Below are 111855 nucleotides of genomic sequence, written 5' to 3'. Positions count from 1 at the left end.
CAAGCCGGTGACGGAGCATGAACTGTACAACATGATGCTCGGGCTACAGACGATTGGACTGATGAACGGGGGCAACACCGCCAAGGTGAAAAAGGGTGTAGCCCTGTTCGAGGAAAGGTGGGGTCAGGCCTTCGAGCGATGCCGCCAAAAGCCGCAGGCCCTGCTGCTGCAAGTGCTGTTCCGCTGAGTTGGGCGCCAATAAGGCTCCCTCGGCCCTGCCCTTCTGACTACCCTCGCAGCCTGCGGTTATCCGCCGGAACCATCACGCCGATAATGATGCAGCTGTCGTCGGATTCGGGTGCGGCGCGGCCGAGATCGACCGAGGCGGCGTCGATGGTGATCGTCTCGACCACCTGCCGTGTGCCGCAGTCCCCGATCGTCGAGAGCACATAGACCCCGGGCACAAGGTTGTCGAAGATGAAGCGACCGGTGCCCGGCTCGCGCCGCACCGGCCATTTGCGACCATCGGCCGAGGTCAGTTCTGCATCGTAAAGCTGGTCTTTCCAGGGGAACTTACCGGTGATCCGGTAGCGCGGTTCGGCGCTGTCGGGCGCGGTCTGGCAGGCGGCGGTTGCCAGCATGAGCGAGGCGCTGGCGGCTGCGACGAGCCGCCGCCCGGTGCTGCGGCCCGCAGGCTTGAGCTTTACCACCCCGTCCGGCGCGATCCTCGCGCGAACGCACACTTCGGTGCCGCTATCGAGCAGGGCTTCAGCCTCATCGGCCGTCATGTGTTCAAGATCGTGGATCACCGTGTCGCACGCCGCACAGTGGCGGCTGCAGCCGTGCGGTGCCATCGCCTCCCAAGGCTGGTCACAGGGCTTGGGGAAGCTCACTTTCACATCACGCATCGTGCCACTCCCCCCTTTGGCAAGTTTTAGAGCGCCCCAACCGGCATCGCCGCTGCGCTCACGGCCGCCTGGATCGCCTGCCGCTCTGCCGGCGAGAGGTCAGGGTGCCAGATGTCGAAGATCAGGATGACACGCAGCTGATCGGTCTCGTTCTTCGCCTCATGCTCGATGGTGTCGTCGAACACCCAGGCCTGCCCTCCGGCAAAGTCGCGGGTTTCGGCCCCAACCCGGAACCAGCAGCGGTTCGGAACGACCAGCGGCAGGTGGCACAGCAGGCGGAAATTGGCGACGCCGACATGGGGCGGGATGTGGGTCTTGGGGGCGAGCAGCGAGAACATCGCATTGGACGCGCACCCAGCGATATGCGGCTGCTCCATCCTGCTGAGGAATTCCATCGTCACCGGGCAGCGCGCAGCGTTGGGAGCGAGCGTTTCTCCCCGCTCGATCAGATGGATCGCCGTCCAGTCACGGTTATGGTTCAAATCGCGCCACTGGGCGAGCGGCTCGCTGGCGTTGTATTTGACATAGGGCACCAGCACCGCCTCGGGGGCGTTGGCAACCGCATCCATCTCCGCCCGGATTGCCGGGGTGAGGCCTTCGAGATCGGCCAGCCAAGGAAACGCCTCGCGATCGTGGAACTCGCGTTCGCGCAGGCCGGGCCAGCTGAAGTGGGTCGGCTCGGAATGATAGGCGCGGGTCATGCGGGCAATGTTACTGGCGAAACGCTCGACCCGGCGCCGCTCGGCCGGTGTGAGATCAGCGCCGCTTGCTTCGACCGCTTCGCCAAGCCGTCCGTTGAGCGATTGCTGATGCTGCGCCCACAAGGCTTGCCCGCGCGCGATGGTCGCCTGGAACATCGGCGGCAGCGGATCGGGCCGCGGTTGCGCGAGCGCGCGGCCATAGGCCTCGCCCGCTTCGGGATGGCCCATCGAATCAAGCAGATGCGCACGCATCAGCAGATTGACGAAATCGAGCGGGGCGAGCGCCAGCGCGCGGTCGATCGCATCCACCGCGAGCACCGGCGCGCCGGCCATCTTGCGCACCGTCGCAAGGCGCTGCCACAGCGGCAGCGAGGGCGGATCGAAACGCGCGGCTTCTTCAAGGATGTTGCGGGCCTGAACGAGGCTGCCTGCGCCAAGCGCGCGGTCAGCAGCGGCCAGGCGTTGGGCCAGATCGGGTTCGGGCAAACTCATTTCGACGAATTGCGATCATTTCCTGATGAAAGCAAGTCGTCTTGCGTGAGGCACGGTTCAGCGTTGAAAAATGCTCCGGAAAAGTCGCGTGTCAGGCCTGCGCCGATACCAACCACGCCTTGCAACCGAGCATCACGCCCTCCCCTTCGCGGTGGAAACGCGTGAACATGGCGGTAAGGTCAGCGCGGGCTGCGGCCAGAACGGCCTCGCCCTGCTCTGCAAGGATTCGCCCCGCAGCCATCGACGCGAGCGCAAAGGCAGTCGCCTCCTGCGGCGTTGCATTCGGCCCGCCGACAGGCTGTTCGCCCTCATAGGCAACCGCCTCCATCGCGCCAAAGCCCGCTTCCGTCAGGATCGCTTCGAGATAGCTCAGATCCTCGAAGGCGAAAGGCCCAGGCGCGCGCGGGACGGCGGGGGGGACGTCGACGTGGCTGCGAACCACGCCCATCATCTCCATCATCCAGGCATTGTCACGCGGGTGCGCCCACACCGCAAGGTCGATGCGTGCCCCCGGCTTGAGCCATCCGCGAAGATTGGTGAAGGCGGGCACAGGTGCCTCGAAGAACATCGATCCGAAGCGCGAGAACAGCCGGTCGAAGGGCGGTTCATCGAGCGCCGCTGTCGCCGCATCGGCACATACAAAGCGCGCGGGGCTCGCCGCTGCGGCCGCCCGCGCCTTGGCCTGCGCGATCAGCATGGGCGCAATGTCGAGCCCGAGCGCCGCGCCATTCGGCCCCACCGCTTCGGCAATCGCCAGCGTCGTCGCGCCGCCACCGCACCCCAAGTCGAGCACGCGCTCGCCCTTTGCGTAATCCGCCCGCGCGAGCAGCGCCGCACCGATGGGGGCGATCATGCCCTCGAAGCGGTCGAGGCTGGCAAGCCAGCGCTCACCCATCTCCCCGGCCCAATCCTCGCCCTTCAGCGCTTCGGGTGCAGATTGGGTCATGGGAGATCTCCTGTCATCAGAAATGCAGCGCCCGCCCGTAGGCATCGAGCACGCTCTCGTGCATCATTTCCGAAAGGGTCGGGTGCGGGAAGACGGTCTGCATGAGCTCCGCCTCGGTGGTCTCGAGCGTCTTGCCGACGGTGTAGCCCTGGATCAGCTCGGTCACTTCCGCGCCGACCATGTGCGCCCCGAGGAGTTCTCCGGTCTTCGCGTCAAACACGGTCTTGATGAAACCTTCGGCCTCGCCCAGCGCGATGGCCTTGCCGTTGCCGATGAAGGGGAAGTTGCCGACCTTGACCTCGTAGCCTGCCTCTTTCGCCTTGGCTTCGGTGAGGCCGACCGAGGCGATCTGCGGGTGGCAATAGGTGCAGCCCGGAATGTTGTTGCGGTTCAAGGGGTGCGGGTGGACGTCGGTGTTGCCGAGTTCCTTGGCGATCGCTTCGGCGGCAGTCACGCCCTCGTGGCTCGCCTTGTGCGCCAGCCACGGCCCCGGGGTGCAGTCGCCGATCGCCCACAGTCCCTTGGACTTGGTGCGGCCATAGGGGTCGATCTGGATGAAGCCGCGCTCCATCTCGACAAGCTTGTCGAGGCCGATGCTTTCGGTATTGGGCACGATCCCGATGGCGACGATCACATGGGTGAAGTCGCTTTCGGCAACCTTGCCGTCCTTCGCCTTGATATTGGCCTTGATGCCTGTGTCGGACACCGTGATGCCTTCGACCCCGGCGCCGGTCATGATGGTGATGCCCTGCTTCTTGAGGCTCTTCTCAAGGAAGGTCGAAACATCCGCATCCTCCACCGGCACGATCCGGTCGAGCATTTCCACCACCGTCACCTCGCTGCCGAGATCGTTGTAGAAGCTGGCGAATTCGATCCCGATCGCGCCCGATCCGATCACGAGCAGCTTTTCGGGAAGCTCTACCGGGGTCATGGCGTGGCGATAGGTCCACACGCGCTTGCCATCCGCCTTGGCGAAAGGAAGGTCTCGCGCGCGCGCGCCGGTGGCGACGATGATGTGCTTGGCGGTGAGCTGTTCCTCGCCTTTCTCGCTCTTGACCGTCAGGCTGGTTGCACCGGTCAGCGTGCCCTCGCCCATGTGCACCGCGATCTTGTTCTTCTTCATCAGGTGCGTGACGCCCTGATTGAGCTGCTTGGCCACCCCGCGGCTGCGCTTGACGATGGCGGCAAGGTCGGCCTCGATCTGGCCAGCCACCTTGAGGCCATAATCGCCCGCGTGGTTCATGTAGTGGAAGATCTCGGCCGAGCGCAGCATCGCCTTGGTCGGGATGCAGCCCCAGTTGAGGCAGATGCCGCCCAGGTTCTCGCGCTCGACGATGGCGGTCTTGAGCCCAAGCTGCGCGCAGCGGATCGCCGCGACATAGCCGCCGGGGCCGGAACCGAGCACGATCACGTCATATTCAGTAGCCATTGTCAGTCATCCTTGGGGAGGAGGAGTTGGGGATTGGCGAGCAGCGCGCGCGGGCGCCCATCCTCGCCGATCAGGACGAATTTGAAGGTGCCGCGCGCGACGGTCTGCGTCGCCTCGCCATTGCGCTCGCGGGCGGTGGCCTCGGCAGCGATGGTGAGCGAGGTGGTGCCGGTGGCGAGGACGTCGCAATAGACGCTGAGCTCGTCCCCCACCGCCATCGCGCCGGGGAAGGCGAAGTCGCTCGCGGCAACAACCACGGCCTTGCCCTGCCCCACGCGGCTTGCGAGCGACCCTGCGCCCAATGCCATCTGCGCCATCAGCCACCCGCCGAACACCCCGCCATAGGGGTTGGTGTCGGCGGGCATGGCTGTTGCCCGGATTGTCAGTTCGCCCGCAGGCATAGTGCTAGACCACCAGCCCCATCGGGTTCTCGACCAGCTGCTTGAGCGCTTCCATCAGCTGCGCGCCGTCGGCGCCGTCGATGGCGCGGTGGTCGAAGCTGCCCGAGGCGTGGAGCACGGTTGCGACTTCGATCGCACCGTTCACCACATAGGGCTGCTGCTGCCCCGCCCCGACCGCGAGGATCATGCTCTGGGGCGGGTTGATCACCGCGTCGAACTGCTTGATCCCGAACATCCCAAGGTTGGAGAGGCTCGCCGTGCCGCCCTGGTATTCGTGCGGCATCAGCTTGCCGTCGCGCGCCTTGCCCGCCAGCGTCTTCATCTCGGTCGAGATCGCGGCGAGGCCTTTGGTGTCGGCATTGGTAATCACCGGGGTGATCAGACCCGAGGGCGCGGCAACCGCCACCGAAATGTCGGCGCGGCTATAGCGGCGCAGCGTGTCGCCGTGGAAGCTGACATTGCACTGCGGCACCCGCATCAGCGCACGGGCGAGCGCCTTGATGAGGAGGTCGTTGACCGACAGCTTCACCCCGTCGGGCTCCAGCGACTTGTTGAGCTGGCTGCGCAGCTCCAGCAGCGGGTCGAGGCGGATGTCGATGGTGAGGTAGAAGTGCGGGACGGTCTGCTTGCTCTCGGTCAGGCGGCGGGCAATGACCTTGCGCACGCCCGAGAGTTTTTCCTCGGCAAAGGGCGCGCCGCCTTCGATGGCGGGGGCCGGAGCAGGCGTTGCAGCAGGTGCAGGCGCGCTCGCTGCGGCAGCCGGGGCGGCGGCGGGTGCTGCGGCGCTCGGCGTGAAGTTCTCGACATCTTCCTTCACGATCCGGCCATTGGGACCGGTGCCCTTGACCTGAGCGAGTTCGATCCCCTTGTCCGCCGCGATCCGCTTGGCGAGCGGGGAGGCGATGATGCGCTCGCCCGAGGCGGCAGGCGCAGCCGGGGCGGCGGCCGCCTGAGCGGGCGCAGGCGGCGGAGCGACCGGTGCGCCGCCGCCCTTGGCAATCGCAGCCTCGACATCTTCCTTGGTGATCTTGCCCTTGGGGCCGGTGCCGGTCAGGCTGGCCAGATCGATGCCGTTGGCCTCAGCGAGCTTGCGTGCCGTCGGGGTCGCGGCCGGGCCATCTGCGGCAGGCGCTTCGGCAGCAGGAGCGGCGGGCGCGGGCGCGGGCGCGGCGTCCTCGCCTTCGACCGCGAGCCGCGCGATCACCGCGCCGACCTTCACGCCTTCCGTGCCTTCTTCGATCAGGATCTCGGCGATCACGCCTTCATCGACCGCTTCGAACTCCATCGTCGCCTTGTCGGTCTCGATCTCGGCCATCACGTCGCCGGAGCTCACCGTATCTCCCACCTTGACCAGCCACTTGGCGAGCGTGCCCTCTTCCATGGTGGGCGACAAAGCCGGCATCTTGATGTCGAGGGCCATGATCCGTTGAAACTCCCGTAATCGATCCTTGGCGGCTTCTCTGGCCAATTCCCTAGCGGCGGGCAAGGCCCAGAATGGTCAATCGGCGGGCGGGACTTGCCAATCCATACGAATGCATTGATACCCCGCGGCTCTAACGGGGCTGAGACGATGCGCACATTTCTGGTCATCATCGACGAGAGCGAGGAGGCAACTGCCGCGCTGCGCTATGCCGCGCGCCGGGCGGTGAAGGTGGGGGGCGCGGTGCACCTGCTCGCGCTTGTGCCGCAGCAGAACTTCAGCGCGTTCGGCGCGGTGCAGGCCACCATCGAGGCCGAGGCACGCGACCGGGCCGAGATGCTCGCGCATGGCGTGGCGGGCAATCTGCTTGCCGAAAGCGGGATCATGCCGACGATTTCGGTCAAGATCGGTCAAGGCCAGAAGATCGTCAGCGAGTTCCTTGCCGAACATAGCGAGGTTGCAGCCCTCGTGCTGGGGGCAGCAAAGGGCGCTGGCCCCGGGCCGCTGGTGACGCACTTTTCGGCGGCGGCCGGGACGCTTCCCTGCCCGCTTTACATCATCCCCGCCGATTACGACGAAACCGCAAGCGACCACGCCGCCTGAGGCTTACTTCTTGCGGCCTTGATGGCGGATGTTGCCGGGCCGCCCGCGCTTGCCGACCATGAACTTTCCTGCCTTTTTCGGCGGAGTGCCTTGACCGCCCCCACCGCGCCTGCGGTCATCGGGACGGTTGCCGCGCGGTTCGATGGCGCGAGCATCGGCATCGGGCAGAACGAACTTCAATGCCCCGGTCAGCGGATTGGCCTCGGCCAGCTTGAGCTTCAGCCGATCACCGCTGGCGTAGGTCGTCCCGCTGTCGCTGCCGATAAGCGCGTGGGCGGCTTCGTCATGGCGGAAATACTCACCCCCCAGCGTCGAGATCGGCACCAGCCCATCCCCGCCGAGGCCAACAATGGTGGCAAAGAAGCCGAAGGCCTGCACGCCGGTAATGCGCGTGTCGAACACCTCGCCCACGCGCCCTGAAAGCCAGGCTGCGACATAGCGGTCGATGGTGTCGCGTTCGGCCTCCATCGCGCGGCGCTCGGTCTGGCTGATCGCGTCGCTGATCTGCTGCAAGCTGGCGCGGTCGCGATCCGACAGGCCCGAGGTCGCGGGGATCGATCCCGGCGGGGCGGGTTGCTCCAGCTTGTAGGCATCGACCAGCGCGCGGTGCACCAAGAGGTCGGAATAGCGGCGGATCGGCGAGGTGAAGTGGGCGTAGGAGCCGAGGCTGAGGCCGAAATGCCCGGCATTGGCAGGGCCGTAATAGGCCTGGGTCTGGCTGCGCAGCACCGCCTCCATGACGAGCGCCTTTTCGGCCTCGTCGGAGATATCCTTGAGCATCCGGTTGAACAGGCCCGGCGTCACCACTTGCCCCAGCGCCAGCTTCTTGCCCATCGTGGCGAGATAATCGCGCAAGGCAATCAGCTTCTCGCGGCTCGGCGGTTCGTGGATGCGATAGACCACCGGCGCGGTCTTGGCCTCGAGCGCCTTGGCGGCGGCGACATTGGCGGCGATCATGAAATCCTCGACCACCCGGTGCGCATCGAGCCGCTCGCGAATGGCGATCGAGGCGATGCGACCTTGCTCATCAAGCACCACGCGCCGCTCGGGCAGTTCGAGTTCGAGCGGATCGCGGGCATCGCGCGCTGCGGCGAGCGCCTTCCATGCGGCCCACAGGTTGGCGAGGTATTCGGGCGGATTGCCAGCGTCGACCGCCTTCTGCGCGTCTTCATAGGCGATGTTGTGCGCGATCCGCACCAGCGCGCGGGTGAAGCGGAAGCTGCTGACTTTGCCATCGGCATTGATGTGAAGATGGCAGGCCATCGCCGCGCGATCCTCGCCCTCCTTCAAGGAGCACACATCGGCCGACAGAACCTCAGGCAGCATCGGCACCACCCGGTCAGGGAAATAGACCGAATTGCCGCGCTTCCTCGCCTCGCGGTCGAGCGCGGAGCCGGGGCGGACGTAGAACGACACGTCGGCAATCGCGACCAGCGCGTTGAACCCGCCCTGCCCGTCCGGCTCGGCCCAGATCGCATCGTCATGGTCGCGCGCGTCGGCGGGGTCGATGGCGACGATGGGCAGATGGCGCAGGTCTTCGCGCGCCTTGTCCGACAGCTTCAGCTTGGCGGCGCGGGGGGCTTCGTCCAGCACCTCTTCGGGGAAGATGTGCGGGATGCCGTGCTTGGCAATCGCGATCATGCTGAAAGAGCGAGGGGCGAGAGGATCGCCGATCACTTCCACCACCTTCACGCCTGCGCGTTCGGAGCGCCCCACACGCTCGGCGATCACCAGCTGTCCTGCCTCGGCCTCGCCGCGGTCGGCAATCGGGGTGGACTGGCGCACGCGCTTGTCGACCGGGGCGAGCCACGCCTTGCCGGTCTTGTCGATCTCGACAATCCCCATCAGCCCTTCGGTGCGCGCGGGGAGCTTTTTCATGACATGGGCGCGCCAGCCCGTCTCGGTCTCCTCGGTGCGGGCGAGCACGCGGTCGCCGCGCTTCAAGGCCGGCGGGCGCTTCACGCCGGGCTTGGGACGCGGTTCGCGGATGGTGAGGCGTGGCGGCTTGCCCGGAGCCTCGGGGTCCCAATTGTCGGGCTCGGCGATCAGATCGCCATCATCGACATCGACGATCCTGAGCGTCGTCACCTTGGGCACGCCGCCCATGCGGTGGAAGGCGCTTTTCGATCCGTCGATCAGCCCTTCCTCGGCCATGTCCTTGAGCAGCGCCTTAAGCTTGATCTTCTCCTGGCCCTTGAGCCCGAAGGCCTTGGCAATCTCGCGTTTGCCGGCGGGAATGCTGGAGGACTGGATGAAGTCGAGCACCTGAGCGGGCGTCGGAAAGCCCTGCGGCAGCTTGGGAGGTTTTGGCATGACCCCCCTTAGCCGTTCAGGCTGAGCTTGTCGAAGCCCTGCCTTTCCCTTTTATACCGTGCCTTGGAGAGACACGGCCCTTCGCCACGATCAGGACGAAGGAAGGGATCAATAGGCGCGTGCCACGAGTATGCGCTCGGTTGCGGGCGCGCCGGTGAAGATGCAAGCACCGCTGGCCGCATCGCCCCCACGCGGCACGTTGCGGATGGTGAGTTTCACCGCCTTCAGCTTCTCGACCACCGCTTCCAGCGCCGCGCCAGTGGGCTTGGCCCATTCGACCTCGACCCAGCCCGGATACTTGCCGCCCTTCTCGAAGTGGTCGACCACCGCCTGCCACTCGGTCACACCGCGGGTGATATTGGCATCGCGCCGCGCGCGGGCTTCCTCGTAGAGACCGTGCTGGATCGCTTCGAGCACCGCGCCTGCCTCGCCTGCGAAATCGGCATGGGCGGGATAGGTGAAGGCGGGCTTGCCGTTGGCGGTGTTCCACAGCTGGTCGCGGCGCAGCACGGCAATCTTGCCTTCAGCCATGTCGCGCGGGCCGACCTCGATGATGACAGGCGCGCCCTTGCGCACCCAGTCCCACCGCTTGGCCGCCGCCTTGCCGGGGGTCTTGTCGAGCAGCACGCGCACCCGCTCGCCCAGCGCGGTCTGCGATGCGAGCGCGGCGCGCACGGTTTCGCAATAGGCGATCAGCTCGGCATCTTCCGGCGCTTCGCGCAGCATCGGGATGATGACGATCTGCTGCGGCGCGATCGCGGGGGGCACGCGCAGGCCATCATCATCGCCGTGGGTCATGATGACCCCGCCGATCAGCCGCGTCGACACGCCCCAGCTGGTGGTGTGGCAATATTGCTGGGTGCCCTCGCGGTCCTGGAACTGGATGCCCGCCGCATGGGCGAAATTGGTGCCGAGATAGTGGCTGGTGCCCGCCTGGAGCGCCTTGCCATCCTGCATCATCGCTTCGATCGACCAGGTCTCGACGGCGCCAGGGAAACGCTCGTTCTCGGGCTTCTCACCCGCAATCACGGGGAGCGCGAGGTCATCCTCGGCGCAGGCGCGATACATTTCGAGCGCGCGGTGGGTTTCTGCGAGCGCATCCTCGCGGTTCTCGTGCGCGGTATGGCCTTCCTGCCAGAGGAATTCGCTGGTGCGCAGGAACATCCGCGTGCGCATCTCCCAGCGCACCACATTGGCCCACTGGTTGGTGAGCAACGGGAGATCACGCCACGATTGCACCCAGCGCGCCATGGCATCGCCGATGATCGTTTCCGAGGTCGGGCGCACCACCAGCGGCTCTTCGAGCTTCGCCTCGGGATCGGGGATCAGCCCGCCTTTGCCGTCGGCGATCAGGCGGTGGTGGGTGACGACCGCCATTTCCTTGGCGAAGCCTTCGACGTGCTCGGCCTCACGGGTGAAGTTGGCGAGCGGGATGAACAGCGGGAAGTAGCAGTTCTGCACCCCCGCTGCCTTGATCCGGTCGTCCATCAACCGCTGGATGCGCTCCCAGATGCCGTAGCCCCACGGCTTGATGACCATGCAGCCGCGCACCCCCGATTCCTCGGCGAGGTCGGCGGCGGAGATCACCTCCTGATACCACTTGGCAAAGTCGTCTTCGCGCTTGACGGTGAGCGCGTGGCGGATCTGGGACACGGGGAATTCTTCCTGCTTGAACGGATGCGGCTGTTACCGCTGCGCGCGGGCGCCCTTCGGGCTATTTGCCGAGTTCGTCCAGCTTCTTTTGCATCGCCGCCATCTGTTCGCGCAAGGCGGCAAGCTCGTCCTTGGTGTCGCTCGCTGGGGCAGCGGGCTTGTCCTTGGCCTTGCCCATGCCGGGCAAGAACACATCGGCTGCAGCGCGCATCATTGCCATGTTGGTTTCATGGATGGCGGCAAAGGGCGTCGCGCTGATGCCCTTTTCGAAGGCTTCGCGGATCCTCGACTGGTTGTCGCGGAAATTGGCCATGCTGGCTTCGAGATAGGACGGCATCAGCGCCTGCATCGAATTGCCATACATTCCGATCAGCTGCCTGAGGAAGCTGACGGGGAGCATCTGCTGCGCGCCGTTCGATTCCTCGTCCATGATGATCTGGGTGAGGATCGAATGGGTGATGTCGTCCCCGGTCTTGGCATCAAGAACCGTGAAATCGACGTTTTCGCGCACCATCTTCGACAGGTCTTCAAGCGTGATGTAGCTCGAAGAACGCGTGTTGTAGAGCCGCCGATTGGCGTATTTCTTGATGATGACCTCATCGCCCGTTTCGTTCGATGCTGTTTTCGTCCTGCCGACCATGTTCTGTTTTTACCCCGATTGTTGACCCCCGGTGACGCTCTCTTAGCACCTGCACACATTGCAGTGCAATAAGCGCCTGTCGAAGCGGTCAGGGCAGGCGCAGGCGTTGACCGATCACGGTCAGCATTTCGTAGGGCGAAAGAGCGCTTTGCTGCGCAGCACTGGCAATGTCCCAGGGCACCTCCAGCCAGTCGCCGGGGGCAAGGTCAGGGGCGGCGGCAAGGTCGACCACCACCATGTCCATCGAGACCTTCCCCAGGATCGGCAGCGCGCGACCCTGATGCGACAGGGCATTGCCCGGCCCGCGGGCGCGCAGGAAGCCGTCGGCATAGCCGATCGACACCGTGCCGACCCGCATGTGGGTGTTGGCGATGAAGGTCGCGTTATAGCCCACGCCCTCGCCCGGCGCGATCTGCCGGGTCTGCATCAGACACGCTTCCACCCGGACAACGGGGCGGATCACATCGGCAAGTTCCTCGCGCGGGACACCGCCGTAAAGCGCAAGGCCCGGGCGCGTGAGATCGAAGGCGAAGCTTTCTCCCAGTGCAACCCCTGCGCTGTTGGCCAGGCTGAGGCGCCGGTGCGCAATCGTATCTGCCGCCTCGCGCAGCAATTCGGCCTGCATCCGGTTCATCGCGGTCCGCTCGTCGGCGCTGGCAAGGTGGCTCATCAGGATGTCGACATCGAGCGCGGCGATGGCTGGATCGCCCATTTCGGCCAGAGCAATGCCCAGTCGGTTGATGCCGGTATCGACCATCAGGTGGCAGCGTCCCCCGCCGCTTGCCGACCAGCGCCGCGCCTGATCGAGCGAATTGATGACCGGCACCGCTCCGGTGGCGCGGGCATAGGCACATTCGGCTTCGGACAGCACGCCGTGGAGCACCGCTACCTGCGCTGCCGGCACATGGGCGATGACCGGCGCAACCTCGCTCCAATGGGCGACGAAGAAATCGGTGCAGCCCGCATCGCGCAGCACCGGCACGCAAGGATCGACGCCGAGGCCATAGCAGTCAGCCTTGACCGCCGCACCGGCGCGTCCCGCGCCCGACAGCGCGTCGAGCGCGCGCCAGTTGGCGGCAAGGGCGTCGCGGTCGACAGTGAGGCGCAGCGTCGCAGGCGGCGGCGGCAATGGCGCGTCAGTCATCCGCGAAGTCTCGCGGCGGGCCGCCGGGGATACCCCACCAGGCCACCAGCAGTCCGAAGGCGACCACGGCCCAGGTGTACCACAGACCCGCATAGATATCCCCGGTGCGCGCCACGATCACGCCCGCGATCAGCGGCAGGAACCCGCCGAGATAGCCTGCCCCGATGTGATAGGGAATCGACATCGAGGAATAGCGGATGCGCGGGGGGAACATCTCGGACAGCAGCGCCGCGACCGAGCCATAGGTGAGCGCCGAAAGCATCCCCAGCGCCAGCAGGACGGCAACGATGCCGATGACGTTGGCCAGCGGCGGCTCCTGTTTGGCGAAGTCAAAGCCATACAGGCCCAGCGCCGCATGGATCCCCGCTTTGCGTGCAGCGCCGTCGGCGAACCATGCCGGGTCGACCGGAACGGCATTGCCGCCAACCGTGATGCTGACAATGTCACCCTCGGTCAGGGTATATTTCACCCCCGACGCCGTGAGGGTTTCAAGCACCTTGCCGCAATCGGTCTGCTCGCGCTGGAACATTTCGGCGAAGGGATCGGTCTCGCAGGCCGGCCCGCTGACCACCACGGGCGCCTTCTCTGCCGCCGCCGCAAGGCCGGGGTTGGCAAAGCTGCCCATCAGCCAGAACAGCGGGAACAGCAGCGCGAGGCTCAGCACCGAACCGATGATGATCGGCAGCTTGCGCCCCACCCTGTCGGACCACTTGCCGACGACCACATAGAAACTCATCACGACAAGGCCCGACACCAGCAGCACCAGCTCGACCGTCAGGTCGGCGACGTGCATGGGCCCACGCAGGAAGCTCATCGCCGAGAAGAACCCGGTGTACCACACCGTCGTCAGGATGCCGGTGATCCCGAACAGCGCGACAAACAGCCGCTTGGGATTGCCGGGATAGGTCATGCTTTCGACGAAAGGATTGCCGGACGTCTCCCCGGCGGCCTTCATCGCCTGGAACACAGGGCTTTCCGACAGTTTGAGACGCATCCACAGCGAAATCGCCAGCAGCGCGATCGACAGCAGGAACGGCACACGCCAGCCCCAGGCGGCAAAGGCTTCGGCCGGGATCAGCGCGCGGCAGGCGAGCACGACGATGATCGACAGGACAAACCCTCCCGCAACGCTCGCCTGGATGAAGCTCGTGTAAAAGCCGCGCTTCTCGGGCGGCGCGTGTTCGGCCACGTAGATCGCAGCGCCGCCGTATTCCCCGCCCAGTGCCAGCCCTTGAATGACCCGAAGCAGAATGACGATGATTGGCGCTGCCATGCCGATCGTGTCGACAGTGGGGATCAGGCCGACGCCAGCAGTCGCTATGCCCATCAGGGTAACCGTCACGAGGAAGGTGTATTTGCGGCCCAGCCTGTCCCCCAGAAAGCCGAACAGCACCGCGCCCAGCGGGCGGAAGGCGAAACCGACCGCGAAGGTCGACCACACCAGCAGCAGGCCCAGCGTTTCATTGTCGGTGGCGTAGAAGGCGTCCTTCAGGATGTAGGCCAGCGTGCCGTAAATGAAGAAATCGTACCATTCGAAGATGGTGCCCGCCGATGATGCGCCGATCACCAGACGGATTTCCTTCTCGGACGGCTCGCGATCTGCGAGCGCCTGCGCCTCTGCCATGTCTGTTACATCCCCTTTGTCGCCTGCCGGCGGCACAGTCTCTTTCGCCCTGTCCCTAGCGTCACGCTGCGACGCTTGAAAGCGCCTTGCTGGCCGCCGTCCACGGCAAGAGCAATGCGCCATGCCGTCCCGGGTGCGCGCGCGCGGGGAAGAGTGCGGCGATACCAGGCCAATCGGGTTCATCGCCCTCGCCTGCCAGCCACGCTTCCAGCGCCCGGGCGGCGGCGCAAATCTCGCGCGGATCGCGCCCCTTTGCCCCCTGCGCGAATACGGCGGCCGAGGCCTGCCCGATGGCGCAGGCGCTGATCGCCATGCCCACGCCTGCGATCAGTCCCGCCGCGCCCAGCGCAAGCCCAATAGTTATCGTGCTGCCGCAACTGCGCGAACGCGCCTCAGCACGAAAAGGCAGCGCTTCGGTAAGAGGAAACTCTGCAAGGCCAGTCGCAAGGCCGAGCAGTTCAGGCGTGTAGAGCTTCTGCGCCGCGCGGGCGCTCACCGTACCAGACGCCCGGCACGCGCGGCGGCACGGTCGCGCTCTTCGGATTCGCCGCGCAGCCGTTCGCGCCGGACGGCGATCTCGGGAAGCAGCTGGCGCGAAAAGGCATCGGCCGCCGAATAGGTGCGCGCCTGCGTGATCCACTGCGGGCGCCCCTTGTAACCCCAGCTGTCATCAAAGCCGGTCACCAGAAGCGCAAAGGCGAAGACCGCGATCAATGCGCCCTTCACGGCTCCGAACCCGAAACCTAGCACCCGGTCAACCGGCCCAAGCACCGCGCCATCCGAAGCACCGCTGACATTGCCGATGATGAGTTTCATCGCCGCGTAGGGGATCAGCAGCAGCAAGACGAAGGCCAGCAGCGAATCGCCCGGGGAAACCGGATAGAGGTGGCGCAGCCCCTCGGTCAGGCCGGGGTGGATGAAGTGCAGCGCCATCGCTGCCATGATCCACGCGGCAAGCGACAGAACTTCCTGCACAAGTCCGCGCATGAAGCCGCCAATGGCGGCGACGCCGACGATAAACGCAATAATGAAATCGAGACCTGCCATTGGCAGCAACGATTATGCGCTCCCCATCACCTGGTCAACGACGTTCGCAAGTGCAGCAAGTCCGCGGTATTCCGCACCCCGCTCGCCCTGCACCGCCCCCGCTGGGCCATAGCACCGGGCAAAGCCGAGCTTGGCTGCCTCACGCAGCCGCAGCGGCGCGTGGGCAACCGGGCGGATCTCGCCGGCAAGACTGACTTCGCCAAACCACGCGGTCTTGTCCGGCAAGGCCCGGTCGGCCAGCGCCGAAACCAGCGCAGCCGCTACAGCCAGGTCGGCCGCCGGATCGGTCAGACGGTAGCCCCCGGCGATGTTGAGATAGACCTCCGCCGACGAGAAGTTCAGCCCGCAGCGCGATTCCAGCACCGCCAGCAGCATCGCGAGGCGCCCCGAATCCCACCCCACCACCGCGCGGCGCGGGGTCGCACCCGATTGCAGGCGCACGATCAGCGCCTGGATCTCGACCAGCACCGGCCGGGTGCCTTCGAGCGCCGGAAACACTGCAGAACCCGCCAGCGGCGTCTCACGGCCCGACAGGAACAGGAGCGAAGGATTGGCGACCTCCTCCAGCCCTTCGCTCGCCATCGCAAAGACACCGATCTCATCCACTGCGCCGAAGCGGTTCTTCAGCGCGCGCAGGATGCGATACTGGTGGGAGCGCTCGCCCTCGAAGCTCATCACCACATCGACCATGTGTTCGAGCACACGCGGCCCGGCAATGGTGCCGTCCTTGGTGACATGGCCGACCAGCACCAGAGCGCAGCCGCTTTCCTTGGCGTAGCGGATCAGTTCAAGCGCGCAGCCGCGAACCTGCGAGACCGTTCCGGGCGCGCCTTCGATCGTGTCGGAATGCATCGTCTGGATCGAATCGATCACCAGCAGCGCTGGCGGCGGGCCCATGCCGAGCGTCGTCAGAATATCGCGCACCGAGGTCTCGGACGCGAGCCGGATCGGCGCGTCGGCCACGCCCATCCGGCTGGCGCGCAGGCGCACCTGTCCGGCGGCTTCCTCACCGCTGACGTAGACCACATCATTGCCGCCGCGCGCAATCGTCGCCGCCGTCTGGAGCAGCAAGGTGGACTTGCCGATCCCCGGATCGCCCCCGAGCAGCACCGCCGAGCCTGGCACCAGCCCGCCGCCCAATGCGCGGTCGAACTCAGCAAGGCCGGTCGACTTCCTCACCGGCAACTGTGTGGGCGCGTTCAGCGGCTCGAACGCCACCGCCCTGCCACCGCTCGACAGGTCGTGCTTCTGCGAGAACACCGTGGCGGGCACATCCTCGACCAGCGTGTTCCACTGCCCGCAATCGGCGCATTGCCCCTGCCAGCGGTGCGACACCGACCCACATTCCTGACACACATAACGGCGCTTGGTTTTTGCCATAGGTGATCGCCATAACGAGAACAGATGACGAACGCAATTGCATTGCGCCTGTCTGCCGCGCTAGACACTTGCCATGCGCCAGAAGGAACTGCGCCTTGCCCTTGTCTGCTACGGCGGCGTCAGCCTTGCGGTCTATATGCACGGTATCACCAAGGAGGTCTGGCACCTCGCCCGGGCGAGCCGCGCGTTCCACCATCCCGATGCCGTGCATCTCGACGGCGTGTCGGCGGCCTATCGCGACTTTCTCGCGCTGGTGGAGCGTGAACATGGTCTGCGCGTGCGCGTCCTTCCCGACATCCTCACCGGGGCGAGCGCCGGGGGGATCAATGCGGTGTTCCTGGCGCAGGCGATCCATGCCGGACACAGTCTCGAACCGCTCACCGATCTGTGGCTGTCCAATGCCGATGTCGAAGCGCTGACCGATCCTGATGCCGAGCCGATGTGGCGCTATGCCAAGCTGTGGGCGCAGCCGATCGCTGAATGGTTTCTGGCCCGCCCCGGCAATGCGGTGAGCGCCACCGTCTCGCCTGAAACCCGCGCCGAGGTGCGCGCCAAGGTGTCGCGGCTGGTGCGCGGGCGGTGGTTCAACCCGCCGTTCTCGGGCGCGCGCTTTTCGGCAATGCTTTACGAGGCGCTGACCAAGATGGCGGCTGAAGGCGACGGCGTTCCGCTGCTCCCCCACGGCCACCCGGTCGATCTGGCGGTCACCGCCACCGATTTTCGCGGCCATGCCGAAACCTTGCAGCTGAACTCGCCCGCGCAGGTCGAGGAAACCGAGCACCGCCTGCCGATCACCTTTCGGGCGCGGGCGGGTGGACAAGGCGCTGATGCAATGCTGGGTGATCCGCTCGAACTGGTGCTCGCCGCGCGCGCCACGGCGAGCTTTCCGGGTGCCTTCCCGCCGCTCACCCTCTCCGAAATCGACGCGCTGGCCGAAGCCGAGGGGCACCACTGGGCGAACCGCGGCAGCTTTCTTGCCCGCACCATGCCGACCCATGTCGCGCAGCGCAGCGTTGACGAGGTCGCGCTGATCGACGGGGCGGTGCTGGTCAATGCGCCTTTCGGGGCTGCGCTCGCCGCCTTGCACGGCCGCCCCGCCCAGCGCGAGGTCGACCGGCGCTTCGTCTATCTCGACCCGCGCCCCGACGGTGCCGGGCCGACCCCGGCGATGCGCGCGCGCGGGATCGGGTTCTTCGGCGCGATCTTCGGCTCGCTCTCCACCATTCCGCGCGAACAGCCGATCCGCGACGATCTGGAACGCATCGCCCAGCAGTCGCAGGACGCTGCACGGATCAAGCGGATCGTGATGGAGCTGCAAGGCGATATCGACCGCGCGGTGGAAAAGCTGTTCGGCTATACCTTCTTGCTCGACCGCCCCACCCCCAAGCGGCTTGCGGCATGGCGCGCCAAGGCCCAGCAGGCAGCAGCCGAGCGCGCAGGCTATGCCTTTGGTGCCTATGCTCTGGTCAAGTTCGAGGGGATCCTGACGGCGCTCGCCCGGCTGACCCTCAAGGCGGCAGGACGCGAGGGCGCCGATCCCGGGCCATTGGTGCACGCCTTGCGCTGCGAGCTGGAGGCGCGCGGCCTGTCGCAGCTCACCGATGCGCAAGGCGGTGCCAATCCGGCTGCGATCGCCTTCTTCCGTGCGCACGACACGGGCTTTCGCGTCCGCCGTCTGCAACTGCTCGCCCGCAAGCTGGCGCGCGATTGGGAGCTCGATCCCGACATCCCGGAAGATGCGCTCGATCGCGCCCGCGACCAGCTCTATGGCATCCTGGCGCTGTATTATCAGCCGGACGAGGACGTTCTGGCCTCAGCCCACTTTGCCGAAATCGCGCGGCGCGCGGTCGAAGCGCCGGGTGCGGTGCTCGATTACCTCGCCACATCCCGGCTATTGCCGGCGACTGATCTGGCGGCGGAGGAAATGCTGGTCGAGGCGCTGGAAGACAGCCCCAAGACATTGAAGCGCCGGATGCTGCTGACCTATCTGGGCTTTCCCTTCTACGATGTCGCGACCCTCCCCCTCTCGCGCCGCGAGGGGCTCGACGAGTTCAACCCGGTCAAGATTGACCGCATCTCGCCCGACGATGCGCTCTCGATCCGCGAAGGCGGCACGGCGGCGACGCTGCGGGGGATCGAGTTCTACAATTTCGGCGCCTTCTTCAGCCGCGACTACCGCGAGAACGACTATCTGTGGGGGCGTCTCCACGGAGCGGAGCGGATGATCGACCTTGTCGCCTCGACCGTGACCGGCGCGATGCGGGCCGAAGCCGTCGCGGCGGCCAAGCGCGCGGCGTTTCTGGCAGTGCTCGATGAGGAGGAAGCCGCCGGGCGCTGCCAGCGCGGGCTGGTGGAGCAGATCAGGGGTGAAGTGCGCGAGCGGATGGGTTAGCCGCTCGGCGGAATATCACGCGCCATCCAGCAGGCGTGCGGGCCGTAGGTTGCGACCTTTTCTGCCAGCGCGCCTGAGGTCGCGGCGGCGGTAAAGCCGAGGCGCCGCCAATAGGCAGCCGCACCCTCCACCGCGATCAGCTCTGCGCGGCGCAGACCATCGCGCGCGGCCCCTTGGAAGGCGTGGCCGATCAAGGCCTCACCAATCCCGAGGCCGCGCCCTGCCGAGGATACCGCCAGATCGTGAATGAACAGCACCTCGCTCGGCACGCCCTCGGCCAGCACCGTTCCCACAGGCGGCGGCGATTGCTCGGCCCAGCCATGCGCGAGGAGATAGCCCAGCAAGACGCCGTCCCGTCTGGCGGCAAGGGAATAGGTTGCCGCAAGCGTCATCCGGCTGGCAAAAGCGGCCTCCGCCTCGACCAGAAATGGCGGATAGGACTCAGCCTGTAGCGCGAGCGCCGCGGGCAGGTCGGATGGCCTGAGCGCGGCGATGGTCATGGCAGGCGTGTCAGCCGTCATTGCAGAAGCCGATCGCGGGGTCAGGGCTTCAGCGGCGCAAAAAACAACAGCATCACCAATCGCGAATCATCCGGTGCCGTGCCGAAACCGGGGGCGGCGTTGTGGAACTGCCAGGGCGAAAACAGCAGCAGGCGGTTGAAGCGAGCCGGCACGCGCATGGTGCGCTCCCACTTGGCCGGGAGCGTCGTGTCGCGGTTGACCACATCCTCCACCAGCGCATTGACGTCGCTGTAACCGCTCGCCGCGATGCGCGCCGGGTCTTGCGGGACGGCCTCCAAGCCGGTGCGCTTGTGACGGAAAAAATCGGTGCCGCCCGCATCCGGCCTTGCGCAATCTTCTGGGCGCGAGAGGTAGAGGATGCCGGAATAGCTTGCGGGGTCGATATGCACCCCGCTCTTGCCTTTCGCGCCCTTGGGGGTGAGGCGGCAATGGCCGTGCTGCGTGCCCGGCGCGGGGCCGAGTGTCACGCCCAGCAGGCGCGAGACCGCCGCGTCGAGCGCGCCCGTATCGAGCGGCGCGGAGGAATTCAGGCCGGGGAAATTGCCGTGCTGCTTGGCCGGATCATATTCCAGCCCCAGCGCCGCGCGCCGCGCCGCGTAGGGATCAGCCAGAAAGTCGTCGACGATCAGGAGTGAGGGAAGCACGCCGCCCTCAGCCCCCGAACACGTCTTTCAGCTTGTCGAAGAAGCCCCGGCTTTCGGGACATTCATCGCCAGTTTCGGTCGCCTTGAACTCCTCGAGGATTTCCTTCTGGCGGCGCGAAAGTTTGGTCGGGGTTTCGACCACGATTTCGGCAACGAGATCCCCCCGCCCGCGCCCTTGCAGCACCGGCATACCTGCCCCGCGAATGCGCAGCTGCTTGCCTGACTGGATGCCAGCGGGAATTTCGAGCCGGTTGGTTGAGCCATCAAGATCGGGAATCTCGACACATCCCCCCAGCGCTGCCGTGGTGAAGCTCACCGGCACGCGCGTCGTCAGCGTTGTGCCTTCGCGTTCGAACACGGCGTGGGGCTTCACGTGGAGGAAGATGTAGAGATCGCCCGGCGGCGCGCCGCGCTGGCCGGCCTCGCCCTTGCCTGACAGGCGGATGCGGGTGCCGGTGTCGACACCTGCGGGGATTTCGACCTTCAAGGTCTGCCCCTTGTCGACCCTGCCCTCGCCCCGGCAGACGCGGCAGGGGTTTTCGATCACCGTGCCGCGCCCGTTGCAGGTCGGGCACGGGCGCTCGATCACGAACAAGCCCTGCTTGGCGCGCACTGTGCCCATGCCATGGCACAGATTGCACTGGCGTTCGGAGGTGCCGGGTGTCGCGCCGGTGCCGTCGCAGGTGTCGCAGGATTGCGAGACTTCGATCTCGATCTCGGTCGATTTGCCGTGGAATGCCTCTTCGAGGCTCACCTGCAGATCATAGCGCAGATCGGCGCCGCGCCGGTTGGGCTGACGCTGCGCGCCGCCCCCGCCGCCAAAGGCGCTGCCGAAGATCGTCTCGAAGATGTCGCCGATGTCGGCAAAACCGTCTGCACCGCGCCCGCCAAAGCCGCCGCCGCCGAACGGCCCACCCCCGCCGCCGCCATTCATGCCGCGGGTGAAAGCCTCATGGCCATAGCGATCATAGGCCGCGCGCTTCTGCGGGTCCTTGAGGCAATCATAGGCCTCGTTGATCGCCTTGAACTTGGCCTCGGCACCCGCGTCGCCCGGATTGCGGTCCGGGTGCCACTTCATGGCGAGCTTGCGATAGGCGCTCTTGAGCGTCGCGCCATCGGCGTCGCGGCTGCACTCGAGCGTTGCGTAATAGTCGGTCTGGGTCGCCATTTTTCAGCCTTCCTTACCCACCCGTCACCCCCGCGCGAACGGGGGGCCAGCTCATTGCGCCGGGTGGCTCATAGCCGAGCTGGATCCCCGCCTGCGCGGAGATGACGAGGGAGTGATCAGGATGATCGCTCAGCCCTTCTTGTCTTCGTCGACCTCGGAAAACTCGGCGTCGACGACGTCTTCAGCCGGAGCCTCTTCGGCGGCAGCAGCCTCGCCCTCGGGCCCGGCGGCCTGACCGGCTTCATAGATCTGCTGGCCCATCTTCATGGCCGCCTGCGTAAGCGCCTGCGCCTTGGCGCTGATGTCATCGGCATCGCCGCCTTCGAGCGCGGTCTTGACCGCCGCGATGGCTTCCTCGACCTCGGTCTTGGTGGCCGCGTCGATCTTGGCCCCGTGCTCTTCAAGCTGCTTTTCGGTCGCGTGCACAAGGCTGTCAGCCTGGTTGCGCGCTTCGGCAGCAGCACGGCGCTTCTTGTCCTCTTCGGCGAACTTCTCTGCGTCCTTGACCATCTGGTCGATGTCAGCGTCCGACAGACCGCCCGAGGCCTGGATCTTGATCGTCTGCTCCTTGCCGGTGCCCTTGTCCTTGGCCGCCACGGACACAATCCCGTTGGCGTCGATGTCGAAGGTCACTTCGATCTGCGGCACGCCGCGCGGGGCGGGCGGAATGCCGATCAGGTCGAAATTGCCGAGCAGCTTGTTGTCCGCCGCCATCTCGCGCTCGCCCTGATAGACCTTGATCGTCACCGCGTTCTGGTTGTCCTCGGCGGTCGAGTAGGTCTGGGTCTTCTTGGTCGGGATGGTGGTGTTGCGGTCGATCATGCGGGTGAACACGCCGCCCAGCGTTTCGATGCCGAGCGAGAGCGGGGTCACGTCGAGCAGCAGCACGTCCTTGACGTCGCCCTGAAGCACGCCCGCCTGAATCGCCGCGCCCATGGCGACGACTTCATCCGGGTTCACGCCGGTGTGCGGCTTGGCGCCGAAGAAGGCTTCAACGACTTCGCGCACCTTGGGCATACGGGTCATGCCACCCACGAGGATCACCTCGTCGACCTGATCCTTGGTGACGCCCGCATCGGCCAGTGCCTTCTTGCACGGTTCAAGCGTGCGCTGGATCAGCCCGTCGACCATCTTTTCGAGGTCGGCGCGGGTGATCGTTTCGACGAGGTGCAGCGGGGTGGTGCTGCCGCCTTCCATGCGCGCGGTGATGAAGGGCAGGTTGATCTCGGTCGAAGCCGCGCTCGACAGTTCGATCTTGGCCTTTTCGGCCGCTTCCTTCAGGCGCTGAAGCGCAAGCTTGTCGGTCTTGAGATCCATCTGCTCCTTCTTCTTGAAGGAATCCGCGAGGAACTCGACGATCGCATTGTCGAAGTCTTCACCGCCGAGGAAGGTGTCGCCATTGGTCGACTTCACTTCGAACACGCCGTCGCCGATTTCGAGGATCGAGACGTCGAAGGTGCCGCCGCCAAGGTCGTAGACGGCGATGGTCTTGCCGTCTTCCTTGTCCATCCCGTAAGCGAGCGCCGCGGCAGTCGGCTCGTTGATGATGCGCAGCACTTCAAGGCCGGCGATCTGCCCTGCATCCTTGGTCGCCTGACGCTGGGCGTCGTTGAAATAGGCGGGCACGGTGATGACGGCCTGCGTCACGGTCTCGCCCAGATAGCTCTCGGCGGTTTCCTTCATCTTCTGCAGGATGAAGGCGCTGATCTGCGAGGGGCTGTAATCTTCGCCGCCCGCATTGACCCAGGCATCGCCGTTCTTGCCCTTGGTGATCTTGTAGGGGACGAGCTCCATGTCCTTCTTGGTCATGGGATCGTCGAACCGGCGGCCGATCAGGCGCTTGATCGCGAACAGGGTGTTGTCGGGGTTGGTGACCGCCTGACGCTTGGCCGGCTGGCCGATCAGGCGCTGGCCATCCTTGGTGAAGGCGACGATCGAGGGCGTGGTGCGCGCGCCTTCCGAATTCTCGATGACCTTGGGCTTGCCGCCGTCCATGACTGCGACGCAGGAATTGGTGGTGCCGAGGTCGATACCGATTACTTTACCCATTGCTTTCCCATCCATGAGGACAATTGTTGGACACCGCTGCCGTCGGCTTCCCGGTTGTCGGCAAAGCACCTTGGCGGCTCGTTTGTGACGGCGATATAGGTGCGGTTTCGCTTGGCACAAGAGACCGGGCACCCTAGTTTTGGATGCCTTCCACGGCTGCGTCACACAGGAGAGACTTGCGTGAAAACTATTTGCCTTGCCACACGCGCGGTATGCGCTGCGGCGCTGCTTGCAGGCGTTGCGGCCTGCGCTCCTGATGCGGACGCACCGACACAGGCCGAGCCGCGCGCTGTTGCCAACGCCGGGCTTACCGTCAGCAATGCCAGGATCGTGCTGGCCCCGGTCGCAGGCAACCCGGCGGCGGCCTATTTCGACCTGTCCTACAACGGCAAGTCCGGCGTAAGCCTGACCGGTGTCGAGGTCGAAGGCGCAGGGATGACGATGATCCATGACTACGCCAACACAGGCGGCAAGGCGCAGATGGTGATGGCCGATAGCGTGCCGCTTACCGAGGGGGCGCCGGTCACCTTTGCGCCGGGCGGGTTGCACGTGATGGCGATGGAGCCGACCGATGCGCTCAAGCCCGGCGGCACCGCCAGGCTGACGCTGATCCTCTCCGATCAGACCAAGGTGACTGTCGATGCGCCGGTGAAAGCGGCCGGGGACGAACGCTGACCGACACGCCGCCAGCCTGTCCGGTCGGCGGCGAGCGCGCGCTGACCGCGGGCGAGGTCGCACTTGCCCGGTCGATGTTTGGCGATGCGATTGATTATGCGCCGGTGCGGATCAAGCGCCGCAAGTTCTTCCCGCTTCACCCCCGGGGTGTGACGATGGCGCCGATGGGCCATCTCCACTTCCACCCCGGCGCGGCGCATTACTGCGACGATTTCGCCGCCGCCTCGCTCGAACGGCAAGCGCATTTCATCCACGAGATGGTGCACGTCTGGCAGGCGCAGACCCGCGGCCGCTGGCATCTGGTGCTGCGCCGCCATCCGTGGTGCCGCTATGACTATGCCTTGAAGCCGGGCTGGACGCTCGAACGCTACGGGATCGAGCAGCAGGCCGAAATCGTGCGCCACGCCTTCCTGCTGCGCGAGGGTGCTGTGGTCGCCGGCGCTCCGGCACTGGCGACCTACGCGGCCATCCTGCCCTTCAACGCCTAGTCCGGCTTCTTCGCCACCGCCACCATCGCGGCGCGCAGCAGGCGATCCTTGATCATCCAACCCGCCTGCATTTCCGAGACGATCGTGCCCGGTTCGTGATCGGCAGAGGGAACCTCCAGCATCGCCTGGTGCTGGTTGGGGTCGAGCGGCAGGCCGACGGCGGCAATGCGGGTGATCCCATTGCTGGCGAACACCTTTTCCAGCTCGCGCTGGGTCGCTTCGAGCCCGACAACGAGCCCCTTCATGCTGTCATCCTCGCGCAAGGCCTGCGGAATCGCGTCGATGGCGCGCGACAGATTGTCAGCAACCGACAGAATATCGCGAGCAAAGCCGGTCGCGGCATAGGCGCGCGCTTCGTCCTTTTCGCGTTCGAGACGGCGGCGCACGTTCTGGGTTTCGGCCTGCGCGTAGAGCACTTCCTGCTTGGCGGCATCGAGATCGCGCTTCAGCGATTCGAGCGCCTCGGCGAGCGGGCTTTCATCCTCGCCGCCTTCGCGCAGATGTTCGGGCACACCCTTCAATTCATCTTCAACCGCCTGATCCAGCGGCTTTTCGTTCTCGGTCATGTCGGTTTGGCTTTCCATTCAAGCGATGAGCTTGCCCAGCGAACGGGCGGTCAGATCCACCATGGGGACGACGCGGGCGTAATTCAACCGCGTGGGGCCGATCACCCCCAAGACGCCGACCACCCGCCCCTCGCGGTCGCGATAGGGCGAGGCGATGACGCTGGAGCCGCTGAGCGCGAACAACCGGTTCTCGCTGCCGATGAAGATCCGCGTTGCATCAGCCTCGCGCGCCGAATCGAGCAGTTCGGCGACCGATTGCTTGTTTTCGAGGTCTTCGAGCAGCATCCGCACCCGTTCGATATCGCCGAGCGCTGCCTCGTCGAGCAGGTTGGCGGCGCCCCGGACAATCAGCACAGGCCGCGCGGCAGCGTCCGCGCTCCACACCGCCAGCCCGCGTTCGACCAGATCGCGGCTGGCATCATCGAGCTGGGAGCGACCGGTGCTGATCTCCGCCCGCATCGCGGCAGCCGCCTCGGCGAGCGTGCGGCCCGCAAGCCGCGCCGTGATGTAGTTCGACGCGCGGTCGAGCGCGCCGGGCGAAAGCGCGCCGCCGATGGTCAGCACGCGGTTCTCGACTCCGCCATCCTCGCCCACCAGCACCGCCAGCGCGCGGCCCTGCCCGAGGTCGACGAGACTGAATTGGGCGAGACGCTGTTCGCGCGGGGCAACCAGCACCATCCCCGCCGCACCCGACAAGTCGGACAGGATCGCGCTCGCCTGCTTCAAGGCGGCTTCCACCGGCCCGGCTTCGGCAAGCCGCGCCTCGATTGCTGCCTGTTCCTGCGCGGTCGGTTCGGCCACTCGCATCATGCCATCGACGAAAATCCTGAGGCCCGCATCGGTCGGCATCCGTCCCGCACTGGTGTGCGGTGCGGCCAGCAACCCCGCCGCCTCCAGATCGGCGAGCACCGAACGGATCGAAGCGGGCGAGAGGTTGAGCGTGCCGTCTGCCGCCAGCGTCTTGGAGCCTACCGGTTGGCCGCTTTCGATATAGCCTTCGACCACACGCTGAAAAATGTCGCGCGCGCGGGCTGTCAGTTCGGTGACGGGAAGCGATGCCATGGGGGCAATCTTAGTCTTTGCGCTTGCCGCGACAAGTGGGCCGCGCCTAATGGCCGGCAAGCCTCAAACGGAGTTTTCCATGCGCCCTTCAGGACGCGCGCCCGATGAAATGCGCGCCATCACCATCGAAACCGGTTTCACCAAGCACGCCGAAGGATCGGTGCTGATCGGCTTCGGCGATACCAAGGTGCTGTGCACCGCGAGCGTCGAAAAGGGCGTCCCGCCATGGCTGCGGGGCAAGGGCGAAGGCTGGGTGACGGGCGAATACTCGATGCTCCCGCGCGCCACCCACACCCGCGGCGCACGCGAGGCGGCCAAGGGCAAGCAATCGGGCCGCACGCAAGAAATCCAGCGGCTTATCGGGCGTTCCTTACGCGCCGTAGTAGATTTGCAGAAGCTCGGCGAGCGACAGATCACCTTGGATTGCGACGTGATCCAGGCCGATGGTGGCACGCGCACCGCCGCCATCTCGGGCGCGTGGATCGCGCTGCGGCTGGCGGTCAACGGCTTGATGGCCTCTGGCGACATCAAGCATGATCCGATTCAGGCGCAGGTCGCCGGCATTTCCTGCGGCATCTTCAAGGGCACGCCCGTCCTCGACCTCGATTACGATGAGGATTCGAACGCGGAAGCCGACGGCAATTTCGTGCTGCTCTCGGGCGGCAAGATTGCCGAGGTGCAGGCGACGGCCGAAGGCGCGACCTATGACGAGGAAGCGCTCCTGCGCCTCCTGCGCCTCGCCCGCATCGGCTGCGACCGGATCTTTGCGGCGCAGCTGGACGCGGTGAAATGACACGCCGGATCGGCTCCGGCACCCTGGTGATTGCCACGCACAACGCGGGCAAGCTCAAGGAAATCTCCGCGCTGCTCGATCCTTACGGGGTGAAGTGCATCTCCGCCGGATCGCTCGGTCTGCCCGAGCCGGCGGAAACCGGCACCACTTTCGCGCAGAACGCGCTGATCAAGGCGCGGTCGGCGGCGGAGGCTTCGGGGCTGGCGGCGCTGGCGGATGACAGCGGGCTGAGCGTCGCAGCACTCGGCGGGCGGCCCGGTGTCTATACCGCCGACTGGGCCGAGCGGCAGTGGTTCGAAGGCGCGCCGGGGCGCGACTGGTACATGGCGATGGGCAAGGTCGAAGGGCTGCTCGCCCAGCAAGGCCCCGAGGTTGACCGCGCCGCCGCCTTCCACTGCGTTCTGGCGATTGCCTGGCCTGATGGCGAGCACGTGATCTATGAAGGCACGTGTCAGGGCACTCTCACCTGGCCACCGCGCGGGGAAATGGGGTTCGGCTATGATCCGGTGTTCGTGCCGACGGGCAGCGCCTTGACCTTCGCGGAAATCCCCCCCGAAGCCAAGCACGACGTCAGCCACCGCGCGGATGCCTTCGCCAAGCTGGTCGCCGAACAGTTCGGCTGAGCGCTCCCGTCAGCGCTGCGCCAGCCTTGCAGCCGGATCGAGGTGGTAGCCGATCAAATTGCCTGCGGGCCAGTAGCGGCAGACCAGCACTTCATGCCGCGCATTGACCGCGCTGGCACAGCCGACTTCCTGCGTTTCGGGCCAGATGATCTGGGTATAATGCCCGACATCGCTCCAGCGCCCGGTGGTCGCAACATCGGGGAAGGTGCCGGGCCGAAACAGGCGCTTTTCGGCCAGAAACAGCCCGATCATCTGCCCCGGCGCATAGGTATCGCGCGTGCCTTTCCACAGGTTCTCGCCCTGGCCGATGGCGAGCAGGTCTGGTGCGTGCTGGAACGCGCCGCGCTGTGCGAGGTTTTCCGCCCAGGCCTTGGCATCGCGCATCAGGGCATGGTTCCAGCGCAGCTTGCCAAGGCCGACTTCGGCGCGCGCTTCGTTATGCTCGGCGAGCCATTCCTGCTCGGCCGGGTAAAGCGGGCGCTGGTCTTGCGGTAGAGCGGGCGCTGCTGTCATAAGCACCACGGCGCCCAGCAGACGCGCCATCAGGGTCGAGGAACAGGAACTCCGCATGGCATTTGTCTATGCACCAACGGTTAAGCGGGGCTGAAAATTTCCCCTGTGGCCCGCGCGCTTTATATCCACTGGCCGTTCTGCGCCAAGAAATGTCCCTATTGCGACTTCAACTCGCATGTGCGCGCCGGTGTCGACGTGGCGGCGTGGCAGGCCGCGCTCATCGCCGATATGCGCGCCGAGGCCGAGGTGGCGGGCGGCGAGGCGCTGACCTCGATTTTCTTCGGCGGCGGCACGCCCTCGCTGATGCCCCCTGCCCTTGTCGCCGCGCTGCTGGCAGAAGCGGAGCGGCTGTGGGGCTTCGATCCGTCAATCGAAATCACGCTGGAGGCCAACCCCTCCTCGGTCGAAGCGGCAAACTTTGCAGCGCTGGCGGGTGCGGGGGTGAACCGCGTCTCGCTCGGTGTGCAGTCGTTGGACGATGCCGAACTGCGCTTCCTCGGGCGGCTGCACGGTGCCGAAGAAGCGCTGGCGGCGCTGGAGACCGCGCAGACACATTTTGCACGGGTGAGCTTCGACCTGATCTATGCCCTGCCCGGCCATACCCCCGAATTGTGGGAACAGCGCCTTGCGCGCGCGCTGGGGTTCGGGACGGGGCACCTTTCGCTCTATCAGCTGACGATCGAGCCCGGCACGCGCTTTGCCAGCGACGTGCGGCGCGGGCGCCTGACCCCGCTCGATGACGACGAGGCCGCCGCGCTGTTCGATCTGACGCAGGAGCGCACCGCCGCTGCAGGCCTCCCCGCCTATGAGACCAGCAACCACGCCCGCGGGGGGCAAGAGAGCCGCCACAACCTCGCCTATTGGCGCTATCAGGATTACGCCGGGATCGGCCCCGGCGCGCATGGGCGGCGCGGCGGCGTGGCGACAGTGCGGCACAAGAAGCCCGAGAATTTCCTCAAGGCGGTCGCCACCCAAGGCAACGGCATCGCAGAGGCGCGTGCTTTGGCGGTGAGCGACCAGGCCGCCGAAGCGCTGTTAATGGGGCTGCGGCTGACCGAGGGCGTCGATCTGGCGGCGCTCTCGGCGCGCTTCGGTCTGCCGCTCGCCGGGCTGATCGACGAAGCCGCGCTAGCCCGGCTCGCCGACCTTGGGCTGATGTGGCGCGAGGGTGCGCGCATCGGTGTCGCGCCGCCCGGACGCGGGCTGCTCGACGCCTTGCTGGGCGAGCTGGTTGCCGACAGTCTGGTCACGGCATGAGCGCGGGCGATCTGCTAGCGATCTGGCGCGCGCATCTCGCGGATAATCGCCGCCGCTCGCCGCATACGGTGCGCGCCTACGGGGATGCGGCGGCGCGGCTGATGGCGGCGTTGGGGTGTGCGGACTGGGCGGATGTGGCGCGGGTGGAGGCGCATCACCTGCGCGCACACCTCGCCGCGCGGCGGGCAGAGGGTCTCGGCAATGCCAGCACCGCGCGCGAGCTTTCCGCGCTCAAGGCCTTCATCGCCTTTGCCAGAGCGCAGGCGGGCGATCCCGACCCCGCCACCCCGCGCCTGCGCGGCCCCCGGATCAAGAAAGGCCTCCCCCGACCCGTCACCCCCGACGAGGCAGTGAACCTCACGGACATGGTCGACGGACTTGCGGGAGACGGTTGGATCGGCGCGCGCGACCGGGCGGTGCTGCTCTTGATGTACGGCTCGGGCCTGCGCATCGCCGAGGCGCTGTCGCTGAAGGGCAGCGATGCGATGCTGGGTGATGTGTTGCTGGTGACCGGCAAGGGCGGCAAGCAGCGGGCCGTGCCGATCCTCCCGATCACGCGGGCGGCGGTGGCGGCCTATGCGCGCAGCTGCCCCTACCCCCTCCCCGCATCAGAGCCGCTGTTCAGGGGCGCGAAGGGCGGGCCGCTGTCGCCTGCGATGGTGCAGCGCGCGATGGCGCAGGCGCGCCGCGCCTTGGGGCTGCCCGATACGGCAACGCCCCATGCGCTCCGGCACTCCTTTGCCACGCACCTCTTGAGCGCGGGGGCTGATCTGCGCTCGCTTCAGGAGTTGCTCGGCCATGCATCGCTGGGGTCGACCCAGATCTACACCCGGGTCGATGCCGCCGCCTTGCTGGAGAATTACCGCAAGGCCCACCCGCGGGGCTAGGATTACTCGCCGTTCTCGTGCGCCTTGACCGGCTTCCAGGTCACCACGCGGTAGACATAGAACAGCACGCCTGCGAGCACGAAGGCGACAACCCCATAACCCGCCAGCTTCTCGAACCGTTCGACCAGCGGAGCAGCGGTCTGACCGCCGAAGATCAGGACTGCGTTCCACACGCCCGAACCAAGCGCCGTGAACAGGCAGAAGCGCCACAGCTTCATGTGCGCGAGCCCCGCCGGCAGCGAGACAATGGTGCGCAGGATCGGCGAGAAGCGCAGCAGGAACACGATCCCGTCACCATATTTGCGGAAGATGTCGCGCGCCTTGGTGAACTCGTCCCATTCGAAGGTCAGCCAGCGGCCCCAGCGGTCGATGATGCGCTTCAACTGCTCCTCGCTCCAGCGCACCCCGATCCAGTACCAGAACAGGTTGCCGAAGACCGTGCCGAGCGTGGCGACGATCCACACCGCCCAGAAGGTCATCTCCCCCTTGGCCACCAGCAATCCGGCGCCGCCCATGATCACTTCGGACGGGATCGGCGGGAAAATGTTTTCGGCCGCCATCAGCAGGAAGATGCCGAGATAGCCGCCCTTGTTGAGCAGTTCGAGGAGGAAGTCGGTCATGGTGCCCGGTCAGTTGGAGGGTCGGGAGGTCAGGCCTGAGCGTGGCGTTCGACCCCGCGCTCGGCAAGGCGGCGTTCGATCGCATCCCAGATCATGCCCGCCGTATCAGTCTGGTTGAAGCGGTCAATCGCAACGATGCCCGTGGGCGAGGTGACGTTGATCTCGGTGAGCCATTGGCCGCCGATGACGTCAATGCCAACAAAGGTGAGGCCAAGGCGTTTCAGATCCGGGCCGAGTGCCGCGCAAATCTCCTGTTCGCGCGCGGTCAGCTCGGTTGGCTGCGCCGATCCCCCCATCGCAAGGTTGCTGCGAAACTCGCCCTCGCCCGGCACGCGGTTGATCGCGCCGGCGACTGCGCCATCGATCAGCACGATGCGCTTGTCGCCCTTGGCGACTTCAGGGAGGAAGGGCTGCACCATGTGCGGCTCGGGCCAGGTCTGGTTGAAGACCTCGAACAGAGCGGTCAGGTTCTCGCCGTTCTCGCCGATGCGGAAGATCGCCTTTCCGCCATTGCCATGGATCGGCTTGACCACGATCGCGCCGTGCTTGGCCATGAAGCGCCGCACTTCGTCCACGCTGCGCGTCACGAGCGTCGGCGGCATGAAGCGGCGGTAGTTAAGCACCATCACCTTTTCAGGGCTGTTGCGGACATTGGCCGGGTCATTGACCACCAGCGTCTCGTGCCCGATCCGTTCGAGCAGGTGGGTCGCGGTGATATAGCCCATGTGGAACGGCGGATCCTGCCGCATCAGCACGACATCGACATCCCTGCCGAGATCGAGCCGCACCTGTTCGCCGCGGGTGAAGTGATCGCCCTCGACCCGCTGCACCGTCACCGGGAAGGCATGGGCGAAGAGGCGGTCATCCTCGTCGAGCGTCAGGCTTTCGACGTGATATTCGTAGACCGTATAGCCCCGCGCCTGCGCGGCCAGCATCAGCGCGAAGGAACTGTCGCCAGCGATCTTGATGGTGTCGATGGGGTCCATCTGGACGGCGATGCGCAAGGTCATTCATCAGGCTCCGTTGGGATCAGCCGAAAGGCATCCAGGCGTTTTCGATGTGGGTGGGCTTGCTGCCGGGTGCAAGCAGGATGACGTCGATGCGGATGTCCTCGCCTTGGGTGGCATAGTCCTGCCACACCATTTCGACCGCCGCCGCAACGCGGGCGAGACGGCGCTCGTCGATCGCATCGCCAAGCTGTGCGGCCCGCGCCCGCCACTTGACTTCGACAAAGGCGATGAGGCCGGGCTTGCGGGCGATGAGATCGATTTCGCCTGCCTTGGTCTTCACCCGCTCGGCGACAATCCGCCATCCGGCTTGGGCGAGGAACATCGCAGCCTCCGCCTCGCCCTCACGCCCGCGCTGGTCGGCGTCGCGGCGCTGGTCTGGCGTGCGCGGGTTCATTCGACCTTCAGCTCCAGCGCGCGGGCGTAGAGCGTAGCGCGATCAATCCCGGTTGTCTTGGCGACGATCCCCGCCGCCTTGCCCGGCCCCGCATCGGCGAGCGCGGCGCGCAGCAGCGCGTCGGCATCAAGCACCGGCGCCTCGTCCTCACCCGGCGGACCGATCAGCAGCACGATCTCGCCCTTGGGGGGATGCGCGGCGTAATGCGCGGCCAGCATCGCGGCGGTGCCGGTGCGACATTCCTCGTGGAGCTTGGTCAATTCCCGCGCGACCGCGATCTCGCGGGTCGGCCACAGGTCGGCAATCGCCAGCAATGACCGCTCCAGACGCGGCGCCGTTTCGTAGAACACCAGCGTCGCTGCGACCTCCGCCAGCCCTTCGAGCGCCTCGGTTCGTGCCTTGTCCTTGACCGGCAGGAAGCCTGCAAACAGGAAGCGGTCGGACGGCAGACCCGCCATCGCCAGCGCGGAGATGGCAGCGCACGGGCCGGGGATGCTCGTCACCGTCACGCCGGCTGCGCGCGCCTCGCGCACCAGACGATAGCCCGGATCGGAGATCAGCGGCGTGCCCGCATCCGACACCAGCACAACCGGCGCCTGCCTCGCCTCGTCGATCACCCGCGCGCGCACATCAGGCGGCGCGTGATCGTCAAGCCGCTGGAGGCGCGCCTTGATTCCGTAATGTTTCAACAGCTTGCCGGTTACCCGCGTATCCTCGCAGGCGATCAGCGCCGCTCCGCTCAGCACGGCCAGCGCGCGCAGGGTGATGTCGCCGAGATTGCCAATCGGGGTCGCAACGATATACAGCCCGGGTACGGGTTCCCACGTGGGAAGGGATGGCAGTTCGATGGGTTTCACAGCCAAACCCATGGAGCACGACTGAGGGGTCGGCAAGAATGAAGCTTTGGCAAGGTGCGAATTGGGCCACTTGGCTCGTGGCTGCGGCGCGCGGCTTGCGGTCTCGCCATCTGGCGGTCGCGGGCGCGGCGCTGCTGACCGGGGCGTGCGCCGTGATCCCCAAGAGCGATGCGCCCACCGCTGCCCCGCCCCCTGCCCCCGCGCCTGAGCCTTCGGCGACCGCGCTGCCGACCGATACCGGCCGCCACCGCATCGCGCTGCTGGTGCCGCTGTCGGGCGACACCGCGCCGGTGGGGCAAGCCATTGCCAATGCCACCACCATGGCGCTGCTCGATACCGGGGCGGATAACCTGCGGATCACCACCTATGATACCACCGAGGGGGTCAGCACCGCGGCCAAGAAGGCGATTGCCGATGGCAACAAGCTGATCCTCGGGCCGCTCAGCGCTGATGCCGTTCCCGCCGTGCAAGCCGCCGCGCGGCCTGCGGGGGTGCCGGTGATCGCCTTTGCCAACGACGCGAGCGTCGCTGCTGCCGATGTCTTCGTGATCGGCCATCTGCCCGAACAGTCGATCCGCCGCTCCGTCGCCTTTGCCCGCAGCCGCGGTGCGGCGCGCTTTGCCGTGCTGACGCCCGAGGGTGACTATGGCAGCCGCGCTGTCGTCTCGCTCGAGAATGCGTTGCGTGACTATGGCGGATCGCTCGTTCGGCGCGAAGGCTATGCCCGCGGCAATACCTCGATCGTCAGCGCGGCCGCCCGGCTGCGCGCGGCCGGCGGGTTCGATACCGTGCTGATCGCCGACAGCGCCCGGCTCGGGATCGACGCGGCCAGCGAGCTCAACAAGTCCGCCCGCAATCGCACCCGCATCCTCGGCACCGAATTGTGGAGCGGCGAAGCCTCGCTCGCCCGCACCCCGGCGCTGGAAGGGGCGCTGTTCTCGGCGGTGTCCGACCAGCGCTATCGCCGCTTTGCCGACAGCTACGCCGCCCGTTTCGGCGCCCAGCCTTACCGGGTGGCAACGCTCGGCTATGACGCCGTGCTGCTGACCTTGCGGGTCGCGCGCGACTGGAAGGTCGGCACGCCCTTTCCCAAGAAGGAGCTCTACGACAAGGGCGGCTTTCTCGGCGTCGATGGCGCATTCCGCTTTGCGCCCAACGGGGTGGTCGAGCGTGCGCTGGAAGTGCGCGAGATCAAGGGCGGCGAGGTAACGGCGGTTGACCCGGCGCCGACCGGCTTCGGGAAGTGAGTATAATCGCGGGGGATGGCTTGAGGCAGACGCGCGCGGCCCTATAACCGGGCGCATGGCCGACCCCACCCCCGACGATCTCTTCGCCAACACCCCCACCTCCAGCGGCGATTACAACGCCTCTGCCATCGAGGTGCTGGAAGGGCTGGAGCCCGTCCGCCGCCGCCCCGGTATGTATATCGGCGGGACGGATGATCGCGCCTATCACCACCTCGCCGCCGAAGTGCTCGACAATGCCATGGACGAGGCGGTCGCAGGCCACGCCACGCGGATCGAGGTGCGGCTCGACGAAGGCAACCGGTTGAGCATCGCCGACAACGGGCGCGGGATTCCGGTCGACGAACACCCCAAGTTCCCGGGCAAGTCGACCCTTGAAGTGATCCTTTCAACCTTGCACTCGGGCGGCAAGTTCTCCGGCAAGGCCTATGCCACCAGTGGCGGCTTGCACGGGGTCGGCATAAGCGTGGTCAATGCCCTGTCGGTGCATACCCGCGTCGAAGTGGCGCGCGAGAAGCAGCTCTATGCGCAGGAATTCGCACGCGGAGTGACGCTGGGAGCGATCCAGAACCTTGGCCCTACCCCCAACCGGCGCGGCACCACGGTCAGCTTTACCCCCGATCCCGAAATCTTCGGCGATCGCAGCTTCAACCCAAAGCGCTTGTTCAAGCTCGCGCGGTCGAAGGCCTATCTGTTTGCCGGCGTGGAAATCCGCTGGAAATGCGCCCCCTCGCTCGCCAGCGAGGATGTGCCGGCCGAGGCGGTGTTCAAGTTCCCCGGCGGCCTTGCCGATCACCTCGCCGAACAGGTGGGAAGCCGCGAATGCGTGACCGCGCAGCCTTTTGCCGGATCGCAGGACTTCCCCGTCATTGATGGCGTCGGGCAAGGCCGGGTCGAATGGGCGCTGGCCTGGCCGCTCTATTCGGACGGCTCGACCTCCTGGTACTGCAACACCGTGCCGACCCCCGATGGCGGCACCCACGAACAGGGTCTGCGCACGGCCCTGACGCGCGGCCTCAGGGCGTTCGGAGAGCTGGTCGGCGCGAAAAAGGCCAAGGACATCACCGCCGATGACGTGATGACCGGCTGCGAGGTGATGCTCTCGGTCTTCATCCGCGATCCGCAGTTCCAGTCCCAGACCAAGGATCGCCTGACCTCGCCCGAGGCTGCGCGTCTGGTCGAGAACGCGGTGCGCGACCATTTCGACCACTTCCTCACCGACAATATGGAGCGCGGGAAGGCGCTGCTCGGCGAAGTGATGGAGCGCATGGACGAGCGCCTCAAGCGCAAGGCCGAGCGCGAGATCAAGCGCAAGACCGCGACCAACGCCAAGAAGCTGCGCCTGCCCGGCAAGCTTACCGATTGCTCTGGCGAAGGCGGGCGCGAGACCGAGCTGTTCATCGTCGAAGGCGACAGCGCAGGCGGCAGTGCCAAGCAGGCGCGTGACCGCAAGAGCCAGGCGATCCTCCCGATCCGCGGCAAGATCCTCAACGTCGCATCCGCCACCGCCGACAAGATCCGCGCCAACAGCGAAATCGCCGACCTGATCCTCGCCATGGGCTGCGGCACGCGCAAGGACTGCATCGCCGACAATCTGCGCTACGATCGGATCATCATCATGACCGACGCGGATGTTGACGGCGCGCATATCGCCACGCTCTTGATGACCTTCTTCTTTCAGGAAATGCCCGACATCGTCCGGCGCGGGCACCTGTTCCTTGCCCAGCCTCCGCTCTACCGGCTGACCGCAGGCAAGGAGAGCCGCTACGCCCGTGATGACGCGCACCGGGCCGAACTTGAAGCGACGGTGTTCAAGGGCAAGAAGGTCGAGGTCGCCCGCTTCAAGGGCCTTGGCGAGATGAACCCGCAGCAATTGCGCGAAACCACCATGGCCCCTGAAACGCGCGGCCTTATCCGCATCACGCTGCCGGCGGAATACGAACAGCGCGCCAGCGTCGCGCGCCTCGTTGACGAGCTGATGGGCCGCAACCCCGAACACCGCTTCAACTTCATCCAGAACCGCGCGGGCGAGGTGGACCGCGACCTGATCGACGCCTGAGGCCTTGCATCTGCGCCTCGGCAGAAAAATCGCGCCCGCTTTGTAAGAACCCCGCGCCGATGGCGACTAAGGGGGCATGACCGAAGCGATCGAACATCTCTATGCCGAGGCCGGGCGGCAATTCGCCCCCGCGCTGTCGCGTCTCGCCCGCTCGGTCGAGCGTGATCGGGACAAGGCGCGCGATCTCGAACAGGAAATGCACTGCGCGCTGTGGACCAGCCTCGCGCGGTTTGCGGGGCAGTGCAGTCTCAAGACCTGGGTTTACCGTGTCGCCCACAACGTCGCCGCCGATCACGTCGCGCGGGCGGCGCGTGGGCCGAAGCGCGTTCCGCTGGAAGAGATCGAGGCTCTGCCCTCGCCCGGCAACATCGAAGCCGAGGCGGGCGAGGCGCTGGTGCTGGCGCAGGTTGCCGCGCTGATCCGTCGTCTGCCGCCAGTGGATATGCAGGTGATCGTGCTGTGGCTCGAAGGCGAAAGTGCCGCCGCGATTGCCGAGATCACCGGGCTGTCCGCAGGCGCGGTCAATGTCCGCGTGCACCGCATCAAGGCGCTGCTGGCGAGCCATTTCCAGCGCCCCGAAACAGGAGATACCCCATGACCACCCCTCCGCTGCCCCAGTGGTGCGACACAGCCCCCGATGCCGCCTTTACCGTCCCTGCCGAATGTTCGCGGCGGGCAGACCGGTTCGCCCGCCGGGTCCGGATCCGCAACGGGATCGAATATGCCGCCGGGGCGCTGGTGATCGTCCTGTTCGGCGCCGCGTCGGTCGGTGCCGCGATCAAGGGCGAAGGGCTGATCGCCTTGTCGCTGGCGCTGATCGTCGGCGGCACGCTGGTGATCCTGCGCAACCTCGCGCGCCGCGCCGGGAATGTCGAACGCCTGCCGGAAGAGCCCTGCCTTGCGCACCTGCGCCGCCAATATGCGCGGCAATACGCGGCACTGCGCGCGGTTCCTGTGTGGTATGTCGGACCGCTGATCCCCGGCTGCGCGCTGCTCTATGCAAGCGTGGCCGCAGGCGTGGCCGAGGTCGCAGGCTGGCGCACGGCCCTGTCGGGCATCGCCGGGCCCGCCGCGATCACCTTCGGCATCTTCGCCGCGATTGCGCTGCTCAACCTGCTGGCCGCGCGCGGGCTGAAGCGCCAGCTCGATGCGCTCGATGCGCTGGCGTGATCGAGGAAATCGGCTAGTTTCCCGGACCATAACTGCTGGAGGATTGCCATGCCCCGCCTCTTGGTGCTTGCTTTGCTGGCTGTGCTGGCGCTGACGCCGCCGCCGCAGGCTTTCGCCCAGCCCGCGCCCGAGGCCCCAGCCGCCGCCCGCACCGCGCTGGAGACCCGCGCCGATCAGGTGGTGGCGCTGCTCAATGCCAGTGTCGAACCCGCCGACATCTTCACCGACGGTTTCCGCGCCGCTGTCGCCGACGATCAGATCCGCGCGCTCTCGGCCAGCTTCACCGCACAGTTCGGGCGGGCGGTGGAGGTGGCGCTGCTCAATCCCCGCGACGGCACCCGCGCCGCGCTCGAAATCCGGTTCGAGCGCGGGCTGGCCAAGGGCGGGCTGGCGATTTCGCCGTCCGAGGACAACCGCATCAACGAATTGCGCTTCACCTCGATCGACGCCGTTGCCGTGGCAGGCGACACCCCCGCCGCCATCGCTGCCGACCTTGCGGCCCTGCCCGGCGAGGTGAACGCATTGTTCGCCCCGCTTGGCGGCACGTCCGTGATCAGCCGCAATGCCGACACGCGCCTCGCGCTGGGATCGACCTTCAAACTCTACGTCCTGGCCGCGCTCGCCGAGGATGTGAAGGCGGGGCGGCGCAAGTGGACTGACGTCGTGCCGCTGACAGAAAAGAGCTACCCCAGCGGACAGCTCCAGAACTGGCCCGAGGGGTCGCCGGTGACGCTACACACCCTCGCCAGCCTGATGATCTCGATCAGCGACAACACCGCGACCGACCAGCTGATCGCGGTGCTGGGCAAACCGCGCATCCTCAAGCTGATGAAGGACAGCGGTCACAGCGATCCGGGGGCGAACGATCCGTTCCTGACGACCAAACAGCTATTCATCCTCAAGGCCAGCGATGCCCCGACCATTGCCGATTGGCGAAGTGGCGATCCGCGCAAGCAAAACGCCATCGAAGTCGTGCAAGCGGCGGAAGCAGACCCATCTCTCGACACAATCAACGCCGCCTTCGCCAATGGCCCCAAGGCGCTCGACATCGAATGGTTCGCCTCGCCCGCCGATCTGGCCAAGCTCTTCGCCTATATGCGCAAGACCGCCGATCCCAAGGTGTTCGACATCATGGCGATCAACCCCTCCGCGACTGACGCGATAAAGGCCAATTGGCGCTATATCGGCTATAAAGGCGGCAGCGAGCCCGGCGTGCTCAACCTCACCTGGCTGCTCACCGACAAGCAGGGCCGCGACTGGGTGCTGACGCTGGGCTGGAACAATGCGGCGGCGGTGGTGGACGAAGGCAAGCTCGAAGCGATTGCCCAGCGCATCCTCCTCCTGCCTCGCTGATTTGCCAGCCCCCTCCCCCTTGCGCACCGGCCTGCGCCCCCTTATCGCTGGCCGCCGAAAAATCAGTCTCACAGGAAAACCCATGGCAGAGCAGCAGCGTTTCGAAGGCACCAAGTCCTATATTGCGACCGAAGACCTCAAGGTCGCGGTCAATGCCGCCGTCACCCTGCGCCGCCCGCTGCTGGTCAAGGGCGAGCCCGGCACCGGCAAGACCGTGCTGGCGCATGAAATCTCGAAGGCCTTGGGCGCTCCGCTGATCGAGTGGAACATCAAGTCGACCACCAAGGCCCAGCAAGGCCTCTATGAATATGATGCGGTCGCCCGCCTGCGCGATGGCCAGCTCGGCGAAGAGCGCGTCCACGACATCCGCAACTACATCAAGAAGGGCAAGCTGTGGGAAGCCTTCACCTCGCCCCAGTTGCCCGTCCTGCTGATCGACGAGATCGACAAGGCCGACATCGAGTTCCCGAACGACCTGCTGCAGGAACTCGATCGCATGAGCTTCGACGTTTATGAAACGCAGGAGCGGATCGAGGCCAAGGAGCGCCCGATCGTCGTCATCACCTCGAACAACGAGAAGGAACTGCCCGACGCCTTCCTGCGCCGGTGTTTCTTCCACTACATCATGTTCCCCGACCGCGAGACGATGCAGGACATCATCGACGTCCACTTCCCCGGCATCCAGAAGACGCTGGTGAAGAAGGCGATGGATATCTTCTACGACCTGCGCGAAGTGCCGGGCCTCAAGAAGAAGCCCTCGACCAGCGAGCTGCTCGACTGGCTCAAGCTGCTGCTGAACGAGGATATGCCGCTCGACGTGCTGCAGAACAGCAACCCGGCCAGCGCCATCCCGCCGCTCCACGGCGCGCTGCTCAAGAACGAGCAGGACATCATGCTGTTCGAACGCCTCGCCTTCATGGCCCGGCGGAATCCGAGCTGATTTGGCCGAGCTGAGACGCAGCGGGTGAAGCTGGGCGATCATCGGCTGACGCTGCTGCTGTTCGGCCTGACGCTCGCCATTCTTGGCGTGATGCAGGGGTTCTTCCCGGCTGAACTGGCGATCCCACTTCCCGGCAGCACGATCCGTCCGGTCTTGCTGCTGGAATTCGCCAACACGCCCGACCACCTGCGCCACATTTTCGGCGAGGCCGGTGACCCGCTGCGCGCAGCTCGGATTGAGGGCATGACCACCGGCAATCGGCTCGATTACCTGCTGATGCCGGCCTACGGTCTGCTGACGCTGAGCTTCTTCGCCGGCATCGCGCGGGAGACCGGGCGCGCCTATTGGTGGGCCTTGGGATGGATGGGGGTGCTCGCCGCGCTTGCCGATGCAGTCGAAAATGCCATCATGTTCGGCATTGTCGACAACTTCGCCGCCGGGTCTGATGCGGTTGGCGCAATGGCGATCCTGCCCCTTCCGGTGTGGACCAAGTTCGGTCTGCTGGCGGCCAGTTGCGGCGGGGCGGCATGGGCGTTCATCGTGCTGCGCCGCTATGTGCTGGCAGCCCTGTCCCTTCCGGCGGCACTGCTGTTCGTGCCGGGCTTCCTCGATCCCTTCGGATTTGCGCCGACCTCGACATCGCTGATCGGGCTCGGCTGGATGGCCATGGCGGCCCACGCGGCGAGTAGGCTCTACCGCCCTGTCAGCTGAAGATTGCGTGACATCAGCGCTTGTTACCCCGCCCCGCATCGGATAGCCCTTTCATCACATTGATGAGGGGGATCACATCATGAATCAGCCTGCCTATCCGAAGTCGCCCATTGCTGCCGGCCTGCTGGCCCTGTTTCTGGGCACGCTCGGTATTCACAAGTTCTACCTTGGCTATACCAAGGAAGGCGTCATTCTGCTGGTGGGCACGTTCCTCAGCTATCTGTTCACGCTGGTTCTGATCGGGATCATCCCGCTGATGATCATCGGTGTGGTGTGCCTGATCGAGGCGATCCTCTACCTCACCAAGTCCGAGGCGGACTTCAACGCCATCTATGTGCAGGGGCACAAGCCCTGGTTCTGATCTGACGGGCGCATCGTCGCGCGGGTCTGCTCTTGCCTGATGAACGCGATGATCTATGATCGCGGGCATCAGGGGAGCGGGATCATCATGGCCAAATTCAGACACTTCGTTGCATCGGTCGGACTTCTGGCCGGGCTTGGCGCGCCGCTTGGGGCGCAGGACAATTCCGCGCCTCCGGCCCCGCCTCCGCCCGTGCCGATGGAGCGCGCGGTGCCGACCTGGAGCCATGATCGCAGCGGCCTGACCCTGCCCGGAACGCTGGCAGGCTTCCAGCGCACCGGCAGCAAGCAGTTCGATCAGGACGGCTACAATATCGGGATCAACTTCCGCGACAATGCCTCGGGAAGCTGGGCCGATCTCTTCATTTACCGCGCTGCCCCTGCCTCGGTTGCCGTCTGGGGCGACCGCGCGGCGGCGGGGATGTTCGCCAATCCGATGCTCGGCGAAGTCGATCTCGCCACGATCAAGGTCGCGCGCTTCACGCCCCCCAATGGGGCCGGCGACAACAGCGGCCTCAGGATCGTCACGCCGGTGAAGAACGATCTCAGCGCCAGCGGTCTTGCGATCTATCTCCATGATGGCTGGCTGGTGAAGCTGCGGATGAGCTCGCGCACGATGGATGTGGCGGCGATGGAAGCGCGCATGAGCGAATTCGTCGCCGCGCTCACCCTGCCCGCCGCCACCCAGCCCGCCCCGCCTTTTGCCGAGATCGCCAATTGCGCCGCGCCGATGAAGCCGGGCAAGAAGGCCAAGATGATAGAGCTGGACATGACCAGCACGATCATCTTCGGCGGGCTGCTGGGGGTTGAACTTGGCAAGCAGGACGACGAAGCCCCGGCCCAAGCCGCCGCGCCCGAGGTGCCGTTCTGCCGCGACCCGGCCTCGGTCCCGCAATATGGCATCTATCGCCGCGGCGACGCCGTTGAAGGCTATCTGATCGCCTTCGGAGACACCGGCACGAGCCTGACGGTCGCCCCTTATGATCTCGGGCCGCTGATGAAGCCGTCGCGCGGGTTCACCGTGCGTCAGTCGGACGGGGTGACCGAGCAGGTCTATCCGCCCTTTGCCGCTCTCCCCTCGCCCGAACAGGCCATGGGCCTGCCCGGCAAGGTCGGGGTGGTGTTTTCAGCCGGGTTGATGCCCGGAGGCAAAGGCCCGACCATCAACGTCCAGGCCGAATAGCCTCTCAGTCGAAGCTGTAGGCCAGCTCGAAATCACCCCAGCGCTTGCCGCCGATCACCAGCGGGACATAGACGTTGCGCACCACATAGTAGCTCTCGCCGTCGCCTTCCTGGCGATAGACCGCCATCATGTAGGGCGCCGTCGAGACCTTGGCCTTGCGGTCCACCGCTTCGAGCATGATGCGCCCGTTGCGGCAGAACTGGGTGTCGTGGTTGATGTCACCCGTGGGGGTGCGGCTGCGTTCGGTGAGATGGGTCGGCAGGAAGCCGTTCATGTCGGTGCAGGCCGCGGCCAGCACACGGCTGTCACCAGCCTTGGCCCGGTCAAGGAACGGCCGCCACTCGGCATGAGCCCAATCGGTCAGGCGGGTGCGGAACAGCTGCGGGTTGGTGCCGGGGATCGGCTGGTAATCAGTATCGAACAGCGCCGCCATGCTGATCGCGCCCTTGGCAAGCGCGGCCTCGGTATGCTGGCTGAGTTCCTGCATCATCGCCTGTGCCTGCGCCACCATCGCGCTGTCCTCGGGCGAGAGGCCGGCGTGGACAATGCGGTCGAACATTTCCGAGGCGGTGATCTCCAGCTCTTCCATCTTGCGATGTGCGCCGTGGAGCCGGTCTTCATTGACCCGTGAGGCCGCGTCATAGCTGGTCAGCACGCGCTGCACCTTGTCGACATGGCCGCTGATCGTGCCGGTCGAACGGGCGATGACGTCGTTCTGCTTGTCGACCTCCTCGACCAGCGCGCCGACATTGGCGAGGCTGCTCTCGATCCGCGCGACGCTCGCCCGGGCCTCACCGCTGGCCTTGGCGCCGGCCTCGATCCGCCCGATCACCACTTCCGCCTCGCCGCCGAGCGCGTCGATGGTCGCGGCGATTTCCTCGGTCGCCTTGCGGGTGTCGCTGGCAAGGCTCTTCACTTCGGCCGCGACCACCGCGAAGGTGCGGCCCGCGTCCCCTGCCCGCATCGCCTCGATCGTGGCGTTCAGTGCGAGGATGTTTGTTGTCTCGGCGATATTGTCGATGTCCTGCGCCGAGCGGCGCACCTGTTCCATGGCCGCCGAAAAGCTGGTGACGTGCTGGCCGAGGGTGTCGACCAGTTCGATCAGCGAGGCAATCTGGCCGAGCGAGGACTGGATCAGCGCCGTGCCTTCATTCAGCCGCTCGATCGCGCGTTCGGACAAGAGGCGCGCCTCGTCGGAGGCTTCGGCCACCTTGGTCTGATCGGCTTCCAGCGCGCGCACTGTCTCTGATAGCGCCTCGTGCTCAGACCGCAGCGCCTTGGACGATGCGATCACCGCTTCGACCACGCCGGCCACATCGGTGCACCCCACGGTCACCGCGCCGCAGCTCTCTGGAATCATCCCCAGCGCATGGGCATTGGCGGTATCGATGGCGAGGCTGTTCATGTGCGGTTCGCGGCCCTGTTGTGTCTGCGGGCGCACCCTAGGCGGGGGATGGTAAGTTAAGGGTTAAACTTTGGCTTTTTCCCCTCGCAAGAATGGGGGCTGGTCAGGCCCGCGCACGCGGGTTAAGCGTGGCCCATGTTCTTCAATTTCGTCGACGAGCTGCGGGCCGCCGGAATCGGTGCCTCGTTCAAGGAGCACCTCACGCTGCTGGAGGCGCTCGACAAGGACGTCATCGAGCAGACGCCCGAGGCGTTCTACTACCTCTCCCGCGCCACCTTTGTGAAGGATGAAGGCCTGCTCGACCGGTTCGATCAGGTGTTCCAGAAGGTCTTCAAGGGGATCATGACCGATTACGGCCAGAACCCCGTCGACATCCCCGAAGACTGGCTCAAGGCCGTCGCCGAGAAGTTCCTGAACCCTGAGGAGATGGAGAAGATCAAGTCGCTGGGCGACTGGGACGAGATCATGGAGACGCTCAAGAAGCGGCTCGAAGAACAGGAAAAGCGCCACCAGGGCGGCAACAAGTGGGTCGGCACCGGGGGCACCAGCCCTTTCGGCAACTCCGGCTACAACCCCGAAGGCGTGCGCATCGGCGGCGAGGCCCGCCACGGCAAGGCGATCAAGGTCTGGGAAAAGCGCGAGTTCAAGAACCTCGACAACACCAAGGAGCTTGGCACCCGCAACATCAAGATGGCCTTGCGCCGCCTGCGCCGTTTCGCCCGCGAGGGCGCGGCGGACGAGCTCGACATTCAGGGCACCATCGACGGCACGGCCAAGCAGGGCTGGCTCGACATCAAGATGCGGCCTGAACGGCGCAATGCCGTCAAACTGCTGCTGTTCCTTGATGTCGGCGGGTCGATGGATCCCTTCATCAAGCTGGTCGAGGAGCTGTTCAGCGCCGCCACGGCGGAGTTCAAGAACCTCGAATTCTTCTACTTCCACAACTGCCTCTACGAAGGCGTGTGGAAGGACAACAAGCGCCGCTGGCAGGAACGCACCAAGACCTGGGACGTGCTCCACAAATACGGGCACGACTACAAGATCGTGTTCGTGGGCGACGCGGCGATGAGCCCCTACGAGATCACCCATCCGGGCGGCAGCGTCGAGCACATGAACGAGGAAGCGGGCGCAGTCTGGCTCCAGCGCGTCGCCAACACCTACCCCGCGACCGTGTGGCTCAACCCGGTGCCGGAAAAGCAGTGGGGCTATTCGCAGTCGACCAAGATGATCAAGCAGCTGGTCAGCGACCGGATGTATCCGCTGACTCTCGAAGGGCTGGATGACGCGATGCGGGAGCTGTCGCGGAAGCACGGAGCTTGAGGCCTTGAGCCTCGCTACACTTGCCCGATCATTCGGCGCGCTGCTGCTGACAATCCTTGTCGCAATGTCCGCGGCTGTCATGGCCAATCCGCCCGCACCCGATGCCGCGCCAGTGATCGTCTATATCGAGACCGATCCCTGGGCGATGGTGATCGGGTCGGATTCCCCGCGATTTGTCCTCTATGACGACGGGACGGTGATCTATCGGTCCGATGCGGGTTATCGGGCGGCGACCCTTCCAGCGGCCGACAGCGCCGCGTTGGCCGCAAAGGTGAACCTCGCCGGGATCAAGGACTACACTGACTATACCAGTGCCACGGATCAGCCTTCGTCCATCATCATCGACTTCCGCGATCAGCTGGCGGTGGTGGCCTATGGCGCGACATCACGGCATCGCACGCGGGGCGGAGCCAGTGACAAGCTTCTGGGCATGATTACCCTGCTGCGCGAATACCAGAACCCCAATGCCGAGGCATGGGAGCCGGAGGCGATCGAGGTGATGATCTGGCCCTACGAGTATGCGCCAGAGGCTTCGATCATCTGGCCTGCCGAGTGGCCGGGGCTCGATCATCCGGCGACGGTCAAGCGCGGTGACAGCTACAGCCTGTTCATCCCGATCCGCGACAAGGATGCGCTGCTGGCTTTCCTGCAAACCCGAATGGCGCGCGGGGCGGTCGAAATCGGGGGCAAGAAATGGGCCGTGAGCTTGCGGACACCGCTGCCCCAAGAGGCGCACTGGATGGGGGCGCCTGATGATGGTTCTGGCCCGGATGAGTAGGAAGGCCGTTTGAGCACGCCTTCAGGCCCGGCTTCCGCCCGCCACACCCGCTTCGAGGCGGTCCGCGTCAGGCTGGAAGCGTTCGATCCCGGCACGGGCTGGCGGCTGTGGCTGTATGAATTTCTGCTGTTCGGCTTCAAGCAGGGCTGGGCCTGCCTGTTCGGCGGCTTGCTGCTGGCGCTCTTGCTGGGAACTCACCTGTTCTACCCCGACAGTGCGCCGCTCCACCGTTATGACTTCCTGACGCTCGCCGCCATCGCCATTCAGGCCGGGATGCTCGCCTTCCGGCTTGAAACATGGCGCGAGGCGCGGGTGATCCTGATCTTCCACGTCGTCGGCACGGTGATGGAGCTGTTCAAGACGCAGGCCGGATCATGGATTTACCCTGAAGCGAGCGTGCTCCACATCGGCGCGGTGCCGCTGTTCTCGGGGTTCATGTATGCCGCCGTCGGCAGCTACATCGCGCGGGTGTGGCGGATCTTCGACTTCCGCTTCACCGCCTATCCGCCCGCTTGGATGACCTGGGCGCTGGCGGCGGCGATCTACGTCAACTTCTTCACCCACCATTACGTGTGGGACATCCGCTGGGGGCTGTTTGCCGCCACGGCAGCGATCTTCTGGCGCACCCGCGTCCACTTCAGGAACTGGCGGGTGCATCGCTGGATGCCGCTGCTGGTCGGCTTCGGCCTTGTGGCGCTGTTCATCTGGTTCGCCGAGAACATCGGCACCTTCGCGCAGGCCTGGAGCTATCCGGGGCAGGAGCAGGAATGGCGCATGGTCAGCCTCGCCAAATATGGCAGCTGGTATCTGCTGATGCTGATCAGCTTCGTGCTGGTGACGCTGGTGCAGCCCGTGCGCGCGCCGGATTAGTCCTTCTGGTCCAGCTCGCGGTCAAGGTGCAGGCTGCACCGCCAGAAGAAGAACGCCGGCACCAGTCCCAGCACCGCGGCACCATAGAGCACATAGCGCACCGATTCCGCCCCGTAGGTGGGCTCCAGCACATCCGACAGCACCCCGAAGAACAGCGGCCCCAGCCCAAGGCCGATGAGGTTCTGGAAGAACAGCAGCGCGGCGGCCGCAATCGCCCGTGCGCGGATCGGGACAAGGCCTTGCGCCGCCGAATAGCACGGCCCGTAATAGAGCGAGTTGAACACCTGCGGCAGGAAGATCAGCACCAGCGCCAGCGGCCAGTTCGGTGCGTGATAGGCGGCAATGGCGAGCGGTATGGCCAGCGCCATGCCCACCGCAGGGGCGGTCAGCACATGGCGGCGGTTCGTCGCGCCGTAGCGGTCCGCGAGGTAGCCGCCCAGCCAGGTGCCGAGGATGCCCCCCACCCCGCCGATGATCCCGAACCACAGTCCGGTCTGCCCCGCCGTCAGCTCATGGGTGCGCTGGAAGAAGATCGTGGTCCAGGTGGTCTTGCCATAGGACAGGAACGCCGCGCCCGATCCGGCGCATACCAGCAGGATGTAGGCGCGCGATCCCATCACCTCGGCCAGCGCCTGCCGCAAGGGGAGCGCGGGTGCAGCGGCCTTGGCCTGGAGGATTGCCGCAGCGTCAGAGCGGCGCGGGTCTTTGAGCACGAACCACACCACCAGAGCCAGCGTGACGCCGGGAAGCCCCACCACCACGAAGGCCTCGCGCCATCCGAGATAGTCGGCCAGCAAGCCGCCGATCACCATGCCGAGCAGCGAGCCGATCGGGATGCCGAGCGAATAGAACGCCAGCGCCGATGCGCGCTTGTCGGGCGGCACCATGTCGCTGATCAGCGAATGGGCAGGCGGCGTGCAACCTGCCTCGCCCACCCCCACCCCGATGCGGGCGAGCAGCAATTGCCAGAAATTCTGCGCCACCCCGCACAGCGCTGTCATCCCCGACCACACCGCCAGCGCCAGGGCGATCAGGCGCGGACGGTGGGTGGTCGGCCGGTCGGCCAGCCTTGCGATGGGGATGCCGAGGACGGTGTAGAACAGGGCGAAGGCGAGCCCCGTCATCAGCCCGATCTGGGTGTCGCTGAGGTCAAGATCGCGGGCGATCGGCTCGGCCAGAATGTTGACGATCTGGCGGTCGATGAAATTGAAGACATAGACCGTCAGCAGCAACCACAAGGTCAGCCTGACCGGTTGCGCCGCAGATGCGCCGGGGGCGATGCTTGCCATGATGTTCTCTCTCCCATCGGCCGCCCTTTGCTGGCGGTCCGTCGCCTGATCATTCTTGTGTCTGTGTCGGGGCGTTGCGACCCCGAAGGCTCAGATCTGACGTCAGTCAGTAGAGCAGATGCGGTCTGACCGCGGCGACCCACGCGGCCTCGTCATGTGACGCCATGACGTCAAGATCATGCGGGCTCGCCGCCGGATCATCGACCCATTCGCGCAAGGATGGCCCGCCGTTGATGACGTCAATCGCCAAACGGGTCAGTTCGTATTCGTAAGGGAAGTCACGCCACAGCGGATAATCCGGATAGAGCGTGCGGATCGCCTTGAAGGCCAGCGCCTGAAGCCGCCAGGGGCGGAAGGTAGCGTGATGGTAGAATTCACCTTCTGCGTGAATCATCAGAGCATTGCAGAGCTTTCCTGAGTGCTTGTGGAAGGTCGGTTCAAACCAGCATTCCCGCAATGCAGCGCCCGCAAGCCAGTCCGGCGCAAGCTTCCTCATCACCTTGAGCACCCCGCCCGCATCGACATCGGGCGCGCCGAACAGCACTTCCAGAGGGCGGGTGGTGCCCCGCCCTTCGGACAGCGTCGTGCCTTCAAGCATAACTGTCCCGGCATAGCTGCGCGCCATGTTGAGGTTGGCGGCATTGGGTGAAGGATTGATCCAGATGCGTGACGCCGGCCAGCCAAAGCCGTCAGCCTCGTCCGGACGCCACCCCTCCATCGCCACCACCTTGTAGGCGACGTCGAGACCGAAATGTTCGATGAACCAGTGGCCCATCTCCCCCATAGTGAGGCCGTGGCGCATCGGCATCGGAGCGGCGCCAACGAAGCTCTCCTGCCCCGGCACCAGCAGCGTGCCCTCCACCGGGCGCCCGGCAGGATTGGGGCGATCGAGCACCCAGACTTCCTTGCCCGCCTTGGCCGCTTCCTCCAGCAAATACAGCAGGGTGGTGACGAAGGTATAGATCCGGCAGCCTAGGTCCTGCAGGTCGAACAGGAACACATCGGCGCTCGACATCATCTGACCTGTGGGGCGGCGCACCTCGCCATAAAGCGAGAAGATCGGGATGCCGTAGCGCGGATCCATCTCGTCCGCGGTCTCGACCATGTTGTCCTGCTTGTCACCCTTGAGGCCATGCTGGGGGCCGAAGGCACTGTTGACCTGCACCCCTGCGGCAATCAGCGCATCGAGGCTGTGCGTGAGATCTGACGTCACGCTGGCAGGGTGGGCGACCAGCGCCACACGGCGGCCCTTGAGTTGGCGGAGGAGTTCAGGGTCGGCCAGCAGCCGGTCGATGCCGTTCTTCATGGCCGCAAGGGGTGGCGCAGCCCTTCAGCAAAGGCAATGGCAATTGGGCAGGTTGTGCCTATATCCAGTGGCATGGACAACACCAACGCCCTTATCGCCGCCGCTTGGGCTATCATCCTCGGCGGCGCGGGAGGCGCCCTGACCGAGATCGGGCCGTGGTATCGCCAGCTGCGCAAGCCCCCCTGGCAACCGCCCGACTGGCTGTTCGGCCCGGCTTGGACAGTGATCCTCGGCCTTGCGGGCTGGAGCTTCTACATCGGTTTGACGCAGGCACCCTCGCCCGCCGCGCGCGCCGGGGTGTGCGCGCTGTTCGGCGCCAATTTCGTGCTCCACTTCCTGTGGTCGCCGCTGTTCTTCAAATGGAAGCGTCCCGACTGGGCGCTCGCCGAGAACGTGCTGCTGTGGCTATCGGTGGTGGGCCTGATGGTGGTGCTGCCCCGACTTGCGGGCAACAGTTTCGCAGGCTGGCTCAACGTGCCCTACTTCATCTGGGTCAGCTTTGCCTTCGTTCTCAACTGGAAGATCGTGCAGCTCAACCGTCCCTTCGGGCGCGAAGCTAGCGCTCGATAATCAGCGCGCGGTTGGCTTCGGAGTGGAACTCGGGCTTGCCGGGCGGGAAGGCGAGCGCCCAGTATTGCTTGCCGCCGTCGGCGTGCTCGACAATCGCATTGAGCGCGACCTGCGCGGGATCGGGCAAGTCGGCGGCGATGCTGGCGCGAAGGATCAGGCCGTCCCCGTCATGGGAGCAGGCGATGGCAATGGCATCCACCGGCGCATCTGCCATCCCTTCGCGGAAGGATGTGAAGTCGTAGGCCGCCCATTGGCCCGAGGGCGAAAGGTTGAACTCGCGATAGGCGGTGCCGCCCAGAGGCTGCCAGAAAATCTCGAAGCAGGTCGTCTGCCACAGATTGTCGCGCCGTCCGGGCGTGGCGGCGGGGGGCAGGACAATCGCCGGAATATGCCCGTCGAGCCGAAACTCCGCCGCGCAGCCCTGCGGCGTCGCGGTGACCGAAGCAGCGACGGCGCGGATCGGGCCGAGGTCGCAGGCGACATGGAGCATCAGCGGGTGCATCGCGCCTGTGTGCCGACCCGCAACGGGATCGGCAAGCCACTTCCCGTCGTGGCCCGCGCCTGTTAGGGGCGCACCCCATGAGCACCTATCAGTCCGATCTCCTGCGCCTGCTCGACGAGCGGGGCTACATTCACCAGCTGACCGACGCGGCAGGCCTCGATGCCCTCGCTGCCAAGCAGGTCGTGCCGGGCTATATCGGGTTTGATGCAACCGCGCCGTCCCTGCACATCGGCAGCCTCGTGCAGATCATGATGCTGCGCCGGTTGCAGCAGACCGGGCACAAGCCGATCGTCCTGATGGGCGGCGGCACGACCCGGATCGGCGATCCGACGGGGCGCGACGAGAGCCGCAAGATGCTCACCGACGAGACGATCGAAGCCAACGTCCAGTCGATCTTCACAGTGTTCGACAAGCTGTTGAAATTCGGCGATGGGCCGACCGATGCCGTGATGGTGAACAACCATGATTGGCTGGGCAAGCTGGGCTATATCCAACTGCTCCAGGAAGTCGGCACGCACTTCACCGTCAACCGGATGCTGACCTTTGATTCGGTCAAGCTGCGGCTCGAGCGCGAACAGCCGATGACCTTTCTCGAATTCAATTACATGATCCTGCAAGGATACGATTTCAGGCACTTGTCCAAGGAACTTGATGTTCGCTTGCAGATGGGTGGGTCGGATCAGTGGGGCAATATCGTCAACGGGATCGAACTGGGCCGCCGGATGGACGGGCGCGAGTTGTTCGGGCTTACCACCCCGCTGCTGACCACCGCGAGCGGCGCCAAGATGGGCAAGACCGCGTCGGGTGCAGTCTGGCTCAACGAAGCCCAGCTGCCCGCCTACGACTTCTGGCAATATTGGCGCAATGTCGACGATGCCGATGTGGGCCGCTTCCTGCGCCTGTTCACGGACTTGCCACTCGATGAGATTAATCGCCTCGAAGCCCTTGAAGGTGCTGAGATCAACGCCGCCAAGGTGGTGCTCGCCAATGAAGTGACAAAACTCGTGCGCGGCGAGGATGCCGCGACCCGGGCCGAGGCGACGGCGCGCGAGACCTTTGCCGGAAGCGGCGCCGGCGAAGACCTGCCGACGCTCTCGGTCGGGGCGGACGGGATGCGCCTTGCCGCCCTGCTCACCGCGATCGGCCTCACAGCATCAGGCGGCGAGGCGAAGCGCAAACTGGCGGAGGGCGCGGTCAAGCTGGAGGGCGAGACTGTCACCGACCCTGCGCAACTGGTGTGCCCGGCGGAGGGCCAGACCTTGCGGCTCAGCCTCGGAAAGAAGCGTCACGCGCTGATAACCCGCTAGGTTCGCGTCCGCCTTTACCAATTGTCAGCCTTTCTGCGGCATCCCCGACGGGTAACCCTCAGAGAGGCAAGGATCGCAACGCGTGACGACGGGTGGAGCTAACCTCAGTGTGACCGATATGCGGCGCGCGGCGCGGCATCCGGTCGACTTTCCGGCAATCGTCGAGCACTTCGTCCACGGCGACCTGCACCTGCACGTCTGCAACCTTTCGGCCCATGGCTTCATGGTCGACAATGCCAGCCAGCTCCAGCGCGGCGACCGCATCATCATCCGCCTGCCGGTGGTGGGGCGGATCGAGGCCTATGTGATCTGGACGCGCGACAGCCGGGCGGGATTCCAGTTCGAGCGGATCATCCGACTCGACGATTTCGTGTCGATCATCGACCAGCTCCAGCCCAACCCGCGCCTGCGCCGCCCACGCTGAAGCCAAACTGACAGCCACACAAGTTTCGCCTGCTTGGCAGCGCGCCCGCGTGCTGCCATGGCGCGGTCGCAATGGAACCGACCTCTCCGCTTCAGATCGGCGATTACCGCCGCTACTGGCTGGCACGCTTCATGGGCGTGTTTGCCACCATGTCGATGGTGGTGCTGCTGGGCTACCAGCTCTATGCCGTGGCGCGCGACGATTACGGGATGAGCGTTGCCGAAGCGTCGTTTCAACTGGGCTTGCTGGGTCTTGCGCAATTTGTAGCGCTGTTTGTGCTGACCCCGGTAGCGGGTCTTGCCGCCGACCGGTTCGACCGTCGCCACGTTGCCGCATTTGCCAATGGGATCGACGGGTTGGTGGCGGTGGTGCTGGCGGTGATGACCTGGGCCGATGCGCTGACCCTGCCCGCCTTGTTCCTGCTCGCCGCCGGACATGGTGCTGCGCGCGTCTTCGTCGGCCCTTCGATGAGCGCGATTGCGCCCAATATCGTCGGCCCCGCCCTGCTGCCGCGCGCGATCGCGCTCTCATCGATCGCTTGGCAGTCGGCCACGGTGGTCGGCCCTGCGGTGGGCGGGCTGATCTTTGCGCAGAGCGAATGGCTGCCCCATGCGCTTTCGGCGGGGTTGCTCGCCTGCTCGATGCTCCTGATCCTGACCGTGCGCCCGATCCGCGCCAAGCAGGATGGGCCGCGCCTCAAGCCGCTGAAGCAGATCGCGGAAGGCATGGTCTATGTCTGGCGCGAGCGGTTTCTGCTGGGCTGCATCACGCTCGATCTGTTCGCGGTGCTGCTGGCGGGGGCGACCGCCTTGCTGCCGGTGTTTGCGCGCGACATCCTTTTCGTCGGGCCCGAAGGCCTGGGACTGATGCGCGCCGCCCCGGCATTGGGCGCGGCCAGCGTGGCGCTGTTCCTGTCCTTCCGTCCGTTACAGCGCGAGGTCGGGGTCAAGATGCTCTGGGCGGTTGCGGCGTTCGGAGCGCTGACGGTCGTCTTTGCCTTCTCGCGCAGCTTTGCCCTGTCGCTGGCGATCCTCGCGCTGATGGGCGCGGTCGACATGGTCTCGGTCTTCATCCGCAGCTCGCTCGTCCAGCTGTTCACCCCGGATGACAAGCGCGGGCGCGTGTCGGCGATTTCGGGGCTGGCGATTTCGGCCTCGAACGAGCTGGGCGAAATGCAGTCGGGCCTCGCGGCCGCCTTGCTGGGCGCTGTTGGCGCGGTTGTATTCGGCGGCATGGGTGCGATAGTCGTGACATTGGTCTGGGCGTGGTATTTCCCCGAACTGCGCCGCGCCCGCAGCTTCGAGCCGCAGGAGCTCAAGAAAGAGGTATCGACATGAAGGCTGACAACATCCTCGCCACCATCGGCGGCACGCCGCATATCCGCCTTGCCCGGATGTTCCCCGATCACGAAGTCTGGGTGAAGTCCGAGCGCGGCAATCCCGGCGGTTCGATCAAGGACCGGATCGCGCTCGCCATGGTCGAGGACGCCGAGGCGCGCGGCGCCTTGAAACCGGGCGGCACGATCGTCGAGCCGACCTCGGGCAACACCGGGATCGGCCTTGCAATGGTCGCGGCGGTAAAGGGCTATCGCCTGGTGCTGGTGATGCCCGAATCGATGTCGGTTGAGCGCCGCCGGTTGATGCTCGCCTATGGCGCGAGCTTCGACCTCACCCCGCGCGAAAAGGGGATGCGCGGCGCGATCGAGCGAGCGCAGGAACTGGTCGCGCAGACCCAGGGCGCGTGGATGCCCAGCCAGTTCGACAATGCCGCCAATCCGGCTGTTCACGCCCGCACCACCGCGCAGGAAATCCTTGCCGACTTCGCCGATTCGCCGATTGACGCGCTGATCACCGGGGTCGGCACCGGCGGGCACCTGACGGGCTGCGCCGAGGAGCTGAAGAAGCACTGGCCCGCGATGAAGGCCTATGGGGTCGAGCCCGCGCTTTCGCCCGTCATCAACGGCGGCCAGCCCGGCCCGCATCCGATCCAGGGGATCGGCGCAGGCTTCATTCCCGGCAACCTCCACACGGCGGCGATTGACGGGGCGATCACGGTCGATGCCGAGGACGCCAAGGAAATGGCCCGCCGCGCCGCACGCGAGGAAGGGATGCTGGTTGGCATTTCCTCCGGCGCGACGCTGGCCGCTATCGCCAGCAAGCTTGCCGATCTGCCCGCGGGCAGCCGTGTGCTCGGGTTCAATTATGATACCGGCGAGCGTTACCTGTCGGTGCCTGACTTCCTGCCGGTCGAGTGATGGCGCTCGAACGGGTCGACTATGCCGATGGCGAGATCGCGCTGACCGGATGGCTGGCGCGGCCCGCTGGCCCGGCGCGGGCGGCGGTGGCGGTCTATCCGACCTTTATGAACACCTCGCCCGGTGTCGAGGCCAAAGCGGCTGCGCTGGCCGAGGCGGGGTGCGTCGCCTTTATCGCCGATTTCTATGGCCCGGATGCCCCGCACGACTTCGACAGCGCGGTCGGCGCGATGGGGCGCCTGCGCGCCGATCCGCTGGCGATGCGGCGGCGACTGCGGGCGACGCTCGAAACGCTGGCCGACTTGGCCCCAGGCCTGCCGCAGATTGCCATCGGCTTCTGTCTCGGCGGGATGGCCGTGCTGGAACTGGCGCGCGACGGAGCCGATCTGGCGCTGGCGGCGAGCTTTCATGGGCTGCTCACAACCCCTCTGCCCGCCACCAACCCCATCGCACCGCGCCTGCTGGTTTGTCACGGCGATGCCGATTCGCTGGTGCCGCGGGCAGACGTGATCGCCTTTTGGGAGGAAATGGACGCAGTCGGCGCGGACTGGCATTTCCTGTCGTTCGCCGGGGTCGAGCATGGCTTCACCAACCCGCTGACCCCTGATCGCAGGCCCAATTCGGCCTATCATCGGCTTGCCGATCAGCAGTCATGGACAGCGCTGATGGGGCTGATCGACGTTGTGGCTCCGGCGCAAAGCTAAGCAATTTCCGCAGGTCAAAACACGCGGCATAGACCGATTCCTTAACTCGCCCGCGGCTAAGCGAGAGGTTCGCACCCCTTTTTTTGACGGGGTTCTGATCGGGAATTGGCCGCATGAAGTTCATCAAGCTCGAATCGCGCGGGGGCAATTACCTCGTCGTTGCCGAGAACGTGGCGTGGCTGCGCACCGCCGAGAATGGCCAGACGAGCGTTGGAATCATCGGCGGGCAACCGCTGCTGGTGGTCGGTTCGATCGAGGAAGTGGCTGAAAAGATCCTCAATGGCGCGGCTGAGGCTGAAGCGGCGGCCGCTGCGGCTGCGGCGGCAGCTGCTCCCGTGGCACCGCCTGCGCCTCTCCCAGTGGTGGCCGCGCCCGCACCCGCTCCGGTCGCCGCTCCCCCGCCGCCGCCCGCACCTGAACCGGTGGTCGCGGCGGCACCCGAGCCCGAACCCGAACCCGAGCCCGAAGCGCCCCCCGCCCCGGCCGTCGCTGCACCGGCCAAGCCCGCCGCCCCGGCTCGGCCGCGGGTCGCATCGGCCCGTTCGGCCAGCATGTGGGAGCGCCCCGCTGCCGCATCGGCGGCCAGCCTCAAGGTCAAGGGCGGATCGCAGCGGATGATGGGGCGGCTCGACTAGGCCGAGAGGCTAGCGCGCGACGATCATCTGCGCGGCGGCCAAGATGCAACACGGGCCGCCATGCCGACGCATGGCGACCCGCGAAATGTGCCCCTTTTGCGGAAATCCGCGAGGATCAGGCAGCCGTGGCGAAAGCCTCTGCCGGAAGCTTCATCATGTATTCGCTGCCCGCCTCCAGCTTGCGGCGCAGCGCGCCGGCATCGGGCAGGAAGCGTTCGGCGTAGTAGTTGGCCGAAACCAGCTTGGCTTCGTAGAAGGCCGTCTCGTCCGTGCCTTCAACCAGCTTGGCCTGCGCCACCTTGGCCATCTTCAGCCAGAAGTGGCCGAGCGTCACGATGCCCATGATGTGCATATAGTGATGCGCGCCCGCGCCGAGATGGTTGGGGTTCGCCATCGCGTTCTGCATGAACCACATGGTCGCCGCCTTCTGCTCGCCGAGCGCCTTTTCGAGCCGTTCGGCGATGGGCTTCAGCACCTCGTCCTGCTTGGCCGAGGCCACTTCCTCGTCGATCATGGCGAAGAATGCCTGGATCGCCTTGCCGCCCCCCGCAGCCAGCTTGCGGCCGCACAGGTCCATCGCCTGCACGCCGTTGGCGCCTTCGTAGATCATCGCGATCCGGCTATCGCGCACGAACTGCTCCATGCCCCACTCGCGCACATAGCCGTGGCCGCCGAAGATCTGCTGCATGTTGTTGGCGATGTCATAGCCCTTGTCGGTGCCATAGCCCTTGATCACCGGGGTCATCAGCCCGATCAGCAGATCGGCCAGTTCGCGCTCTTCGGCGGTCTGGGCCTTGTGAGCCAGATCGACCTGAAGCGCGCCCCACAGGCACAGCGCGCGCATGGCTTCGGTGAAGACCTTGGCGTCCATCAGCATCCGCCGCACGTCGGGGTGGACGAAGATCGGATCGGCCTTGGCGGCAGGGTCAGCCGGTCCGGTCAGCGCGCGGCCCTGACGGCGATCGAGCGCGTAGCTCACCGCGTTCTGATAGGCGACTTCGGCCTGGGCATAGCCCTGGATGCCGACGCCAAGGCGCGCGGCGTTCATCATGATGAACATGGCCGCGAGACCCTTGTTTTCCTCGCCCACCATGTAGCCCGTGGCGCCGTCGTAGTTGAGCAGGCAGGTGGCGTTGCCGTGGATGCCCATCTTCTTCTCGATCGAACCGCAGGTCACGCCATTGCGCACACCCGGATTGCCGTTCTCGTCGAGCAGGAACTTGGGCACGATGAACAGCGAAATGCCCTTGGTGCTGTCAGGGGCGCCCGGGGTCTTGGCCAGCACCAGGTGGATGATGTTGCTGGTGAGGTCATGCTCGCCGGCCGAGATGAAGATCTTGGTGCCGGTGATCGCATAGGTGCCATCGCCGTTCGGCACGGCCTTGGTGCGGATCATGCCGAGATCGGTGCCGCAATGCGGCTCGGTGAGGTTCATCGTGCCCGACCACTCGCCCGAGATCATCTTGGGCACGAAGGTCGCCTTCTGCTCGTCCGAACCCTTGGCAAGGATCGCCGAGATCGCGCCCGCGGTAAGGCCGGGATACATCGCGAAGGCCTGATTGGCGGTGCCGCTGAACTCCTCCAGCGCGAAGCTCAGGACATGGGGAAGCCCCTGCCCGCCATATTCGACCGGCTGGCCGAGCGTGCCCCAACCGCTTTCGACATAGGCCTGATAAGCTTCCTTGAAGCCCGGCGGGGTGGTGACCGAGCCGTCTTCATGGCGGGTGCAGCCATGCTCGTCGCCCGCCTGATTGATCGGCGCGAGCACCTCGGCGCAGAACTTGCCCGCCTCGTTGATGACCGTGTCGATCATGTCGGGGGTGGCATTCTCGAAGCCCGGCAGATTGCCGTAGCTGGCAAGGTCGAGCACTTCGTTGACGATGAAACGCGTGTCACGGGTGGGCGCGGTATAGGTCGGCATCGGATGATCCCTCTGGTGTGCAGACGTGGTTGTGCGGGGTTGAACCTGACGCGTCAGCGCAGGTCGAGCTTTTCGATTTCAGCGACGAAATCAGTAAGTTCGTTGATCGACGAATCGATGTCATCGCGCTGCGCCTTGAGCTTGGCGATATGCGCGCGGCATTTCTCGATCGTGACGCGGCGCTGTTCGACGCGCCCATCGTCAAGGTCGTAGAGGTCGATCATCTCGCGGATTTCCGTGAGCGAGAAGCCGACATTCTTGGCACGCATGATCCATGCGAGCCGCGCGCGATCACGCTTGGAATAGACCCGCGTGAGGCCGACGCGTGCCGGGCTGATGAGCCCTTCGTCCTCATAGAAGCGCAGCGCGCGGGCGGTGCAGCCGAATTCCGAAGTCAGGTCGGAGATGGTGAACTGTTCACGCTCGTGAACATCCGGCCGGTCGAGATGCGCACCGTTGCGGCGCGGTTCGGCGGCGGAATCGACAGGGGTGGGTGCAGGAGCGGTAGCCATGCCCCAGCCCTACCTTACGTTTACGTGAGCGTCAAGTATCGATCCGCTTGAGCACAGGTTCTCCCTCGCGCGTGTCGATCTGTCGATAGAAGCACGAGCGCGCGCCGGTGTGGCACGTCGGCCCCGCCGGCTCGGCGCGGATCAGCAGCGCATCCTGGTCGCAATCGACGCGAATCTCGCGCACCTTGAGCACGTGCCCCGAGGTCTCCCCCTTCATCCACAGCTTGCCCCGCGAACGTGACCAGAAATGCACAGCACCGCTCGCCAATGTCGCATCCAGCGCTTCGGCATTCATGTGCGCCACGACCAGCACGTCGCCCGAACCGGCATCGACGACCACAGCGGTCAGCAAACCCGCCGAATCGAACTTCGGCGCAAACACTACGCCGCCTTCAAGCTCTTCGGGGGTGAGACGAGAATCCGTCACGAATGCAACTCCATGAAAACCTCACACCACGCCAGATCATGTCGCGGGCGCGGTGCTCTTGCGACGATTGTTGCAATGAGACAACAGCGAGTGACAAAAAATCGCACACCTGACGGATTCATCTTCCGCGTTATGCAACTCGGTGGAAGAAAGCCTGCGGAGCCTTCGCAAGGGGTTCTCCACCGAACAATGGCACCGCCCGGTGCCGGGTTCAGGGGGTGACCGGACCGCAGGCTGGCAGCGGGGTGCCAGCGCGACCGGTTGAACGATAGGGACTGGATCCCGGCAGCGAAGTTAGGGGGTCGCTGCCTCGGCCTGCAAGGGCGGATCCGCACCGTTTCGTCACGTGGCGCCCGGGGCCGAAAGGCCTCGGGCGTTATGTTTTCGGCGCTGGGCCAAGATGATGCCCTTCTTCCACCCGGGCAAAGCAGGCAATCGTGATCGAGGCTGCTCCGGCCTGTTCAAGCGCAGCAATGCAGGCGCGGCTGGTAGCGCCGCTGGTCAACACATCATCCACCAGCACAATATCGCGCCCCGCGAGCCGGGCCGCGCTGCTCCGGTTGACCCGGATGGCCCCTGTGAGCACCCGATCACGCGCGTCACGCCCAAGCCCACCGAGGTGCGGTGTACGGCGACGGCGGACAAGCGCGGCGACATCTGCCTCGCCCTTCCCCAAACGGGCCAGCTCGCGCGCCAGGAGTGCCGCCTGGTTGAACCCCCGGCTCCACAATCGCCAACGGTGAAGCGGCACGGGAACCAGCAACGGGAGCGATGCGCCAGCGACAGGTTCGGGCAAGCGCGCCGCCATCAGCTGCGCGAGAAGTCGGGCCAGTGCAATGCGTCCGCCGTGCTTGTAAGCCAGAACCAGCTTGCGCGAGGTCTCGTTGTAGAAGGTCGCGGCATAGACCGGCACCGCGTGCCCTGACGGCGCTCCATGGGCGGGTACCTCAAGACTGCTCCAGCAATCGAGGCATAACCCCGCTTGATGGGCGATCCCTTCACCGCACGCCGGACAGCGCGGCGGATAGATCAAATCGACCACCGGAGCAAAGGTGCGGGCAAGTTGAGCGACCACTGCCATCACCGCAGTGTCGCACGGCTTGCACTGTAGTGGCAAGCGCGGCAGGGCGACGTCGATGAATACCCCTGCCATCCCGACGATATTCAGCCCATCTCGCCGCGCTGCGCGATTCGCCCGCGCCCGCAATAGGGCTGACGCGCCCGGCGCCGCGCGGTTTCTCGCCGATGACATGATCGAGGACACGCTCGAACGCCTCGCATTCCTGCGTCATCAACCCGAATATTCCTTGGTTGCGGGGGATTGGACCGGAGCGCTCGCATCGCAATTGCGTTCGGCGGGCGGCGCGGTCAGCGAAGCTTCCGGGCTCGATCTGGAATCCCCCTATCCCACGTCCGGGTTCGATCTGATCGTGGTCATGGGCTTGCTCGATTCGGTCAATGACCTGCCCGGCGCGCTTATTCATCTGCGCAACGCACTTGCACCGGGGGGACTGGTTATCGCCCACTTCATCGGCGGCCAGAGCCTTCCGGCCCTGCGCGCTACCATGATGGCGGCCGAGCCGGATCGCCCGGCTGCCCGCATCCACCCGCTGGTCGATCCCCGCGCCGCGCCCGGCCTGCTCCAGCGCGCCGGATGGAAGGATCCCGTGGTCGACACCCACACGCTTGTCGCGCGCTATTCCAGCCTCGCCCGTCTGGTTGGCGACCTGCGCGATCAGGGGCTGGGCAATGCGCTGGCGAGACCCGCCGCCCCTCTGGGGAAGGCCGCTCTTGCCCACGCGCATACCGCCTTTGCCGACCGCGCCGAGGCCGACGGGAAGGTGACCGAGAGCTTCGAGATCATCACCCTCACCGGGCGGCGATCCCTTGCCGGCACTTAGCCCTTCTTCAAGGCGCCCTACCGTGTGCCAATCGCGCGATCGGCACACGGTAGGGCGATGCGCTGACGTAATCGAGCCCGACGCCTTCGCAGAACGCAATGCTCGCCGGGTCGCCGCCATGCTCACCGCAGATGCCGAGCTTGATGTCGGGCCGGATCGCCCTGCCCCGCTCTGCCGCCAGCTCGACCAGTTGGCCGACGCCCTCGATGTCGAGGCTGACAAAGGGATCGCGCGGGAAGATGCCCTTGTCGACATAGACGCTGAGGAACCGCGCCGCATCGTCGCGGCTGACCCCCAGCGTGGTCTGGGTGAGGTCATTGGTGCCGAAGCTGAAAAACGCACCCTCTTCCGCTATCTCACCCGCCATCAGCGCGGCGCGCGGCAGCTCGATCATTGTGCCCACGAGGTAGTCGACCCGCGTGCCGGTCTCGGCGAACACGGCTTCGGCTTCCTTGTCGACCAGCGCCTTGAGGATCGCGAGCTCGCGCTTGGTGGCGACCAGCGGGATCATGATTTCGGGCAGCGGCGCCGCGCCGCTTGCCTGAGCCACCGCGCAGGCCGCCTCGAAGATCGCGCGCGCCTGCATCGCGTAGATCTCAGGGAAGGTAATCCCGAGCCGGCAGCCGCGGTGGCCGAGCATCGGGTTGAACTCATGCAGCTCGCCCGCGCGGCGCTTGAGGTGATCGATCCCCAGCCCCGTGGCATCCGCCAGCTCGGCGAACTCCTCGTCGGCGTGGGGGAGGAACTCGTGCAACGGCGGGTCGAGCAGGCGGATCGTGCAGGGCAGGCCCGCCATCACCTCGAAGATCGCCGTGAAGTCCGCGCGCTGTTCGGGCAGCAGCCCCTCCAGCGCCCGGCGGCGGCCCGCCTCGTCCTCGGCAAGGATCATCTGGCGCACCAGGCTGATGCGCGAGGCTTCGAAGAACATGTGCTCGGTGCGGCACAGCCCGATGCCCTCCGCCCCGAACTGGCGCGCCATGCGGCAGTCGTCAGGCGTTTCGGCATTGGTGCGCACCTTCATGCGCCGCAGCTTGTCGGCCCACACCATCAGCGTCCCAAAGTCACCCGCCAGCTCCGGCTCGACCGTCGGGACGATACCGAGCATCACTTGGCCCGTCGCCCCGTCGAGGGTGATGGCATCGCCCTCCTTCAATTCAGTCGAACCGATCCGCAACGAGCGGCTCGCGCGGTCGATCGAGACGGCACCCGCGCCCGACACGCAAGGCCGACCCATGCCGCGTGCCACCACGGCCGCGTGGCTTGTCATCCCGCCGCGTGCAGTGAGGATGCCTTGCGCTGCGTGCATCCCGTGGATGTCCTCGGGGCTGGTCTCGACCCGCACCAGAATGACCTTCTCGCCCCGGCCCGCCCATTGCTCGGCGGTGTCGGCATCGAGCACGATCTTGCCCGCCGCAGCCCCCGGCGAGGCAGGGAGCCCCGTGGTCAGCACATTGCGCTCGGCCTTGGGATCGAGCGTCGGGTGGAGCAGCTGGTCCAATGCCATCGGATCGACCCGCCGCACCGCCTCGCGCTCGTCGATGAGGCCTTCGCCGACCATGTCGACCGCCATCTTGAGCGCGGCCTTGGCGGTGCGCTTGCCCGAGCGGGTCTGGAGCATCCACAGCTTGCCGCGTTCCACCGTGAATTCAATGTCCTGCATGTCCTTGTAGTGAAGTTCCAGCAGGTCGAACACGCGGGCGAGTTCGGCATAGGCCTCAGGCAGCGCCTCTTCCATCGAGAGCGGCTTGGCCCCGGCGGCCTCACGCGCGGCCTTGGTGAGATATTGCGGGGTGCGGATGCCCGCGACCACATCCTCGCCCTGCGCGTTGATCAGGTACTCGCCATAGTAGGCGCGGTTGCCGGTCGCCGGATCGCGGGTGAAGGCGACCCCCGTGGCGCTGGTCTCGCCCATGTTGCCGAACACCATCGCCTGCACGTTGACCGCGGTGCCCCAGTCGCCCGGAATATCGTTCAGCCGGCGGTAGACCTTGGCCCGGTCGCTGTCCCAGCTGTCGAACACCGCGCGGATCGCGCCCCACAGCTGCTCGTGCACGTCCTGCGGGAACGGGCGGCCCAGCTCGTCGGCGACGATCTGCTTGTATTGCTTGACGAGCGCCTGCCAATCCTCAGCCGCCATCTCGGTATCGTTGTAGTAGTCCTTGTCTTCCTTGGCGATTTCGAGCGCTTCTTCGAACAGGCCGTGATCGAGACCGAGGACGACGTCGGAATACATCTGGATGAAGCGGCGGTAGCTGTCCCAGGCAAAACGTGCGTCCCCGCTCGAAGCCGCCAGCCCCTCGACGGTCGCGTCGTTGAGCCCGAGGTTGAGCACGGTGTCCATCATCCCCGGCATCGAAACCCGCGCGCCCGAGCGCACCGAGACCAGCAGCGGATCAGCCGCATCGCCGAAAGCCTTGCCCACCGTGGCCTCGACATGGGCCAGCGCGGCCGCCACCGCACTTCGCAAGCCTTCCGAGAAATCAGCGCCATCCTGCAGATAGGCAATGCATTCTTCAGTGGTGATGGTGAAACCCGGCGGCACCGGCAGGCCGATGCTGGCCATCTCGGCAAGGTTCGCACCCTTGCCCCCAACGACGGTCTTGTCCTTCTGACGCGGATCGGAGTGGTCGGCGGAGCCTCCGAATACATAGACCGTCTTCATCGTCATGTCGGTTCCTGCACTTGGTCGTAAGGTTGACAAAGGTGACAGCGTGTCAACTTTCCTACGGGGGTCTATGCTTTGAAAAATAACGGTTTTTCAAAGTCCGTGAAAAAAGAATGCGAGAGAGAAATCATCCCTCGATCCGGCTGAAATCGGCGACCCGGTGGACCGCATCGCGGAAAGCGGCAAGCAGGGCAAGACGCGCGGCGCGCTTGTCGGCCTCTTCGGCGTTGACAGTCACCTCTTCAAAGAACCGGTCGATCGGCGCGCGCAAGGTGGCGAGCGCGCCCATCGCATCGGCGAACTGCTCGGCCTCCACTGCCTCGGCAGCGTGAGGGGCAGCAGCGGCGAGCGCGTCGATCAGCGCCTTTTCGGCCGGTTCGGGGGTGTAGGAAAGGGCGGAAGCCCCCTCGCCCGCAACGAAGCCTTCCTTCTTGAGGATGTTCGCCGCACGCTTGTAGCCCGCGAGGAGGTTGGTGCCGTCCTCGGTGGCGACGAAGGCCTGGAGCGCATGGACGCGGGCGAGCAGGCGGACGAGATCATCCTCGCCCCCGAGAGCGAAGACCGCGTCGATCAGGTCGTGGCGGACCCCTGCTTCGCGCTGCTGGACTTTGAGGCGGTCGGCGAAGAAGTCGATAGATTCGAAACCAACGTACCGAGGATTGATCGCCGCACCTTTAAACTTCGCAGCAGCTTCGATGTAGTCAGAAACATACGGCGAATGCGCGATGGCACGACTAGCTTCACCGATTAGCACTGAAAGTCGGACGCGAAGTCGGTTCGTCAGCACCGTTGAAATTACACCGAGGGCTGCGCGGCGCAGAGCAAACGGATCTTTTGAGCCAGTCGGCTTCTCGTTGATTGCAAAGAAACCAACGATCGTATCCAGCTTATCCGCCAGCGACACCGCCACCGTCACCGGCGCAGTCGGCACCTCGTCGCCCTGCCCGACCGGCTTGTAGTGATCGCGGATCGCCTCGGCGACCTCCTGCGGCAGGCCTTCCTTCGCGGCGTAATATCCGCCCATCAACCCCTGCAATTCCGGGAACTCGCCGACCATCTCGGTGACGAGATCGGCTTTGGCGAGGCGCGCGGCCTGTTCGGCCAGCGCCGGATCGCCTGCGACGATCCCCTCCTCGCACAGCCACCGCGCCAGCTTCGCCACCCGCTCGACCTTGTCGGCGACGGTGCCGAGCTTCTCGTGGAAGGTGATGCGCGCAAGCTTTTCGGCGTGATCCTCAAGCGGCGTCTTCTGATCCTGCTCCCAGAAGAAGCGGGCGTCCGAAAGCCGCGCGGCCAGCACCTTGCGGTTGCCATCCACCACCACGCTCGCGTCGCGCGGGTCAATGTTCGCGGTGCAGACGAAGGCGTTGGCGAGTTTGCCGTCCGCGCCTTCGCACACGAAATACTTCTGGTTCACCCGCGCGGTGAGCTGGATCACCTCAGGGGGGACATCGAGGAAACTCTCGTCGAAGCGGCCGAGGAGGGGCACGGGCCATTCAGTGAGGCCCGCGTTCTCGATCACCAATCCCTCGTCGGCGACCAGCGTCAGGCCCGCCTTGGCCGCGACCTTGGCTGCACCGTCGCGGATGATGTTCTGGCGCTCCTCGTGGCTGACGATCACGAAGGCGTCGCGCAGCTTGGCAGCGTAGTCCTCGGCGCTGTCGATGGTGATCGTGCCGGCGGAATGGAAGCGGTGGCCGATGGTTGTGCGCCCGGCAGCGATGCCGCCGACTTCGCAAGGCACCACGCCGCCATCAAGCAGCGCGACGATCCCCGAAAGCGGGCGCACCCAGCGAAGGCTGTCGGTGGTGATCGAGGCCGCGCCCCAGCGCATCGACTTGGGCCAGCTGAAGTCGCGGATGATTGCAGGGATTGCCTCGGCCAGAACCTCCGCCATCGCCCGGCCCGGCGTGTTTACGACCGCGAAGTAGGTCATGCGGCCCTTGACGTCGCGCAGTTCCAACTGGTCGCGCGTCACGCCGGCCTTCTTGCAGAAGCCGTCGATCGCGGCATCAGGCGCGCCCTCGGGCGGCCCCTTGGCTTCCTCGCTCACCGCCTCGGTCGCCAACGGCAGACCGCGCGCAATAAGCGCGAGGCGGCGCGGGGTCGACCAGACGGTGAGATCGCCCACGGCAACGCCCGCAGCCTCAAGCTCGCGGCGGAACAGCTTGTCCAGTTCGCCGCGCGCCCCAGCCTGCATCCGGGCAGGGATTTCCTCGCAGCGCAGTTCGAGCAGGAAGTCGGCCATCAGACGAGACTCCACCCGGGGTAATTCGCCTGCCACTCGGGCGTCATCTTGGCGGCATAGGCCTCGCAGGATGACCGCGCGAGATCACGCACGCGGCCCATGTAGCTGGCGCGTTCCTGCACCGAGATCACGCCGCGCGCTTGCAGGAGGTTGAAGACGTGGCTCGCCTCGACTGCCTGTTCGTAAGCGGCGATCGGCACGCCTGCGGCCAGCGCGTTGCGGCACTCGGCCTCGGCCTTGGCGAAGAGGTCGAACAAGGCGTCGGTGTTCGCCACCTCGAAATTCCACTTGGACATCTGGCGCTCGTTCTCGAGAAACACCTCGCCGTAACTCACGCCGGCAGAGTTGAACGCGAGGTCATACACGTTGTCGACGCCCTGAATGTACATCGCGAGGCGTTCGAGCCCGTAGGTCAGCTCGCCCGCGACAGGCTTGCAGTCAAAGCCGCCCATCTGCTGGAAATAGGTGAACTGGGTCACCTCCATCCCGTCGCACCACACTTCCCACCCGAGGCCCCATGCGCCGAGCGTGGGCGATTCCCAGTCGTCCTCGACGAAGCGGATGTCGTGGGCCAGCGGGTCGATCCCGATCGCGGCGAGGCTCTTGAGATAGAGCTCCTGGATGTCGGACGGCGAGGGCTTCAGGATCACCTGGTACTGGTAATAGTGCTGCAGCCGGTTGGGGTTCTCGCCATAGCGCCCGTCGGTCGGGCGGCGGCAGGGCTGGACGAAAGCGGCGTTCCACGGCTCGGGGCCAAGCGCGCGCAGGGTCGTCGCGGTGTGGAAGGTCCCCGCACCCATGCGCATATCGTAGGGCTGGAGAATGACGCAGCCTGCCTCATGGCTCCAGAAGTCATGCAGCGTCAGGATCATGTCCTGAAAGGAGCGCGAGGGATCGCGCGGGGGCGGAGTGAAGGCAGGTGCAGCGCTCATGGCGGCTCGCCATGGCCGAACGCCCCCGAAGCGTCAATGCCGCAGCGCAACATGGCTGTCGGGAAGGCGTGCCAGCAAGGCTGTGCTTGACACCGGGCGGGCTTCGGGCTGCATTGAAAAGACGGACATTTCATCACCGGGGCGCTGATTCATGACCATGGTTCGCAAGGCAATTTGTACAGTGCTGGCGATCGCCTTGTCCGCCCCTCCACTCGTCGCCGCACAGCCAGCGGGATCGCGTCACAGCGCCGCGCCTGCGACTGCGACGGCATCGGTGTGCAAGCCGCGCCACACGCCCCGTCACGGAACCGGCGGGCCTGCGCCTGTGCGGCAGGATTACGAGCCGAGGCCGGCGATGTGGCGGTTGGCCGATGCGGACACCAGCATCACCATTTTCGGCACCTACCATGTGCTGCCCGAGGGCTTTCGCTGGCGCACGGCGCTGTTCGATCAGGTCATGGCCGAAGCCGAGGAAGTCGTGTTCGAATCCCGCGACGAGGATGACGATCCCGAGGTGCCGATGAGCGTCGAGGAGCTGCGGTTCATGGCGCTGATGCTGAAAAACCGCCCCAAGGTGCCGTTGTCGCAGCGTATTGCCGAGCGCAATCGCCCCAAGCTCGCCCGAATGCTGGCGCTGGCCGATATTCCGCCCGAGCGGGTGGAGTACGCCCCGCCCCTGATCACCATGTTCGCCATCGCCGATGCCACCGCCGAGGCCGAAGGAAGCTTGCGCGAATTCGGGGTCGAGACCGTGATCGAGGCCGAATTCCGCGCCACCGGGCGGCCGATTTCGGCCATCGAGGATCCGATCGCGGTGCTCGGCAAGCTGATGGCGATCGACGAGGCGCGGATGATCGAGATGATCGACGAAGGCCTCGACGAATGGGACGGTTGCTCGCTGATCGACGACGAAGGGGTCGATTGGGAAACCGAACACAATTGGGCCCAGGGCAAGCTGGGCGACGATACCATCACTGAAATGCTCGAAGATCCCTTCGGCAAGGCGTTCTACGAGGTGCTGCTGGTCGACCGTAATCGCGCCTGGACGAGTTGGCTGGCCGACCGCATGAATCGCCCCGGAAAGCTGCTGCTCGCGGTGGGGGCCGGGCATATGGAGGGGCCGGATTCCGTGATCCTGATGCTCGAGCAGCAAGGCTTCAAGGTTGAGCGTATTCAGTGAGATAGGCACCATTTGGTCACCAAGACCTGACGCAAAGTCAGGTTTTCTTGACATGGTCAGCGAATCACGACATAAAGTCAGGGTAACCTGACATTCCGAAAGGTTGTCGTGACACCAACGCTTCCTCCCCAGGAGAACCACCATGTCGCTTCGTCTGATGATTGCCGCCCCCGTCCTCGCGCTGACCATCCCCGCGACCGTGAACGCCAACCCGATGAATTCGAACGAGTTCGCCGCCACAGTGGCGCATGACGACCTCAACCTTGCCTCCCCCGAAGATGCTTCGCGGCTCGATGAGCGGGTGCGCACCAAGATCCGCCAGATGTGCAATAACGGCGGACGTGACGGCGTATCGGTGCGGCTCGAACGCGAATGCCGCAGCGGCGCGCTGGCCGCGACCGCCCCGCAAGTCCGCCTCGCCGTGACCCGCGCTGAGGCCGAGGCCGTGCGCTTTGCCCAGACCGAGACTGCATCGCCCGCTGCCACTCCCGGCGCGTGATGTCCTCGCCGGGCGGAGAGGCGCGCCCCCGTCTCTCCGCCCGCCCTTCCTCATTGGCTTCACTCTGGATCGACACAGCCATGCAATTGACCGGCAAAGCTGTCAGGCAGTTTCGCTACCGCGCCTACTTCTGGCTGATGAACGCCTCGCTGGCAGCCATCGCCTATGCCCTTGCCGAGCTGGTGATCGGCAGGCTGACAGGCTTCGACCCAGAAGACTACCTGCCCGCACCTGTTGCAGCGCTTGTCTATATCCCGCTGCTTGTCCTCGCCTTCGTGGTGCCGATGTTCCTGATCTGCGCCCGCTTCATGCGCGACGAATATGCCGAGCAGCTGTGGCGCCGTACCTCGGTGATGCTCGCCTACCTCACGGCCGGAATTCCGCCGATTTGCCTGATATTGGGCTGGGCCTGGTACTTTGCGACCGGCCACACGGATGCAAGCCAGGTGCATTGGACGCTTAGCTGGATGGCAGACAAGGTCGTCTGGGTCGACGCCTTGCTGTGGGTATGGGTCGGCTACATGATGGTCTTCGTGATGATCTTTCAATTCCTGCGCTGGAAGGACACATGATGAACCGCGCGAGCATTTTCATGGCGGCCAGCTGGACTGGGCTTGCCGGAATGATTGCCCTTGCGGCCGCGCTGATGGCCGAGGCGGGCGATGGACTGCGGCTTTCCGCTGCCGCCATGCTGATCGTCAGCAGTTTCGCCCTGCTGTTCACCCGCCGGGCCGATGAATACACCCGCGGCTTGTGGAATGCCGGCGCCAGCGTCGCCTTTGGCGCGATGCTGATCCTGAGCATTGGCCTCGGCTTTGCCGAAGGCCTGGTCGACGGATTGACCGACTCCACCCGCGAACGCACCGTCTCGGCCGATACCGTGCTGACGCTGGAGATCGCGGCCTTCTACATCGGCCTGTTCGTCAAGCGCCTGCTGGGAGACGCCTGATGCCTTACACCCCCCGCGGCTTCACCACTGGCAACTTCGCGCCCGACGAGCAGGATCGCTCCTTCGCCTATGCCGCGATGTGGGCCGGGCTGCCGGCCTCGCTCGGATTGCTGCTGAGCCTCTACTTCGGCCCCTTCCCGATCCTGACCCCGCTCTGCTCGGGCATCACCGCGGGCAGTCTGATCGCTCTTGTGTTCAGTTGGTCGCACGATGAATTCGCGCGCGCGCAGATCGGCTTTGCCGCCAACTGGGCGCTGGCCTTTGCCGGGATCATCCTGATGTGGGAGCTTGTGCCCTTTGCTGAAGGCAGCGGCGCCGACTTGCGCTGGACGCTTGCCATAATGGCGACGATTTTCCACCTCGCGCTCGCCTGGCGCCGGTGGAGGGACCGGTAAGACTGTGAAGAACCGTCTCAAAGTCCTGCGCGCCGAGCGCGACTGGTCGCAGGCCGAACTGGCCGGACGGCTCGATGTGTCGCGTCAGGCGGTCAACGCCATCGAGACCGGCAAGCACGACCCCTCCCTCCCCCTCGCCTTCCGCATCGCGCGGTTGTTCGACATGAAAATCGAGGAGATCTTCGATGACGAAGGATGATCGCCTGAGCACCGCAGCCGCTGGCCCCGGCGAAGAGCGCACCCGCCGCCGCCTGCGCACCCAATGGCTCTATCTCGGCTTGGCCGGTGCCATCGGCGGGGTGATCGGCCTGAGCACCAGCCTGTTCGATCTGGGCGATGGCAATCTGTTTGCGGGCAACTGGGCCGCGCTGAAGCTCCCCCCGGCGGTGGCGCTGGTTCTCGCCGTCATGCTGCTTGCCGGGTTTCTTGTCCTGCCGCTCTACGGCTTCCGGATGATCGACGATTACAAGCGCGAGCATAATCTCGTCGGCTTTACCGGCGGGTGTCTGGCCGTGCTTTCGGGCTTTCCGGTTTGGGCGGTGCTCCATGCCGGGGGCTTTGTTCCCGCGCCCCATGCCTTCGGGGTCTATGGGCTCGGCTTTGTCGGGATGTTCGGATCCTTCCTGTTTGCCCGCTGGCGGCTGTGATGCGCCGCCAGCTTGCCTGCCTCTACTGCTCCTGCTCCCTTGAAAGGAACCTCCAATGACGCTTCTCTCCCTGTTTGCGCGCGCTGCCGCACCGCTGGCCCTGCTGGTGGGGACACCGGCAATCGCCGAAACCCAGACCGCGCCCGCCGCCGAGGCAGCCGCTGCGACCAAGCCCGCGCCTACGCCGATCAAGGCCAAGCCTGCGCTGTGGAAGGTGTCCGACCGCGATACCACGATCTATCTGTTCGGAACGGTGCACGTCCTGCCCGAAGGCATCGAGTGGTTCGACAAGCGCATCGCCAAGGCATTCGACGCGTCCGACCTTCTGGTGACCGAAATCCGAATGGACAAAGCCGGCGAGGCCGAACTGGTCAAGCTCACCCAGTCCAAGGGCTTGCTCCCGCCCGGCACCACGCTGCGTTCGCTGCTGACCCCCGATCAGGTTGCCACCTACAGCGCGGCAATGGCCAAGATTGGCTTCCCGCCCGAAGCGTTCGATCCGCTCAAGCCGTGGCTGGCCGGGCTTACGCTCGGGCTGCTGCCACTGACCCAGCAAGGCTATTCGCCCGAAAGCGGGGTGGAAAAGGTGCTGCTTGCCCGGGCGCCCCAGAAGCAGACCGGCGCTTTGGAGACGGCCGAGTTTCAGCTTGGCATCTTTGATGGCATGACGCGCGAGGCGCAGATCGCTTTCCTGATCGAAGCCGCTGACGGGGTCGACGAGGTCAAGCCGACCCTCGATCGCATGGTCGCCGAGTGGGTCAAGGGCGATGCCGAGGCGCTCGCGGCGGTGATGAACGAAGGCATGAGCGACCCGGCCGTCGCCGAAGCATTGCTCTACAGCCGCAACGCCAACTGGGCCGAATGGATCGACACCCGCCTCGATACGCCGGGAACGGTGTTCATCGCGGTCGGTGCGGGCCACCTTGCCGGCGACAAGAGCGTGCAGGTGTTCCTGCGCGAGCGCGGCATCAAGACCAAGCGGGTCAAGTGAAGCCAGGGGCAACGCGGGCGATGATCGTTGAGCGTTCGGCTGCGATCATCGCCATCCTGCTTGGCCTGCTGCTTGCCGGGTGCAGCAGCGACCAAGAGGACACCTCTGCCAGCGCTCCGGCCAATCCGCTGGTCTATGAAATCGCCAGCGCCGATGGGACGGTCGAAGGGTGGATGATAGGCACGATCCACGCCCTGCCCGCCGACACCCCATGGCGCACGCCCGCAATCGGACGCGTCGTTGATGCGTCCGATTTGCTCGTTGTCGAGATTGCCGGGCTCGGCGCGGAAGCTGACAGCGCGGCGATCTACAAGACCCTCGCACAGTCCCCGGCTCAGCCACCGCTGGCCGAGCGGATTGAACCGGGCCTGCGCGCCCAACTCGCAGCGCTTATGGCACGGGGGCAGTTGGCAGAGGCCGATTTCAGCGACACCGAGACATGGGCAGCAGCGATCGCGCTTGCGCGGATCGATGCGACCGGCGATCCGGCCAACGGGGTCGATCGTGCGCTGATCGCCGACTTTGCCGGTAGGCCGGTGCGCGAGCTGGAAGGCCTGCGCGGACAGCTTGCGATCTTCGACCGCCTGCCCGAAGCGGCGCAGCGCAAGATGCTGGCCGCCGTGGTACGCGAAAGCGAGACCGCCCGCACTGATCCTGAACGCTTGCAACGGGCGTGGCTGGCAGGCGATGCGACGACCCTTGCGGCTTCGACACAAGAGGGTTTCCTTGCTGACCCGGAGCTGCGCGAGGCTTTGCTGACGGGCCGGAACCGGCGCTGGATCGCGGCGATTGTGCCGTTGCTGGCGCAAGATCCGCACCCGCTGATCGCGGTTGGCACGGCACATCTCGTCGGCCCGGAAGGCCTTGCCGCGCTGCTTGAAGCCGAGGGCTACCGCGTCCGCCGCATTTCCTAATCGGCTTGCCTTTTCGCCGTTCCCTCTCTAAGGGGCCGCGCTTCGGTGCTTCCGGTCATCCCTGGAGGCGGTCGCACCGTGTGACTGTATCAACCAAACACGTATTCGAAAGGCATCCGTATGAGCGAGACTCTTACCCTGCCGGCCGAAGCGCGCGAACGGGCTGGCAAGGGAGCCTCCCGAGCACTTCGCCGCGATGGTCGGACTCCTGCTGTCATCTATGGCGGCAAGGAAGAACCCACCCTGATCCACGTCGAGCAGAAGGAACTGGTGCGTCAGCTGATGACCGGCCACTTCATGAACTCGATCGTCAACATCGAGATCGGTGGCAAGACCGTCCGCGCTCTGCCCAAGGATGTCGCCTTTCACCCGGTGACCGACCGTCCGACCCACGTCGACTTCCTGCGCCTGACCGGCGACAGCAAGGTCGAAGTGCAGGTGCCGGTGGTGTTCGTCAACGAAGACGCCTCGCCGGGCCTCAAGAAGGGCGGCGTGCTCAACATCGTCCGCCACGAACTCGAACTGCTGTGCCCCAACGCTGACATTCCGGAAGAAATCCAGATCGATGTCACCGGCAAGGAAATCGGCGATTCGATCCATATCAGCGAAGTGAACCTGCCCAAGGGCGTCTCGAGCGTGATCACCGACCGCGATTTCACCATCGCCACCGTGGTCGCTCCGTCGGGCCTCAAGAGCAGCGAAGGCGAAGCCGCTTCCGAATAAGCGCGCTGCCTTTACGGGCTTTCGCAGCGCCGGGCTTCCCTTGCGGGAAGTCCGGCGTTTCGTTTTATGCAAAGGAACGATAGGGAGCACGCCATGCAGATCTGGGTCGGCCTCGGAAATCCCGGACCGCGCTATGCGCTCCACCGGCACAATGTCGGCTTCATGGCGGTCGATGTGATCGCGGATATGCATGACTTCGGCCCGGTGCAGAAGAAATTCTCCGGCTGGGCGCAGGAGGGCCGGATCGGCACGCAGAAGGTGCTGCTCTTGAAGCCTGCAACCTTCATGAACGAGAGCGGCCGCGCGGTCGGCGAGGCGCTGCGGTTCTACAAGCTGGGCACCGAGGCGCTCACCGTGTTCCACGACGAGCTCGATCTGGCGCCCTTCAAGGTCAAGGTGAAGCAGGGCGGCGGGCACGCGGGCCACAACGGCCTGCGCTCGATCGACCAGCATTGCGGGGCCGAGTTTCGCCGCATCCGCCTCGGCATCGGCCATCCGGGCCACAAGGACCGCGTCACCGGCCACGTGCTGGGCAATTTCGCCAAGGACGAGCAGGACGATCTGGTGGCGATGCTTGGCGCGATTGGTGCCGAGGCCGACTGGCTGGCCAAGGGCGATGACGTGCGGTTCATGAACGACGTGGCGCTCAGGATGCAAGGCTGAGGCGCAGCCATGAACCGCGTCCTCATCATCGGCCCCTGCGGCTCAGGCAAAAGCACCCTCGCCCGCGAACTCGCGCCGCGCATGGGGTTGCCGCTTGTCCACATGGATCAGCTCGGGTGGCAGTCCGGCTGGGTCGAGACCGAGAAGGCAGAGCTTATCGCCCGGGTCGCCAAAGCGGTCGCGGGCGAGCGCTGGCTGATCGAGGGCAACTACGGGAGCACCCTCACCCCGCGGCTCGCGCGGGCTGATACGGTGATCTATCTCGATTTTCCGCGCCGCGTGTTTCTGTGGCGTCTGATAAAACGGATATTCACCCACCGAGGCCGCTCGCGACCGGATATGCCGGAAGGCTGTCCAGAGCGGTTCGATGCGGGTTTTTTCTGGTATGTGTTGAACTGGAATTCCGGCCCGCGCGTGCGCACAGAAGCCAAGTTGGCGGATTATGGCGGCACGCTGATCCGGCTCGCCAGCCCCGCAAAGCTTGCGCAATGGCGCAAAGCCAATAACCTTGGCTGATCCCGTTCCAGCCAAGGATCGCCCCCGATGACCCTCGATCGCCGCACCCTGCTTGCCGGAGCCGCCGCCACAGCCACTCTGGCCGCCAGCGTCCGCGCGGCAGATCCGGTGTTCCAGCCCGACATCAGTCTCAAGGGCAAAAGCGTGCTGATAACCGGGTGCTCTTCGGGCTTCGGACGGCTCGCGGCGGAACTGCTGGCACGGCAGGGAGCCAAGGTGTTCGCAACGATGCGCGCCCTGCCCCGCCCCGAAGCCGAACAGCTGCGGATCATGGCACTGAACGAGCGGCTCGATCTGCAAGTGATCGCGCTCGATGTGACCTCCGACCAGCAGGTCGCCGAGGCTGTCGCTCAGGCCGAAATGGCCGCAGGCGGCGCCATTGACGTCCTGGTCAACAATGCAGGCATCGGCATCACCTCGCCCGTCGAGGTGCAGGACATGGAAGCCACCCGCCTGATCTTCGAGACCAATGTGTTCGGCCCGCACCGCATGGCGCGCGCGGTGTTGCCGGGGATGCGCAAGCAAGGCGCGGGGCAGATCATCCAGATTTCAAGCCAGCTTGGCCGGGTGATTGCGCCCTATAGCGGGCACTATTCCGCCACCAAATTCGCGCTTGAGGCAATGAGCGAGCAGCTCGCCTATGAGCTGGTTCCGCACGGGATCGATGTCACGGTGATCGAGCCCGGCGGCTATCCCACCAAGGTGTGGGTCAATCGCAATGCCTATTCGCTGGCGCTGAAGGACCGGGCCGAGGCGCGGCACACCGAAGGCTATCCGCAGCAAGTCGCGCGGATGGGGACGGAAGACGGGTCGGGCCGCACCAATGATCCTGCCGATGTCGCCCGCGCGATTGCCGCGCTGATCGCCCAGCCCCCCGGCACCCGCCCGCTGCGCCTGCCGGTTGCAGGTGGCAGCAAGCCGCAGGTGCCGATCAACGCGGTGACCGCGCAGGTGCAGACCGAATGGCTGGGCAATTCCCCCTTTGGCCCGCTGGTGCGCGGCGTGCATGAGAGGTGAACGCCTCTCTCCCGTTCATGCTGAGCTTGTCGAAGCATCGCATTTCTCTATAGGCGCGAGCCTTGACCAGTAAGCACGGCCCTTCGACAAGCTCAGGGCGAACGGTTTAGAGAAAGATACATCATGGGTTTCCGTTGCGGGATCGTCGGCCTGCCCAACGTGGGCAAGTCCACTCTGTTCAATGCGCTCACCGAAACGCAGGCGGCGCAGGCGGCGAATTATCCCTTCTGCACCATCGAGCCCAACGTGGGTCAGGTCGCTGTGCCGGACGAGCGCCTCCAGAAGATCGCCGCCATTGCCAAGAGCGCCAAGATCATCGAGACCCAGCTCGGCTTCGTCGACATCGCCGGCCTCGTGAAAGGCGCGAGCAAGGGCGAAGGCCTTGGCAACCAGTTCCTCGGCAATATCCGCGAGGTCGATGCGATCGTCCATGTGCTGCGCTGCTTCGAGGATGACGACATCCAGCACGTCGCCAACAAGGTCGATCCCATCGCGGACGCCGAAGTGGTCGAGACCGAGCTGATGCTCTCCGACCTTGAGAGCCTCGAAAAGCGTGTTCCCGCCGCGGCCAAGCGCGGGGCAGCGGGAGACAAGGAAGCCAAGGCGATGGCGAGCGTGCTGGGGCAGGCCTTGGAGCTGCTGCGCGAAGGCAAGCCCGCCCGCCTGACCGTTCCCAATGATGACGAGGAAGCGCGGCTGTTCAAGCAGGCTCAGCTGCTGACCGCCAAGCCGGTGCTCTACGTCTGCAACGTCGCCGAGGAAGACGCGGCGACGGGCAATGCGCTGTCGGCCAAGGTGTTCGAGAAGGCTGCGGCAGAAGGTGCCGAGGCCGTGGTCGTTTCCGCCGCAATCGAGGCCGAACTGGTCGCCATGCCGGTGGAAGACCGCGGCGAATTCCTTGAAGCACTGGGCCTCACCGAAAGCGGGCTGTCGCGCGTGATCCGCGCCGGGTACAAGCTCTTGGGCCTCAAGACCTTCTTCACCTGCGGCCCCAAGGAAGCCCGCGCCTGGACCTTCCCCGATGGCGCGAAGGCGCCGCAGGCAGCAGGCGAAATCCACTCCGATTTCGAACGCGGCTTCATCCGCGCCGAGACCATTGCCTACGAGGATTATGTGACGCTCGGCGGCGAAGCGGGCGCGAAGGAAGCGGGCAAGCTGCGGCAGGAAGGCAAGGAATACGTGGTGCAGGACGGGGACGTGCTGCTGTTCAAGTTCAATGTTTGAGGCCTAGTGCCGCCCGAACAGCTTCTCGACATCTTCCATGCTGAGCTTCACCCAGGTCGGCCGCCCGTGATTGCACTGGCCTGAGCGCGGCGTCGCTTCCATTTCGCGCAGCAGCGCGTTCATCTCGGCAACGCTCAGGCTGCGCCCTGCCCTGACCGAACCGTGGCACGCCATGGTCGCCAGCACCAGTTCGAGCCGCTCGGCCAGCAGCAGCGCGCCCGAGTCCTCCTGCTTGCCGTGCTTGGCGATGTCGTCGGCAAGGTCGGTCAGCAGCTTGGCGGTATCGGCCTTGGCGATGGCAGAGGGCACCGCGCGCACCAGCATCGCGGCCGGGCCGAAGCGCTCGATCACAAGGCCGTAACGTGCCAGGCCATCTGCTGCGTCCTCCAACCGGTCGCAATCGACCTCGTCCATCTCGACGACATCGGGCACCAGCAGCGCTTGGCTGCGGCGCACGCTCTCGTCCGCTCCGGCGGCGCGCAGGCGTTCGAGCACGAGGCGTTCGTGCGCCGCGTGCTGATCGACCAGCACGAGGCCGTCTGCGGCTTCGGCAACGATATAGGTGCCCGCAACCTGCCCGCGCGCGATGCCGAGGGGGTATTGGCGCGCTTCCTCGGGAACGGGGGCGGCGGGTTCGGCGCGGCCTTGAGGCATGGCGAAAGCAGCCGACGCTTCGCGCAACAACAATTCCCCCTCCCCTTCAAGGGAGGCGCCGGGGGTGGGCGCCGTCTTGGGTTGTGCAGGATTGGAAAGTCCCCACCCCAACCCCTCCCCTGAAGGAGAGGGGCTAAAAGGCTCCGCCTGCCACCTTTGCATCGCGGCTCGGTCCGGCCCCTGCGCCGACCGCCGGTCGCCCGTGGCCAGCGCTTGCCTGAGGCCCGATACGATGAACCCCCGCACCCCCGCCGAATCCCGAAACCGCACTTCGGTCTTGGCCGGGTGGACGTTCACATCGACATCCTGCGGCGGCAGATCGAGGAACAGTGCGAGCACCGCGTGGCGATCGCGCGCGAGCATATCGGCGTAAGCCCCGCGCACCGCGCCCACCAGCAGGCGATCCTTGACCGGACGCCCGTTGACGAAAAGATATTGATGGTCGGCCACGCCCCGGTTCCAGGTTGGCAGGCCCGCCACGCCGGTGAGGCGCATCACCCCGTGCGGTGTGTCGCGTTCGAGTTCGATCGGAACCGAATTGTCCTTCAGCTCATGCGCGATGATCCGCGCCACGCGGGTCGCCAGCGCCTCGCCCGCCTGCAGGTTCAGGACAGTGCGCTTGCCCCCCTCCCCCAGCGTTTCCAGCGTGAAGGCCACATCCGGCCGCGCCATCGCAAGGCGGCGCACCACGTCGAGGCATGCGGCATATTCGCTCCGGGCCGAGCGCAGGAACTTGCGGCGCGCGGGCACCTTGGCGAACAGCTCTTCCACCCTGACCCGCGTGCCCGGCGGGAGCGCAGCGGGCTCGTCGGCCAGCACCGCCCCGTGATCGGCCACGCGCCGCCAGCCTTCGGCAGCGCCAGCCTCCCGGCTCTCGATGGTGAGGCGCGCGACGCTGGCGATGGAGGGCAGTGCTTCGCCGCGAAAGCCGAGGGTCGTCACCAGCTCGATCGCGCCATCGGGGCCAATCAGCGAATCGGGCAGCTTGGAGGTCGCGTGCCGCTCCAGCGCCAGCGCAATGCCTGCTGGCCCCATGCCATGACCGTCATCGACCACTTCGATGCGGGTCAGCCCGCCGTCCGCCAGCACCACTCCGATTCGCCGCGCGCCTGCATCAATCGCGTTCTCGAGCAGCTCCTTCAATGCCGCAGCCGGGCGTTCGACCACCTCGCCGGCGGCGATACGGTTCACAAGTGACGAAGGCAGGCGGCGGATTTCGGGCATTTGTCGCAAGCTAGCGATGGCCGGACGCAAATTCGAGGCCAACCCCGGCAAAATCACCGTTGCAGTGGACAAATATTTTGGCCTTTTGCGCACGGATTCGCTAGGCGCGCCCTGTCATGTCATAACCGGGTCGAATTCCCCGCCGCAGTTGCCAAGCCTCAGCGGCCCGAGGCGCCTTCCCGCTACCACTGGAACACTGTCACCAATGAGCTTCCTGACCGATCTCTTCAAATTCCGCTCGCAGAACATGGCGATCGATCTCGGCACGGCCAACACGCTGGTCTATGTGCAGGATCAGGGGATTGTCCTGAACGAGCCTTCCGTGGTTGCCATTGAGACCATCAACGGCATCCGCCGGGTCAAGGCCGTGGGCAATGATGCGAAGATGATGATGGGCAAGACCCCGGACAGCATCGAAGCCATCCGCCCCCTGCGCGATGGCGTGATCGCCGACATTGAAGTCGCCGAGCAGATGATCAAGCACTTCATCCAGAAGGTGCACGGCAAGAAGTCGATGTTCCGCTATCCCGAAATCGTGATCTGCGCGCCCTCGGGCTCGACCTCGGTCGAACGCCGCGCGATCCGCGATGCGGCCTCGAATGCGGGCGCATCGGACGTGCACCTGATCCTCGAACCCATGGCCGCTGCCATCGGCGCGGATATGCCGGTGACCGAACCGGTTGGCTCGATGGTGGTCGATATCGGCGGCGGCACCACCGAAGTCGCCGTGCTCTCGCTGCGCGGCCTTGCCTACACCACCTCGGTGCGCACCGGGGGCGACAAGATGGACGAGGCGATCGTCAGCTATGTCCGCCGCCACCACAACCTTCTGATCGGCGATGCCACGGCCGAGCGCATCAAGAAGGATTACGGCATTGCCATGATCCCCGAAGATGGCGTGGGCGAGACCATCACCTTGAAGGGCCGCGACCTCGTCAACGGCGTGCCCAAGGAAATCACGATCAATCAGGCGCATGTCGCCGAGGCTCTCAGCGAACCGATTGGCGCGATTGTCGAGGGCGTGCGCATCGCGCTTGAGAACACCGCACCCGAACTCGCCGCCGACATCGTCGATCAGGGCATCGTGCTCACGGGCGGCGGCGCGCTCATCCGCCGCCTGGACGAGCACCTGCGCGAGGAAACCGGCCTGCCGGTCTCGGTCGCCGAAGACCCGCTGACCTGCGTCGCCATCGGCACCGGACGGGCGATGGAAGACCCGGTCTATCGCGGCGTGCTGATGACCGCGTGAGCCACCGCCAAGCTGACCTGAAGGGACTCTAAGCCATGGCGCCCCCCTCTTCGCGCCGCTCGGGCTTTTCGAAGAAGGCGCAGTATTCGCTGTTCACCGGCTATGTGCTGGCCGGTGGATTGGCGGTGCTGGGCGCCGGCTTGCTGGCGCTGTCGCTTTGGCAACCCTCGGCCTTTGCGCCGTTGCGCGGAGCGGCCAGTGATGTCGTTGCCCCCGCGGGCACCGCCGCCGCGGTCACGCGATCGGGATCGCAGGGTTTCTTCGCCAGCATTGCAGGTTACTTCAACGCCGGCTCGCAAAACGCCGAACTGCGCCGCGAGATGGAATTGGCGCGGATCCGGCTGGCAGAAGCCGAAGCGGTCAAGGCCGAGAATGCACGCCTCAAGGGTCTGCTGGGCCTGCGCGACAGCGAGGTAAAGCCGGTTGTCATGGCCCGGCTGGTCGGATCGACCACCACCAGTGGCCGGCGTCACGCCTATCTCGGTGCTGGCACGGCCAGCGGCGTGTTGCCGGGTATGCCTGTCGTCTCGGAACGCGGCGTGATCGGCCGGGTGCTGGAGGCGGGCCGCAACTCGTCGCGCGTCCTGCTGCTCACCGACAGCGAGAGCGTGCTGCCGGTCCGGCGCGCGAAGGACAATGTCATCGCCTTTGCCGAAGGTCGCGGTGACGGGCTGCTGCGGATCCGCCTCGTCAACCTCGGGATCAATCCGCTCAAGGTCGGCGACATGATGGTGACCAGCGGCGCAGGCGGTTATTACCGGCCGGGGGTGGCGGTCGCGGTGATCGCGAAGATCACGCCTGACGGCGGCATCGCCCGTCTGGTGGCCGAACCGGCCGCGACCAGCTTCGTCGCAGTCGAACCGGTCGCCCAGCCTGCCGCCGTGTCCGAACTGACCGAGCCGGACGGAGGTAACGCGCCTGTTGCAGGCCCGCCCGCGGCTCCTGCTGCTTCCCCGGCTGCCACACCATCTGGAACCTCGCCGACCGGCACCGGAGGCGAGTGATGGAGCGGCTCGATCCCCGGGCGCGATCGGACATCTATGGGCGGCGGATCAACCGCGCGCCCTATCCCTGGCGCGTGCGCAGCGTGCCTTATGCGTCGATCATGCTCGGCTCGCTGCTCCCGGTGCTGCTGATTGCCGATGTCATGCCCTTGCTGCCACCGCTCGGGTTCCTGCTGCTGCTCGGCTGGCGCATGGTGCGCCCCGGCCTCCTGCCCTTATGGGCCGGCGCGCCGCTTGGTGCTTTTGATGATCTGGTGAGCGGTCAGCCCTTTGGCTGCGCGATCCTGCTGTGGTCGCTGGCGATGATCGCGATCGAGGTCATCGAGACCCGCTTCCCCTGGCGCGGCTTCTGGCAGGACTGGTTCACCGCCGGGGTCATGGCCGTGCTCTACTGGTTTGCGGCTCTGCTGCTGTCGGGCGCATCCGTGACACCCGAGATGATTGTCGTCGCCGTGCCGCAGGCGGCAATGGCGGTGCTGCTCTATCCGGTTGTTGCCCGCATTGTTGCGGGGCTCGACCGGTTCCGGCTTGCGCGCGCGCGGAAGCTCGACTGATGAAGATCCCCTTCCTCGCCGACGGCCCGAACAAGCCTGCACGGATGATCAACGCCTCGATCCTGCGCGCATCCTTTGAACGGCGCGCGGTGGTGATCGGTGCGATCCAGGGCGGGATTGGGCTGCTGCTGGCTGGGCGGCTGGGTTATCTGGCGATTGCCGAGAACGAGAAATACCGGCTCGAATCCGAAAGCAACCGGGTCAATCTCACGCTCATTCCGCCGCGCCGGGGCTGGATCCTCGACCGCGACGGGGCAGCGCTGGCCTCGAACCGCGCCGATTTCCGGGTCGACCTTATCCCGGAGCGGCTGGTGGATGCTGATGCGACCATCAACCAGCTGGGCGAACTGCTGGCGCTCGAACCGGCGCGCATCGCCGACATCAAGGACAAGGTCAGCACCGCGCGCGGGTTTCAGCCGGTCGAAGTGGCGAGCGGGCTGCGCTATGAACAATTTGCCGCGCTGAGCGTGCGCTTGCCTGACCTGCCGGGCGTTGTCCCGCAGCGCGGATTTTCGCGGTTCTACCCGACCGCCTCCAGCGTCGGTCACCTGATCGGCTATGTCGGCCCGGCCTCGGCCGAGGAGTATGAGAAAGACCCCAACCCGCTGCTGATCACGCCGGGCTACAAGATCGGCAAAGATGGCCTTGAAAAGCAGTTCGAAAAGGAACTGCGCGGCGTGCCCGGTGCGCGGCGGGTGGAGGTGACGGCTGGCGGACGGATCGTGCGCGATCTGGAAACCCGTGAGGACGTGCAGGGCAACCCCATCCGCCTTACCATCGATGGGCCGCTTCAGGATTATGCCGCTCGCCGCATCGGGCTCGAAAGCGGCTCGGTGGTGGTGATGGATTGCCGCACCGGCGATCTCTTGTGCATGGCCTCGATGCCGAGCTTCGATCCCAATTCCTTCTCCGACGGGATCGGCGGGGTGGAATATGCGATGCTGCGCGATGACGAGCGCGTGCCGCTGCGCAACAAGGTGCTGAAAGGCCTCTATCCGCCCGGATCGACCGTCAAGCCGATGGTGTCGATGGCGCTGATGCAGGCCGGCATCGACCCGGAGGAGACCGTCCATTGCGGCGGCGGGCTTCGGGTGGGCAACCGCGTGTTCGGTTGCTGGAACCGCGGCGGCCACGGCGCGACCAACATGGCCAAGGCGATCTACCAGAGCTGCGACGTCTATTTCTACGCCATGGCCCAGCGCATCGGCATGGATCCGATTGCGGCGATGGCGCGGCGCTGCGGGATGGGACAGGAATTCCCGCTGCCCGTGATCAGCCAGTTCTTCGGCACCGTGCCTGATCCGGCATGGAAGATGAAGAAGTGGGGCCGCGAATGGCAGACCTTCGACACGGTCAATGCCACGATTGGTCAGGGCTATATGCTCTCCAGCCCGCTGCAGCTGGCGGTGATGGCCTCGCGCCTTGCCACCGGCAAGCACGTCATGCCGCGCCTCACCCTCGACACCAAGCCGCAAGGGTTCGACAAGATCGACTTCCCCGCCGAGCAGGTCGAATATGTGCGCAAGGCGATGAGCGACGTCGTCAACGGCCCCGGCACCGCAGGCCGCGCCCGCCTGCCGATCGAGAACACGCTGATGGCGGGCAAGACCGGCACCGCGCAGGTCGTCTCGCTGTCGATCTCGAACGGCAAGTCGGGCCCGTGGAAGTATCGCGACCACGGGCTGTTCATCTTCTTCGCCCCCTATGACAACCCGCGCTATGCCGGGGCGGTGGTGATCGAGCATGGCGGCGGATCGGGCGCGGCCTACCCCATCGCGCGCGATGTGATGACCTTCCTGTTCGATCCCGCCAAGGGGCTGGAGGCGCTCGCCGCGCTGGAAGCCGGATGGGGCGGCACCGCGCAGCAGCGGCTTGAGCGGCGCTATGCCGCCTATGCGGCCGAGCGCGGAGCCAGTGTTAGCCGCCCGCCACGCCGGGACGAGGAGATCCTCGACCGCGTCGATGCCGAGGCCCGCCGCGCCGCGACACAGACTGATGCCATCGCTGGCGAAGTGATCGCGCCGCGGCCTGAGGCCAACCCGTCGGGCACGCCCACCGGCACTGCGCCCGGCGCTGCTGCGCCGCCCCCTGCTCCCACGACGCCTACCGCGCCGCCGTCTGCGCCTGTGGAGATCGGCGAATGAGCACGCTGACCACTCGCACCGGTATCGTGCCCGAACCGATCGCCCGCCAGCCCTGGGAAATGCTGATCCCGCTGCTGCTGCTGACCGCTTTTGGCGGACTGGTGCTCTATTCCGCCGGCGGCGGGGCGATGCAGCCCTTTGCGCTGTCGCACTTCATCCGCTTCGGCGTGTTCGCCGTGATGACGGCGATCATTGCCTCGCTGCCGCGCGATGCCGTCCGGCTGCTGACCTATCCGTCCTATCTCGCGGTGCTGCTGTTGCTGCTCGCGGTCGAGATCGTCGGTCAGGTTGGCGGCGGGAGCCAGCGCTGGCTCGAAGCCGGGCCAATCCGCATCCAGCCTTCGGAACTGATGAAGCCGGCCGTGGTGCTGGCCATGGCGCGGTTCTATGAGACGCTGCCGTCAGGCATGATCGGGAGCTGGCGCTCGGTGGTGCCTGCCGGCGGCCTGATTGTCCTGCCGATCTCGCTGGTGCTGCTGCAGCCCGATCTCGGCACGTCGGTCGCGATTGCCTTTGGCGGCGTGGTGGTCATGTTCCTGGCGGGCCTGCCCTTGTGGTGGTTTCTGCTGGCAGGCGGCGCTGGCGTTGCTGCGATGCCATTGGTCTATTTCTTTGCGCTCCACGATTACCAGCGCGCGCGCGTGACGACCTTCCTCGACCCGGAAAGCGACCCGCTCGGCGCGGGCTATCACATCGCGCAATCCAAGATCGCGATCGGATCCGGGGGCATTTTCGGCAAGGGCTTCAATAACGGCACGCAAAGCCATCTCGATTATCTGCCCGAACCGCACACCGACTTCGTCTTTGCCACGATGGCAGAGGAATGGGGTCTGGTCGGCGGGTTGTTCGTGCTCGCGATGTACACCTTGATCCTCAAGTGGGGCTGGAAGGTCGCGAGCGAATCGCAGGATCGTTTCTGCGCGCTGCTGGCGGCAGGGGCGACGGCGACGATCTTCTTTTACATTGCCATCAATCTGCTGATGGTGATGGGCATGGCCCCGGCCAAGGGCATTCCCCTGCCCTGGATGAGCCACGGGGGCTCGTCGATGATGACGAACATGATCTGCATCGGGCTGTTGATGATGGTCAACCGCTGGAACCGCGAAGCCCCGCGCCGTGGTCTGGCCTTGTGATTTGCCGCAATTGCGAAAAAGCCCCTTGCCATACGAATGAGGCGCGCTAAATGCAGCGCCTCACGCGAATCGGGACACGGCCTCGCCGCCCGGTTTCGCAGTCCGACCTGGTCGGAATGGACGCATAGCTCAGTTGGTAGAGCAGCTGACTCTTAATCAGCGGGTCCTAGGTTCGAGCCCTAGTGCGTCCACCACTCCTCTAAAATCTGGCTGCATTGCGGGGGTTTCGCCATCAGGCGGAGTGGCGTTGGTTCATCCGGCAATCGACCGCGTATCCGGTGGTCGGGGCCAACCTGTAAGCGCATGACTGCTCAGATCTGACGCGGCTTGCGCAGTTCGCTCGGCGGGGCACCGAACCAGCGGCGGGTGGCACGGCGCAGACTGCGGGCTTCGGAATAGCCCAGCCCCTCGGCGAGGTCTTCAAGGCCAATCGAGGCCTTCAGGGCGGCGAGGGTCTGTTGCTGGCGAACATGGCTGATCAGCCCGCGATAGGAGTGCCCTTCCTCGGCGAGGCGGCGGCGCAAGGTGGCGACCGAAACGCCCATCGCCGCCGCCAGCGTCGGCTGGTCGAGCGGAGCCTGCCACAAGAGATCAAGCACCTGTTCGGCCGTGCTGGTGTGTGCCAGCGGCTCGGCGGTAATCTGACGATAGGTCTCGAACAGCAGATTGGGCCAAAGCTCGAACCGATCGGCGACGATCGTGAGATCCGCCGCGCTGGCAGGGTAGACCAGCTCGATATCCTGCCCGCGCCGAACCACCGGGCAGCCCAGCAGCGCAAACATCGCGCCACTCCCCGGCGCATCGTCGCGCGGCGCGATCAGGCGGCGCGGCTGGAGCTTCTGCCCTGCCATCCAGCAGCACGCGGTGTGGAGCACCACCACCACCATTTCGACATAAAGCCGCCGCTGGATCGGCACATCGGCCGTGCCGGGCACACGCAGACGAAGGTCATGGCCGCGCCGCACGGCGAGTGGCAGATCGGGCCAGACGATCCGCGAGGCCGCCGCCAGTCGCACAAGCCCCTCGCCCAGATCCTGCCCCAGTCGCATCGCTGCGAGCAGGAGTTCGAAGCTGCCGTCAGGCACGGTATCCGGCCCGAGCGCGTGCCGTTCGTCGCCGGTCTGATCGATATTGTTGCGCAGCAGCCGCCAGAAATCGAGATGCCCGATCGGTGTGCCGTCATCGGGCAGTCCGGCCGCGAGCAGCATCGCACGCGCCCGGACATCGCCGAGCAGGGTCGCAAGAAAGGCGAAGGGGATCTGCGCACTCATGTCATCATTCTCGGCCAGCGCCTTGCGCTTGGCAATGACTGATTTGAGCGAAAATGTCCGCTTTGGTCGCGCGCTGCTGTCCTTCCCGCGCTCTGCATCGGCACCCTAGTCTTGCTGCAAAACACAGCAGAGGGGAGGCGTGCAATGCGCAGAACAATCTTCGGGAGTGCGGCGTCGGTGCTGGCGCTGGTCGCAGCGTCAGGTGCCGCGGCTCAGGATGCCAGCGAGGGAGCCGACAGTGCCGCGCAGGCCGAGCCGGACGAAATCATCGTCACCGCTGAGCGGCGCAGCACCAGCGTGCAGGACACGCCGCTTGCGCTCTCGGTGCTGGATGGCGAGGCGTTGCGGCAGGGCGGCAATCAAGGCCTTACGGAACTCGCCCAGAAGGTGCCAAGCCTCAGCTTTGCACAGAGCTTCGGTATCGCGCAGATCTTCATCCGCGGGGTTGGCAACAACTTCTTCTCGCCCGGCGGCGATCCGGGCGTGGCGACCTATGCCGACGGGGTGTATCTGTCCGATCAGGAAGCGACCGCGGTGGCGTTTCTCGATCTGGAGCGGATCGAGGTGCTGCGCGGGCCGCAGGGCGCGCTCTATGGGCGCAATGCGACGGGCGGCGCCGTGAACCTCGTCTCGGCCGCGCCGACCGACAGCTTCGAGGGCCGCGTCGGCGTGCAATTGGGCGATTTCGGGCGGGTTCAGGGCGAAGCGGTGCTCTCCGGCCCGCTCGGCGGCGGGGTCACTGCAAGGGCGAGCGTTCAGTATCGGCGGCTCGGCGGCTTCACCCGCAACGAACTGGCCGATACCGCCGGCGCACGCGAACGGGGCGATGGTGAGGACAGCCTCGCAGGCCGCTTGCAACTCGCCGTCCCGGTTGGCGCAGGCCGCCTGCTGCTGACCGCCACCGGCTATACCCAGAACGATTCAGGCCCAGCGCTCAAGATCCTCGCCGATCCCTTCCCGCACCCGGCCGAGCTGCTGTTCGGCGTGCGCCCTTCCGCCGATCCGCGCAGCTTCAAGAGCCAGGGCGCGGAGAACCGGCGCGAGGTGTGGTCGGTGACCGGACGGCTCGAACAGCCGGTCGGTGGGGCCGAATTGGTGGTCATCGCCGACACGCGCGGGTCGGACAGGTTGATCACCTATGATCAGGACGGCACCGAGCGCAGCGTCAGCACCACCACGCTCGACACCGACAGCACCCAATCGAGCCTTGAGGCCTATGTGCAGGGCACCAGTGGCGGGCTCGACTGGCTGGCCGGGGCGACCTGGCTGCGCTTCCGCCAGTCCCGCGCGACGCTGGTCGATGGGGTCTTGCCGGCCGCCTTCCTCAACCCGGCATTGCCCGTCACCCAGCCCTTCCCCTTCGCCTTTGCAGGCGGCGGCACCGTCACCACCGAGGCGCTCGCCGCCTATGCCGACGGCAAGCTGGCACTGTCCGACACGGTCGCACTGCGGCTCGGCGGGCGGTATAGCGACGATGACAAGCGGGCGCGCGAGTTCCTGACCTTTCTTGCGCCCACCATCACCGGCCAGCAGCGCGATGGCTGGGGCGAGTGGTCGGGCAAGGCGGGGGTCGATTTCACGCCGTCCGATGACGTGCTGCTCTATGCCTCGGTCGCACGCGGGTTCAAATCAGGCGCGCTCAATGTCGGCGCCTTTACCCCGGCGGTCGACCCGGAGATCAACGTCACCATCGAGGCCGGCGCACGGCTTTCCGGGCCGGGATGGACGTTCAACCTCACCGGATACAGTTCCGATTATGACGATCTTCAGATCGTGCAGGTCGGGCCGCTCAGCCAGATCCTCGCCAATGCCGCCTCGGCGCAGATTAAGGGAATCGAGCTTGAGGCGAGCGTCAAGCCTGCGCCCGGCCTGACGCTGGGCCTGTCGGGCAGCTGGATGGATGCCGAATTCGGCAGCTTCATCTCCACCGACCAGCGGCGCGGGTTCCAGCCCTTTGATGTGTCGGGCAACCGCCTCCCCCTCACCTCGCGCTGGCAGGGCACGGTCTCGGCCCGGTATCGCGCCGATCTGGCGGGCGGGAGCCAGCTCGATTTCAACGGGGCGATGCAGTGGCGCTCGGAATACTTCTTCACCGAATTCAACACCGCCGATGCGCGGCAGGGCGGCTTTGCGCGGTTCGATCTGGGCGCGGTGTGGACCAGCCCGGACGGCGGCTGGGCGGTCAATGTCTTCGCCCGCAACCTGACCGACCGGCGGGTGCTGTCCAGCCTCGCGGTGGTCTCGCCGCTGCTCGGATCGGTGCGGGTTGCCTCGCTTGAGCCGCCGCGCCATTTCGGCATCGGCATCGAGCGGCGGTTCTGATCGCCATGCGCCCCGAACTGGCAGAGATTTTCGCGCACCTGCGTCAGCAACCGGATGCGGGCGTCGACCCCATCGCCGCAATGCGCAGCATGGTTGAGGGTTACGCGATGGGTTGCGCCGGAGAAGGCATGGCCACCTGCCGCATGGTTCCGACCCGGATTGGCGACCTTGCGGCCGAGTGGCTGGTTCCGCCTGCGCCCGGCGATGGGCGGATCGTCTATTGCCATGGCGGCGGATGGGTGGCGGGTTCGCTGAACAGTCACCGCACGCTCGCCGCCGAACTCGCCCATCTCAGCGGGTTTCCCGTGCTGGTGCCCGACTACCGCCTCGCGCCCGAACATCCCTTCCCTGCCGGTTTGATCGATTGCGCGCAGGCGCTGGCCCATGCGGCCCAGCACGGCCCGGACGGGCCAGGCGCGTGCGGAGCGCTTGCGCTGGCCGGGGATTCGGCAGGCGGCAATCTCGCGGCGGCGCTCGCCCTTGGCCTTGCCCCGATGGCCGACGTCCCGCGCCCGGATCGGCTGGTGCTGTTCAGCCCCTTCCTCGCCCTTGAGCCGCTGGAGGCAGGTTTCAGCCGCCCGGCGGACGATCCGGCCGTGGAGGGCGATGGGATGGCGTTGGTGGCCACGCTCTATGCCCCCGATCACAACCTGTCCGACCCCGCAATCAGCCCGCTTCGGGCAGAGGATTCCGCCCTCGCCCAACTGCCGCCGACGCTGATTCTGGCCAGCACGGCCGAAACCTTGCGCGGGCAAGCGCTGGTCTTTGCGCAGAGAGCCTGGGGGCAAGGCGCGACGGTGCGCCTGTCGCTGTGGCCCGATCTGCCGCACGTCTGGCCGATCTTCATGGGCAAGCTGCCCGAGGCCGACCTCGCGCTCCGCGAAGCCGCCGCCTTCCTGCGCGGTCAATCGCGAGCATAGGATAAGGACGCACTGGGGCACGGCGCCGAGCTTTGCGCAAGCCAAGGCTGATGCCGGGAACCTGCCTCACGCAGCCGCCTGATTGGCGCTCGCTTGCCGGGCGTGTTTCAACAGATCGGCAAATGCGCCATATACGACCGCATGATCGCATTCGGCCCCATGAGCATCACGCTGCTGATCTGCGCGATGCAGGGGGTCTTGCTGGCCGTGCTGCTGGCGCGCACCAAGACCAACCGCGCGGCCAATCGCTGGCTGGCGCTACTGATCGCAGCCGTTGTCGCTCTGATGACGCCCTATATCATCGGCTATGCCGGTTTCTACGATAGGTGGCCGTGGCTGAGCTTCGCGCCCGTATCCCTGACGCTTGCATTCGGGCCGTTGCTTTACCTCTACACCGTCTCGCTGGTCGAAGCGTCCCCGGCACGGGTCTGGCCACACTTCTTGCCGGTGACCGTGCAATTTCTCGCCTATGCGCTGGTCTTCCCCTTTCCCCTGCCGGTGAAGGACCGCTGGAACGATGCCGTCCACGAACCTTTCATCGATCCCGCCTTCGACTTTGCCGCGCTGGTCAGCATCGCGGTCTACGGCGCGATCGCATACCGGCGCTATCGTACCTATCGCCAATGGCTGGACGAAAACCGCACCGACAGCGTTGATTTCGATCCGGTGTGGATCCGCAATTTTCTCGTCGCGCTGGTGACGACCGGGGCAATCTGGGCGGGGTTCCTGATCGCGAAGCGGATCGATCCGGCGCGCGACTATTTCGACCAGTTCCCGCTCTATGTCGGCTACAGCCTGCTGGTTCTGTATCTCGGCATCGCTGGCTGGCGCCATGCCGAGACACGGTTTCCGCAGGCGCTCGCACCGCCCGAGCCCGAGCCCACGCCGCCTGCATCTGCGCCGCTGCGCGATTGGGCCGCGCAGGGTGAGGCGTGGATCGCGCGGATCGACGCGGAGCAATTGTGGCGCGATCCGGCGCTGACGCTTGCCAGTCTCGCCCGGACGCTGGGAACCAACACAACCTACCTGTCGCGCGCGCTGGGAGCAGCGTCGGGCGAGAACTTCAACGCTATCATCAATCGCCGCCGGGTTGCGGCCATCCAGGCGCTGCTGGCCGTGCCGGGCGAGGAGCGCGATTTGCTGACACTTGCGCTTGATGCCGGGTTCAATTCCAAGGCGAGTTTCAACCGCGCTTTCCGGGAATTTGCCGGAATGAACCCGAGCGCGTGGCGTTCCAAATCGCAAAAATCTCTTCCCGTTTGAGGATTGAGGCGCGGGCTGGAGCCTGTGCGGGCAATTGCGGCGGCATCCCTGAAAGATGGAGCCCTCCCGATGAAGCACCTTGCCTATGCCGCCGCCATGCTGGCCCTGCCACTGTCCCTGACCGCCCCCATCGCCGCGCCGCTTGCAGCGCAGACCACCGATCAAGCGCGCTACAGCCCGCGCATCCTGAGCGCCGAGCAGGCGAGCCGCGATGTGGCCTTGCTGCGCCGCGCGCTCGAAACCGTGCACCCGGGGCTCTATCGCTACAGCGACAAGCCGGTGATCGATGCCGCTTTCGCCCGGCTGGAAGCGGCAGCGGCGGCTCCGATCACGGAACTCGCGCTTCATGCCGAGATCGCCCGGCTGCTCGCCGTCATCCACTGCGACCACACCAAGGCCGAAATGTCGGAGGCGCTCGATGACTTCCGCACCCGCAATGCCACCCACCTGCCGCTACGCTTTCAGCTGATCGAGGGACGGATGATCGTCGTCTCCAGCGATGGCCAACCGGGCGCACCGCCCGCGGGGAGCGAGATTCTTGCCATCAATGGCAAGCCCGTGCCGGCGCTGCTGCTGCAGCTTGCCCCGCTGGTTGCCTATGATGGCACCACCGATCAGGCGATCGCCGCCAAGCTTGCCGATGACAGCGATCTGATGGGCGACGACTTCAACGAGAACTACCCGGCGCTCTTCGGTTTTCCCGAAAGCTGGCAGATCGAATGGAAGGTGCCTGGAGCACTGACGTCCGCCACCGCCACACTCAAGCCGATCCGCTTCGCCCAATGGACCGCGCTGGCCGGGCCAGGGGCGAAGTATCGCAGCGAATTCTACAATGCGATCACCTGGCGGATGAGCGGCAAGACCGCCCGGCTCGGCATCGACACCTTCGTCAATTACCGCAATCCGGTGCAGGCGAGCGCCTTCCTGAGCGGGTTCTTCGCCTCGATGAAAGAGGCGGGGACAGACCACCTGATCCTTGATCTGCGCAATAATGGCGGGGGATCGGAGGATGTCTCGGTGGCGCTCGGGCGCTATCTGATCGACCGGCCCTTCACCTGGTCAAAGCCGATCCGCTACAAGGCGGTGCGCTATGGCGATCTGCCCGACTATTTCGAGACATGGGGGGACCGCGAGGCGCGCTTCAATCCGCCGCTCGATGCATTCACCCGGAGTGCCGACGGCTGGTATGACCGCATCCCGGTGCTGAGCGGAGAAGCCGTCAGCGATGGCGACAGCACCTTCGAGCAACAGCCCATCCGTGACCTCGCCTTTCGCGGGCGGCTCACCATTCTCAGCGGGCCGCGCAACGGATCGGGCGCCACTCGCACCATCGCGCAGCTCAAGGAGAAGGCGGGTGCCGTCATCATCGGCGAGGACAGTGCGGGCAGCGCAGAAGGGCCGACATCGGGCAGTATTTTCCTGCTGAAGCTCCCCGAAAGCGGGATCAAGGTGCGCATCCCCGAAGCCTGGAACCGTACCAACATCGCCAGCTTCGTGCCCGGCAAGGGGGTGCCGGTCGATCAATTGGTGGTGCCGACGCTTGCGGATCTTGAGGCGGGCCGCGATCGCACTCTGGCCGTCGCGCGCGGTCAGATGCCGACAAGCGCCGAAGCTGGCGCGCTGCTCGCCCAGGCTTTGGCTGGCGACTGGAGCGGGACGCTCGACTATCGCGACTATGGCAATGATGCGCGTCAGACCTTGCCGACCGTGATGCAGAGCGACGGACAGGCGCTCGCGTGGACATTCGACGATGGCCCCGGCAAGACGGTTCGCTCGGCCGAGACCTGGCTGATCGATGCAGCAGGCAAGACTGTCAGCATCACCAGCGGTGCGAAGCCGTCCGGACAATGGAACCTCGCGGAAGCACGAAGCGCGGCAGACGGCAGCGCGCTCACGATCGTGCTTGATGGCACCATGACCGAAAATGGGCAGGTGTTGCTCGCACGCAAGATTGTGACGCGGGATAGTGGGAGGCTGCGGATTACCACGCTGACACGGGCTGCCGGGGCGCCGTTCCTCATGCGGAACAGCTACGACCTGCGCCGGAAGGAGGGGGCATGACCGGATCGGTTGCGGCTGCGCAGGGCATCCGCGCCTGCCATATTGATGAGGAACAAGCCGGTTTGCCTTCACATCAAAATGTGATATTGCGCTGGCATGAGCACATCAACAATCACACGCGTTCGCGATCTCGTCACATCGGGCACCATGACCCGCGCCGGCCTCGCCCGCGCGGCGGGCCTCCATGCCAACACCCTGCGCGATTGCGGCGAGGAGAGCTGGAACCCCACTGCCGAAACCCTCGCCAAGCTCGAAGCCTTCCTTGACGCGAACGCCGACCGGCCGGTGCTCGCAACGATCGAGGAGATTATCGACGAGGCGCGCAACGGCCGGATGTATATTCTCGTCGATGACGAAGACCGCGAGAACGAAGGCGATCTCATCATCCCCGCGCAGATGGCGACCCCGCAGGCGATCAACTTCATGGCCACCCACGGGCGCGGCCTGATCTGCCTCGCGCTGACCAAGGAGCGGGTCGACCATCTCGGCCTCTCGCCGATGAGCCGCAACAACAAGGAATCGATGCAGACCGCCTTCACCATCTCGATCGAGGCGAAGGAAGGCGTGACCACCGGCATCTCGGCGGCTGACCGCGCCCGCACCATCTCGGTCGCGATCGACGCCGCCAAGGGCGCGGACGACCTCGTCACCCCGGGCCACGTCTTCCCGCTGATGGCGCGCGATGGCGGCACGCTGGTGCGCGCCGGGCATACCGAAGCCGCGGTGGATATCTCGCGGCTTGCCGGGCTGAACCCGTCGGGCGTGATCTGCGAGATCATGAACGAGGACGGGACGATGGCCCGGCTCGACGATCTGATCACCTTTGCGCGCAAGCACGATCTCAAGATCGGCACGATCCGTGACCTGATTGCCTATCGGATGCGCAACGACCATCTGGTCGAGCGTCTTGGCGAGAGCGCCTTCACTTCCGATTATGGCGGCCAGTGGCGCATGATCACCTATCGCGACCGCGTGGCGGGCTCCGAGGCCTATGTGTTGCAGAAGGGCCATGTCATCCCCGGCGAGCCCACCCTCGCCCGCGTTCACCCGATTTCGGTGTTCGATGACGTGCTGGGCGCACCGGGCCCGCGCAAACGCACGCTCCAGCGCGCGATGCAGGCCGTCGGCGATCATGGCTCTGGCGTCATCGTCATCCTGACAGGGCGCGTCGGCACCGGAACCTGGGCGGCCGGCGAAGAGCAGCGCAACATCGGCATCGGCTCGCAAATCCTCGCTGACCTTGGCGTAACCGAGATGGTGCTCCTGTCCAACAGCCGCCCCGATCTGGTCGCGCTTGAAGGCTATGGCCTGACCATCACTGATTTCCATCCCATTCCGGAGTAACCCATCATGGCCGACATCCTCATCGTCGAAGCGCGCTTTTACGCCCACCTCAACGATATGCTGATCGCCGGTGCCCGCGCCGCGCTCGAAGCCAAGGGCCACAAGGTCGAGGTGCTGACTGTTCCCGGCGCGCTCGAGATCCCCGGCGCGATTGCGCTCGCTGCCGAGGCCGACCGCTATGACGCCTTCGTCGCGATCGGCGTGGTGATCCGCGGCGAGACCTATCACTTCGAGATCGTCGCAGGCGAAAGCGCGCGCGCGATCATGGCGCTCACCATGGATGGCATCGCCATCGGCAACGGCATCCTCACGGTCGAGAACGAAGCGCAGGCGCTGGTCCGCGCCGACCCGGCCCAGAAGGACAAGGGCGGCGAGGCAGCCAAGGCGGCGCTGGCGCTGCTGGAGCTTCAAAACCGGTTTGGTTGAGGATTGTCGGCCGGGTCGTGCCGTTCTGGTGCGCCCCGCCGACTACGTAGTTTCCCTCTGTAGATTTCCATAAGGCGTTAACGCGATAAGCTGTCGTGTCTGCAAACCTCCGCTGGTCGCACGGGTTTGAAGGTTTGCAGAAGACCGACAAAGCAAACGGGATCGAGAATTGGAAAACCATGCGACTGGTGCGCCGAGTACCTCCGGCGTTCAAACCATCATAGCTGCACTCGAAATCCAGCTCGCTGCCCTCGATGCGATGAAATCCTTCGTGGCCGCCGCCCATGTCGATGCGGCGATCCAGCATCTCCGTCTTGAACAGGCACGTCTGCACTAGGCAGTCGCGGGGCCATCGACGCATATTAAACCAATAAAAATAAGTGCCTAGGTGTTAACCCGTAAAGCAACCTCAGGCACTATCCCCTATATCAATCCGGTCAATAATGGACCCCGAAATGGTCCTGAATGTTCCCGGAGGCACAGGGATGGGCGACTCTACGGCTGATGCCGCGCATCCGATTGAGGGAAGCACGTCGGTATCGCAGTACATGGCACTGAATCCACTGGCCGATACGCTGATCGCGATCGCCGCCCGGCTGCGCGAGGCGGCCGAGGGCACCGGCACTGACGAAGGCGATATCCCCCGCCAGATCCGCACCCGCAGCCACCTCGCGCTGGCGCGCAAAGCCTATGCGATGCGGCGCAAGCGAGCGGCGATTTTCGGCAATCCCGATCTGTTCGGGGAACCGGCATGGGATATCCTGCTCGACCTGTATATCGCGCAAGGCGAAGGCAAGCAGGTGTCCGTATCAAGCGCCTGCATCGGCTCCGCCGCTCCCGCCACCACTGGCCTGCGGTGGCTTGGCGTGCTCGCCGATGAAGGGCTGATCGTCCGCGAAAACGACGCAGAAGATAACCGCCGAGTCCTCGTCAGGCTGACGCCGGCGGGGAAGGCGGCGATGGATCGCTTCTTCGAAGCCTTCGATTAGGCTCGCGCGCCAAAGCAGGCGCGGCCCGCAAAGGCGGCACTGTCGCCCAGCTCTTCCTCGATCCGGATCAGCTGGTTGTACTTGGCGAGCCGGTCGCTGCGGGCAAGCGAGCCCGTCTTGATCTGCCCGCAATTCGTCGCAACCGCGAGGTCTGCGATGGTCGCGTCCTCGGTCTCGCCCGAACGGTGGCTCATCACGCAGGTGTAACGCGCGCGGTGGGCCATATCGACTGCGGCGAGCGTCTCGGTCAGCGTGCCGATCTGGTTGACCTTGACCAGCAGCGAGTTGGCAAGGCCGCGGGTGATGCCATCGGACAGGCGCGCAGGGTTGGTCACGAACAGGTCGTCGCCCACCAGCTGAACCTTGTCGCCCAGCAGACCGGTCAGCGCGGCCCAGCCTTCGAAATCGTCCTCGCTCATGCCGTCCTCGATCGAACGGATCGGGTAATCGGCGCAGAGCTTGCCGAGGTAGTCGGCCATTTCGTGCGGGGTCAGACTGAGGCCTTCGCCGCTGATTTCATACTTGCCGCCCTTGAAGAACTCGGTCGCCGCACAATCGAGCGCAAGGACGATGTCCTCGCCCGGTGTGAACCCGGCCTTGGTGATGCTCTCCATGATGAAATCGAGCGCGGCGCGGGTGCTGGCGAGATCGGGCGCGAAACCACCCTCGTCGCCGACACTGGTGGCCAGACCCTTCTGGTGGAGCCCCTTCTTCAGAGTGTGGAACACCTCGGCACCCCAACGCACCGCCTCGGCAATGCTGTCGGCACCCACCGGCATGATCATGAATTCCTGAATGTCGATCGGGTTGTCGGCGTGCTCGCCGCCGTTGATGATGTTCATCATCGGCACCGGCAGCATATGCGCCGAAACCCCGCCGAGGTAGGAATAGAGCGGCAGCCCGCGCGCGTTGGCCGCCGCCTTGGCCACCGCCAGCGACGTGCCGAGCAGCGCATTGGCACCAAGGCGCGACTTGTTGGCGGTGCCGTCCAATGCGATCAGCGCAAGGTCGATGTCGCGCTGGTCTTCACCATCGAACGCATCGGTGAGCAGGTCGCGGATTTCGGTGTTGACCGCTTCGACAGCCTTGAGAACACCCTTGCCGAGATAGCGCCCCGCATCGCCATCGCGCAATTCCACCGCTTCGTGAGCACCGGTCGACGCACCGGAGGGTACCGCTGCGCGTCCGAAGCTCCCATCTTCAAGCAGCACATCCACCTCGACGGTCGGATTGCCGCGGCTGTCGAGAATTTCGCGGCCGTGAATGTCGATGATCGCGGTCATGTTTGGCTCCGGCTGGATTGCGTTGTAGTAGGAAAGGACACGTTCGACGGCACGATTCTGGCTGCGCCGCACTTGGCGTGGCCCTATGCTCTGGACGATTGGCGCGCAAGCGGGCTTGCGTCCGGTGAATACGAACACATGAATGATGAGGGTTTAGACATGGCAGATACCCCCAAGACCGACGCAACCTCGGCCCCCAAGGCTCCGGCCAAGAAGACCCCCGCAAAATCAGCGAAGGGTGCGACCGCGAAGACGAGCGGCCCGACCAAGGCCGCTCCGCGCAAGACCGCAGCCACCGCCAAGGCGGCTGACCCGGCGCCTGCTCCTGCGGCTGTCGCCAAGAGCCGCTTCAACGCCGCTCTTGAAGAGGCCAAGGCGGGTGCCGCCGCGCTGCGCGCCGAGGCCGAAAACCGGCTTTCGGCGGTCGGCGGTCAGGCCAGCGCCAAGGGCACCGATCTGGTCGCCGAGGCCAAGTCCTATGGCGAACAGGCACTTGGCAAGGCAGGCGAGTTGGCCGCCGATGGCAAGCAGGTTGCGTCCGATGCCATTGCTTCGCTGGGCAAGGTGGTGGGCGATACCGCCCCGCAGATCGACGAGAAGCTGGGCGAGCAATATGGCGATTATGCCCGCAAGGCCGCACGCACGCTGCAGGAAACCTCGGCCAAGCTTGAATCCAAGAGCGTCGAGGAACTGGGCGAGGATGCCCGCGCCGCCGTGCGCAAGAGCCCGGGCATGGCGGTCGGGATCGCAGCGGTGTTCGGTTTCTTCCTCGCGCGGATGCTGGGCGGGAAGAAGCGCTGAGCTGACCGGGCGCTGCAGCTGATGGACAATCCCGATCCGGGCCTCGCAGGGCCGTCCGGCAGCGCTCCAGCGCCCGCCGAGCCGCCCGCTCCGCCCGCCGAGGCCGAGGACACCAACGCCTTCACTGCGCTGCGCGACGATGTTGCAGCGCTGGCGGAGGATGCCCGTACCTATGCCCAGGCCGAGATTGCCTTCCAGAAGACCCGTGCCGCGCTGGCAGGCAAGCACGGGGCGCGGGCGATTGCAGCGCTGGTGCTGGCGGTGGTGCTCCTCCACATCGCTTTGATCGCGCTCGCCGTCGGCGCGGTGATCGCCCTTGCCCCACTGGTGACGATCTGGGGCGCGATTGCCATTGTCGTGGGTGTCATGTTGCTCGGCGTCGCGCTGCTGGTGCGGATGGCGCTGGGCGATGGCAGGCTGCTTGGCGCATTGTTTGCCCCGGGGGACGAGACATGACCCGCCTGCCCGATCGCTTCATCGAAGACCGGGCCCTGCGCGATGCCGCGCGCGCCGTGCTCGTCGAAGACATCGAGAACCTGCGCGACAGCCTCTCGCAGCAGGGCATTGCAAGCCGCGTGTCATCGGGGGTCAAGACCACGGTCACCTCCCGCCTCAGCGCCGGGGTGCGCGATCTCATGGCCGAGCTGCGCGAACAGGCAGGCGAGCGCAAGGGTCTGGTCGCACTGTTGGTGGGTGCGATCGTGCTGTTCTTTGCGCGCGGGGCGATCTTTGCGTGGCTTGAAGAGCTGCTGACCGAAACCGACGACGATGACACTGATGACGGCGCCGATCCCCCAGCTGCGGCGCCGGAGGGAGACCCTGCATGACTGACCTCACCCCCGTTCCCCCGCGCGATGCCCTGCGCGCCCGTATCGAGGCGGCTGAGCGCCGCAATGCCGAGCGGAGCCTTGCCGATCAGGCCCGCGCCGCCGCCGATGCCGCAATCGACTACACCCGCGCCAACCCGCTGACGGTGGTCGGCGGCGCGATTGCGGCGGGGCTGGTGATCGGCCTGCTCACCCGCCCCGGTCGCCGGGTCGCGGGCAAGGCGCTGCACAGCGCGGGCGATGCCATTTCGGGCACGGCCTCGCGCACCTCGTCGAGCGTCAAAGGCCTTGCCGCGCGCGGCGGATCGAAGCTCGGAACGCTGCTGAGCGAGGCGGCCGTGGCCTATGCTCTCACGCTGATCGACGAAGTGGTCGAGGGTGCCCGCACCGCACAGGAGCGCGCTGGCGACCTCGGATCGAGCGCCGGGGCGCAGGCGAAGAAGCTTTCCGCCGATGCCGCTGACGCCGCAGGCAGCGCTGCCGACAGCACCCGCGCCCTCGCCCGCAAGGCGAGCGCGGCTGCCGTCGATGCGGTGCGCGATCTGGCGCGCAAGTCCAAGGGGTAACGGCTCGGGGCTTGCCCTTGGCGCAGCAGGCGCTAGAGGGGCGCGCATCCTTCCTCCCCAAGGACTTGTGACATGGCAGAAACCACCCCTACCCAGCGGCTCCACCTTGTGATGGGAGGCCGCGTTAAGGATCCGCGCGGGATCGAGTTCCAGGATCCCGAGAGCATTCACGTCGTCGGCGTCTTCAGCTCCTATGAAGCCGCGGTCGATGCCTGGCGCGCGCAGGCGCAGCGCACGGTCGACGATGCGGAGATGAAATACGTCGTCGTCCATATCCACAAGCTGCTCACGCCCGAAGATTGATCGAGGGCCATGATAGTCACGCGGCGCTTTGGCGAGGGTGATGAACCCGCGATCGCCGCGCTGACGCTCGCGGCGATCCGGCAGACCGCGCTGGCGGCCTATTCGGCCGATCAGGTTGCGGCGTGGTCGGCTCGCTACGCGCCAGAGAAGCTGCTGACCGGGGCCGCGCGGGGCGATGTGATCCGGGTCGCGGTCGATGCGGATGACACCCCGGTCGCCTATTGCGCGCTCGAGCCGGACGGGCATCTCGATATGCTCTTCTGCCACCCCGACCACACCGGCAAAGGCCTTGCGCGCCGGCTGCTGGCCGAGGCGGAGCTGGCAGCACGCGCACGCGATCTCACCCGCCTGTTCACCGAGGCGAGCGAGCTGGCCCGGCCGGTGTTCGAGCGTGCCGGCTACCGCCTGCTCCACCGCCGCGATTTCACCATCCCGTTTGACGGGCGCGAGGTCGCGATCCACAATTATGCGATGGAAAAGCGCATCGCCTAAGCCGCCACTGTTTCACGTGAAACAGCGATGCCCCGCGCAACAACCGGCGCAAAACCCGTCAAGATCGCGCAAAGACCCGCTTAGCGCAGTGCGGCGACGGCCGCTGCGACCCCAACCGCCAGCATCGCAAACACGACCCGCGTGCGGCGGTCCGAGCGGCGACCATTCCAGCGCGCCTCATCAAGCCACCACTTGCCCTGCCCATCGGTGCGCAGCACATCCGCGCCCTTCAATCGCTCGAACGCCCGCACCCGGCTCGGACGCGCCGGAGCAAAGGGGATGGCATCGGCCATGCTGACCGCGCCTGCTTCAAGAAAATGGGCAGCGACCTTGCGTTCGGAAATCGGTCTGACGGGCGGAATGGCCATGTTCGCGCGACCTCCGGCGGATCAGATGAATTCGATCTTCTCGACGAGGTAGAACTTTTCGCCCGAAGGCACCGTGACCTCGATCTCGTCGCCCACCTGCTTGCCGATCAGCGCGCGCGCCAGCGGCGAGGAATAGCTGATACGGCCCTTGTTCGCGTCCGCCTCGGTCTGGCCGACGATCTGGTAACGCACCGGCTTGTCGTTCTCGTCGAGCAGGGTCACGGTCGCGCCGAAGATGATCTTGTCGCCCGACAGCGTGGTCGGATCGATGATCTGCGCACGGCTGACCTTGTCCTCGATCTCGGCGATCTGCGCCTCGACCTGGCCCTGGCGTTCCTTGGCTGCGTGATACTCGGCATTTTCCGAAAGATCGCCGTGGGCGCGCGCTTCCTCGATCGCTTCGACGATTTTCGGGCGCTCATCACGCAGGATCTTGAGGTCAGCGGTGAGCCGCTCGTAACCCTCAGCCAGCATCGGCACCTTTTCCATCGTCGCCATCTTCCGTTATCTTTCTGTCCGTTGCCCCCGTCACTTCCCAAACCGGGAAAGAAAGCCCTCCGCGCCGTTCGATCCCTACGGCGTCAGTGACTTTCAAACTGTGGGGGAAGTGTCAGTCAGGAGCTATAATAGTCCTGCAACGACCGGACTTCAAGCTGATCGGGCCGGATCGCCGAAATCGCCGCCGCCGCCGCCACCGATCCGGGGGCGGTGGTGTAGTAGGGCACCTTGCCCGCAAGCGCCGCCTGACGGATGGATTTGCTGTCGAGCAGCGACTGCCAGCCTTCGGTGGTGTTGAAAATGAGCGCAATATCGCCGTCGATGATCTTGTCGACAATATGCGGCTGGCCTTCCGCCACCTTGTTGACCCGCTCGACGCTGAGCCCCTGTTCGGCAAGATAGCTCTGCGTGCCGCCCGTCGCGATGACGCGGAACCCGTGCTCGATCAAGCGCTTGACGCCGGGGACGATCACCGCCTTGTCGGTGTTCTTGACGCTGACGAACACCGTGCCCGATTGCGGAGGCACCATGCCTGCGCCGAGCTGCGACTTGAGGAAGGCGGCTTCGAAACTGGTGTCGATCCCCATGACCTCGCCGGTGGACTTCATTTCGGGGCTGAGCACCGGGTCGGCGCCGGGGAAGCGCGCGAAGGGAAACACCGCTTCCTTGACCGCCATATAGGGCAGGTCGCGCTTGAACGGCTCGAAGTTGGCCAGCGGCTCGCCCGCCATGACCCGCGCGGCGATCTTGGCCACCGGCTGCCCGATCGCCTTGGCGACGAAAGGCACGGTGCGGCTGGCGCGCGGGTTGACCTCGATGAGGTAGACCACCCCGTCCTTCACCGCGAACTGGATGTTCATCAAGCCCTTGACGCCCAGCGCAAAGGCCAGCGCCTCGGCCTGGCGCTCCATCTCGGCGATGATTTCGGGGGGCAGGCTGTAGGGCGGCAGAGTGCAGGCACTGTCGCCCGAGTGGACGCCCGCCTCCTCGATGTGCTGCATCACGCCCGCGATCCGCACCTCGGTGCCATCGCACAGCGCATCGACATCGCATTCGATCGCATCGCGCAGATACTGGTCGATCAGCACCGGCGAATCCCCGCTGACATTCACCGCCGTGGCGATGTAGCTGTCGAGCTGGGCCTCGCTGTCGACGATCTCCATCGCCCGGCCGCCGAGGACGTAGGAGGGGCGCAGCAGCACCGGATAGCCGATCCGCGCGGCGACCGCTGCGGCCTCGTCACGGCTGCGGGCGATGCCGTTTTCGGGCTGCTTCAGCTTCAGCTTGCTCACCAGCTTGGCAAAGCGCTCGCGGTCCTCGGCCAAGTCGATCGCATCGGGCGAGGTGCCGAGGATCGGAATCCCCGCATCCTCCAGCGCCTGCGCCAGCTTCAGCGGGGTCTGCCCGCCGAACTGGACGATCACGCCCACCAGTTCGCCGTTCTGCTGTTCGACCCGCAGGATCTCCAGCACGTCTTCAGCGGTCAGCGGCTCGAAATAGAGGCGGTCTGAGGTGTCGTAATCGGTCGAGACGGTTTCCGGGTTGCAGTTGACCATGATCGTCTCGAAGCCCTGCTCGGCCAGAGCGAAACAGGCGTGGACGCAGCAATAGTCGAACTCGATCCCCTGCCCGATCCGGTTGGGGCCGCCGCCGAGAATGACGATCTTCTTGCGGTCGCTGGGCGCGGCTTCGCACTCGGGATCGCCGAAAGTCGGCGCCTCATAGGTCGAGTACATATAGGGCGTGATCGCCTCGAACTCGGCCGCGCAGCTGTCGATGCGCTTGAACACCGGAAACACGCCAAGCTTGTGGCGCAGCGCGCGCACTTCGGCCGAACTGGTCGCCCCTGCCATCGCGACCAGCGCATCATGCAGCAGCCCCGAGCGCTTGGCCTGCGTCTCGCCCAGCCCGCCAGCGACACCAACGGAACGCACCGCGAGCGTGGCCAGGCGCTTGTCGGAAAAGCCCATCGCCTTGAGGCGGCGCAGGCCCGCAGCATCGCGCGGCAGGCCATCGGTCTGCACCTGCTTTTCAGCCGCGATGATCGCCTCGATCTGGCGCAGGAACCACGGGTCGTAGAAGGTGACCGCGGCGATCTCCTCGACGCTCATCCCCTCGCGGAAGGCTTGGCCGACCTTGAGCAGCCGGTCAGGCGTGCGGCGCGAGAGCGCGGCGGTGATGACATCGCGGGGCTGGCCTTCCAGCTCGGGCACGCGGTTGAACCCGTCGAGCCCGGTTTCGAGGCCGCGCAGTGCCTTCTGCACCGACTCCTGGAAATTGCGCCCGATTGCCATGACTTCGCCGACGCTCTTCATGGCGGTTGAGAGGTCGGTCGCCGCGCCCTTGAACTTTTCGAAGGCAAAGCGCGGGATCTTGGTGACGACGTAATCGATGGTGGGTTCAAAGCTAGCGGGCGTCGCGCCGGTGATCTCGTTCGTCAGCTCGTCGAGGGTATAGCCGACCGCCAGCTTGGCCGCGACGCGGGCGATGGGGAAGCCCGTCGCCTTGGACGCCAGCGCCGAGGAGCGGCTGACGCGCGGGTTCATCTCGATCACGATCAGGCGGCCGTCCTTGGGATTGACCGCGAACTGGACGTTCGACCCGCCTGTCTCCACGCCGATTTCCCGCAGCACCGCGATGCTCGCGCTGCGCATGATCTGGTATTCCTTGTCGGTCAGCGTCAGCGCCGGGGCGACGGTGATCGAGTCCCCGGTGTGCACCCCCATCGGATCGACGTTCTCGATCGAGCAGATGATGATCGCGTTATCCTTGCGGTCGCGCACCACCTCCATCTCGAACTCCTTCCACCCGAGGAGCGATTCCTCGATCAGGACTTCGGTGGTCGGCGAGGCATCGAGCCCCTCGCGCACGATCTGGTCGAATTCGGCCTTGTTATAGGCAATCCCCCCGCCGGTGCCGCCAAGGGTGAAGCTCGGGCGGATGATCGAGGGAAGCCCGGTGCGTTCGAGCACCGCGCGCGCCTGTTCGAGCGTGTTGGCCACGCCCGACCGCGCGCTCTCCAGCCCGATCGCATCCATCGCCTCGCGGAAGCGCTGGCGGTTCTCGGCCTTGTCGATGGCGTCGGCCTTCGCCCCGATCATCTCGACGCCATATTCGGCGAGCACGCCCATCTCGTCGAGCTTGAGCGCGCAGTTCAATGCGGTCTGCCCGCCCATCGTGGGGAGCAGCGCATCGGGCCGCTCCTTGGCGATGATCTTGGCGACGATCTCGGGCGTGATCGGCTCGATATAGGTGGCGTCGGCGAACTCCGGGTCGGTCATGATCGTCGCGGGGTTCGAGTTGACGAGGATGACGCGGTAGCCCTCCTCCTTGAGCGCCTTGATCGCCTGCGTGCCGGAGTAATCGAACTCGCAGGCCTGGCCGATGATGATGGGCCCGGCGCCAATGACGAGGATCGAGGAGATGTCGGTTCTTTTGGGCATTAGCGTGTCACCATCAATCCTTGACCCTTGAGGTCATCAATAATGCATTTGGTCTTGCGTCCGGCGTCGGGGTTTTCGCCCTCGACGTAAGGCACCAAAGTGTTCGCAATCTTCTTGGGCTCGAAATCCTCGATGCCGCAGCGCTTTGCAGCGGCGACCATGTCTTCGCGGTTGGCCCAGCACACACCCGGATTGGTGCATTCCCGTTCATTGCACGATGCGAGGACTCCCAGTGTCAGAAGCACTCCGGCAGCCCTCACCCCAGCCCCCCCACGAACTTCTCGAACAGGTAGAAGCTATCCTGCGGCCCCGGGCTTGCCTCGGGGTGATACTGCACCGCAAAGGCCCGCTTGCCCTTGATCGCGATCCCGCAATTCGTCCCGTCGAACAGCGACACATGGGTCTGCTCGACGTTCTCGGGCAGGGTCGCCGCGTCCACCGCAAAACCGTGGTTCATCGAGGTGATCTCGACGAGGCCGGTGGTCTCTCCCCAACCCTCGCCCACGCGCTGGACGGGGTGGTTCGCGCCGCGGTGGCCCTGGTGCATCTTGATCGTCTTTGCCCCCGCGGCGAGCGCGAGCATCTGGTGGCCGAGGCAGATGCCGAACAGCGGCACATCGGCCTCGAGCAGCGCGCGGATCACCGGCACGGCATATTCGCCGGTCGCCGCCGGGTCGCCCGGGCCGTTGCTCAGGAATACGCCGTCGGGAGCCAGTGCCATCACCTCGTCGAACGAGGTCTTGGCCGGCACCACCGTCACCCGCGCACCCGCGCGCACCAGATTGCGGAAGATATTGTCCTTGGCGCCGTAATCGATCGCGACCACGTGGGGCTTCGCGTCGAAAGCCGCGCGGCCGTAGCCCTTGCCGAGCGTCCAGGAACCGCCTTGCCAGCCTTCCTCGCCCTCGCGGGTGACGCGGATGGCGAGGTCCATGCCCTCCAGCCCCGGCCAGCCCTGCGCGCGCTCGAGCAGCGCGGGGATGTCGAACTTGCCATCCGGCGCATGGGCGATCACCGCGTTGGGCGCGCCGCTCTGGCGGATGCGGCGGGTCAAGGCGCGGGTGTCGATGCCGGAAAGGCCGATCTTCCCGTTCTTCGCCATCCACTCGGTGAAACGCTCGATCGAGCGGAAATTGCTCGGCTCGGTCACATCCTCGCGCACCACGCACCCCACCGCGCCTTCAACGCGGCTCTCGATATCCTCGCCATTGGCGCCGACATTGCCGATATGCGGGAAGGTGAAGGTGACGATCTGCGCCGCGTAGGAGGGATCGGTCATCACCTCCTGATAGCCGGTCATCGCGGTGTTGAAGCACACCTCGCCCACCGCGCTGCCGATCGCGCCGAAGCCGCGGCCCCACAGCACGGTGCCATCGGCCAGAACCAGAACGCCGGTCGCGCCTGAGGGTTGCGCGCGAGAAGATGCGGGGTCGGCCATGGGGCGCTCCGTTGACACAGGTTTCCAGCGATGGTGCTAAGTTTTGCCCGCTAGGCTCCTCGCCCCCCCGCGTCAACCTAGGCTTGGCACCTGATTTGCGTTAGGGGGCCGCCGAAACGTTCAATCCACAGGAAACACCGATGATCCGAGACGATATCAAGGCCGCAACCATCGCCGCGATGAAGGCAGGCGAGAAGGACCGCACCGCCGCGCTCCGCCAGATCAGCGCCAAGATCAAGGACCGCGACATCGAGGAACGCACCGCAGCTTCGCCGGTCGCTGACGATGATGTGCTGGTGACGAGCGTGCTCCAGAAGATGGCCAAGCAGCGCCGCGAATCGATTGAGATGTATGACGCAGGCGGGCGCACGGAACTCGCCGCGGTCGAGCGCGCGGAGCTGGCGGTGATCGAGGAGTTCCTGCCGCAGATGATGGACGAGGCCGCCACCAAGGCCGCGATCGAGGCGATCAAGGCGGAACTGGGCGCGTCGAGCATGAAGGACATGGGCGCGGTGATGGGCGAACTGCGCAATCGCCACGGGGCGGTGCTAGATGGCAAGCTCGCGAGCGGGCTGGTAAAAGCTGCTTTGAGCTAAGCCACAGACCCGTCCACAGCCCGCGCTTGAACCCTCGGGCTTTCAGGCGCACCTAATCCCCATGGCCATTACCCCGCAATGGAAGGACGAGCTGCGTGCGCGGATCACGCTGTCCTCGCTCGTCCAGCGCTCGGTCAAGCTGACGCGCGCGGGGCGTGAGTGGAAGGGGTGCTGCCCGTTCCATGACGAGAAGACGCCGAGCTTCTACGTCAACGACCAGAAGCAGTTCTACCACTGCTTCGGCTGCGGCGCGCATGGCGATGCGATCAGCTGGATGGTCGATCACGCGGGCCTGCAGTTCATGGACGCGATCAAGGAACTGGCCGGGATGGCCGGGATGGAAGTCCCCGCCCCCGATCCGATCATGGCCAAGAAGGCCGAGGCACGCGCCAGCCTGATCGACGTGACCGAGGCGGCGCAACGCTTCTTCGTCGAGAGCCTCAGCGGCCCGCAAGGCGGCGCGGCGCGCGAATACCTCCAAAGGCGAGGCTTTTCTGCGCAAATCATGCGCGAATTCGGCTTCGGCTGGGCACCGGATGATCGCCAGGCCTTGCCCAAGGCGCTCGGCCAGTTCGGCGAGGATATGCTCGAAGCCGCCGGGATGCGCGCGGCCAATGAGCAGGGCGAGCGCTACGACCGATTCCGGGGCCGTGTCATGCTCCCCATTCAGGACGCGCGCGGGCGGGTGATCGCCTTCGGTGGGCGTATCCTCGACAAGCGCGACGGCGTTGCCAAGTATCTGAACTCCCCCGATACCGATCTCTTCGACAAGGGCCGCACGCTCTACAACCTGCACCGCGCCGCGCCCGCCGCGCGCCAATCGGGGCGCGTGGTGGTGGTCGAGGGCTATATGGACGTGATCGCGCTCGCCAATGCGGGCATTGCCGATGCGGTTGCGCCGCTCGGCACGGCGCTCACCGAAATGCAGCTGGAACTGCTGTGGCGGATGGTCGAGGTGCCAGTGCTGTGCTTCGATGGCGATGCGGCGGGACAACGCGCCGCGATGCGGGCGATTGCGCGGGCGTTGCCGATGCTCGCGCCGATGCGCTCGCTCGGGATCGTGCGCCTGCCGTCCGGGCTCGATCCCGATGACCTCATCAAGCAGCAGGGCAAGGCGGCGATGGAGCGACTGCTCGCCCAGCCCGCCCAGCTGATCGACACGCTGTGGGAGTTCGAGCGCGATGCGCAGCCCCTCGCCACCCCCGAGGCCAAGGCGGGGCTGAAGGCGCGGCTGATGGCCCATGTCGAGACCATCGCCGACCCGGAGATCAAGAGCCTCTATCGCCGCGAGCTGGGTGACCGCTTCTCGGCCTTCGCCTATCCGCCCCGCGCGCCGCGCGCACCGCTGCCGCCACGCCAGCAACCCGGCCAGCGCGGGGCTTGGAAGGGCGCGAACCTGCCGCCTCCCGGCCTGTCCGACGAGGCGCGCGCGCAGCTTTCGGCCATCATGGCGGGCGGGCAAAGGCAGGGCTTGATGGCGGCCGTGCTGGCGGGCCTTGCGCGCTATCCTGGCCAGATCAGCCGCCATGCCGAGGCACTCTCCGCGCTCGCCCGGATCGCCCCTGAAGCAGCGCCGGTGATCGAATCGCTGTTCGAACTTGCAGAAACGCTTGATTCGCGCGGGCCACACGCCATATGCACACCTACGCAAAGCCAACCCGCCCCGTCGGCAGATATCCGTTACGCCTTCCTTGATGATGGCACCGATCCCGACGCTGCGTGCGAGGACCTGGCTGAAGCTGTGTCGCTGCTGGTCGAAAGGCCGGCGCTTGAGGCTGCGCTTGCGGCCACTATTTCGCGTTTCGACAGCGATCCGGAAGGATCGTTTGCCGAGCAGACGCGTTTGCGCGCACAGCTCCTGGCAGTCGAAGAGCGTCTGAAGGCCTTTGGTCGCCGCAAGGCAGCGGCCCCGGTCGATTCGGACGAGAATACCGCCTGACGCGGCGGACATGGGATCAATTGGCGCCCCTTCCTGTGGGCCGCCCGGCAACGGATAGACACGAGACATATGGCCGAGAAGGAAGATGCTCCGCTGATCGACCTCAATGAAGCTTCGATCAAGAAGCTGATCAGCAAGGCGAAAAAGCGTGGCTATGTCACCTATGACGAATTGAACGAGGCGCTGCCCTCGGGCGAGATGAGCCCCGATCAGATCGAGGACATTCAGACCGCCCTGTCGGAAATGGGCGTGCAGATCGTCGAGACTGACGAGGATGCCGAAGCCGAGGCCGAGGGCGAAGAGGTCGATAGCGACGATCATCTCTCCGACGACGATGACGATGATGATGACGGCGAGAAGAAGGGTCCGGCCAAGGACGCCCGCGCCGCCAATCGCAAGCTCGCGACCGGCGAGCGCACCGATGATCCCGTGCGGATGTATCTGCGCGAAATGGGTGCGGTCGAACTCCTCAGCCGCGAGGGCGAAATCGCCATCGCCAAGCGCATCGAGGCAGGCCGCGACATGATGATCATGGGGCTGTGCGAAAGCCCGATCACCTTCCACGCGATCATCCAGTGGTCGGAAGCCTTGAACAACGGCGACATGCAGCTGCGCGAGATCCTCGATCTTGACGCGATGCTCTCCAAGGAACCCCCGGCCGAAAAGATGGCCGAGGGAGCCGAGGATGATGACGACGATGAAATCTCCGAAGCCACCGCCGGCCCGACCATCCGCGAGGATGACGAGCCTGAGGAAGAGGTGAGCGAGGACGACGAGGACGAAGACGGCGAAGGCCGCCCCAAGCGCGAAGAGGAAGAAGAGGAGGACAACACCCTCTCCCTCGCGCAGATGGAAGCCGCGCTGAAGCCCGAGGCGCTCGAGCGCTTCGCGCGCATCACCACGCTGTTCAACGCCTTCGAAAAGCTTCAGGCCGAGCGAGTCGACACGCTGGCTGCGGGCAATGCCTTCCCGGCAGCCAAGGAAGCCAAGTACGAAAGCTTGCGCGAAGAGCTCACCGCCGAGGTCGAGAGCGTGCAATTCCACGCGACCAAGATCGAATTTCTGGTCGACAACCTCTACGCCTTCAACCGCCGGCTGACGACGCTGGGCGGCCAGATGCTGCGCCTTGCCGAGCGTCACAAGGTCAAGCGCGCCGACTTCCTCACCGCCTACATGGGCAACGAGATGGACGACGCGTGGATCAAGGAGCGCGCGAAGAAGGACAAGAAGTGGGCCGCCTTCCACGAACGCGAGGAAGACGCGGTCGAGCGCATCCGTGCCGAGATTGCCGACATCGCCGCGCAGACCGGCATGAGCCTCCCCGAGTTCCGCCGCATCGTCAACATGGTGCAGAAGGGTGAGCGTGAGGCGCGCATTGCCAAGAAGGAAATGGTCGAGGCGAACCTGCGTCTGGTGATCTCGATCGCCAAGAAGTATACCAACCGCGGCCTGCAATTCCTTGATCTTATTCAGGAAGGTAACATCGGCTTGATGAAGGCGGTCGACAAGTTCGAATACCGCCGCGGCTACAAGTTCAGCACCTATGCGACCTGGTGGATCCGGCAGGCGATCACCCGCAGCATCGCCGATCAGGCCCGCACCATCCGCATCCCGGTCCACATGATCGAGACGATCAACAAGCTGGTGCGCACCAGCCGCCAGTTCCTGCATGAGGAAGGTCGCGAACCGACCCCGGAGGAAATGGCCGCGCGGCTCTCCATGCCGCTGGAAAAGGTCCGCAAGGTGATGAAGATCGCCAAGGAGCCGATCTCCCTCGAAACCCCCATCGGGGACGAGGAAGATTCGCACCTCGGCGATTTCATCGAGGACAAGAACGCGATCATCCCGGTCGATGCGGCGATCCAGGCGAACCTCAAGGAAACCGTCACCCGCGTGCTCGCCAGCCTCACCCCGCGCGAGGAACGCGTGCTGCGCATGCGCTTCGGCATCGGGATGAACACCGATCACACGCTGGAAGAAGTCGGCCAGCAGTTCTCGGTGACGCGCGAACGTATCCGCCAGATCGAAGCGAAGGCGCTGCGCAAGCTCAAGCACCCGTCGCGGTCGCGCAAGATGCGCAGCTTTCTCGATCAGTGACCCTTCGAAAAGCCCCGTTTCGGCGGGGTTTTTCACGCCCAGCGCGCGTTGGTCGAAAAGCCCTGCACAAGGGGTGGAGAATCGCTCCCCCAGCGCGTATGGGGGCTGCCATGCGCATAGCCATCGCCTCCGATCACGCAGCTGTCGAGCTGAAGTCCGAACTTGCCGAATGGCTGGTGGAAGAAGGCCACGAGGTCGCCGACCTCGGGCCGGAGCCGGGGCAGAGCGTCGACTATCCCGATTACGGATACCGCCTTGCCGAAATCATCGCGGAAGGCACCGCGGAATTCGGTGTTGCGCTGTGCGGCAGCGGGATCGGCATTTCGATCAGCGTCAACCGCCATCCCGAAGTGCGCTGCGCTCTGGTCAGCGAGCCGCTTTCCGCCGCCCTCGCGCGCGAACATAATGACGCCAATTGCATCGCAATGGGCGCGCGTCTCGTAGGGATCGAAATGGCGAAGTCCTGCGTTGCAACCTTTCTCGACACCGAATTCGCCGATGCCGGCGATCCGGCCGGGCGCCACCAGCGCCGGGTCGGCAAGCTCGGCAAGCCGCCCTTCTTCCCCGATCACATCGAGACCCACCAATGAGCACCGCCCCCATCGATTTTGCCGCCCGCGCCTCCGGTTCGCCGATGGAGGGCTTCTGGCACAATGATCTGGCCACAGCCGATCCCGAAATCGCGGCCGCCATCGGCAAGGAACTCGCCCGCCAGCGCGACAAGATCGAGCTGATTGCGTCCGAGAACATCGCCTCGCGCGCCGTTCTGGAAGCTGCCGGGAGCGTGTTCACCAACAAGTATGCCGAGGGCTATCCGGGCAAGCGTTACTACGGCGGCTGCGACTATGCCGACGTCGTAGAAACCCTCGCGATCGAGCGTGCCAAGCAGCTGTTCGGCTGCAATTTCGCCAACGTCCAGCCCAACTCGGGTTCGCAGATGAACCAGGCGGTGTTCCTCGCCCTGCTCAATCCGGGCGACACCTTCATGGGGCTCGACCTCAATTCGGGCGGCCACCTCACCCACGGCTCGCCCGTGAACATGAGCGGCAAGTGGTTCAACGTCGTCTCCTACGGCGTGAGCCGCGAGACCGAGACAATCGACATGGACGAGGTCGTGGCCAAGGCGCGCGAGGCCAAGCCGAAGATCATCATCTGCGGCGGCACGGCCTATTCGCGCACCTGGGACTTCCCCGCCTTCCGCGCCATCGCGGATGAAGTGGGCGCGGTGCTGCTGTGCGACATGAGCCACATCTCCGGCCTCGTCGCTGGCGGCGCGCACCCCTCGCCCTTCCCGCATTGCGACATCGTCACCTCGACCACCCACAAGAGCCTGCGCGGCCCGCGCTCGGGCATCATCCTGTGGAATGACGAGAAGTACACCAAGCCCTTGAACATGGCGGTCTTCCCCGGCCTTCAGGGCGGCCCGCTGATGCACATCGTCGCCGCCAAGGCGGTGGCCTTCAAGGAAGCGCTCGATCCCTCGTTCCGCGACTATGCCCACCGCATCGTCGAAAACGCCCGCGCATTGGCGGCGAGCCTTGAGGAAAACGGCCTCCGGATCGTCAGCGGCGGCACCGACAACCATTCGATGCTGGTCGACCTGACGGCGAAGGACGTGACCGGCAAGGACGCCGAGAAGGGTCTCGACCGTGCCTTCCTCACCTGCAACAAGAACGGCATCCCCTACGACACCCGCTCGCCCTTCGTGACCAGCGGCATCCGTCTAGGCACGCCGGCCGGCACCACCCGCGGTTTTGGCCCTGACGAGTTCCGCACCGTTGGCAAGCTCATCGCCGAAGTGGTTGAAGGCCTGTCGAAAAATGGCCCCGAAGGCGATGCGCAGGTCGAAGAGAGCGTGCGCAGCCGTGTCAGCGCGCTGTGCGCGGCCTTCCCTGTCTATCCGGGTATGTAAGGAGCACGTCGCGATGAACGAACCCAAAGGCGGTCAGGACTGGGTCGAGGACGTCAAGACCGAAGTGACCGGCATGGCGAAGGAGGGGCTGAACCACCCTTCGACCGCGCCGGTGCTGACGGGCGCGGCGATTGGCGCGGTGGCTGGTTGGGCGCTGCCCTTTGTCTCGATCCCGGTTGGTCTCGCTGCCGGTATCGGCTTTGCGCTCTATCAGAGAATCAAGAAATAACCCCCTGAATGCGCTGCCCCTTTTGCGCCCATGACGATACCCAGGTAAAGGACAGCCGCCCGACCGAGGACAATGCCTCGATCCGGCGCCGTCGCCAGTGCTCGTCCTGCGGGGCGCGCTTTACTACTTTCGAACGCGTTCAATTGCGCGAGGTCGTCGTGGTCAAGAGCGGGGATCGGCGCGAACCCTTTGATCGCTCGAAGCTCGAGCAATCCATCGCCTTGGCATCGCGCAAACGCGGGATCGATCAGGAACGGCTCGATCAGCTCATCAGCGGAATCCAGCGTCAGGTTGAGACCTCGGGAGAGGCTGAGGTTCCCTCGGCGCATATCGGCGAGTTGGTGATGGAAGGTCTGCGGCAGATCGACTCTGTCGCCTATATTCGCTTTGCCAGCGTGTACCGCGATTTCTCCGAAGCCCGTGACTTCGAAGAGTTTGCGAGCACCGTCCAGCAAGCCGCTAAGGAATAAGCGGATCATGGCCGACCTCAATAAGCCGGTGATCGTTCTCGTGCGCCCGCAGCTGGGCGAGAATATCGGCAAGGCGGCGCGCGCGATGCTCAATTTCGGGCTGACCGAACTGCGCCTCGTCGCCCCGCGCGATGGCTGGCCCAACCCCTCGGCAGGCCCGGCGGCGG

114 protein-coding genes and 1 tRNA gene (2 of these 115 only partly in view) are annotated in these 111855 nt (G+C 65.7%); 71 read left to right on the top strand and 44 right to left on the bottom strand.

All coding sequences use genetic code 11. The annotated features are described in order from the left end of the window. A protein-coding gene (locus PS060_RS14080; protein WP_273984014.1) for an energy transducer TonB crosses the window boundary here: on the top strand, positions 1-187 show its end. It extends 527 nt beyond the left edge of the window; only the last 187 of its 714 coding nucleotides appear in the window; the start codon falls outside the window, past its left edge; the stop codon is at positions 185-187. A 40-nt stretch (positions 188-227) separates the two neighbouring features. On the opposite strand, the gene PS060_RS14075 is transcribed toward PS060_RS14080, so the two are convergent. The 6 genes from PS060_RS14075 to PS060_RS14050 all read right to left on the bottom strand — a co-directional run bounded on the left by PS060_RS14075 (position 228) and on the right by PS060_RS14050 (position 6237). After that, complete coding sequence (locus tag PS060_RS14075) at positions 228-848, bottom strand: hypothetical protein (RefSeq protein WP_273984012.1); 621 nt, start codon at positions 846-848, stop codon at positions 228-230. Positions 849-874: 26 nt separating this feature from the next. Then, positions 875-2041, bottom strand: a complete 1167-nt coding sequence (locus PS060_RS14070) for an aspartyl/asparaginyl beta-hydroxylase domain-containing protein (RefSeq protein WP_273984010.1) — start codon at positions 2039-2041, stop codon at positions 875-877. A 91-nt stretch (positions 2042-2132) separates the two neighbouring features. After that, entirely contained in the window at positions 2133-2987 is an 855-nt protein-coding gene (locus PS060_RS14065) for a class I SAM-dependent methyltransferase (RefSeq protein WP_273984009.1), read from the bottom strand. A 16-nt stretch (positions 2988-3003) separates the two neighbouring features. Next, the gene (gene lpdA, locus PS060_RS14060) at positions 3004-4416 is read right to left on the bottom strand and encodes a dihydrolipoyl dehydrogenase (protein WP_273984008.1); all 1413 of its coding nucleotides are present in this window, start codon (positions 4414-4416) and stop codon (positions 3004-3006) included. A gap of 2 nt (positions 4417-4418) precedes the next feature. Beyond that, positions 4419-4781 carry an acyl-CoA thioesterase gene (locus tag PS060_RS14055; RefSeq protein ID WP_273984007.1) on the bottom strand — a complete coding sequence of 121 codons (363 nt, stop codon included), beginning with the start codon at positions 4779-4781 and terminating at the stop codon, positions 4419-4421. Between the two features lie 40 nt (positions 4782-4821). Next, a complete protein-coding gene (locus tag PS060_RS14050) occupies positions 4822-6237 on the bottom strand; it encodes a 2-oxo acid dehydrogenase subunit E2 (RefSeq protein WP_273984006.1) in 1416 nt (471 codons plus the stop codon). A 150-nt stretch (positions 6238-6387) separates the two neighbouring features. Here PS060_RS14050 and PS060_RS14045 point away from each other — a divergent pair, with 150 nt between their 5' ends. Then, complete coding sequence (locus tag PS060_RS14045) at positions 6388-6840, top strand: universal stress protein (RefSeq protein WP_273984004.1); 453 nt, start codon at positions 6388-6390, stop codon at positions 6838-6840. 3 nt (positions 6841-6843) lie between these two features. On the opposite strand, the gene rnr is transcribed toward PS060_RS14045, so the two are convergent. The 8 genes from rnr to radA all read right to left on the bottom strand — a co-directional run bounded on the left by rnr (position 6844) and on the right by radA (position 16641). Then, a complete protein-coding gene (rnr, locus tag PS060_RS14040; protein WP_273984002.1) occupies positions 6844-9153 on the bottom strand; it encodes a ribonuclease R in 2310 nt (769 codons plus the stop codon). 108 nt (positions 9154-9261) lie between these two features. Continuing rightward, positions 9262-10806, bottom strand: coding sequence for an aminoacyl--tRNA ligase-related protein (locus tag PS060_RS14035; RefSeq protein ID WP_273984000.1), 1545 nt, complete (start codon positions 10804-10806; stop codon positions 9262-9264). 61 nt (positions 10807-10867) lie between these two features. Further along, a complete protein-coding gene (gene phaR / locus PS060_RS14030; protein ID WP_273983998.1) occupies positions 10868-11446 on the bottom strand; it encodes a polyhydroxyalkanoate synthesis repressor PhaR in 579 nt (192 codons plus the stop codon). Between the two features lie 88 nt (positions 11447-11534). Further along, on the bottom strand, positions 11535-12590 hold the full coding sequence (gene alr, locus PS060_RS14025; protein ID WP_273983997.1) for an alanine racemase: 1056 nt from the start codon (positions 12588-12590) through the stop codon (positions 11535-11537). Then, the gene (locus PS060_RS14020) at positions 12583-14214 is read right to left on the bottom strand and encodes an MFS transporter (RefSeq protein ID WP_273983995.1); all 1632 of its coding nucleotides are present in this window, start codon (positions 14212-14214) and stop codon (positions 12583-12585) included. Before PS060_RS14020 ends, alr begins: the two co-directional genes overlap by 8 nt. A 61-nt stretch (positions 14215-14275) precedes the next feature. Further along, positions 14276-14710, bottom strand: coding sequence for an iron-sulfur cluster assembly scaffold protein (locus tag PS060_RS14015; RefSeq protein WP_273983993.1), 435 nt, complete (start codon positions 14708-14710; stop codon positions 14276-14278). Further along, on the bottom strand, positions 14707-15261 hold the full coding sequence (locus tag PS060_RS14010; protein WP_273983992.1) for a CvpA family protein: 555 nt from the start codon (positions 15259-15261) through the stop codon (positions 14707-14709). Before PS060_RS14010 ends, PS060_RS14015 begins: the two co-directional genes overlap by 4 nt. A 12-nt stretch (positions 15262-15273) precedes the next feature. Next, positions 15274-16641 carry a DNA repair protein RadA gene (radA, locus tag PS060_RS14005; RefSeq protein WP_273983990.1) on the bottom strand — a complete coding sequence of 456 codons (1368 nt, stop codon included), beginning with the start codon at positions 16639-16641 and terminating at the stop codon, positions 15274-15276. Between the two features lie 73 nt (positions 16642-16714). Here radA and PS060_RS14000 point away from each other — a divergent pair, with 73 nt between their 5' ends. Continuing rightward, positions 16715-19033 (top strand): patatin-like protein, encoded by a 2319-nt coding sequence (locus PS060_RS14000; RefSeq protein WP_273983989.1) that lies wholly within the window; start codon positions 16715-16717, stop codon positions 19031-19033. On the opposite strand, the gene PS060_RS13995 is transcribed toward PS060_RS14000, so the two are convergent. From PS060_RS13995 to dnaK, 4 genes are all read right to left on the bottom strand, one after another. Then, positions 19030-19554 (bottom strand): GNAT family N-acetyltransferase, encoded by a 525-nt coding sequence (locus PS060_RS13995; protein WP_273983988.1) that lies wholly within the window; start codon positions 19552-19554, stop codon positions 19030-19032. The genes PS060_RS14000 and PS060_RS13995 overlap by 4 nt on opposite strands. A 20-nt stretch (positions 19555-19574) precedes the next feature. Beyond that, on the bottom strand, positions 19575-20198 hold the full coding sequence (locus PS060_RS13990) for a DUF6445 family protein (RefSeq protein ID WP_273983987.1): 624 nt from the start codon (positions 20196-20198) through the stop codon (positions 19575-19577). A gap of 7 nt (positions 20199-20205) precedes the next feature. Beyond that, positions 20206-21366, bottom strand: coding sequence for a molecular chaperone DnaJ (dnaJ, locus tag PS060_RS13985; RefSeq protein WP_273983985.1), 1161 nt, complete (start codon positions 21364-21366; stop codon positions 20206-20208). A 129-nt stretch (positions 21367-21495) separates the two neighbouring features. Next, positions 21496-23415, bottom strand: coding sequence for a molecular chaperone DnaK (gene dnaK, locus PS060_RS13980; protein WP_273983984.1), 1920 nt, complete (start codon positions 23413-23415; stop codon positions 21496-21498). Positions 23416-23595: 180 nt separating this feature from the next. Between dnaK and PS060_RS13975 the strand changes: the two genes are divergently transcribed. Then, positions 23596-24090 carry a copper chaperone PCu(A)C gene (locus PS060_RS13975; protein ID WP_273983983.1) on the top strand — a complete coding sequence of 165 codons (495 nt, stop codon included), beginning with the start codon at positions 23596-23598 and terminating at the stop codon, positions 24088-24090. A gap of 74 nt (positions 24091-24164) precedes the next feature. Further along, on the top strand, positions 24165-24578 hold the full coding sequence (locus PS060_RS13970; protein ID WP_273983982.1) for a vgr related protein: 414 nt from the start codon (positions 24165-24167) through the stop codon (positions 24576-24578). On the opposite strand, the gene PS060_RS13965 is transcribed toward PS060_RS13970, so the two are convergent. Then, the gene (locus tag PS060_RS13965; protein ID WP_443112385.1) at positions 24575-25162 is read right to left on the bottom strand and encodes a nucleotide exchange factor GrpE; all 588 of its coding nucleotides are present in this window, start codon (positions 25160-25162) and stop codon (positions 24575-24577) included. The two genes, PS060_RS13970 and PS060_RS13965, sit on opposite strands and share 4 nt — an antisense overlap. Next, entirely contained in the window at positions 25163-26206 is a 1044-nt protein-coding gene (hrcA, locus tag PS060_RS13960) for a heat-inducible transcriptional repressor HrcA (protein WP_273983981.1), read from the bottom strand. A gap of 79 nt (positions 26207-26285) precedes the next feature. On the opposite strand from hrcA, the gene rph reads away from it, so the two are divergent. Further along, positions 26286-26999: a ribonuclease PH gene (gene rph / locus PS060_RS13955; RefSeq protein ID WP_273983980.1), complete on the top strand. Its 714-nt coding sequence runs from the start codon at positions 26286-26288 to the stop codon at positions 26997-26999. Next, positions 26996-27622 carry an RdgB/HAM1 family non-canonical purine NTP pyrophosphatase gene (rdgB, locus tag PS060_RS13950; RefSeq protein WP_273983979.1) on the top strand — a complete coding sequence of 209 codons (627 nt, stop codon included), beginning with the start codon at positions 26996-26998 and terminating at the stop codon, positions 27620-27622. The genes rph and rdgB overlap by 4 nt, the downstream gene beginning before the upstream one ends. A gap of 9 nt (positions 27623-27631) precedes the next feature. Here rdgB and PS060_RS13945 read toward each other — a convergent pair whose 3' ends face one another. Beyond that, on the bottom strand, positions 27632-28165 hold the full coding sequence (locus PS060_RS13945; RefSeq protein ID WP_273983978.1) for a CAP domain-containing protein: 534 nt from the start codon (positions 28163-28165) through the stop codon (positions 27632-27634). Positions 28166-28240: 75 nt separating this feature from the next. On the opposite strand from PS060_RS13945, the gene hemW reads away from it, so the two are divergent. Both hemW and PS060_RS13935 read left to right on the top strand, forming a co-directional pair. Next, positions 28241-29392 carry a radical SAM family heme chaperone HemW gene (gene hemW / locus PS060_RS13940; RefSeq protein WP_273983975.1) on the top strand — a complete coding sequence of 384 codons (1152 nt, stop codon included), beginning with the start codon at positions 28241-28243 and terminating at the stop codon, positions 29390-29392. Continuing rightward, positions 29389-30279 carry a tyrosine recombinase XerC gene (locus PS060_RS13935; protein WP_273983974.1) on the top strand — a complete coding sequence of 297 codons (891 nt, stop codon included), beginning with the start codon at positions 29389-29391 and terminating at the stop codon, positions 30277-30279. The genes hemW and PS060_RS13935 overlap by 4 nt, the downstream gene beginning before the upstream one ends. 2 nt (positions 30280-30281) lie before the next feature. Here the strand turns inward: PS060_RS13935 and PS060_RS13930 are convergent, their stop codons facing one another. The 4 genes from PS060_RS13930 to rsmI are packed head-to-tail and all read right to left on the bottom strand — an operon-like array spanning position 30282 to position 33160. Beyond that, positions 30282-30899 (bottom strand): DedA family protein, encoded by a 618-nt coding sequence (locus tag PS060_RS13930; RefSeq protein ID WP_273983973.1) that lies wholly within the window; start codon positions 30897-30899, stop codon positions 30282-30284. 29 nt (positions 30900-30928) lie between these two features. After that, a complete protein-coding gene (gene gshB / locus PS060_RS13925) occupies positions 30929-31909 on the bottom strand; it encodes a glutathione synthase (RefSeq protein ID WP_273983972.1) in 981 nt (326 codons plus the stop codon). A 19-nt stretch (positions 31910-31928) separates the two neighbouring features. Continuing rightward, on the bottom strand, positions 31929-32303 hold the full coding sequence (locus PS060_RS13920; RefSeq protein ID WP_273983971.1) for a YraN family protein: 375 nt from the start codon (positions 32301-32303) through the stop codon (positions 31929-31931). After that, on the bottom strand, positions 32300-33160 hold the full coding sequence (gene rsmI / locus PS060_RS13915) for a 16S rRNA (cytidine(1402)-2'-O)-methyltransferase (protein WP_273983970.1): 861 nt from the start codon (positions 33158-33160) through the stop codon (positions 32300-32302). The genes PS060_RS13920 and rsmI overlap by 4 nt, the downstream gene beginning before the upstream one ends. 38 nt (positions 33161-33198) lie before the next feature. Between rsmI and PS060_RS13910 the strand changes: the two genes are divergently transcribed. From PS060_RS13910 to PS060_RS13870, 9 genes are all read left to right on the top strand, one after another. Then, on the top strand, positions 33199-34407 hold the full coding sequence (locus PS060_RS13910) for a penicillin-binding protein activator (RefSeq protein ID WP_273983968.1): 1209 nt from the start codon (positions 33199-33201) through the stop codon (positions 34405-34407). Positions 34408-34462: 55 nt separating this feature from the next. After that, entirely contained in the window at positions 34463-36463 is a 2001-nt protein-coding gene (parE, locus tag PS060_RS13905) for a DNA topoisomerase IV subunit B (protein ID WP_273983967.1), read from the top strand. Positions 36464-36539: 76 nt separating this feature from the next. Beyond that, the gene (locus tag PS060_RS13900; RefSeq protein WP_273983966.1) at positions 36540-37061 is read left to right on the top strand and encodes an RNA polymerase sigma factor; all 522 of its coding nucleotides are present in this window, start codon (positions 36540-36542) and stop codon (positions 37059-37061) included. Beyond that, a complete protein-coding gene (locus PS060_RS13895) occupies positions 37058-37633 on the top strand; it encodes a hypothetical protein (protein WP_273983964.1) in 576 nt (191 codons plus the stop codon). Before PS060_RS13900 ends, PS060_RS13895 begins: the two co-directional genes overlap by 4 nt. A 48-nt stretch (positions 37634-37681) precedes the next feature. Beyond that, positions 37682-38986 (top strand): serine hydrolase, encoded by a 1305-nt coding sequence (locus tag PS060_RS13890; protein ID WP_273983962.1) that lies wholly within the window; start codon positions 37682-37684, stop codon positions 38984-38986. 82 nt (positions 38987-39068) lie between these two features. Beyond that, positions 39069-39926: an AAA family ATPase gene (locus tag PS060_RS13885; protein WP_273983960.1), complete on the top strand. Its 858-nt coding sequence runs from the start codon at positions 39069-39071 to the stop codon at positions 39924-39926. A gap of 24 nt (positions 39927-39950) precedes the next feature. Continuing rightward, entirely contained in the window at positions 39951-40637 is a 687-nt protein-coding gene (locus PS060_RS13880; protein ID WP_273983959.1) for a hypothetical protein, read from the top strand. Positions 40638-40716: 79 nt separating this feature from the next. Then, positions 40717-40998, top strand: a complete 282-nt coding sequence (locus PS060_RS13875; RefSeq protein WP_273983958.1) for a TM2 domain-containing protein — start codon at positions 40717-40719, stop codon at positions 40996-40998. A 39-nt stretch (positions 40999-41037) separates the two neighbouring features. Continuing rightward, positions 41038-42180, top strand: a complete 1143-nt coding sequence (locus PS060_RS13870; protein WP_273983957.1) for a hypothetical protein — start codon at positions 41038-41040, stop codon at positions 42178-42180. A gap of 4 nt (positions 42181-42184) precedes the next feature. On the opposite strand, the gene PS060_RS13865 is transcribed toward PS060_RS13870, so the two are convergent. Continuing rightward, the gene (locus tag PS060_RS13865) at positions 42185-43585 is read right to left on the bottom strand and encodes a methyl-accepting chemotaxis protein (RefSeq protein ID WP_273983956.1); all 1401 of its coding nucleotides are present in this window, start codon (positions 43583-43585) and stop codon (positions 42185-42187) included. A gap of 135 nt (positions 43586-43720) precedes the next feature. On the opposite strand from PS060_RS13865, the gene PS060_RS13860 reads away from it, so the two are divergent. The 3 genes from PS060_RS13860 to PS060_RS13850 are packed head-to-tail and all read left to right on the top strand — an operon-like array spanning position 43721 to position 46553. Further along, the gene (locus tag PS060_RS13860) at positions 43721-44905 is read left to right on the top strand and encodes a vWA domain-containing protein (RefSeq protein ID WP_273983954.1); all 1185 of its coding nucleotides are present in this window, start codon (positions 43721-43723) and stop codon (positions 44903-44905) included. 4 nt (positions 44906-44909) lie between these two features. After that, positions 44910-45683 (top strand): hypothetical protein, encoded by a 774-nt coding sequence (locus PS060_RS13855; protein WP_273983953.1) that lies wholly within the window; start codon positions 44910-44912, stop codon positions 45681-45683. Positions 45684-45692: 9 nt separating this feature from the next. Further along, a complete protein-coding gene (locus tag PS060_RS13850; RefSeq protein ID WP_273983951.1) occupies positions 45693-46553 on the top strand; it encodes a DUF817 domain-containing protein in 861 nt (286 codons plus the stop codon). Here the strand turns inward: PS060_RS13850 and PS060_RS13845 are convergent. Next, positions 46550-47842 (bottom strand): spinster family MFS transporter, encoded by a 1293-nt coding sequence (locus PS060_RS13845; protein ID WP_273983950.1) that lies wholly within the window; start codon positions 47840-47842, stop codon positions 46550-46552. The genes PS060_RS13850 and PS060_RS13845 overlap by 4 nt on opposite strands. A 106-nt stretch (positions 47843-47948) precedes the next feature. Continuing rightward, a complete protein-coding gene (locus PS060_RS13840; RefSeq protein ID WP_273983949.1) occupies positions 47949-49148 on the bottom strand; it encodes an exo-beta-N-acetylmuramidase NamZ family protein in 1200 nt (399 codons plus the stop codon). A 72-nt stretch (positions 49149-49220) separates the two neighbouring features. Here PS060_RS13840 and PS060_RS13835 point away from each other — a divergent pair, with 72 nt between their 5' ends. After that, a complete protein-coding gene (locus PS060_RS13835; protein ID WP_273983948.1) occupies positions 49221-49718 on the top strand; it encodes a TspO/MBR family protein in 498 nt (165 codons plus the stop codon). On the opposite strand, the gene PS060_RS13830 is transcribed toward PS060_RS13835, so the two are convergent. After that, on the bottom strand, positions 49705-50220 hold the full coding sequence (locus PS060_RS13830; RefSeq protein WP_273983947.1) for a DOMON-like domain-containing protein: 516 nt from the start codon (positions 50218-50220) through the stop codon (positions 49705-49707). The genes PS060_RS13835 and PS060_RS13830 overlap by 14 nt on opposite strands. A gap of 77 nt (positions 50221-50297) precedes the next feature. On the opposite strand from PS060_RS13830, the gene tyrS reads away from it, so the two are divergent. The 6 genes from tyrS (at position 50298) to PS060_RS13800 (ending at position 55544) form a co-directional block, all read left to right on the top strand. After that, positions 50298-51527: a tyrosine--tRNA ligase gene (gene tyrS / locus PS060_RS13825; RefSeq protein WP_273983946.1), complete on the top strand. Its 1230-nt coding sequence runs from the start codon at positions 50298-50300 to the stop codon at positions 51525-51527. 118 nt (positions 51528-51645) lie between these two features. Next, complete coding sequence (locus PS060_RS13820; RefSeq protein ID WP_273986924.1) at positions 51646-51951, top strand: PilZ domain-containing protein; 306 nt, start codon at positions 51646-51648, stop codon at positions 51949-51951. Between the two features lie 71 nt (positions 51952-52022). After that, complete coding sequence (locus PS060_RS13815; RefSeq protein ID WP_273983944.1) at positions 52023-53288, top strand: MFS transporter; 1266 nt, start codon at positions 52023-52025, stop codon at positions 53286-53288. Beyond that, positions 53285-54205, top strand: coding sequence for a cysteine synthase A (gene cysK, locus PS060_RS13810; protein WP_273983943.1), 921 nt, complete (start codon positions 53285-53287; stop codon positions 54203-54205). The genes PS060_RS13815 and cysK overlap by 4 nt, the downstream gene beginning before the upstream one ends. Continuing rightward, positions 54205-54909 carry a dienelactone hydrolase family protein gene (locus tag PS060_RS13805; RefSeq protein ID WP_273986923.1) on the top strand — a complete coding sequence of 235 codons (705 nt, stop codon included), beginning with the start codon at positions 54205-54207 and terminating at the stop codon, positions 54907-54909. The genes cysK and PS060_RS13805 overlap by 1 nt, the downstream gene beginning before the upstream one ends. A gap of 113 nt (positions 54910-55022) precedes the next feature. Next, the gene (locus PS060_RS13800) at positions 55023-55544 is read left to right on the top strand and encodes a hypothetical protein (protein ID WP_273983941.1); all 522 of its coding nucleotides are present in this window, start codon (positions 55023-55025) and stop codon (positions 55542-55544) included. Positions 55545-55659: 115 nt separating this feature from the next. On the opposite strand, the gene PS060_RS13795 is transcribed toward PS060_RS13800, so the two are convergent. The 4 genes from PS060_RS13795 to PS060_RS13780 form a co-directional block, all read right to left on the bottom strand. Next, positions 55660-57465 carry an acyl-CoA dehydrogenase C-terminal domain-containing protein gene (locus tag PS060_RS13795; protein ID WP_273983940.1) on the bottom strand — a complete coding sequence of 602 codons (1806 nt, stop codon included), beginning with the start codon at positions 57463-57465 and terminating at the stop codon, positions 55660-55662. Positions 57466-57518: 53 nt separating this feature from the next. After that, a complete protein-coding gene (locus PS060_RS13790) occupies positions 57519-57977 on the bottom strand; it encodes a MerR family transcriptional regulator (RefSeq protein WP_273983939.1) in 459 nt (152 codons plus the stop codon). 31 nt (positions 57978-58008) lie between these two features. Further along, a complete protein-coding gene (gene hisI, locus PS060_RS13785) occupies positions 58009-58404 on the bottom strand; it encodes a phosphoribosyl-AMP cyclohydrolase (protein ID WP_273983938.1) in 396 nt (131 codons plus the stop codon). Between the two features lie 376 nt (positions 58405-58780). After that, positions 58781-59485, bottom strand: a complete 705-nt coding sequence (locus PS060_RS13780) for a ComF family protein (protein WP_273983937.1) — start codon at positions 59483-59485, stop codon at positions 58781-58783. Positions 59486-59540: 55 nt separating this feature from the next. Between PS060_RS13780 and PS060_RS13775 the strand changes: the two genes are divergently transcribed. After that, positions 59541-60305 (top strand): methyltransferase domain-containing protein, encoded by a 765-nt coding sequence (locus tag PS060_RS13775; protein WP_273983936.1) that lies wholly within the window; start codon positions 59541-59543, stop codon positions 60303-60305. Positions 60306-60312: 7 nt separating this feature from the next. Here PS060_RS13775 and ppdK read toward each other — a convergent pair whose 3' ends face one another. The 3 genes from ppdK to PS060_RS13760 all read right to left on the bottom strand — a co-directional run bounded on the left by ppdK (position 60313) and on the right by PS060_RS13760 (position 66150). Next, positions 60313-62967, bottom strand: coding sequence for a pyruvate, phosphate dikinase (ppdK, locus tag PS060_RS13770; RefSeq protein WP_443112423.1), 2655 nt, complete (start codon positions 62965-62967; stop codon positions 60313-60315). 130 nt (positions 62968-63097) lie between these two features. Beyond that, positions 63098-65218: a glycine--tRNA ligase subunit beta gene (glyS, locus tag PS060_RS13765; protein WP_273983934.1), complete on the bottom strand. Its 2121-nt coding sequence runs from the start codon at positions 65216-65218 to the stop codon at positions 63098-63100. Continuing rightward, the gene (locus PS060_RS13760) at positions 65218-66150 is read right to left on the bottom strand and encodes a glycine--tRNA ligase subunit alpha (protein ID WP_273983932.1); all 933 of its coding nucleotides are present in this window, start codon (positions 66148-66150) and stop codon (positions 65218-65220) included. The genes glyS and PS060_RS13760 overlap by 1 nt, the downstream gene beginning before the upstream one ends. A gap of 151 nt (positions 66151-66301) precedes the next feature. On the opposite strand from PS060_RS13760, the gene PS060_RS13755 reads away from it, so the two are divergent. From PS060_RS13755 to ychF, 14 genes are all read left to right on the top strand, one after another. After that, complete coding sequence (locus PS060_RS13755) at positions 66302-67330, top strand: TraB/GumN family protein (RefSeq protein WP_273983930.1); 1029 nt, start codon at positions 66302-66304, stop codon at positions 67328-67330. Positions 67331-67472: 142 nt separating this feature from the next. After that, entirely contained in the window at positions 67473-67829 is a 357-nt protein-coding gene (locus PS060_RS13750; RefSeq protein WP_273983929.1) for a UrcA family protein, read from the top strand. An 86-nt stretch (positions 67830-67915) separates the two neighbouring features. Further along, the gene (locus PS060_RS13745) at positions 67916-68401 is read left to right on the top strand and encodes a hypothetical protein (protein WP_273983928.1); all 486 of its coding nucleotides are present in this window, start codon (positions 67916-67918) and stop codon (positions 68399-68401) included. Next, complete coding sequence (locus tag PS060_RS13740; RefSeq protein ID WP_273983927.1) at positions 68398-68778, top strand: hypothetical protein; 381 nt, start codon at positions 68398-68400, stop codon at positions 68776-68778. Before PS060_RS13745 ends, PS060_RS13740 begins: the two co-directional genes overlap by 4 nt. Beyond that, on the top strand, positions 68778-69173 hold the full coding sequence (locus tag PS060_RS13735; protein WP_273983925.1) for a hypothetical protein: 396 nt from the start codon (positions 68778-68780) through the stop codon (positions 69171-69173). Before PS060_RS13740 ends, PS060_RS13735 begins: the two co-directional genes overlap by 1 nt. Before the next feature lie 4 nt (positions 69174-69177). After that, positions 69178-69372, top strand: coding sequence for a helix-turn-helix transcriptional regulator (locus tag PS060_RS13730; protein ID WP_273983924.1), 195 nt, complete (start codon positions 69178-69180; stop codon positions 69370-69372). Beyond that, entirely contained in the window at positions 69359-69820 is a 462-nt protein-coding gene (locus PS060_RS13725) for a hypothetical protein (protein WP_273983922.1), read from the top strand. Before PS060_RS13730 ends, PS060_RS13725 begins: the two co-directional genes overlap by 14 nt. 55 nt (positions 69821-69875) lie before the next feature. Continuing rightward, complete coding sequence (locus PS060_RS13720) at positions 69876-70811, top strand: TraB/GumN family protein (RefSeq protein ID WP_273983920.1); 936 nt, start codon at positions 69876-69878, stop codon at positions 70809-70811. Between the two features lie 20 nt (positions 70812-70831). Next, a complete protein-coding gene (locus PS060_RS13715) occupies positions 70832-71725 on the top strand; it encodes a TraB/GumN family protein (protein WP_273983918.1) in 894 nt (297 codons plus the stop codon). A gap of 120 nt (positions 71726-71845) precedes the next feature. Beyond that, on the top strand, positions 71846-72448 hold the full coding sequence (locus PS060_RS13710) for a 50S ribosomal protein L25/general stress protein Ctc (protein WP_273983916.1): 603 nt from the start codon (positions 71846-71848) through the stop codon (positions 72446-72448). 93 nt (positions 72449-72541) lie between these two features. After that, the gene (gene pth, locus PS060_RS13705; protein WP_273983914.1) at positions 72542-73111 is read left to right on the top strand and encodes an aminoacyl-tRNA hydrolase; all 570 of its coding nucleotides are present in this window, start codon (positions 72542-72544) and stop codon (positions 73109-73111) included. Between the two features lie 9 nt (positions 73112-73120). Next, positions 73121-73627, top strand: coding sequence for an AAA family ATPase (locus PS060_RS13700; protein WP_273983913.1), 507 nt, complete (start codon positions 73121-73123; stop codon positions 73625-73627). A 27-nt stretch (positions 73628-73654) separates the two neighbouring features. Further along, positions 73655-74644, top strand: coding sequence for an SDR family oxidoreductase (locus PS060_RS13695; RefSeq protein ID WP_273983912.1), 990 nt, complete (start codon positions 73655-73657; stop codon positions 74642-74644). 123 nt (positions 74645-74767) lie between these two features. Then, entirely contained in the window at positions 74768-75868 is a 1101-nt protein-coding gene (gene ychF, locus PS060_RS13690) for a redox-regulated ATPase YchF (protein WP_273983911.1), read from the top strand. 3 nt (positions 75869-75871) lie between these two features. Here ychF and mutL read toward each other — a convergent pair whose 3' ends face one another. Continuing rightward, complete coding sequence (mutL, locus tag PS060_RS13685) at positions 75872-77746, bottom strand: DNA mismatch repair endonuclease MutL (RefSeq protein ID WP_273983909.1); 1875 nt, start codon at positions 77744-77746, stop codon at positions 75872-75874. A 205-nt stretch (positions 77747-77951) separates the two neighbouring features. On the opposite strand from mutL, the gene PS060_RS13680 reads away from it, so the two are divergent. The 6 genes from PS060_RS13680 to PS060_RS13655 all read left to right on the top strand — a co-directional run bounded on the left by PS060_RS13680 (position 77952) and on the right by PS060_RS13655 (position 84024). Then, entirely contained in the window at positions 77952-78995 is a 1044-nt protein-coding gene (locus PS060_RS13680) for a rod shape-determining protein (RefSeq protein ID WP_273983906.1), read from the top strand. 35 nt (positions 78996-79030) lie between these two features. Further along, on the top strand, positions 79031-79999 hold the full coding sequence (gene mreC / locus PS060_RS13675) for a rod shape-determining protein MreC (protein WP_273983905.1): 969 nt from the start codon (positions 79031-79033) through the stop codon (positions 79997-79999). Continuing rightward, complete coding sequence (locus PS060_RS13670) at positions 79999-80553, top strand: rod shape-determining protein MreD (RefSeq protein WP_273983903.1); 555 nt, start codon at positions 79999-80001, stop codon at positions 80551-80553. Before mreC ends, PS060_RS13670 begins: the two co-directional genes overlap by 1 nt. Next, positions 80553-82697 carry a penicillin-binding protein 2 gene (mrdA, locus tag PS060_RS13665; RefSeq protein WP_273983902.1) on the top strand — a complete coding sequence of 715 codons (2145 nt, stop codon included), beginning with the start codon at positions 80553-80555 and terminating at the stop codon, positions 82695-82697. The genes PS060_RS13670 and mrdA overlap by 1 nt, the downstream gene beginning before the upstream one ends. Beyond that, positions 82694-83830: a rod shape-determining protein RodA gene (rodA, locus tag PS060_RS13660; RefSeq protein ID WP_273983901.1), complete on the top strand. Its 1137-nt coding sequence runs from the start codon at positions 82694-82696 to the stop codon at positions 83828-83830. Before mrdA ends, rodA begins: the two co-directional genes overlap by 4 nt. Positions 83831-83948: 118 nt before the next feature. Next, a tRNA-Lys gene (locus PS060_RS13655) sits at positions 83949-84024 on the top strand. 117 nt (positions 84025-84141) lie between these two features. Here the strand turns inward: PS060_RS13655 and PS060_RS13650 are convergent. Next, a complete protein-coding gene (locus PS060_RS13650; protein WP_273983900.1) occupies positions 84142-85101 on the bottom strand; it encodes an AraC family transcriptional regulator in 960 nt (319 codons plus the stop codon). A 144-nt stretch (positions 85102-85245) separates the two neighbouring features. Between PS060_RS13650 and PS060_RS13645 the strand changes: the two genes are divergently transcribed. From PS060_RS13645 to PS060_RS13610, 8 genes are all read left to right on the top strand, one after another. Next, positions 85246-87423, top strand: a complete 2178-nt coding sequence (locus PS060_RS13645; protein WP_273983898.1) for a TonB-dependent receptor — start codon at positions 85246-85248, stop codon at positions 87421-87423. 5 nt (positions 87424-87428) lie between these two features. Next, positions 87429-88343, top strand: coding sequence for an alpha/beta hydrolase (locus tag PS060_RS13640; protein ID WP_273983897.1), 915 nt, complete (start codon positions 87429-87431; stop codon positions 88341-88343). Positions 88344-88484: 141 nt separating this feature from the next. Beyond that, a complete protein-coding gene (locus PS060_RS13635) occupies positions 88485-89606 on the top strand; it encodes a helix-turn-helix domain-containing protein (protein WP_273983895.1) in 1122 nt (373 codons plus the stop codon). A gap of 69 nt (positions 89607-89675) precedes the next feature. Next, on the top strand, positions 89676-91667 hold the full coding sequence (locus PS060_RS13630; protein ID WP_273983894.1) for a S41 family peptidase: 1992 nt from the start codon (positions 89676-89678) through the stop codon (positions 91665-91667). A gap of 96 nt (positions 91668-91763) precedes the next feature. Beyond that, positions 91764-93011: a 3,4-dihydroxy-2-butanone-4-phosphate synthase gene (ribB, locus tag PS060_RS13625; protein WP_273983891.1), complete on the top strand. Its 1248-nt coding sequence runs from the start codon at positions 91764-91766 to the stop codon at positions 93009-93011. A gap of 6 nt (positions 93012-93017) precedes the next feature. Next, positions 93018-93437, top strand: coding sequence for a 6,7-dimethyl-8-ribityllumazine synthase (gene ribH, locus PS060_RS13620; protein WP_273983890.1), 420 nt, complete (start codon positions 93018-93020; stop codon positions 93435-93437). A 169-nt stretch (positions 93438-93606) separates the two neighbouring features. Next, positions 93607-93774 (top strand): hypothetical protein, encoded by a 168-nt coding sequence (locus PS060_RS13615; RefSeq protein ID WP_273983889.1) that lies wholly within the window; start codon positions 93607-93609, stop codon positions 93772-93774. Between the two features lie 106 nt (positions 93775-93880). Further along, positions 93881-94426: a MarR family winged helix-turn-helix transcriptional regulator gene (locus tag PS060_RS13610; protein ID WP_273983888.1), complete on the top strand. Its 546-nt coding sequence runs from the start codon at positions 93881-93883 to the stop codon at positions 94424-94426. Here the strand turns inward: PS060_RS13610 and eno are convergent. After that, positions 94423-95709, bottom strand: a complete 1287-nt coding sequence (gene eno / locus PS060_RS13605) for a phosphopyruvate hydratase (RefSeq protein ID WP_273983887.1) — start codon at positions 95707-95709, stop codon at positions 94423-94425. The genes PS060_RS13610 and eno overlap by 4 nt on opposite strands. Before the next feature lie 159 nt (positions 95710-95868). Between eno and PS060_RS13600 the strand changes: the two genes are divergently transcribed. From PS060_RS13600 to PS060_RS13575, 6 genes are all read left to right on the top strand, one after another. Further along, a complete protein-coding gene (locus PS060_RS13600; RefSeq protein WP_273983885.1) occupies positions 95869-96510 on the top strand; it encodes a hypothetical protein in 642 nt (213 codons plus the stop codon). A 21-nt stretch (positions 96511-96531) separates the two neighbouring features. Beyond that, entirely contained in the window at positions 96532-96966 is a 435-nt protein-coding gene (locus PS060_RS13595) for a phage holin family protein (RefSeq protein WP_273983883.1), read from the top strand. Next, positions 96963-97337 carry a hypothetical protein gene (locus PS060_RS13590; RefSeq protein WP_273983882.1) on the top strand — a complete coding sequence of 125 codons (375 nt, stop codon included), beginning with the start codon at positions 96963-96965 and terminating at the stop codon, positions 97335-97337. Before PS060_RS13595 ends, PS060_RS13590 begins: the two co-directional genes overlap by 4 nt. Then, the gene (locus tag PS060_RS13585) at positions 97334-97903 is read left to right on the top strand and encodes a hypothetical protein (protein WP_273983880.1); all 570 of its coding nucleotides are present in this window, start codon (positions 97334-97336) and stop codon (positions 97901-97903) included. The genes PS060_RS13590 and PS060_RS13585 overlap by 4 nt, the downstream gene beginning before the upstream one ends. A 72-nt stretch (positions 97904-97975) precedes the next feature. Next, positions 97976-98206 carry a DUF4170 domain-containing protein gene (locus tag PS060_RS13580; protein ID WP_273983879.1) on the top strand — a complete coding sequence of 77 codons (231 nt, stop codon included), beginning with the start codon at positions 97976-97978 and terminating at the stop codon, positions 98204-98206. A gap of 9 nt (positions 98207-98215) precedes the next feature. Then, positions 98216-98698 (top strand): GNAT family N-acetyltransferase, encoded by a 483-nt coding sequence (locus tag PS060_RS13575; protein ID WP_273983877.1) that lies wholly within the window; start codon positions 98216-98218, stop codon positions 98696-98698. 80 nt (positions 98699-98778) lie between these two features. On the opposite strand, the gene PS060_RS13570 is transcribed toward PS060_RS13575, so the two are convergent. From PS060_RS13570 to carA, 5 genes are all read right to left on the bottom strand, one after another. Next, the gene (locus PS060_RS13570) at positions 98779-99066 is read right to left on the bottom strand and encodes a hypothetical protein (RefSeq protein WP_273983875.1); all 288 of its coding nucleotides are present in this window, start codon (positions 99064-99066) and stop codon (positions 98779-98781) included. A 21-nt stretch (positions 99067-99087) separates the two neighbouring features. After that, positions 99088-99564 carry a transcription elongation factor GreA gene (greA, locus tag PS060_RS13565; RefSeq protein WP_273983873.1) on the bottom strand — a complete coding sequence of 159 codons (477 nt, stop codon included), beginning with the start codon at positions 99562-99564 and terminating at the stop codon, positions 99088-99090. A gap of 116 nt (positions 99565-99680) precedes the next feature. Then, positions 99681-103007 carry a carbamoyl-phosphate synthase large subunit gene (gene carB, locus PS060_RS13560; RefSeq protein WP_273983871.1) on the bottom strand — a complete coding sequence of 1109 codons (3327 nt, stop codon included), beginning with the start codon at positions 103005-103007 and terminating at the stop codon, positions 99681-99683. Further along, complete coding sequence (locus PS060_RS13555; protein ID WP_273983869.1) at positions 103007-103252, bottom strand: hypothetical protein; 246 nt, start codon at positions 103250-103252, stop codon at positions 103007-103009. The genes carB and PS060_RS13555 overlap by 1 nt, the downstream gene beginning before the upstream one ends. Before the next feature lie 11 nt (positions 103253-103263). Continuing rightward, on the bottom strand, positions 103264-104445 hold the full coding sequence (gene carA, locus PS060_RS13550; protein ID WP_273983868.1) for a glutamine-hydrolyzing carbamoyl-phosphate synthase small subunit: 1182 nt from the start codon (positions 104443-104445) through the stop codon (positions 103264-103266). Between the two features lie 140 nt (positions 104446-104585). Between carA and PS060_RS13545 the strand changes: the two genes are divergently transcribed. The 8 genes from PS060_RS13545 to PS060_RS13510 form a co-directional block, all read left to right on the top strand. Next, complete coding sequence (locus PS060_RS13545) at positions 104586-105041, top strand: GatB/YqeY domain-containing protein (protein WP_273983867.1); 456 nt, start codon at positions 104586-104588, stop codon at positions 105039-105041. A gap of 61 nt (positions 105042-105102) precedes the next feature. After that, positions 105103-106980, top strand: coding sequence for a DNA primase (gene dnaG / locus PS060_RS13540; RefSeq protein WP_273983865.1), 1878 nt, complete (start codon positions 105103-105105; stop codon positions 106978-106980). Between the two features lie 69 nt (positions 106981-107049). Continuing rightward, positions 107050-109077 carry an RNA polymerase sigma factor RpoD gene (gene rpoD / locus PS060_RS13535; protein ID WP_273983863.1) on the top strand — a complete coding sequence of 676 codons (2028 nt, stop codon included), beginning with the start codon at positions 107050-107052 and terminating at the stop codon, positions 109075-109077. Positions 109078-109187: 110 nt separating this feature from the next. Beyond that, positions 109188-109667, top strand: coding sequence for an RpiB/LacA/LacB family sugar-phosphate isomerase (locus PS060_RS13530; RefSeq protein WP_273983860.1), 480 nt, complete (start codon positions 109188-109190; stop codon positions 109665-109667). Positions 109668-109711: 44 nt separating this feature from the next. Further along, complete coding sequence (glyA, locus tag PS060_RS13525; protein WP_443112422.1) at positions 109712-110989, top strand: serine hydroxymethyltransferase; 1278 nt, start codon at positions 109712-109714, stop codon at positions 110987-110989. Positions 110990-111002: 13 nt separating this feature from the next. Then, positions 111003-111218 (top strand): hypothetical protein, encoded by a 216-nt coding sequence (locus PS060_RS13520; RefSeq protein WP_273983856.1) that lies wholly within the window; start codon positions 111003-111005, stop codon positions 111216-111218. Positions 111219-111226: 8 nt separating this feature from the next. Next, a complete protein-coding gene (nrdR, locus tag PS060_RS13515; protein ID WP_273983854.1) occupies positions 111227-111688 on the top strand; it encodes a transcriptional regulator NrdR in 462 nt (153 codons plus the stop codon). 7 nt (positions 111689-111695) lie between these two features. Next, positions 111696-111855 carry the start of an RNA methyltransferase gene (locus PS060_RS13510; RefSeq protein WP_273983852.1) on the top strand. It continues 587 nt past the right edge of the window, so the window shows 160 of its 747 coding nt (coding positions 1-160); it begins with the start codon at positions 111696-111698; the stop codon falls past the right edge of the window.

Origin of the sequence: Erythrobacter sp. BLCC-B19, from assembly GCF_028621955.1 — a bacterium.
GTDB lineage: Bacteria > Pseudomonadota > Alphaproteobacteria > Sphingomonadales > Sphingomonadaceae > Erythrobacter.
This window is presented reverse-complemented; position numbering and strand designations above follow the sequence as displayed.

Excerpts from the sequence above, each read along its gene's own strand:
- PS060_RS13700 (WP_273983913.1), top strand. The coding sequence starts at position 73,121 with ATGAACCGCGTCCTCATCATCGGCCCCTGCGGCTCAGGCAAAAGCACC.
- PS060_RS14000 (WP_273983989.1), top strand. The coding sequence starts at position 16,715 with ATGCGCCAGAAGGAACTGCGCCTTGCCCTTGTCTGCTACGGCGGCGTC.
- dnaK (WP_273983984.1), bottom strand. The coding sequence starts at position 23,415 with ATGGGTAAAGTAATCGGTATCGACCTCGGCACCACCAATTCCTGCGTC.
- PS060_RS13870 (WP_273983957.1), top strand. The coding sequence starts at position 41,038 with ATGAACGCGATGATCTATGATCGCGGGCATCAGGGGAGCGGGATCATC.
- PS060_RS13740 (WP_273983927.1), top strand. The coding sequence starts at position 68,398 with ATGATGAACCGCGCGAGCATTTTCATGGCGGCCAGCTGGACTGGGCTT.
- PS060_RS13920 (WP_273983971.1), bottom strand. The coding sequence starts at position 32,303 with ATGAACCCGCGCACGCCAGACCAGCGCCGCGACGCCGACCAGCGCGGG.
- hrcA (WP_273983981.1), bottom strand. The coding sequence starts at position 26,206 with ATGGCATCGCTTCCCGTCACCGAACTGACAGCCCGCGCGCGCGACATT.
- ribH (WP_273983890.1), top strand. The coding sequence starts at position 93,018 with ATGGCCGACATCCTCATCGTCGAAGCGCGCTTTTACGCCCACCTCAAC.
- mutL (WP_273983909.1), bottom strand. The coding sequence starts at position 77,746 with ATGCCCGAAATCCGCCGCCTGCCTTCGTCACTTGTGAACCGTATCGCC.
- phaR (WP_273983998.1), bottom strand. The coding sequence starts at position 11,446 with ATGGTCGGCAGGACGAAAACAGCATCGAACGAAACGGGCGATGAGGTC.
- PS060_RS13945 (WP_273983978.1), bottom strand. The coding sequence starts at position 28,165 with ATGGCGCGTCTGCTGGGCGCCGTGGTGCTTATGACAGCAGCGCCCGCT.
- PS060_RS13735 (WP_273983925.1), top strand. The coding sequence starts at position 68,778 with ATGCCTTACACCCCCCGCGGCTTCACCACTGGCAACTTCGCGCCCGAC.
- carA (WP_273983868.1), bottom strand. The coding sequence starts at position 104,445 with ATGGCCGACCCCGCATCTTCTCGCGCGCAACCCTCAGGCGCGACCGGC.
- PS060_RS13600 (WP_273983885.1), top strand. The coding sequence starts at position 95,869 with ATGGCAGATACCCCCAAGACCGACGCAACCTCGGCCCCCAAGGCTCCG.
- greA (WP_273983873.1), bottom strand. The coding sequence starts at position 99,564 with ATGGCGACGATGGAAAAGGTGCCGATGCTGGCTGAGGGTTACGAGCGG.
- PS060_RS14020 (WP_273983995.1), bottom strand. The coding sequence starts at position 14,214 with ATGGCAGAGGCGCAGGCGCTCGCAGATCGCGAGCCGTCCGAGAAGGAA.
- rnr (WP_273984002.1), bottom strand. The coding sequence starts at position 9,153 with ATGCCAAAACCTCCCAAGCTGCCGCAGGGCTTTCCGACGCCCGCTCAG.
- dnaG (WP_273983865.1), top strand. The coding sequence starts at position 105,103 with ATGGCCATTACCCCGCAATGGAAGGACGAGCTGCGTGCGCGGATCACG.
- mrdA (WP_273983902.1), top strand. The coding sequence starts at position 80,553 with ATGAAGATCCCCTTCCTCGCCGACGGCCCGAACAAGCCTGCACGGATG.
- PS060_RS13750 (WP_273983929.1), top strand. The coding sequence starts at position 67,473 with ATGTCGCTTCGTCTGATGATTGCCGCCCCCGTCCTCGCGCTGACCATC.
- tyrS (WP_273983946.1), top strand. The coding sequence starts at position 50,298 with ATGAGCACCTATCAGTCCGATCTCCTGCGCCTGCTCGACGAGCGGGGC.
- PS060_RS13640 (WP_273983897.1), top strand. The coding sequence starts at position 87,429 with ATGCGCCCCGAACTGGCAGAGATTTTCGCGCACCTGCGTCAGCAACCG.
- rodA (WP_273983901.1), top strand. The coding sequence starts at position 82,694 with ATGAGCACGCTGACCACTCGCACCGGTATCGTGCCCGAACCGATCGCC.
- PS060_RS13720 (WP_273983920.1), top strand. The coding sequence starts at position 69,876 with ATGACGCTTCTCTCCCTGTTTGCGCGCGCTGCCGCACCGCTGGCCCTG.
- PS060_RS13775 (WP_273983936.1), top strand. The coding sequence starts at position 59,541 with ATGAATACCCCTGCCATCCCGACGATATTCAGCCCATCTCGCCGCGCT.
- PS060_RS14050 (WP_273984006.1), bottom strand. The coding sequence starts at position 6,237 with ATGGCCCTCGACATCAAGATGCCGGCTTTGTCGCCCACCATGGAAGAG.
- PS060_RS13520 (WP_273983856.1), top strand. The coding sequence starts at position 111,003 with ATGAACGAACCCAAAGGCGGTCAGGACTGGGTCGAGGACGTCAAGACC.
- PS060_RS13610 (WP_273983888.1), top strand. The coding sequence starts at position 93,881 with ATGGACCCCGAAATGGTCCTGAATGTTCCCGGAGGCACAGGGATGGGC.
- rpoD (WP_273983863.1), top strand. The coding sequence starts at position 107,050 with ATGGCCGAGAAGGAAGATGCTCCGCTGATCGACCTCAATGAAGCTTCG.
- PS060_RS13885 (WP_273983960.1), top strand. The coding sequence starts at position 39,069 with ATGGCAGAGCAGCAGCGTTTCGAAGGCACCAAGTCCTATATTGCGACC.
- PS060_RS13815 (WP_273983944.1), top strand. The coding sequence starts at position 52,023 with ATGGAACCGACCTCTCCGCTTCAGATCGGCGATTACCGCCGCTACTGG.
- PS060_RS13595 (WP_273983883.1), top strand. The coding sequence starts at position 96,532 with ATGGACAATCCCGATCCGGGCCTCGCAGGGCCGTCCGGCAGCGCTCCA.
- PS060_RS13910 (WP_273983968.1), top strand. The coding sequence starts at position 33,199 with ATGAAGCTTTGGCAAGGTGCGAATTGGGCCACTTGGCTCGTGGCTGCG.
- nrdR (WP_273983854.1), top strand. The coding sequence starts at position 111,227 with ATGCGCTGCCCCTTTTGCGCCCATGACGATACCCAGGTAAAGGACAGC.
- PS060_RS14055 (WP_273984007.1), bottom strand. The coding sequence starts at position 4,781 with ATGCCCGCCGACACCAACCCCTATGGCGGGGTGTTCGGCGGGTGGCTG.
- PS060_RS13805 (WP_273986923.1), top strand. The coding sequence starts at position 54,205 with ATGGCGCTCGAACGGGTCGACTATGCCGATGGCGAGATCGCGCTGACC.
- PS060_RS13790 (WP_273983939.1), bottom strand. The coding sequence starts at position 57,977 with ATGGCTACCGCTCCTGCACCCACCCCTGTCGATTCCGCCGCCGAACCG.
- dnaJ (WP_273983985.1), bottom strand. The coding sequence starts at position 21,366 with ATGGCGACCCAGACCGACTATTACGCAACGCTCGAGTGCAGCCGCGAC.
- PS060_RS14010 (WP_273983992.1), bottom strand. The coding sequence starts at position 15,261 with ATGGCAGGTCTCGATTTCATTATTGCGTTTATCGTCGGCGTCGCCGCC.
- PS060_RS13650 (WP_273983900.1), bottom strand. The coding sequence starts at position 85,101 with ATGAGTGCGCAGATCCCCTTCGCCTTTCTTGCGACCCTGCTCGGCGAT.
- PS060_RS14045 (WP_273984004.1), top strand. The coding sequence starts at position 6,388 with ATGCGCACATTTCTGGTCATCATCGACGAGAGCGAGGAGGCAACTGCC.
- PS060_RS13845 (WP_273983950.1), bottom strand. The coding sequence starts at position 47,842 with ATGGCAAGCATCGCCCCCGGCGCATCTGCGGCGCAACCGGTCAGGCTG.
- alr (WP_273983997.1), bottom strand. The coding sequence starts at position 12,590 with ATGACTGACGCGCCATTGCCGCCGCCGCCTGCGACGCTGCGCCTCACT.
- ppdK (WP_443112423.1), bottom strand. The coding sequence starts at position 62,967 with ATGAAGACGGTCTATGTATTCGGAGGCTCCGCCGACCACTCCGATCCG.
- PS060_RS13545 (WP_273983867.1), top strand. The coding sequence starts at position 104,586 with ATGATCCGAGACGATATCAAGGCCGCAACCATCGCCGCGATGAAGGCA.
- PS060_RS13710 (WP_273983916.1), top strand. The coding sequence starts at position 71,846 with ATGAGCGAGACTCTTACCCTGCCGGCCGAAGCGCGCGAACGGGCTGGC.
- PS060_RS13900 (WP_273983966.1), top strand. The coding sequence starts at position 36,540 with ATGACCGAAGCGATCGAACATCTCTATGCCGAGGCCGGGCGGCAATTC.
- PS060_RS14070 (WP_273984010.1), bottom strand. The coding sequence starts at position 2,041 with ATGAGTTTGCCCGAACCCGATCTGGCCCAACGCCTGGCCGCTGCTGAC.
- PS060_RS13995 (WP_273983988.1), bottom strand. The coding sequence starts at position 19,554 with ATGACGGCTGACACGCCTGCCATGACCATCGCCGCGCTCAGGCCATCC.
- radA (WP_273983990.1), bottom strand. The coding sequence starts at position 16,641 with ATGGCAAAAACCAAGCGCCGTTATGTGTGTCAGGAATGTGGGTCGGTG.
- PS060_RS13695 (WP_273983912.1), top strand. The coding sequence starts at position 73,655 with ATGACCCTCGATCGCCGCACCCTGCTTGCCGGAGCCGCCGCCACAGCC.
- lpdA (WP_273984008.1), bottom strand. The coding sequence starts at position 4,416 with ATGGCTACTGAATATGACGTGATCGTGCTCGGTTCCGGCCCCGGCGGC.
- PS060_RS13645 (WP_273983898.1), top strand. The coding sequence starts at position 85,246 with ATGCGCAGAACAATCTTCGGGAGTGCGGCGTCGGTGCTGGCGCTGGTC.
- PS060_RS13760 (WP_273983932.1), bottom strand. The coding sequence starts at position 66,150 with ATGAGCGCTGCACCTGCCTTCACTCCGCCCCCGCGCGATCCCTCGCGC.
- PS060_RS13895 (WP_273983964.1), top strand. The coding sequence starts at position 37,058 with ATGACCACCCCTCCGCTGCCCCAGTGGTGCGACACAGCCCCCGATGCC.
- PS060_RS13670 (WP_273983903.1), top strand. The coding sequence starts at position 79,999 with ATGGAGCGGCTCGATCCCCGGGCGCGATCGGACATCTATGGGCGGCGG.
- ychF (WP_273983911.1), top strand. The coding sequence starts at position 74,768 with ATGGGTTTCCGTTGCGGGATCGTCGGCCTGCCCAACGTGGGCAAGTCC.
- carB (WP_273983871.1), bottom strand. The coding sequence starts at position 103,007 with ATGCCCAAAAGAACCGACATCTCCTCGATCCTCGTCATTGGCGCCGGG.
- PS060_RS13575 (WP_273983877.1), top strand. The coding sequence starts at position 98,216 with ATGATAGTCACGCGGCGCTTTGGCGAGGGTGATGAACCCGCGATCGCC.
- PS060_RS13820 (WP_273986924.1), top strand. The coding sequence starts at position 51,646 with ATGCGGCGCGCGGCGCGGCATCCGGTCGACTTTCCGGCAATCGTCGAG.
- PS060_RS13830 (WP_273983947.1), bottom strand. The coding sequence starts at position 50,220 with ATGCACCCGCTGATGCTCCATGTCGCCTGCGACCTCGGCCCGATCCGC.
- PS060_RS13865 (WP_273983956.1), bottom strand. The coding sequence starts at position 43,585 with ATGAACAGCCTCGCCATCGATACCGCCAATGCCCATGCGCTGGGGATG.
- glyA (WP_443112422.1), top strand. The coding sequence starts at position 109,712 with ATGGAGGGCTTCTGGCACAATGATCTGGCCACAGCCGATCCCGAAATC.
- ribB (WP_273983891.1), top strand. The coding sequence starts at position 91,764 with ATGAGCACATCAACAATCACACGCGTTCGCGATCTCGTCACATCGGGC.
- PS060_RS13795 (WP_273983940.1), bottom strand. The coding sequence starts at position 57,465 with ATGCCGACCTATACCGCGCCCACCCGTGACACGCGTTTCATCGTCAAC.
- mreC (WP_273983905.1), top strand. The coding sequence starts at position 79,031 with ATGGCGCCCCCCTCTTCGCGCCGCTCGGGCTTTTCGAAGAAGGCGCAG.
- PS060_RS13755 (WP_273983930.1), top strand. The coding sequence starts at position 66,302 with ATGACCATGGTTCGCAAGGCAATTTGTACAGTGCTGGCGATCGCCTTG.
- PS060_RS13630 (WP_273983894.1), top strand. The coding sequence starts at position 89,676 with ATGAAGCACCTTGCCTATGCCGCCGCCATGCTGGCCCTGCCACTGTCC.
- PS060_RS13930 (WP_273983973.1), bottom strand. The coding sequence starts at position 30,899 with ATGACCGACTTCCTCCTCGAACTGCTCAACAAGGGCGGCTATCTCGGC.
- PS060_RS13780 (WP_273983937.1), bottom strand. The coding sequence starts at position 59,485 with ATGGCAGTGGTCGCTCAACTTGCCCGCACCTTTGCTCCGGTGGTCGAT.
- PS060_RS13680 (WP_273983906.1), top strand. The coding sequence starts at position 77,952 with ATGAGCTTCCTGACCGATCTCTTCAAATTCCGCTCGCAGAACATGGCG.
- PS060_RS13970 (WP_273983982.1), top strand. The coding sequence starts at position 24,165 with ATGTTTGGCGATGCGATTGATTATGCGCCGGTGCGGATCAAGCGCCGC.
- rph (WP_273983980.1), top strand. The coding sequence starts at position 26,286 with ATGCGCCCTTCAGGACGCGCGCCCGATGAAATGCGCGCCATCACCATC.
- PS060_RS13570 (WP_273983875.1), bottom strand. The coding sequence starts at position 99,066 with ATGGCCATTCCGCCCGTCAGACCGATTTCCGAACGCAAGGTCGCTGCC.
- PS060_RS13840 (WP_273983949.1), bottom strand. The coding sequence starts at position 49,148 with ATGAAGAACGGCATCGACCGGCTGCTGGCCGACCCTGAACTCCTCCGC.
- parE (WP_273983967.1), top strand. The coding sequence starts at position 34,463 with ATGGCCGACCCCACCCCCGACGATCTCTTCGCCAACACCCCCACCTCC.
- rdgB (WP_273983979.1), top strand. The coding sequence starts at position 26,996 with ATGACACGCCGGATCGGCTCCGGCACCCTGGTGATTGCCACGCACAAC.
- eno (WP_273983887.1), bottom strand. The coding sequence starts at position 95,709 with ATGACCGCGATCATCGACATTCACGGCCGCGAAATTCTCGACAGCCGC.
- PS060_RS13935 (WP_273983974.1), top strand. The coding sequence starts at position 29,389 with ATGAGCGCGGGCGATCTGCTAGCGATCTGGCGCGCGCATCTCGCGGAT.
- PS060_RS13635 (WP_273983895.1), top strand. The coding sequence starts at position 88,485 with ATGATCGCATTCGGCCCCATGAGCATCACGCTGCTGATCTGCGCGATG.
- PS060_RS13875 (WP_273983958.1), top strand. The coding sequence starts at position 40,717 with ATGAATCAGCCTGCCTATCCGAAGTCGCCCATTGCTGCCGGCCTGCTG.
- PS060_RS13715 (WP_273983918.1), top strand. The coding sequence starts at position 70,832 with ATGATCGTTGAGCGTTCGGCTGCGATCATCGCCATCCTGCTTGGCCTG.
- PS060_RS13890 (WP_273983962.1), top strand. The coding sequence starts at position 37,682 with ATGCCCCGCCTCTTGGTGCTTGCTTTGCTGGCTGTGCTGGCGCTGACG.
- PS060_RS13580 (WP_273983879.1), top strand. The coding sequence starts at position 97,976 with ATGGCAGAAACCACCCCTACCCAGCGGCTCCACCTTGTGATGGGAGGC.
- PS060_RS13725 (WP_273983922.1), top strand. The coding sequence starts at position 69,359 with ATGACGAAGGATGATCGCCTGAGCACCGCAGCCGCTGGCCCCGGCGAA.
- pth (WP_273983914.1), top strand. The coding sequence starts at position 72,542 with ATGCAGATCTGGGTCGGCCTCGGAAATCCCGGACCGCGCTATGCGCTC.
- PS060_RS13965 (WP_443112385.1), bottom strand. The coding sequence starts at position 25,162 with ATGGAAAGCCAAACCGACATGACCGAGAACGAAAAGCCGCTGGATCAG.
- glyS (WP_273983934.1), bottom strand. The coding sequence starts at position 65,218 with ATGGCCGACTTCCTGCTCGAACTGCGCTGCGAGGAAATCCCTGCCCGG.
- PS060_RS14065 (WP_273984009.1), bottom strand. The coding sequence starts at position 2,987 with ATGACCCAATCTGCACCCGAAGCGCTGAAGGGCGAGGATTGGGCCGGG.
- PS060_RS13835 (WP_273983948.1), top strand. The coding sequence starts at position 49,221 with ATGGACAACACCAACGCCCTTATCGCCGCCGCTTGGGCTATCATCCTC.
- cysK (WP_273983943.1), top strand. The coding sequence starts at position 53,285 with ATGAAGGCTGACAACATCCTCGCCACCATCGGCGGCACGCCGCATATC.
- PS060_RS13585 (WP_273983880.1), top strand. The coding sequence starts at position 97,334 with ATGACTGACCTCACCCCCGTTCCCCCGCGCGATGCCCTGCGCGCCCGT.
- PS060_RS13860 (WP_273983954.1), top strand. The coding sequence starts at position 43,721 with ATGTTCTTCAATTTCGTCGACGAGCTGCGGGCCGCCGGAATCGGTGCC.
- PS060_RS13590 (WP_273983882.1), top strand. The coding sequence starts at position 96,963 with ATGACCCGCCTGCCCGATCGCTTCATCGAAGACCGGGCCCTGCGCGAT.
- PS060_RS14075 (WP_273984012.1), bottom strand. The coding sequence starts at position 848 with ATGCGTGATGTGAAAGTGAGCTTCCCCAAGCCCTGTGACCAGCCTTGG.
- PS060_RS13530 (WP_273983860.1), top strand. The coding sequence starts at position 109,188 with ATGCGCATAGCCATCGCCTCCGATCACGCAGCTGTCGAGCTGAAGTCC.
- PS060_RS13800 (WP_273983941.1), top strand. The coding sequence starts at position 55,023 with ATGAAGTTCATCAAGCTCGAATCGCGCGGGGGCAATTACCTCGTCGTT.
- gshB (WP_273983972.1), bottom strand. The coding sequence starts at position 31,909 with ATGACCTTGCGCATCGCCGTCCAGATGGACCCCATCGACACCATCAAG.